Source organism: Truepera radiovictrix DSM 17093, assembly GCF_000092425.1.
In the GTDB taxonomy this organism is placed as follows: domain Bacteria; phylum Deinococcota; class Deinococci; order Deinococcales; family Trueperaceae; genus Truepera; species Truepera radiovictrix.
On record NC_014221.1, the window covers coordinates 427,305 to 539,763 of the forward strand.

Here is a 112,459-nt window from a genome sequence, read left to right on the forward strand (position 1 = left end):
TGACCACGCTCACCGTGTCGGTGGTGGTGCCCGTGGCGAGCTCCCCGAAGGGCGTCCGGACGTTGGCGTCGCGCAGCGCGGCGGTTTTGGCCTCGGTGGCGCTCTGCACCGCCCCGACGAGCGCGGCAGGCTCGAGCGCGCCCTCGAGCAGCACGATGAGGTTGACCGTCCCGGCGCCTGCCGCCCCCGCCCCGAGCGGGTCGCGCCCGCCGGCGGCGGCGGCGTTGCCCACCCCGGCCGTGACGAGCGCGTGGACGCGCCACCCCGCGCGCGCCGCCGAGGCGGTCTCGAGCTCCGCCATGCTCACCGCGGTGAGCAGCCCGAGCGTCTCAGCGGGGGGGAGGTCGAGCGCGCGCGCGTAGCGCCGCAGCTCCCCCGCCGGGTCGTCCGAGCACCACCCCCGTTCGACGCTGCAGCTCAACACGAAGCGGGGGCGGCTAAAGCCGCCGCCGAGGGGCGCGCTCGAGAGCGCCGCGCAGCGCCCCGGCAGCTCGAGTAGGAGGTGGTGGCGCCAGGCGCGCGCGCTCGGCAGGGTGCGGCGCAGCGTTACCCCCGGCGCCCCGAAGGGGAGGCGCTCGCCGCGCGGCCCGCTCACGCCGCCACCGCCGCGACGAGCATCAGGGTTTCGCTGGCCTCGATCATCGCCCCGTAGGCGTCCCCACCGAGCCCCGCGAGGCGCCGCGCGAGCCACGCCGCCAGGAGCAGCGTGCAGAGGAGGGAGACGGCGAAAAGGAGCGCGAAGAGCGAGAGCGCCCCCACCCTCCAGGCGAGCGCGCCCCCTAGCCCCAGCCCCAGGAGCAGCGGCAGGGGCACGTCGCGCGGGTTCGGGCGCGCAAGGCGTCCCAAGCGGCTGCCCGCTCCCAAGGGCGCGAGCGCCATCGGCAGCACCACGGTGGTGCGGCTTACGAGCGGGGCGAAAAGCAGCGCGGTGAGAGGGGCGGCGCCGGCGGCCGCAGCTTTGACGAGCAGCAGCACGCCGCCGGCCGCGAGCGCGAAAGCGCCCAGGTGCGGGTCGCGGGCGATCTGCTGGCGCTCCGCGGGCGGTCTGCTCGCCAAAGCCGCGTCGGCGAGGTCGCAAAAACCGTCGAAGTGCAGCGCACCCGTGAAAAGAAGCCACGCGCCGACGAGGAGCGCGCCGCTCAGCGGTTCGGGGAGGCCGCGCAAAAGCCACCCGGTCAGGTAGAGGAGCGCTCCCAGCACGAGCCCTGCGAGCGGGTAGGCGCGTACGCCGCGCCGCAGGTCGTCCTCACGCCAAGCCAGCGGCGGCAGCGGCAGGGTGGTGAGAAACGCCAGCGCCACGCGCAGGGCCCGCAGCACCGCGGCCTAACGCGAGGCCGCGCCGCGCACGGCCTCGGGTTCGCCGAAGACCTCGGGGTGCAGGGCTCGGGCGAAAAAGCGCACCGCCTCGACCATCCGCGGCCCCGGGCGGCTGATGGCGTCGCGCGTCACGGCGTCGGTGGTGACCACGCGCCCCTGCTGCACGGCGCTGATACCCGCCCACCCGGGACGCTCGGGAAGCGCCCCGGCGTCCTCTTCGCTGACGATAATCACCTCCGGGTCGGCGGCGATGACGTACTCCGGGTCGAGCTGCGGAAAGTCGCCCAAGTCCTCCGTGACGATGTTCTCCCCCCCCGCTTTGGCCAGCAGCACCCCGATAAACGACCCCGGCCCGACGCTAAAGGGGGTGGGGTCGATCTCATAGTAGACCGAGACCCCCTCTAACGCCTCGGTCTGCGCGGCAATGGCCTCGATCTCGCCCCGCACCCGCTCCACGAGGAGCGCCGCCTCGAGCTCGCGGTTGACGAGCTGCCCGAGCACCGCGAACTTCTCGAAGGCCTCGTCGAAGGTCTGGGCGGTGCCCGCGTAGACCGTGACGCCGGCGTTGCGCAGCGCGGCCGCGAGGTCGGACGACTCGTCGGCGAGCACCAGGTCGGGCTCGAGCGCCAAAATCGCCTCGATGTTCGGTGAGAACGCGCCGCCGAGGCGGGGTAGGTCGTCGGTTTCGGGGGGGTAGTTGGTAAAGTCGTCGACGCCGACGAGCTTGTCGCAGGCGTCAAGGGCGCAGAGCGTCTCGGTGTGGCTGGGCATCATCGCCACCACCCGCTCCGGTTCCCGCTCGAGGGTCACGGTGACGCCTAAGTCGTCGGTGACGCTAAGGGGGTAGGGCGCGGCGAGCGCGGCGCTCGCCAGGGTGAGCCACCAAGCGGTGAGGGGGACGGACACCTTCATAAGCAGCCTCCTCGGGCTACGCGCGCGTCGAGGAGGGCTCTTTGCAGCTGCGCCGCAAGCGCACCCGCCTCGTCCGCGCGAGGGGTGTGTAGGCGTCACGGCTGGCGATCGGGCTTCGAGGGGTCTCGTTACCGTTGCGGGACAGCGCCGGACTCGCACCGGACTTCCCCAGACGTGCGCGGCTCTGAGCTTACGGCCCAGGGGGGGCCGTGTCAATCGGCGGCGCGGCGCCTACGCGAACGCGGGGGCGGTATGCTGTGCTCGGCGCCTGCTGACCCGGTGGCGCGGCGCCCCCCAGAAGGTGTGTCCCGCCAACCGCCTCGAGCCCGGGGGGGCTGTGCGGGAGCCCGCTCGAGGCGACCCCGACCACGGCCCCCGGGCTGCGACGCGTGGACACGCAGTGGACACGCACGAGACACGCGTAAACCGCCGACACCCGCCATGACGACCCTCGCCCAAGCCCTAGAGGACACCACCCGGCGCCTGGAGCGCGCCGGCGTCGAGAGCGCCGCGAGCGAAGCGTACGCGCTTTTAGAGGCGCTCCTCGCGCTCTCCCGCAGCGAGCTCTTGCTCGCCCGTCAGCGGCCGCTGAGCGTCCCCCAAAGGCGCCGCCTCGAGGCGTGGGTGCGCCGCCGCGAGGCGCGCGAACCGCTCCAGCACATCCTGGGAGTAGCGCCCTTTTACGGGCTCACCTTACGCGTCACGCCGCAGGTGCTCGTGCCGCGGCCCGAAACCGAGCGCCTCGTCGAGCTGGCGCTCGCGCACCTCCGGGGGCGAGCGCGCCCGCACGTGCTCGACGTCGGCACCGGCAGCGGCGCGGTCGCCTTGGCCCTCCAAGCGGAGCGCCCGGACGCGGTGGTCTTAGCGAGCGACCTCTCTGGGGCGGCTCTGGCGGTCGCTCGGGAGAACGCGCGGCGCCTGGGGCTCCCCGTGCGCTTTCGCCGCGCCGACCTCCTGGCTGATCCCGCCGTGCGCGCCTTTGCGCGCCGCGCCGAGCTCGTCGTCTCCAACCCGCCCTACTTGCCCGAGGGCGACCGCGAGGCGGTGAGCCCGGAGGTGCAAGCCGACCCGGCGACGGCGCTCTACGCGGGGCCGGACGGTCTGGCGGTCTTTCGGCGGCTCGAGCGCGAGGCGTTTAGCGCCCTCCAACCGGGCGCCGCGCTGTTTGTCGAGCTCGACGCGCGCAACGTCGCGCGCGCGCTCGCCGAGAGCCGGGGGTGGGCGCGCGGCGCGGTGCACGACGACCTCGTGGGTCGGCCGCGGTTCTTGCAGCTCGTGCGTTAGCGGGCGTAGTGAGGTCTTCTGCTACGTCTCACCTTCAAAGGCGTCGGCGAGCACGCGCCCTGACACCGCCGCCCCTCGTCGTGAAACCGCCAAAAACGCAGCGCCCCTAGCGAGCTTTGCCCGCTAGGGGGAGCGAGGTGCGGGGGCGAAACGCTCTAGGTCAGGAGTGCTACGGTCGCCCCGCGTGCTGACGCCACACGGCGCTTAGCGGTCGGCTTCGGGCCGGGTCCCGCCGAGCTCGTCGGGGGGAGCTGCGCGCGGCTGCCCCTCGTGAGAGCCCTCGGTGAGGCTCGCCAAGATGAGCAGCCCCGCGCCGATCACCACGCACATGTCGGCGACGTTAAAGACCGGGAAGTTGAAGTTGGGCAGGTGGAAGTGGATAAAGTCGCGCACGTAGCCCAGGTAAAAGCGGTCGATCATGTTCCCGACCGCGCCGGCGAGGATCAGGGTAAAGGCCGAGAGCTGCAGCCTGGAGAGCGTGGGCGCGCGGCGCAGCAGGTAGATGAGCAGCGCGAGCGAGACGGCCGCCGAGAGGACGCCCAGGAGCAGGGTGGTCGTGGGGCCGTGCTGCAGGATACCGAAGGCGGCGCCGATGTTGCGGGTATAGGTAAAGTGAAAACCCAAACCGATGGGGACGCCCGGCCCGCCGAGCGGAAAGGTGTTGGCCGCCCAGACCTTGGTGAGCTGGTCTAACGCGACGAGCGCCGCGGCAACGAGAAGGTACATGGCCCCAGTATACGGGGCGCCCTCGAGGGTTCATGTGTGGGGGGCAAAGGGCGCATAAAAGGGTGCGTGGGGGGTAGGGGCGCGCCGTATACAGCGCGCTGCGGCGCGACGAACGAACGCGCCCATGTATACTTTGCATATTCAAGGTAGCCAGACCTGAAGCGCCGGCCGGCGGTCCGGAGCGTAAAGGAGAAGCGAGATGCCCGCAACGCAAAACCACCTGCAAGAGTTCGTCGCGCAAAGCCGCGGGGCGAAGGCGCTCGAGCGCCAGCTGATCGGCCTGCTCTTCGAGGAGGCGCCCCCCGACCTTTTGGAGGCCTTTAGCGCCGAGAGCCTCACCGCCTTGGGGCGGCGCGCGCGCGACTTTATCGGCGTGCGCACGCACCCCAGCGAGGTGCGGCTACGGGTCTACAACCCAACCCTAGAAAACGACGGTTGGAGCGTCCCTTACACCGTGCTCGAGCTGAGCCTCGGCGACCGGCCCTTTATCGTCGACTCGGTGCGCGCCGAGCTGCGGCGCCACAACGTCGACGTCTTGCACCTGTTGCACCCCATCTTGGAGGTGCACCGCGACGCCGACGGGAAGCTCCTCGGGTTCGGCGAGGGGGGGGTGCCCGAAGCTTATGAGCTCTACTTTCTCGCGCTGGAGCCGCGCGAAGCGGCCCGCCGCGCGCTCGCCAAGGCCGTCGAGAACATCTTGCAGGACGTGGTGCTGGCGACCGACGACTACGGCCCGATGCGCGCGCAAGCCAAGGCGCTCAGCCGCTACCTCGCGGAGTTGGCGCAGGCGGAGCGCCGCATCGAACGCGCCGACGAGCTCGCCGAGTACGCCGAGTTCATGCGCTGGCTGACCCAGGACAACTACGTCTTTTTGGGTTACCGCGAGTACGATCTCTTGGAGCCGGAGACCCCCGGTGGCGACCTGCGGCTTCAGGTCACCCCCGATTCGGGGCTCGGGGTGCTGCGCAAGGTCAGCAGCGCCTACAACACCCCGGTGCCGCTCTCACGGTTGCCGGAGGGGTTGCGCGAACGCGTCGTCGGCGGTCAGGTGCTCACGGTTACCAAGACGAACGCTGAGGCGACCGTGCACCGCCCCGCGCGGATGGACTACATCGGGATCAAAAAGGTCGTGCGGGGCGTTTTCCGCGGTGAGCACCGCTTCGTCGGGCTGTTTACCTCCAAAGCGCTCTCGACCCCGGTCGACGAGATCCCCATCTTGCGGCGCAAGCTGCGCCTCGTCTTGGCCCTCGACCACGCCAAGCCGGGGTCGCACGACTTTAAACGCATCATCTCGGTGTTTAACTCGATCCCCCGCGACGAGCTCTTCTGGAGCGACCCCGAGCGGCTGCACCGCGACATCCGCACGGTGATGGCGATGGCCGACGAGGGGGGGGTGCGGCTCACCGTGCGCCCCGACCCCTTGGCGCGCGGGTTTGCGGTGATGGTGGTGATGCCCCGCGACCGCTTTAACGCCGAGGTGCGCCGCGCCATTCAGGCCTACCTCACGAACGCCTTTCGCGCCACGCACGTCGACTACCAGCTCGCTATCGGCGAGGACGAGGCGCAGGTGCGCTTTCACTTCTTCTTTACCACCGACCTCGACCCGCACACCCTCGAGCTCTCGGTGCTCGAGCGCCGCGTGGCGGAGCTGACCCGCACCTGGGACGACCACCTCGGCGAACTCCTCGAGGCGACCTACGGCCCGGCGCGCGGCCGGCACCTCGCGGCGCGCTACGCGCGCTTTTTCGACGAGCGCTACCGCGCCGACACCCGACCCGAAACGGCGGTGCACGACGTCGCGGCCTTCGAGGAGCTCGAGCACACCCCCTTCGTGGTCCGCTTTCGCAACCCCGAAGGCCCCGACCGCGCGCAAGGGGGTGCCGAACCCGCCCCCGACGGGGCGCCCAACGACACCCACCTCGAGGTCTACCACCGGGAGCGCACGTTGGTCCTAAGCGAGGTGCTGCCGATCCTCGAAAACCTGGGCTTTCGGGTGTTGGAGCAGGTCTCGTACTTCGTGTCGCTCGCCGAGGGGCCGGTGCCGGTGCGCGGCCTCGACGTCTTTCGGGTCCAGGGCGCGCAGGGGGAGCGGCTCGAGCTAGCGGCGGTCGGCGAGAGGCTGCAAGAGGCGCTCGTCGCCCTCCTGAGGGGGCAGGCGGAGAACGACCGCTTAAACCGCCTCGTGCTCTACGGCGGGTTGCGCGTGCGTCAGGTGGCGCTTTTGCGCACCCTGCAGGCGCTCTACGCGCAGCTCTCGGCCGGGACGAGCCGCCGCTTCGTCAACGACACGCTGCTCAAACACCCCGCGCTCGCGGGGCTGATCTACCGCGCCTTCGAGGCCAAGTTCGCCCCCGACCCGCCCGGGGGCCCGGCGCGAGGCCGCGAGGCGCGCGAGGCGGCCCTGGCGGAGGTGCGCGCCGACTTTAACGAGGGGCTCGCCGAGGTCGCCTCGCTCGCCGAGGACGGGACGCTCCAGGGGCTCTTTAACCTCGTCGAGGCGGCGGTGCGCACAAACTTCTTTCTGGACAAACCCTTTATCTCGCTTAAGCTCGAGTCGGCGCGCGTCACGCACATGCCCGAACCGCGCCCGCTCTATGAGATCTTCGTCTCGGCGCCCACGGTCGAGGGGGTGCACCTGCGCGGCGGCCGGGTCGCGCGCGGCGGTCTGCGCTGGAGCGACCGGCCCGACGACGTGCGTACCGAGGTCTTGGGGCTGATGAAGACCCAGATGACCAAAAACGCGGTCATCGTCCCCGTCGGTTCGAAGGGGGGCTTTGTCCTCAAAGGGGAGCCGAGCGACCCGGAGGCGCTGCGCCCCTTTGTCCGTGAGGCCTATCAGACCTACCTCAGGGGGCTTTTGGACCTCACCGACAACCTCGTCGAGGGCCGGGTGGTGCACCCCGAAGGTGTGGTCGTGTTCGACGACCCCGACCCCTACCTGGTCGTCGCCGCCGACAAGGGCACCGCGACGTTTTCCGACCTCGCCAACCAGACGGCCGCCGAGTACGGCTTCTGGCTCGGCGACGCCTTCGCCTCCGGCGGCTCCTACGGTTACGACCACAAAAAGGAGGGGATCACCGCGCGCGGCGCCTGGGAGTGCGTGGCCAGGCACTTCCGCGAGCTGGGTCTGGACGTCCACCGCGACACCTTTACGGCCTTTGGCATCGGCGACATGTCGGGCGACGTCTTCGGCAACGGGATGCTCTACACCCCCAAGCTCAAACTCCTGGCGGCTTTTAACCACCAGCACATCTTTTTAGACCCCGACCCCGACCCCGAGGCGAGCTACCGCGAGCGCCGGCGCCTTTTCGAGCTGCCGCGCTCCACCTGGGCCGACTACGACCCCGCTGTGATCAGCGCGGGGGGTGGGGTCTACTCGCGCTTCGCCAAAAGCATCCCGCTCTCGGAGCCGGTGCGGCGCGTCCTGGACCTCGAGGCCGAAGCGCTCTCGGGCCAGGACCTCATCCGGGCAATTCTAAAGATGCCCGTCGACCTCTTCTGGAATGGCGGGGTCGGCACCTACGTCAAAGCGAGCACTGAGACGCACGCCGAGGCCGGCGACAGCGCCAACAACGCGGTGCGCGTCGACGCCTGTGAGCTGCGCGCGCGGGTCGTCGGCGAGGGGGGCAACTTGGGGTTCACCCAGCGGGCGCGGATCGAGTACGCCCTCGCGGGTGGGCGGATCAACACCGACGCGGTGGACAACTCGGCGGGCGTCGACATGTCCGACCACGAGGTCAACCTCAAGATCTTGCTGCAACCGCTCGTCACCGCCGGCCGCCTCAGCTTCGACGAGCGCAACGCGCTCCTTAAGGAGATGACCGCCGAGGTGAGCGCGCTCGTGCTGCGCGACAACTACCGGCAGTCCTTGGCGCTCTCGCTCGCCCAACGGCGCGCGAGCCGTGACGTCTCGCCCTTTGTGTCGCTGCAAGCCTACCTCGCCGAACGGGGGACGCTCCGCCCTGACGTCGAGGCCTTGCCGGACGCCAAAACGGCCCTCGCGCGCGGGGTCACCCGCCCCGAGCTCGCGGTGCTGCTGGCGTACACCAAGATGGGGCTCTACCGGCGGCTTTTAGAGACCGACTTCCCCGACGAGCCGTTTTTCGCGCACTACCTCGTCGAGTACTTCCCCGAAGCGCTGCAGGCGCGCTTTAGAGACGACATCCTGGCGCACCCGCTGCGCCGCGAAATCACCGCCACGCAGTTTACGAATACGGTCGTCGACCTTCTCGGGATGAGCTTTGTGCACCGCAACGTCCGCGACACCGGCGCTTCGCCGGTCGAGGTGGTGCGCGGGGCGCTCTTGGCGCTCGAGATCCTCGAGGCGCCCGCCCTCTTAGAGCGCCTCTTCGCGCTCGACGGCGCCGTGGCGGCCGACGCGCAGTACGCCATGCTCGAGCGCTTCGTGGCCGCCGTCGAGGGGGTGGTGGCGTGGCTGCTCCTCAACGACATCCCCGTCGCCTCGGTCGGCACCTTTGTCGAGACCTACAAGGCGCCGCTCTCGGCGCTGCGTGAGGGGCTCGCGGCGCTCTTGCCCGCAGCGGAGCGCGCCCGCTACGAGGGGACGCTGCAGGAGATCGTGGCGCTCGGCTTCGAGGGGCCCCTAGCGGCGGAGCTCGCCAGCCTCGAGTACCTGCCGAGCTCGGTCGGGGTGGTCGACGTCAGCCGCAACACCGCGACCCCCTTAGAGACCGCGGCGCGCCTTTTCTACGCCCTCGGCGAGCGCTTCTCGCTCGGCGCGCTGCGCGACGCGCTCGCCGCGCTCGAGGCCCGCAGCAAGTGGGACAAAATCGCCCTCAACGGCCTTGTCATGGACCTGCGGCGGGCGCAGCTCGGCCTCACCGAGCAGCTCCTCGTCGAAGGCGGCGACGCCAGCGACCCCGCGGCGGCCGTCGAGGGCTTTTTGGCCCGTCACCCGCGGCTGCTGCGGCGCTTCGACGCGGCGCTCGCCGAGATCCGCCAGGAGGACGCCCTGGGGCTAGCGAGCGGCGGGGTGCTCTCGCGGCTCCTGTGGCAGATGCTCGAGGAGACGCGGCGGCAGGCGGCGGCCTAAGCGTGGGGGGGGTGCGCTGGGGGCGCGACCGCGAAGAGCGCCCGCGTCACCCCGTTGAGCTGCAGCAGCCCCGCCTCGGTCGCGCGTAAGAACCCCCCGGCGCGCTCGAGCAGCCCAACGCGCTCCAGGCGCGCCAGCACCCCTTGGTAGTGCGCCGCGACGTCGAAACCTGCGCGCGCGCTCAGCGCCGCCAGGTCGAGCCCGCGCGCGGTCCTGAGGCCGGTCATCAGCACGTCCTGGACGTACGCGGCGCTCCCGACGGGGAGGACCTCGGGGGGGGCGCCCGCCAGCCAGGCCTTGATGGGCGGGTTCGTGCGGCGCTCCCCCAGAAGGCCGCCGTGCGACACGGGTACGAACGCCGCCGCCGCGGGGCCGAGCGCCAAAAAGGGGTCGCCGCGCCAGTAGACGCTGTTGTGCTTCGCCTCAAAGCCGGGGCGGGCGTGGCTCGAGACCTCGTAGCGCACGAGGCCGTAGGCGCCGAGCACCTCGCTGGCTAGCGCGTAGTCCTCGGCCTCCTTGTCCTCGTCGACGGTGACGCCGCGCCGCGCGAAGGGGGTGTAGGGTTCGATGGTGAGGGTGTAGACGCTAAGGTGCGCGACGCCGGTCTGCGCGAGCGCGTGCAGGTCCGCCGCCGCGTCCTGCCCCGGGACCGCGGTGATGAGGTCGGCGGAGACGGTAAAGCCCGCCGCGAGCGCCATCTCGACCGCCTCGAGCCCCTCGCGCCCGGTGTGCTGACGGCCCAAAAACGCCAGCACCGCGTCCTGGGTGGACTGCACCCCGATGGAGAGGCGGTCGAAGCCGAGCGCCCGAAAGGTCTCTAGGCGCCCCCGGTCAAACGTCTTGGGGTCGGCTTCAAGGGTCGTCTCCAGCGCCGCCGGAAAGCCCCACGTCGCCTCGAGGGTGCGGGTGAGGTGGGCGAGCTCGTCGTCGGTGAGGTGCGACGGCGTGCCGCCGCCGAAGTAGAGGGTGTCCAAGGGCCCCGGAAACGCGGCGTAAAGCGCGCGCGCCTCCCCCTGCAGGCGCTCGAGGTAGGCCGCGACCAACCCCTCGTGCCGCCGCATCTTGTGAAAGTCGCAGTAGGGGCACACCTTGGGGCAAAACGGCACGTGGAGGTAGAGGGCGCGGGGCGGGGGGAGCATCGCCTCATAGCTTATGCGGGGGCGCGGCGCGGGTGCGGTATCGTAGACCTCCGTGCCCCGCCGCAAGCCCCCCCCAAAGCCCCCCGCGCCGCGCCCCCGGCCCTCACGGCCTTTGAAGCGGAGGTGCTGCCGGGGCTCGAGCCCTTCGCCGCGGCGGAGCTGCGCGCGCTGCGCGGCGTGCGGGAGCCCCGAGCGGCGGCCGGTGCGGTGCGCTTCGCGTTTGCGGGGCCTTGGGCGGCGCTGCACGCGCTGCGCACCGTGGTCGCGGTGTACGCCGTGGTGCCTTTCGCCGTGCCCCGCCCCAAGGCGCTCTTGGGGCACGAGCACCTGACGCGGCTCTTGGCCGCTATTGCCGCGGTGCGCCGCGGTGCGCCGGCGGGGGAGCGCTTTGCGAGCTTCCGCCTGGGGGCGGCGGGGGAGGGCTCGAGCGTCCTGATGCGCCTCGCCGAGACGCTCGCCCGCGAGACGGGGCTCGCCTTTGAACCGGAGACCGGCGAGCTGCTCCTGCGGCTGCGGCGCGCGCCGCACCAAGAGGGCTGGGAGGCGCTCTTGCGCCTCACCCCGCGCCCCCTCTCGGCGCGGCGTTGGCGCGTCTGCAACCTCCCGGGTGGGCTCAACGCGGGCGTCGCCGCGGCTATGCTGGCGCTCGCCGAGGTGCGGGCCAGCGACCGGTTGCTGAACGCCATGTGCGGCTCCGGCACGCTCGCCATCGAACAGGCGCTGACGCTCCCCCCCGCGCGGCTTTTAGCGTGCGACACGAGCGCCGCAGCGCTCGCGTGCACCCGCGACAACGCGCGCGCCGCGGGCGTGACGCTAGAGCTTTTGCAGGCCGACGCGACGGCGCTGCCGCTGCCGGACGCGAGCGTAAGCGTCGTCGTCGCCGACCCGCCCTGGGGTGACGCGGTCGGCACCCACGGCCGCAACCGCGCGCTCTACCCGGCGTTTTTGCTCGAGGCGGCGCGCGTAACAGCTCCCGGGGGGCGCCTCGTCATCCTCACGCACGAGCTGCGGCTCTTTGACGAGGTGCTGGCGCAGCCTGCAGTCCGCGCCCGCTGGGACTCCGTAAGAAGCGTGCAGGTCTTTCACGGCGGCCACCGTCCGCGGCTGTGGCTGCTTAGGCGCCTTGCCTAACGGGGCTGGAGCGTGCTAAGATTGCAAGGTTTTGACGGAAGAGGTGACTATGGCGAAAGTATGTGACATCTGCGGGAAAAAGCCCGTCATCCGCAACCAACTGGTGCAGAGCGGGAAGGCGAAGCGCGAGGGCGGCGTCGGGCGCAAAACGACCGGCATCACGAAGACCTGGCGGCTCCCCAACCTGCAACGGGTGACGAGCCACGTCGGCGGCCAGTCCCGCCGCATCCGCGCCTGCACGGCGTGTATCCGCGCCGGTAAGACGCTCGGCCTCTAACGGGGCGTTTAGGGACCTTCGGGTCCCCTTTTTTTGCCCCGTCGCGCGTGCGCCCCGCGTGCGGCGCTCGGGCCTTCCAGCGCCCTCTCACCTCGAGCCCGAAGCGGCGAGCGACAAGGGGGTGCTTGAGGCCGTGATAGCTTGGTGGGGTGCCGCAGCCTAGCAGGCTCACCTTCGACAGGGGCACGCTGATCCTCCACCTTCCCCCCGCCGGCCACAGCTGGGTTCAGTTCGCCACCTGGGACGACCGCATCGAGCGGTTTCGCCTCCCCGCCCTCGCCTACCGCCCCTTTTTGGAGGCGATGCGCGCCGAGGGGGTGGCGGTCGTGGACAAGGCGCGCGCCTTTGGCGCGCTGCAGCTCACGCCCGCTACCGAGGTAACGCCCTTTGCCCACCAGCTCGAGGCGCTTCGGGCCTGGAAGCGCTCGGGGCGCCGCGGGGTGGTGGTGCTGCCGACCGGCTCGGGAAAGACCTACCTGGCGCAGCTCGCCATGCAGGCGACCCCGCGCAGCACCCTCGTGGTGGTGCCCACCTTGGACCTCATGCACCAGTGGTACGCGCACCTCAGGGCCGCTTTTCCGGACGTCGAGGTCGGGCTCTTGGGCGGGGGTTCAAAGGACCGCACGCCGCTTCTTATCGCCACCTACGACAGCGCCGCGATGCACGCCGAAACCCTCGGCAACCGCTACGGCCTTCTCGTGTTCGACGAGTGCCACCACCTGCCGGGGGCGTTCTACCGCGCCGTCGCCGAGTACGCGCTCGCCCCCTACCGCTTGGGGCTCTCCGCGACGCTCGAGCGGAGTGACGGCAAGCACGCGGACTTAGAGCGGCTCATCGGGCCCGTCGTGCTGCGCCGCACCCCCGCGGAGCTCGCCGGCGGCGCTTTGGCCGAGCACCGGGTCGTGCAGATCCGAGTCAAGCTCTCGGCCGCGGAGCGCGCGCGCTACGACGCCCTCATAGGGACGCGCAACGCCTTTTTAGCGCAGCAGGGGATCAGCCTGGGCACGCTGTCGGGTTGGGGCCGCTTCGTCCGGGCGAGCGCGCGCTCCAAGGCGGGGCGCGCGGCCATGCTGGCGCACCGCGAAGCGCGCGCCATCGCCTTCGGTACCGAGGGGAAGCTGCGCGTCTTAGCCGACCTGCTGCGGCGGCACTTCCCCGAGCGGACGCTCGTCTTCACCGACGACAACGCGACCGTCTACCGCGTGTCGCAGGACTTTTTGATTCCGGCCATCACCCACCAGACGAAGGTCAAGGAGCGGCACGAGATCCTCGCACGCTTCCGGAGCGGCGCGTACCCGGTGCTGGTGACCTCCAGGGTGCTCAACGAAGGGGTCGACGTGCCGGCGGCGAAGGTCGCGGTGGTGCTTTCGGGAACGGGTTCGACGCGCGAGTACGTGCAGCGCTTGGGCCGCATTTTGCGGCGCGGCGAGGGGAAGCTCGCGGTGCTCTACGAGGTCGTCGCCGAGGGTACCAGCGAGGAGGGGGTGTCGCGGCGGCGGCGCGGGGAGCGGCCGGAGGCCCCCCCGCGCTTCGAGCGCATCGGCGACGAGGAGACCGTCACCCTAGACGACCTCGGCGCGCCGGGGCCCTAGTGCTGCCGTCGCCCCTCCTGATCTCCCGCGCGCTCGGCGAGGAGGTCATCCCCAAACGCCTCGAGTTAAACCGCGCAAACCTAGCGACGGCGCGCGACCTGATCGCCCTCTTTGAGCGCTGCCGCGGAGGGCGGCGCGCTGAGCTCAACGAGCAGCTCGCGGTGTTGGAGGGGGACGGGACCGACTACCGCGTCAAACGCGGGTTGGCGCACATCCTGCTCGGTAGCTTCAGCACGTTTGAGACCGTGAGCCCGCTGGAGCCCGCCAAACTGCGCGAAGCGGTCTTTACGCGCGCGGCCTCGGGCGTGCCGGACCCGCGGGGCGCCGCGGCGACGGTGCAACGCGTCGCGGAGGCGCTCACGCAGGAGCTCGGCCGGAGCGTGCACCCAGGCGAGGTGCGCGAGGGGCTCTACGCCGACCTGCCCGACAACCAGCGCCTGGTAGCCTTCGAGCCGCCCACGCCCGAAGCGCTGTTGCACCGCTACAACCTCGCCCAGGCGCAGGGCGTCCTCTACCGCGCCAAGCACGTGGTGATCACCGCGCACCGCAACGACCCCGGTGAGTACAAGCTGCTGTTTCGCTACCTCAAACTCTTCGGCCTGATGAGCTACATCGAGGGCGACGCCGAGTACGGCTTTACCATCACCGTCGACGGCCCCGCGAGCCTGTTTGCGCCGAGCACCCGCTACGGGCTGGCGCTCGCGAAGCTCCTCCCCGCGCTTTTACACGTCACGCGCTGGAGCCTCGTCGCCGAGCTCGCGCCGCGTACGCTCTATGACGGCTCGAGCACCCCCAGCCGCTTTGCGCTGGACTCGAGCTGCGGCCTGGTCTCGCACTACCCGCCCGGCAGGCCCTACGACAGCATCCTCGAGAGCGCCTTTACCGAGCGCTGGCGCAGCGCGGGTAGCACGCCTGGCGGCTCGAGCGCGAGGTCGACCTCGTCGCGCTGCCCGGCAGCGTGATGGTCCCGGACTTTCGTCTCGTCCACCCCGACGGGCGCTCGTTTTTGCTCGAGATCGTCGGGTACTGGCGTCCCGAATACCTCAAAAAGAAGTTCGCCCAGGTCAGGCGTGCCCTGCGCGACGACCTCATCCTCGCCGTGTCGGAGAGGCTCAACCTAAGCCGCGCGGGGATCACCCTAGACGACCTGCCCGCCAAGGTGGTGTGGTTTAACGAGAAGCTGCTGCCGAAGTCGGTGTTGGCGCTCCTGCCGTGAAGGGCGGGCGCAGCCTGCTTGACGCGGGGGGGCGCGCAAAGCGGTTAGGCTAGTCTATGGACTCGCAAAAGCGCGACGAGAACGCCCCCCAACAAAACCCCAACCTCACCCCCGAGCAGATCTACGTGCTCCGCCACGAGGGTACCGAACGGCCGGGCTCGAGCCCCCTCAACTATGAGAAGCGCCCCGGCACCTACTACTGCGCGGGGTGCGGCGCGCCGCTCTTTACCTCGGCGACCAAGTACGACTCCGGTTCGGGGTGGCCGAGCTTTTACGCGCCGATAGAGGGCAGCATTGAGACCAAAGTCGACTACAAGCTCCTGGTTCCCCGCACCGAGTACCACTGCGCGCGCTGCGGCGGCCACCAGGGGCACGTCTTCGGCGACGGTCCGGAGCCGACCGGGTTGCGCTACTGCAACAACGGGGTGGCGCTGACCTTCGTCCCGGACGACCCGGAGGACACGGCGGCCGAGAGGTAGCGCGGCAAGTAGCATGGGGCATGACCCAAGAACCCGCACCGCAGACCCCGGCGCAGCCTAGCGCAGCGGCGCTGCAAGACCACCTCGTCGTCACCCACCACACCCTCACCGTAGGGGGCGCGGAGCTGCGCTACACCGCCACCGCGGGCACCCTCGTGCTGCGCGAGGAGCGCCACAAAGACGGCGTCTGGGAGGGTGACAAGCCCAAAGCGACGGTTTTTGTCGTCGCCTACAGCAAAGACGGGGCGGACCCGGGGAGGCGCCCCGTCACCTTCGCCTTTAACGGCGGCCCCGGTTCGTCGTCGGTGTGGCTGCACCTGGGCGCTTTGGGCCCCAAACGGGTCCTCATGGACGAACTCGGCCACCCCACGCCGCCGCCCTACCGCTTGATCGACAACGCCCACACGCTCCTAGACGTCACCGACCTCGTCTTTATCGACCCCGTGTCGACCGGTTACAGCCGCGCCGCCCCCGGCGAAAAGCCCGCCGACTTTCACGCCTTCAACGAGGACATCGCTTCGGTCGGCGACGTGATCCGGCTCTACACCTCGCGCTATGGGCGCTGGTCGAGCCCGAAGTTCTTGATCGGCGAGTCCTACGGGACGACGCGCGCGGCGGGGCTCGCGGGCTACTTGCAGGAGCGGCATGGGATGTACCTAAGCGGCCTCATGCTGGTCTCGTCCGTGCTGGACTTTCAGACCCTGCTCTTTGAGGCGGGCAACGACCTGCCCTATAGCCTCTTCCTGCCCGCCTACACGGCCACCGCTTGGTACCACTCTCGGCTGCCCGAAGCGCTGCAGCGCCGGCCGCTTCGCGAGGTGCTCCGCGAGGTCGAGGCGTTCGCGCTCGGGGAGTACGCGCTCGCCCTGTTGCAAGGCGCCAACCTGGAGGCCGAGCGGCGCGCCGAGGTCGCCCGCACCCTGGCGCGCTACACGGGGCTCAGCGAGGCGTACGTGGAGCGCTGCGACCTGCGGCTCGAGATCGGCCGCTTTACCAAAGAGCTGCTGCGGGACGCGGGGCGCACGGTCGGGCGGCTCGACAGCCGCTTTACGGGTTTCGACCGCGACGCGGCGGGGGAGCGCCCCCTGTACGACCCCTCCTACGCCACCATCCAAGGCCCCTACACGGCGACCTTGAACGACTACGTCCGCCGCGAGCTCGGCTTCGCGAGCGACCTGCCCTACGAGATCTTGACGAACCTCTACGAGACCTGGAGCTACAAGGCGTTCGAGAACCGCTTCGTGAGCGTGTCCGACACCCTGCGCAAAGCCATGTCGATCAACCCTCACCTCAAGGTACACGTCGCGAGCGGGGTGTTCGACCTGGCGACGCCCTACTTCGCCACCGCGTACACGCTCAGCCACCTGGGGCTCGCGCCTGAGCTGCGCGGCAACCTCAGCACCAGCACCTACGAGGCGGGGCACATGATGTACGTGCACGAGGCGTCGCTAGCGAAGCTGAAGGGAGAGTTGGGGAGGTTTATTCTTACTTCTCAGGCAACTTGATTTGAGTGGTTAGCGATTGAGACTCTAGACTATTATGGAGCTAATTCAATGGACTTGAGAAATCTAATTGTAAATAAGGTGGATAACGCTAACAGTCTGCTTTCCCAACACCCAATAGCAAAGGGGCTTGTTGAGGGTGGCGTCTCACTCATACCCTTTTTGGGAACAGCCATAACAGGTACCCTCAATACCCGTGCGGCTCTCTTATTTGAGAGGAACACAACACTGCTTACTAACGAACTAAAAACCCAGGTTCACAGACTGAGTGAGAATAAGATAGATAGAGAGTTCTTAGACTCCGATGAATTTACATTTCTTATCCTGGATGTTCTTGCTAAGAATGCCTATACATATGAGGAAGTCAAAACTCAACTTTTTGCTCAAATTCTTATCAACTCGACATTGAAGGGAACCTCCTCTACCCCTTATAAAGAGGGATTTGTTCGGATAGTTAGTGATCTAAGTGCGCAGCATATTCAAATTTTTACTGCTGTATTTCGGAAAGCTCAAACGTTCACAGGTCAGCACCAAATTAACAACGAAGACTATGTAAAAGCTCAGGAAATTGCTGGAGAAGCTGAACTGACTCAAAGCCGTACTATAGCGTATTGCGAAGAACTAATACGCTATGGATTGTTGTCCGATTGGTCAGTTGGGCGCTGGGAGTATCAGCGAGGTTTGTACTCAGTAACTGATTACGGCGCTGAATTCGCTTCGTTTCTAATGTCACATGTCAGTGAGAGCTAGGCAGTTTGTGCGCGGCACCCACGCCTCCCTCCCCGACCCCCGCAACGAGAGCGTTTTCGTCTACATCAACGGCGCATTCTTCCCCCGTCACGAGGCCAAGATCTCCGTGTTCGACAGCGGCTTTTTGGTCGGCGACGGCGTGTGGGAGGGGGTGCGGCTTCATGAGGGTGCCTTCGCCTTTTTGGACCTGCACCTAGAGCGGCTGTTCGAGGGGGCGAGGGCGATCGGCCTAGACATCGGCAAGACGAAGGCCGAGCTCGAGGCGGCGCTGTACGACACCGTGCGCAAAAACGCCATGCACACGGACGTGCACGTGCGCCTGATGGTCACCCGCGGGACCAAAAAGACCCCCTCGCAGGACCCACGCCTCGTCGAGGGGGGGCCCAATATCGTCATCATCGCCGAGCACAAGCGCGCCGACCCGGAGGTGACGGCGGCGGGCGTGCGGCTGCTGACCAGCACCGTGCGCCGCCCGCCGCCCGACACCCTGGACCAGAAGCTAAACTGCCACTCCAAACTGCACGAGGTCGTGGCGCTCGTGCAGGCGCTGCACGCGGGCGCGGACGAGGCGCTGATGCTCGACCCCGAGGGGTTCGTGGCGACCTGCAACGCGACAAACTTCTTTATCGTCCGGCGCGGCGAGGTGTGGACCTCGACGGGGCAGTATTGCCTAAACGGCATCACGCGGCGCATCGTCCTGGCGCTCTGCCGCGAGGCGGGGATCGTGGCCCTCGAAAAGCCCTTTTCGCTCACGGAGGTCTACAGCGCCGATGAAGCGTTCGTCACGGGGACCTTCGGCGGGTTGACGCCCGTGATCGAGGTCGACGGGCGGCGGATCGGCGACGCTCAGCGCGGCCCGGTCACAGCGCGGCTCACCGCCCTCTACCAGGCGGCGGTGGCGGAGGCGGCGCGGTGACGCGGCCCCTACGGCTGTCCGTCTGGTCGGGGCCGCGCAACGTCTCGACCGCCCTGATGTACAGCTTTCGGGAGCGCGCCGACACGACGGTGGTCGACGAACCGCTCTACGGGCACTACCTACGGGTGTCGGGTGCGCCCCACCCCGGCCGCGACGAGGTGCTCGCCAGCATGGACACGGACGGCGAGCGGGTGGTGCGGGAGGTGCTGCTCGGCGACTACGCTGCGCCCGTAGTGATGTTTAAAAACATGGCGCACCACCTGGTGGGTTTGGAGCGCGCGTTTTTGGGGGAGCTCACCAACGTCCTACTAACCCGCGACCCGTACGATATGCTCCCGTCGCTCGCGCAGAGGCTCCCGGAGCCCACGCTGCGCGACACCGGCCTCACCGAGCAGGTCGCGCTGCTGGAGTTCGTGCTGGAGAGGGGCCAAGAGCCCGTGGTGATCGACGCCAAGGCGCTCCTCCAGGACCCCGAGGGGGTGCTGCGGGCGGTGTGCCGCCGCTTGGGACTTCCCTTCGACCCGGCGATGCTCGCGTGGCCCGCGGGCCCCAAACCCGAGGACGGGGTGTGGGCCAGGCACTGGTACGCCAACGTGCACCGCTCGAGCACCTTCGCCCCCTACACCCCCAAGGCCGACCCCCTGCCGGCGCACCTGACGCCGCTTCTCGAGGTGTGCGCGCCGCTCTACGAGCGTTTGGCCGCCTACGCGGTCTCCCCCGAAAGGTAGCGGCGCGCGCTTAGAGGCCAGCGCGAGGACGCGCCCACTCTTGGTCGGGGCTTACCGTTTACTTGCTCCGTATTGCCTACACTCGCCTTGTTAGCACCGTCCGGTGCAGCGCCCCTACACGGGCGAGGTGTCGCCGCTTAGGTCGCGACGAGCACTTACCCGAGTCAGAAAGGAGAGACCGACGTGAAAAGAACCTCTTTGCTGGCGCTCACGACCGCCCTGTCGCTCACGCTCGCCGCTTGTGGTGAGCCGCAGACAGCGCCCCCCACGACCCCGACGCCACCCACCGACCCCACTCCACCGACCGATCCGACCCCACCTACCCCACCCACCTACCCCACCCCGCCGACCGATCCAACCCCGCCGACGGACCCAGCGAGGGTGGACTTTACCTTTACCGCCGTGCCTAACCTGACGCTGCGCGAGCGCCAGTGGGACACCGAATTCGACTTCGACACCACCGATTGGGAGGCCGTCTACGCCTTTTACGACGCCGACCTCCAGGCGCAGGGGTGGCAGAAGGTCAGCGAGGACATCGAGAGCGGCGACGTCGACGCCGAGTACGCTAAAGATGGCCTCGAGCTCGACCTCAGCGTCGACCTCGAGGACGGCAACTACGTCGAGGTGCAGATCGACATCGACGAGAGCGCCAGCGCCATTACCGCGGGCACTTTCGGCCTCTACACGCTCCCCGGTCTGACCATCAACCTCTACCCCGACGCGAACGTGCTGCAGCGCGAGTGGGACTACGACTTCGACTACGACACTACCGACGTCGCGGCGGTGTTCGCCCACTACGACGGCCTCTTGCGCCAGCAGGGCTGGACCGAGGTGAGCCGCGAGGACGAGTTCGACGTGACCTACCAACTGAACGGGGTGACGTTCCGTTTGGACGTCGACTTAGAGGACGGCGACTACGTCGAGGTCGAGATCAGCGTCGATCAGAACAACTAAAGGCTGCGCGCCCAACCCACAGCGTCTCAGAGGCACCTATTGGTGCCTCTGAGTGCGTTTGGGGCTTGCGGTATAGGGCGCAGCACCGGCGCGTTGGAGGGCAAACCGGATGAGCCGAGGTGACGTCACGCGCGCGACAGCTTTTCGCAGCGCCCCTCTCTAGAGTAGGGGCGTCTAGCATCGCGCTCGCCCCTTTACACCCCTGCGCGTCGCGTCGTCGTAGCGCCCTTTCGCTTCCAAACCGTTTGGAGGAGATGAGCGATGCAAGCCCCCAGACGTCCTTGGCGGCAGCCGCCGTTACTCCCCTTGCTGTTCCTGACAGCGTGCGCGGGCGTTGCGGGGGAGGTGAGCGACCGGCTCAGCGTGCTCGCGACGCAGAGCTGCGTCGGCACCGCCCGCGCCACTGAACGCGTCGCGCCCGGGGTGACGCTGCACTACGACAACGCGTTTTTCTGCAGCGACGCGCCGGTGCGCGAGCGCTACACCTTTACCGTGCGGGTCACCAACCCTGCCTCGAGCACGGTGAGCGCGACCCTCCAGGGCCTCGAGCTGCGGCTGAGCACCCCCCGCCCCCGCGGCAGGGGCCCCGAGGTGACCGGCGCGGCCAGCGGCCTCCCGCTGACGCTGGCGCCGGGGGAGAGCGGGAGCTTTGTGGTGAGCGGTCTCTACGAGCTCGTCCGCACGGACGAAGGGGGAAAAGCCAACGCGCACTTTCACGTGCGCGGGGGGGCTGGAAACCCCTTTCACCTCGGTCTCAACGCGCACTTTCGTGGGGCGAGCGGGCGCGAAGCGGCGCCGCCCGCGGGCCGGCCCGGCGGCCCCCCGCGGCGCCCAGGTCCACCTCCTAGGCCGGGGCCGGGGTAGCGCTACGCCCGTTCGACCTCGAGCAGCACCTTGAGGTTGCCCCGTTTTGTCTCGCCCTGAACCTGCACCACCGTAAAGCGGCCCAACCCCGAGGCGTTGACCTCGTCGCCCGGTTCGGCGCTGCTCGCTTTGCTCGCCGCTCTGCCGTTGACGCTCACCTGGCCACCGGCGACGCCCTTGCTAAAGTACGACCGCGAGACCCGAAAGGCCTTTGCGCCGAGGACGTCGACGCGCAGCGAGGGGACGATGACCTGCACCGCCTTGCGCCCCCCGCGCTCGAGGCGCCCCAGGGGGACCTCCTGCGGCGTCACGGGGCGACCGGCGACGTCGCGCAGGGCGAGCGCGGCCTCCTTGGCGCTTTTGAGGAGCACGACGCTCAAGCCGTCTTGGTGCGGCACGGTGTCGCCGACGCTGCTGCGAGGCACCCCGGCGGCGGCGAGCGCCGCTAGGAGCTCCCCCTCGCTCGGGACGCCGGCGACGTAGAGGGCGGCGAGCGGCGCGTCGGCGCTCGGGATGTGCTCAGGAAAAGCGGTGACGACCCGGCGCCGCGCCCCCGTCACGCCCCCCGAGAGCGCCACGCCGACGCCCGCCGCGCGGAGCTCGCGGGCGAGCGCTGCCGCTTCGTCGGGTTCCAAAAAGCCGGTGTGCGCGACGCGCCCCCCCGCGGCGGCGGCCCTAAGGCGCGCGGAGGTGTCGCTGAGCGTTTCGCCCGGGTGCGGCGGCACGGCCTCGGGCGCTAGCGGACGTCGGTGACCTCGAGGCCACCCGCCCTAAGCCGCTCCGGAAAGCTCTCGGCGCCCTCGCCCGTCACCCGCAGCACGAGCTCGCGTTTGTGGCCCGCCTGCACCCCGGCGGTAACGACCGCGATGATATTAGACGGCGCGGCGGCGCTCGCGGCGCGGGCCAAGACGCCCGGTTCGTCGGGCAAGGAGACCGTCACGCGCGTCCCCCCCTCTTTGAGGCCGAGCATGGCGACGATGGCGCGGAGCATGTCGGTGATGGTGAAGATCCCCTGGAGCGTACCGCCGGAGACGACCGGCAACCCGGAGATCTTGTGTTCTTCCATGAGGAGCGCGGCGTTTTCGACCGGCTCCTCCGGCGCCACGGTGATGACCGGCGTCACCATCACGTCGTGCACGGTGAGTTTGCTGAGCAGGTAGTTGAGCTCGTAGACCGACAGGGTGGTCGCCTTCGACGGCGTCGCCTCTTTGAGGTCGCGGTCGGTGACGATACCGACGAGCTTGTCGCCGTCGACGACGGGGAGGCGGCGGTAGCCCCCTTTGCGCAGCAGCTGCATCGCCTCCATCACGGGCGTTTTGCTGCTGACGGTCTGCGGGGTGGCGGTCATCCATTCGGACACGAACATGCGGTCACCTTGTCGCGGATACGCCGTAAGGGGTGCTTGGGGTATCCGCCCCTTTCCGTGAGATCAGTCCCCGTGGCCGCGGCCCTAGCGCGCGCAGCTGGGCTCGAGGGGGCTATGCAAGCGGATTATACCGAGACGCCCCCTGCCGGGGCGGCGTGTACTGGTGCGTACCGGGTCGGTGCGTACGGGGTCGGTGCGTGCTGGGCGGCGCGCGCGTGGCTGCGAGCAGGGGGGCGTTTGGCACCGGCGCGGCGCAAAGGTCACAATGGGCGCATGACGCCCCCATACGACGCTCCCACGCCGGACGCCCCCCCCAAACGCCTGTCGGTCCTCGGTTCGACCGGCTCCATCGGCACCCAAGCGCTGCAGGTGGCGCGTTGGCGGGGTTACGAGGTGGTCGCCCTGGCGGCGGGGCGCAACGCGGCGCGGCTCATCGAGCAGGTCCGCACCTTTCGCCCGCAGCTCGTCTCGTGCGACGCGGCCGTGGCCGACGAGGTGCGCGCGGCGCTGCCCGCCGGTACGCAGCTCGCGGTGGGGGAGCCGGCGGCGGTGGCGGCGCACCCGGCCGACGTGGTGGTCGCCGCCATCCCCGGTTACGCGGGGCTCGAGCCGACGCTAGCGGCGCTGCGCGAGGGGCGGCACGTGGCGCTCGCCAACAAGGAGGCGATGGTGGTCGCCGGGCCGCTCGTGTGGGAGACCGCGCGAGCGCACGGCGCGCGCCTGACGCCCGTGGACTCGGAGCTCTCGGCGCTCTTTCAGTGTCTGCAGGGCGAGCCCAGGGAGGCGGTGGCGGCGCTTGTCCTGACCGCCTCCGGGGGGCCCTTTCGCCTGGCGCCCGAGGACCTATCCGGGGTGAGCCCCGCCGCGGCGCTCAAGCACCCGACCTGGAACATGGGCCACAAGGTGACCATCGACTCGGCGACGCTCTTTAACAAGGGGCTCGAGGTCTTGGAGTCGCACTTCTTCTTCGACTGGCCGCTTGAGCGCATCGAGGTCGTGATTCACCCGCAGTCGCTCGTGCACTCGCTCGTGCGCTTTAAAGACGGCAACCTCAAAGCGCAGATCGGCTCGCACGACATGCGGCTGCCCATCCAGGTGGCGCTCGAAGCCCCCGACCGCCCCCCGACGCCGCTCGCGCCGCTCCCTCTCGTGGGCGTCTGGGAGTTTTACGAACCCGACACGGCGCGCTTCCCGAGCCTGGCGCTCGCCTACGAGGCGGGGCGGCGGGGCGGTACGGCGCCGGCTGCGCTCAACGCTGCCGATGAGGTGGCCGTGGAGGCGTTTTTGGCGGGGCGGATCGGTTTTATGGATATCCCCAGGGCGCTCGAGCACGCCCTGACGCAGGTGCCGCACGCGGCGCTCTCCTGGGAGGCGATCCCCGAAGCCGACCGCGAGGCCCGCCGCGCCGTGCGTGCGCTTTTCCGCCTGTAGCTCCCTCCGCGCGCCCGCCGCCGCTGGGGGTGAACGTGGCGGGGGCGTCTTGTCCAGGGGGCTGCGCTCCCCCTACGATAGAGCATGTTTCGCAACGCCTACACCCTCCCCTTTCGGCTGCTCGGTATCCCCGTGCGCCTCGACCTCTCGTTCCTGCTCATCCTGCTGCTGTTTACCTGGATGATCGGCCTGCAGGTCGGGGTCTTTACGCGGCTCTTTAACGCCCTGCTCGGCCTCACCATCGACCTCCGGCCCCTCGTGCGTGGGGGGACGCCCTTTCTGCTCGGCTTTCTGTCGACCCTGGGGCTTTTCGTCGGGGTCGCGCTCCACGAGCTCGGGCACGCGGTCGTCGCGCGGCGCTTCGGTGTGCAGGTCAAAGACATCACGCTGATGTTCCTGGGCGGCGTGGTGCAGTTTGACGAGATGCCGCGTCAGCGCGGGGCGGAGGCTCTGGTGGCCATCGCCGGCCCCATCACGAGTCTCCTCATCGCCGGGGTGTGTTGGTTCGTGCTGCAGGCGGTGCCCACGGGGTTCGACGCGACGCTGTTCGTCCTCGCGTTTTTAACCTTTCAAAACGTGGTCTTGGCGCTCTTTAACCTCCTGCCCGCCCTGCCGCTCGACGGCGGGCGGGTGCTGCGCTCGCTGTTGGCGCTCCGCCTGCCCTACTTGCAAGCGACCGAGATCTCGGCCGCGATAAGCCGCATTATCGCGCTTTTGCTCGGCTTTTACGGCGTGCTCAACCTCAACTTGCTGCTCGTCATCCTGGCGTTTTTTATCTACACCGCGGTGCGCGGCGAGACGCAGTACGCCCAGACGAGCGAGCTGCTCGCGGGGTTGCAGGTGCGCGACCTGATGACGCGCGAGGTGATCTCGGTCGAACCCGACTGGCCGGTCTCGCAGCTTATGCAGCTGATGCTGATCCGCAAGCACCTGGGTTACCCCGTGCTCGAGGACGGCCGCCTGGTCGGCTTCGTCAAGCTCCAGCACGTGCGCGACTTAGACGAGGGGACGACCGTGCGCGACATCATGGCGCGCGAGGTGAGCACCATCGCCCCCGAGGCGAGCGCGGTCGAGGCGTTTCGGCGCATTAGCGAACGCGACCTGGGGCGCCTCGTGGTGGTCGACGCGCGCGGCGAGATGGTGGGGATCTTGAGCAAAACCGACCTCATCCGCACACTGCAGGTGCGCCTCGTCGGGAGCGAGGTGCGGCCCTCGCCCTCTAGCTCTCCAGGAGGTGCGTGACAAACGCGGGGAGGGCGAAGGCCGCGCGGTGCACCGCCGGGGTGTAGTAGCGCAGCTCGTGCGCAAAGGGGGGCGCCGCCGCGGGCTCCTCGAGCGTCATGGGCGTCTTCGCCCCGACCGTAAACGACCACAGCCCTAAGGGGTAGGTCGGGATGCACGCCAAGTAGGTGCGGGCGCAGGGCAGAAGCGCCTCGAACAGCCTTCGCACCTCGCGGACGACGTGCGCCTGCGTGGGGTCGAAGGGCGACTCGGACTGCACCACCAGGAGCCCGCGGTGATGAAGCGCGGCGACGCAGTCGGTGTAGAAGTCGCGGGTGAAGAGCCCCTCGGCGATCCCGATGGGGTCGGTGGAGTCGACGATGATGAGGTCGTACGTCTCGGGCGGGGCGTCGCGCACGAAGGCGACGCCGTCGGCGAGGTGCAGCTTGAGGCGCGGGTCGGCGAAGCTCGAGCTAAGGTGCGGAAAAAACCGCTTGGCGGCCTCGACGACGAGCCCGTCGATCTCGACGAGGTCGAGGGTCTCGACGCTACCGTGGCGCAGCACCTCGCGCGCCGTCCCGCCGTCGCCGCCGCCGATGATCAAGACCCGTTTGGCGTCGCCGCGCGCCGCGAGCGCGGGGTGGGCGATCATCTCGTGGTAGACGAACTCGTCGTGCTCGGTGAGCATCACCACCCCGTCGAGGGTGAGGAGGCGGCCGAAGGCGTCGGTCTGCAGCACCGCGACCTCCTGGTAGGGGCTGCGCTCCTGAAAAAGGACCCGCTCGACCCCGAAAGAGAGGCCAGTGCGGCCGATCCAGACCTCCTGGTGCGAGAGGCCGTGGCGCGCGGCGGCGCTGGCGGTTTCGGCGGCCACGTTCTAAACACCCACGGCGTCTTTGACGACGACCTTGTGCAGCTTTTTTTGTGGAAACAGGCCGCGCTTGAGCTCGGTGCTCGAGATGTTGTTAGCCCCCAGTTCGGCCTCGAGGTGGTGCATGATCGCCCACGGGTCGATCGTCTCGCCGCAGGTAAAGATGTCCACAGCCGCGTAACCGTACTCCGGCCAGGTGTGCACCGTCACGTGCGACTCGGCGATCACCACCACGCCGGAGACGCCGTGCGGGCTAAAGGTGTGAAAGGTGTCCGAAACGATCGTCGCGCCGCTTTTGCGGGTCCCCTCGAGGAGCACCTGGCGCAGATGCTCCGTATCGTTAAGGACCCTCTCCTTGCAGCCGTAGAATTCAACCAAGATCTGTCTACCCAACGCGTGCATCTCACCGCCCCTCCTCGAGCTGGCTTAAGGAGCCCTCGCGGCGCCAAAGGCGCGGCCCTAAGCGCGGTTGCTAGGCTCCCGGGGGGGTTCTCGAGCGGACACGTCGACCGAGCCGCTCCAAAGCCCCCGTCAGAACCTTCATTAAAGCGTACCCCCGGGGGGGTGTCAACGCTCGCGGAGACGCGCGCCCCTCACGCCGCACGGCTCGGTCCGCGCTGGCGGGTGCAGCAGCCTACACCGCCGCCGCCGAGGGCCTGCCATACTGGGGTATGGCTTTTTCGTGGTCGGTTGTGGGGGGGCTCGCCTGCTGGGTCGCGAGGGGGGGGCGCCGGTGCTAACCGCCGTCGTCTTCTTGCTGGTGTTGACCGTTTCGGTCGTGGTGCACGAGCTCGCTCACTACCTCAACGCCCGCATGGTCGGCGTGCCGGTGCGCGCCTTTAGCGTCGGGATGGGACCCGTTTTGCTGCGCAAGCGCTGGCGCGGTACCGAGTGGCGCCTGTCGCTGCTGCCTTTGGGGGGGTACGTCGACCTCAAAGGGCTCGCCCCCGAGCAGGCCGAGGACGGCACCCTGCGCTACCCCGACGAGGGGTTTATGCAGAAGAGTTTTCTGCAAAAGACGTGGGTGCTGGTGGGTGGGGTGATCGCCAACTTTATCCTCGCGGTGCTGCTGCTCGCGACCGTGATGACCGTTGAACCCAACACGGCGGTGCGCAGCCTCATCACGGGGGAGGTGCCGAGCGAGTCGGGGACGGTGTTTCAGGAGGTCCTCCCGGGCACCCCCGCCGAAGCGTTGGGGATCGAGCCCGGCGACCGCGTGCTGTCGTTTAACGGCGTCGCCGACCCGAGCCGCAGCGAGGTGCAGCGGCTGACGCGCACGGCGACCTCGTTGGAGATCGTCCTGGAGCGCGGCGGTGAGCGCCTGACGGTGCGCAGCGACTGGCCCCCGCCGGACGCCGGCGACCCGCCGCGGCTCGGGGTGACGCTGGCCCCCGTCGAGATCAGCCCGCTCCCCCCCCTGTCGTTCCCCGAAGCGGCCTGGCGGAGCGCGAGCTTTTTCGTCCGCATCGTCCCGGAGTCGGTGGCTGGGTTTGCGCGCGGTTTCGGGCAGACCTTCGCGGGGCAGCGCAGCGCGGAGATCGTCGGCCCGGTCGGCATCGTCGGTATCGCGGGGGAGGCGGCGCGGGGCGGCCTAGTGGCGGTGCTCACCTTTGCCGGGTTGATCAACTTCTCCCTGGCGCTCTTTAACGCCCTACCGATCCCCGGTCTCGACGGGGGGCGTATCCTCCTGGCGGCGGTCGTGGCGCTCCGCGGCAAACCGTTTAAACCGGGGCAAGAGGAGTTCGTCAACTTTTTGGGGCTGGCGTTTTTGGTGCTCTTCGTCGTGCTCATCTCGTTTGGCGAGGTCGGTGACCTCTTTCGGCGCTAACCGCAGGGCTGAGCGTCTATCTGACGCGCTGGCGACCGAAAGCGGGTAAGCTTGGCAGGTGCAGAGCTGCGCGGTGCTCATCCCGGCGTTTAACGAGGCGGCGAACGTGCCGAGCGTGGTGCGGGTCGCCCTCGAGGCCGCTCTTGGTCCCGTGTTGGTCGTCGATGATGGTTCGGGGGACGCGACGGCGCTCGCCGCCGAACGCGCCGGCGCGACGGTGCTGCGCCTGCCGCGCAACGAGGGAAAGGGGGGGGCGCTCTTCGCGGGCGCGCGGGCGCTCTCGAGCGACGTCGTGGTGCTCGTCGACGCCGACCTCTTGGGGCTAAGACCCGAGCACCTGCGCGACCTCGCGCTCCCCGTGCTGCGCGGCGAGGTCGAGATGACGCGCGGCGTCTTCGCCGGCGGCCGCTGGCGCACCACCGCGGCGCAGCGCCTGACGCCGCAGCTTAACGGGCAGCGCGCGCTCAAGCGGGAGCTGCTGCTCTCGGTCCCGGGGCTTAAAAGCAGCCGCTACGGCGTCGAGATCGCCATTACCGAGCACGCCAAGCGCAGCGGTTGGCGCGTTCGGGACGTGCCGCTCGCCGGGGTGTCGCAGGTGATGAAGGAGGAGAAGCGCGGCTTCTGGCAGGGCGTCGCCATGCGCCTCAAGATGTACGCCGAGATCCTCTGGGAGCTCGTGCGCAGCGCCCTGCGCGCGCCGTAGACTGGCGTATGCTCTCACTCTCCGGCTTCTGCGTCGGCCCTCTGCAGGAGAACACCTACCTGCTCGCCGACACCGAGACGCTCGAGGCGGTCCTCGTCGACCCCGGCGACGAGGCGGAGCGCCTCTTAGCGGCCCTCGCGGGTTTTAAGCTCACCGCGATCTGGCTTACCCACGCCCACTTCGACCACGTGGGCGCGCTCGCTGCGGTGCACGAAGCGCACCCCGTACCCGTCTACCTGCATCCGGCCGACCGGCCGCTGTTGGCGCAGGCGGCCGCGAGCGCCGCGCTCTTCGGCCTCCCGCTGCGCCAACCCGAGCTGCCGACGCTCCCCTTGGCGCACGCTCAGCAGCTCCAGGTGGGCGCTTACCGCGCGCGCTGCCTCCACACCCCCGGTCACGCGCCGGGGCACGTGGCGTTTTACCTCGCCGAGGCGGGGGTGCTGCTCGCCGGCGACGCCCTGTTTCGGGGGTCGATCGGGCGCACCGACCTGCCCGGGGGGGATCTGGAGACGCTCCTTAGGAGCCTCCGCGACGAGGTCCTCACGCTCCCCGACGAGACCCGCGTGCTGCCGGGGCACGGGCCCGAGACGACCGTGGGATCAGAGCGGCGCCGCAACCCGTTTCTGCAGGGGTTGGCGTGAGCGCGGGCCGTGACGGCGCGCGCTGAGGTCCAGAGCCACACGGTCGGCCTCATCGCCGACACGCACGGCCTGCTGCGCCCCGAAGCGCTCGAGGCGCTGCGCGGGGTTTCGCTCATCGTGCACGCGGGCGACATCGGGGACAGGGGCATCTTGGAGGTGCTCGGGAGGCTCGCACCCGTGTGCGCCGTGCGCGGCAACACCGACCGCGAGGCGTGGGCGCTGCGGCTGCCGCGCTACGAGCTCGTGAATGTAGGCGCACTGACGCTCTACGTCCACCACGGCCACGAGCCGCTCGACCTCGAGCCGCGCGCGGCAGGGTGCGGGGTCGTGGTGAGCGGCCACACCCACGTGCCCAAGATCGAGACCCGCGACGGCGTGCTCTACGTCAACCCGGGCAGCGCCGGGCCGAAGCGCTTTGACCTGCCGGTGACGGTGGCGCGGCTGTGGGTGCGGGGGCAGGAGGCCGAGGCGAAGCTCCTCCCCCTCTAGCCCCGGTGGACGACCTCGCCGCCGCACACCGTGAGCGCCGCCGTGAGCGTGCTCAAGCGTTCGGCGGGCAGGGCGAACACGTCCGCACTCAGCAGGGCGAGGTCGGCGAGCATCCCCGCCTTGAGCTGCCCCTTGTCGCGCTCCCCAAACTCGGCGAAGGCGGCGCCCTTGGTGTAGGCCTCGAGCGTCGCCTCGAGGGTCTGCGCCTGCGCGGGGAGCCCCTCGGCCCACGGTTGCCGGTTGACGGCCGCGTCAAACCCCAGAAAGGGGTTCATGCTCACCACCGGCCAGTCGCTGCCGAAACACAGGTGCGCGCCCGCTGCGCGCAGCGTCTCCCAGGGAAAAGCGTCGGCGTAGCGCGCAGCGGGGATACAGGCGAGCCACGAGGGGAGGTAATCGCGTTCGGGGCGGGTGCAGTGAAAGGGCTGCATGCTGGCCGTGACGCCGAGCTCGGCGAAGCGGGGGACGTCGTCTGGGTGCAAAAGCTCGATGTGCTCGATGCGGTGACGGGTGTCGCGCGGCCCGTTGGCGCGCCGCGCCGCCGCAAAGGCGTCGAGCGCGCGCCGCACCGCCGCGTCGCCGACGGCGTGAACGGCGACCTGCAACCCCGCGCGTTCGGCGCGCACGGCGATCTCGCGGGCGTGCTCGGCGCTAAAGATGGCCTCGCCGCACCCCGCTGCGCCCGCGTACGGCTCGGTCAAAAAGGCCGTGTAGGACTCGACGACCCCGTCCATGAAGAGCTTAAGCGCCCCCGCGCGGAGCTTGGCGCTGCGGTACGCGCGCATCGCGACCGCCTCGCCCTCGATAGCGCTTAGGGGGGTGTGCGGGTACATCCGGAAGGGCACGTATAGGCGCAGGCTCAGCTCGCCCGCCTCGTCGAGCGCCCGGTAGTGGGCGAACTCGTCGAGGTCGCCATTCATGTTGTGCACGCTGGTGATGCCGTAGGCGTTGGCGAGGCGCATCCCGCGCCGCAAAAGGTCGCGCACCTCCGCTGGGCTCGGTTCGGGCAGAAGCCGATAGACGAGCTCCATGGCCTCGAACTCGCGCAGCTCGCCCGTGGCGAGGCCGTCGTCGCCGAGGACCACCTCAGCGTTCGAGGGCACCTCGGCGCCGTGCAAGATGCCCGCCGCCCTGAGCGCCGCGGTGTTGCACCAAGCGGTGTGGAAGTCGAAGCAGGTGAGCACCATCGGGCGGTGCGGCTCGAGCGCGTCGAGGTGCTGCCTGGTGAGCCGCTCCCCCGGCAGCACGTCGTACGCGAGCCCCTGGGCGCGCAGCCACGGGCTCTCGGGGTGCGCCGCGGCGTAGCCGCGGATGGCCTCGCCGAGCGCCTCGAGGCCGCGCACGCCCCCCAACTGCAGGTCGTCGAGCCGCAGCGAGCCCCACAGCAGGTGAAAGTGGCTGTCGATGAGGCCGGGGAGCAGCGTGCGCCCCTCGCCGTCGATTATCTCAGTCGCTGGGCCGCGTAGCGGCGCCGCCTCCCGCTCGCTGCCGACGTAGAGGATGCGCTCGCCCTTGACGGCGACCGTGTCGGCGCGGGGGTTGCTCTTGTCGAGGGTCCAGGCGCGGGCGTTCGTGATGATGAGGTCGGCAGCGGCGTCTAGGGGGGGCATAGCGTCCGTTGTAGCACGTCCGGGCGCGCGCCGGTGCGCCTTCGGAGCCGTAGGGGGGAGGCGGCTCGGGTCTAGGGGTCAGGCGGGCGCCTCGAGCCCGACCGCGAAGAGCTCGTCCCCTTGGGGTGAGAGCTGCACGCGCGGCAAGGGGTCGCGCGCGGGCCCGCTCACGGCGCGCCCCGCTTGCAGCGGGGCGAAGACGCTGAGGTGGCACGGGCAGGTCAGCACGGGTTGGTCGGTGCGGTGGTTGAAGGCGACCGCGACCGCCTCGAGGTTGCGGTTGAGTGACACCGGGCACCCGAGGTGCGTGCAGAGGCGGCTAAAGGCGGCGAGGTGCACCCCTGAGACGCTCAAACCGCCGGGGACCGGTTCGGGGAGGCGCAGCGCGAGGGCGGCGGTGCCCGCGAAGGTGAACTCGAGCGCGCTCCACACCTCGGGAAAGTCGGCGACGCTGCCGATGCGTTCGGGGGGGTGCGGGGTAAAGGTCGGTGCGTCGTCGGGCGTGACCTTGCTGAAGTGCACGCGGTACGCCTCCCACACCCCCCACCCCGTGGCGCCGACGGCGGCGAGCACCGGCAGGCGCCAGAGCCAGGTGATGAGGCGTCGGCGCGTGGCGTCGGGGGCGTCTGGCGTGGGGGTGGTCTGTGGGGTCTCGGTCATGGTGGTGCTTTAGGGGGTGGTGTAGGTCGTCCCGGGTGCGGCGGTCGTCTCGGCGGGGGCGACGGGCGCCGTCTCGGCGCCGCGCTCGGGGGTGCCAGCGTCCTCCGTGGGGTGGGCCAGGGTGTCGTCGGGGACGGCCGAGGAGGCGGCGGGGGCGGCTGGCGCAGCGGCTGCCCCCGCGCCCGCGGCTTCGGCGAAGAGCTCCGCGGGGAGGTCCTGGAGCTCCTCCTGCGTGGGCGGCAGGGCGTCCTCTGCGGCGCGCTCGCGGGCCGTGGCGATGAGCTCGGCGACCCGTTCGTCCCCCGCAGCGGCGCGCGCGTAAACCTCCCAGGCGTCGGCGGCCGCCGCGTAGTCACCCGCCGCGAAGCGCGCGCTCCCCAGGTAGAGGCGCGTCGCGTGGTCTTGCGGGTCGAGCGCGAGCGCGCGCTCCAAAACGGCGGCCGCGTCGTCGAAGCGCCCCCCCAACGAGAGCTGCTGCCCGACGCGCGAGAGCGCCGTGGCGTGGTGCGGATCGGCCTCGGTGAGCAGCCGGAAGTAGACGTCGACCGCGCGGTCGCGCTCGCCGCTCTCCCAGTGCGCGTCGGCCAGCGCGGCGAGGTTTTCGGCGCTCGGGTCGGCTTCGGCCGCCGCCAACAGGGCGGCGAAGGTGCGCGCGAGCTGGAGCCGCGCCGCGACCTCCGCGTCACCCGCGCCCCCGGGCGCTTCGAGGTAGGCCTCCCAAGCCTCGATAGCGGCCTCCATGTTGCGGCTCGCGTAGTGCACCTCCCCCAGGATGTAGAGCGTCTCGAGGTCTTCGGGGTCGGCGTTGCGGGCGAGCTCGAGGTACTGCACCGCCTCGGCGAGGTTGACCTGGAGCCGCAAAAAGCCGAGCCGCTGCAGCGCGACCGCGGGCGGTGGGGAGACCTCCTGGGTGATGCGGACGTAGAGCGCCTCGGCGGCGTCGCCGTTGTCGGCGCGCCAGTAGCCGTCGGCCAGGGCGAGGAGGTTGGCCGCGCTGGGGTCGCGCGCGGCGGCGCGCTCGAGCCGCTGCAGCTCGCGACCCGTGATCGCGGGCGGGCCGCCGTCGACGCTGCGGACCTCGGGGGGCAGGTTGTTCGTCACGAAGGTAGCGCCGACGAGCACCCCCGCGAGCAGCGTCAGCGCCACGGCGGCGAGGCCCCGCGGGGGCGCCGCTGGGGGCTCAGGGGGCGCCTCGCGCTGGCGTTCGTCGAGCGCGCGCAGCACCTTGGCCGCTTTGGCTTCGTAGCGCCCGCGCAGCGCCGCGCGGCGCGCCTCGGGCAGGTCGGTGCGCGCGTCGAGCTCGCGGATCGCGCGCAGGAGCGCGTCGCGCTCCTCCTCGAGGTCTTGCGTCACGGGGTCGCGCAGGTCGGGCAAAGGGTCGCTCTGGCGCGGGAAGAGGAGCGGGATAGCGAGGTAGGCGAACAGTAGCGCCGCTAGGAGAAGGACGAAAAGCAGGTTCACGGGGCTCCTTCGGGGGCGTGCTCGGGGCCAGCGGTGAGTTCGCGCTGCACGCGCTCAAGCCCTTCGGCGTCGACCTCGATGGGGGCGGCGGCGGCGCGCGTCCAACGCCGCACGAGGAGCGCCAACAGGGTCACGCCGGCGAGCACGGCGAGGATCGGCAACACCCAAACGACGAGGTGGATGCCGCGGCGGGGGGGCTCGAGCAGGATCCAGTCGCCGTAGCGCGCCGTAAAGTAGGCCAAGATCTCCTCGCGGCTGTGGCCTTCGGCGAGGAGCTCGCGGATGATGCCGCGGAATTCGACGCTGGTGGTGGCGTTCGAGTCGGCGGCCGACTCCGCGCGGCAGACCGGACAGCGCAGCTCGCGGGCGATGGCAAAGACTTCCTGCTCGAGCTCGACGTGCTGGGCAAAAGCCGCGCCGAGAAGGCTAAGGATTAGTAGCAGGGTGCGTCGCATGTCTCGTGTGCTCACTCGAGCAGCGCCCGAATCTGCGCGTCGAGGGTTTCGCGGCTGATCTCACCGGCGTGGCGGTAGCTCAGCGTCCCGTCGGCGCGGATGAAAAAGGTCTCGGGGAGCCCGAAAAGCCCGTAGTCGATGTTGATGCGGTTGTCCGCGTCGAGCCCGTTGGGGTAGGAGATGCTGAACTCGTCGAGCAGCTCCTGAGCGCCCCGTTGGCTCCGCTCTTGGGTGTTGACGCCGACGAACAGCACCTCGTCACCGTACTCTTGCCAGCTCGCCTCCAAGATGGGCATCTCGACGCGGCAGGGGCCGCACCACGACGCCCAGAAGTTGAGCACGATGGGGGTGCCGCGGTAGTCGGCGAGGTCGAAGGTGGGGCCGTAGGGGTCGGTGTAACGCGCAAAGAGCGGCATGGTAAACGCCGGCGCCGGCGATTCGATCAGCGCCGAGGGGATGTCGTCGCGGCGGGTCGGGTCGCGAAAGAGCCCGAAGGTCAGCAGCGCCGCGAGCGCGGCGACGCCGAGCAGCACCCACGCTAGGCGCCTCGCCCCCCCCGCGGGGCGCTCCTTGGCGGGGGCGCTCATACGCGCGCCCCCGGAACCGTCTCGGGCACCCCCTCGGCCGCGGCCGCGGTGACGCGCCGCTTCTGGCGGCGGGGGGCGGGGAGCAGGGTGTAGGCGGTGCCGAACGCGAGGATGGCGGTGCCGATCCAGATCCAGGCGATCAGCGGGCTCTGCACGGCGCGCAGCACGATAAAGTCCTGGTCCGGCCGGACGGGGCCGGCGACGTTGAGGTAGACGTCGTGCCAGGCGGTGTAGAGCACGTCGGGGGTGGGGACGGGTTGGGTGTCGCCGCCGCCGAAGACGTTGACCCGCGGGCGCAAGGTGGCGACGAAGCGCCCGTCGCGCCACACCTCGACGACCGCGCCGGCGCTGATGCGCCCCGGCGTCTGCTCCATAAAGCGGTCGATGGCGCGCAGCTCATACCCCTGGAAGGGGACGCTCTCACCGAGCGTGACGCGCAGCTGCTGGTCGACGCGGTACCCCCCCGAGCCGGCGATGCCGAGCGCGATCACCACCACCCCGAAGTGCACGATCATCGAACCGAAGCGGCGGCGGCTCTCGGTCGCGTACTGCACAAAGACCCGCAGCGGCCCCTGGCTGCTCAGCCGCAGCCGCGGGACCAGTGCGCCGCTTAAGAGCAGCCCGAGCGACACGAGGTTGTACGCGCAGAGCGCGACCGTCATCAGCGGGTAGAACTTGCGCACGCCGAAGAGGTAGGCGAGCGCCCCCGCGACGAGCGCCCCGCCGAGCATCCAGGCGAGGTTGCGCCTTAACGACTGCTCCTCGGCTTTACGCCAGGGCAGCAGCGGCCCGATGCCCATGAGCGCCAGGATACCGAGCCACAAGGGGAACGAGACCTGGTTGAAAAAGGGCGCCCCGACGGTGACCTTTTCACCCGTCACGGCCTCGACGAGAAGCGGGAAGAGCGTTCCCAAAAGCACCGCGAAGGTCATCGCCAAAAAGAGGACGTTGCCGAGCAGAAACGACCCCTCGCGGCTGACCACCGAGTCGAGGTCGGCGCGGTCGCGCACCTGGTCCCAGCGCAGGGCGAGCAGGCCAAAGGAGACTGCCGAGACGAGGAGGAAAAAGCCGAGAAAGTAGGGCCCCACGGGACCGTCGCCGAAGGCGTGGACGGAGGAGATCACCCCCGCGCGGATAATAAAGGTTCCGAGGATGGTGAGCGCAAAGGTCAGGATGATAAGGAGCAGGTTCCACGCTTTCAACATGCGGCGGCGCTCTTGGACCTGCACGCTGTGGATAAAGGCGGTCGCGGTGAGCCAAGGCAAGATAGAGACGTTTTCGACGGGGTCCCAAGCCCAGTAGCCCCCCCAGCCGAGCACCTCGTAGCTCCACCAACCGCCCGCGACCTTACCGAGCCCCAGAAAACCCCAACCGACGAGCGTCCAGGTGCGGGTCTGGGTCATCCACTCGCTGCCGGGGCGTTTGGTGATCAGAGCGGACATGGCGTAGGCGAAGGGGACGGTGAGCCCGACGTAGCCCAGGTAGATGAGAATCGGGTGCACCGCCATCATCCAGTGGTTTTGCAAGAGCGGGTTGGGGCCGGGGCCCTCGAGCGGGGGGGTGGCGAGCGCGATAAAGGGGTTGGCGACGAGCCCGTTGACGCTGATGAAAAAGACGTTGACGGCGTTCATCACCACGAGCGCCCAGGGGCGCAGGGCGTCGTTGGGGGCGACGAGCGCCAACAGCGCCGTGTAGCCGGCGGCGAACCACGCCCAGAGGAGGATCGAGCCCTCGAGCGCGGCCCACATGGTAGCGACCTTGACCCACGTCGGCGAGGTCGAGATGGAGTGCTCGGCGACGTACTTGACGCTAAAGTCGTCGGTCAACAGGGCCGTTTGCATCACCACGACGGCCGCGGTCATGGCGAAAAAGATGCCGACGGCGGCGTAGCGCGCCGAGGTCTGCAGCCGCGCGTCGTGCCGCGCCGCGCCGAGAGCGCCCACGAGCACCGCGTAGAGCGCGAGCCCGAGGGCGAGCAGCACGCTCCCGCTGCCTAGATACGCCAAACTAAGCTGTGTAGGGTCGAACATCTTCCCCCTTAACGCAACGCTTCTTTGAGCTCGTCGAGGTCGATCTCTTCGCCCTCGGCCGGTTCGTACACCTCGGTGTGTTTGACGAGCACCTCGTCGCCCATAAAGGTGCCGTCTTCAAAGCTACCGACGACGACGACGCCGGTGTTTTCCCGCAGCAGCTCGGGGGGGGCGCCGCCGTAGCGCACGGGAAAGCTCTGCACGCTGTCGGTGATGTCGAAAGCGAGTTGCAGCGCGTCGCTGTCAAACGTCAGGGTGCCCTTTTCGACGAGCCCGCCCAGACGGATGCGGCCGCTATAGCTCTCCGGCGCGCTCGCGTACTCGCTCGGCAGGATAAAGTACACCAAGCTGTTTGCCAGCGCCTGGTACAAAAAGGTCCCCGCAACGCCCAAAAGCGCCACCCCGGCGACGCTGTAGATCAGTCGTTTGATAGCCGCTCCTCCAATCGCTTCAGGCGCCAGCGTACGAAAAGCCCATAACCGCCGTAGGTCACGAGGACTTGAGCCCAGGCCAGCGTGACCCAGTGCCAGTGCCCCCAGGTGGTGACGTCAAACATGGATAACCTCCTGCGGCGCGCTCTGCAGCGTCTTTTCGCGTTCGGTCTCGAGCTGCGCCTCTAGGCGCCCGACGCGGGCGCGCTCCACCATGAAAAAGAGGTAGATAAGGGCCGCTGCCGCGACGTTGACGAGGAGCGCCTGGAGCATCGAACCGTCCATCGTCACGCCGCCGCCATCTAAACGGATGCTCTTGGCGGGGTGCAGGGTGCGAAACCAGTTGGCCGCGAAATAGTTAAAGGGCAAGCTCGCCGCCGCGATGATGCTGACCACCGCGCTGACGCGGCCGCGCCGGTCGGGGTCCTCGAGCATACCGCGGACGATGAAATAGCCGACCAAAAGGGCGAACAGGAGCGCCGTGAGGGTCAGCTTGGCGTCCCAGGTCCACCAGGTGTTCAGCGTCGGGCGGCTGTAGGTCATCCCACCGACTAGCGTCAGGGCCGCAAAGACGAGCGCCAACTCGGCGTTGGCGAGCGCCCAGACGTCGAAGCTGCGGCGGCCGCTCCAGAGAAAGAGGGAACCGAAAAGCGCCGTTAAAAAGACCGCCAAAAAGCAGATCCAGGCGACCGAGACGTGGGCGTACATCACCCGGATGAGGTCGCCTTGGTTGATGTCGGCGGGGGAGGTGACGAGCGCCAGGTAGAGGCCGACGCCAAAGAGCGCCAGCGCGGCGAGCCCGAGGAGGTTAAGCCACTTGGGGCGCGGCGGCACGCGGGGGGCGCGTCGAGGCGTGGAAGCGACGGGTCGGGTCATACAGCTCCTCCTGCTTTACTCTTCAACGACGAAGGGGAAGATGGCACTACACACGACGAGATAGGCGAGGTTAAAACCCGCCAACAATTGTATCCAGCTGAGCGACGCGCTCGGGTCGCCCGCGAGCATCACCGACGCGCTCGAGCGCACCGCACCGACGATCACGGGGGCGATGACCGGAAAGATCAAAACAGGCAGCAGCGACTCGCGCGCGCGCAAGTTGGCGGTCAGCGCCGCGTAAAAGGTGGCGATGAGCGCGAAGCCAAAGGTGCCTAGCGCGACGGTGAGCAGCAGCCAAGGGAGGTGACGGGTGAGCGAGGCGTCAAACACGGCGGCGCTGACCGGCAAGAGCAGGGCGCCCAGGAGGGCTAAAAAGAGCCAGTTGGCGAGCAGCTTGCCGAGAAAGAGCGTCGCCCGCGGGACGGGGTAGAGCAGGAGGTGCTCAAAGGCCCCCTCCTCGAGCTCACTCGCGTAGCTCTGCGCCGCCGAGATCACGCCGGCAAACGCCAGCGCCACCCAGAACGCCCCGGCGGCAGCCTCGCGCAGCGTCCGGTCATCGGGTCCCAGAGCGAGCGCCAGGATACCGAGCACGAGCCCCGAAAAAAACAGCGTGGCGACCGTGACCTCTTTGCTGCGCAGCTCGAGCAGCAGGTCCTTGCGCGCCACCGCCCAGACGGCGACGGCGTCGCCCCAAGGGGTGCTCCCCGAAGCGGGGCGCGACGCCACTTTTGTGCGGGCCTTAACCATGCGCCGCTCCCCGGGTCTTTGCCGCGTCACCCGTAAAGACCACGCTCAGGGCGCCATCCCGCAGCTCGAGCACGCTGTCGGCCAGGGGCGCGCTCCGCTCCAGGTCGTGTGAGGCCATCAGGACGGTTTTGCCCTGCGCTTTGGCCTCGAGCACGAGGCCGTCGACGAGCCCCTTGCCCGCTTCGTCGAGGGCCGCATAAGGCTCATCCAAAAGCCACAAGTCGGCCTCTGAGAGCAGCAGCCGCGCGAGCCCGAGGCGCTTTTTCATCCCGCTCGAAAAGCTGCGCACCAGCTTGTGCTGCGCCCCGCCGAGGCCGACGCGCTCCAAAAGCGCTGCGAGCTCCCCCGGGGCGGGCGCTCGGTTGTAGAGCTGCGCGGCGAGCGCGAGGTTCTCTAGCGGCGTCAACCCCCCGTAGGAGCCGCCGAAGACGCTCAGGTAGGCCACGCGCTCGCGCACCGCGTGCCCCTGTTTGACGAGGTCGAAGCCGAAGACCCGCCCGCTCCCCAAGCTCGGCCGCAGCCGCGTCGAGAGCACGCGCAAGAGCGTCGTCTTACCCGCGCCGTTGCCCCCCTTTAAGACCACGGTGCGCCCCGGCGCGACCTGCAAATTGACGCCCCGCAGCACGAACGACGCGCCGTAGCGCCGTCCGAGGTTGGTGAGCGCAACCGCGGGCACCGTGCTCACAGGCGGCTCCAGAGCCAATCCGGCGTGAACTGCACGAGGTAGCTGTTGAGCACCGTATAAGACCCCGTGAGCATGAGCACCCCAGCGGCGACGAGAATCGCCCCCGAGGTGCGCTCGACCCACGGCAGGTAGCGGCGAAAGCGGAGCGAAAAGCGGCTAAAGGACTCGAGCATCAAGGCGGCGAGCACAAAGGGCACCGCGAGCCCGAGCGCGTAGAACGCGAGCAGCGTCACCCCTAACCCGAGCGTCCCCGAGGCGCCGGCGACGGTCAGCGCGGCTCCCAACACGGGACCGATGCAGGGCGTCCACCCCGCCGCAAACGCCATGCCCAGCAGCACCGCGCCGACGGGCGTACGCGTCTCGCCCTGAAAGCGCAGGCGCACGTCGCGCTGCAGCCACGGCAGGCGCAAGCCGAGCATAAAGAGCCCAAACCCCAAGATGAGTAACCCCCCCAAGCGCGACAGTTCGTAGCGGTAGGCGCTGAGAAGGCTCCCTAGAGCGCTCGCCGAGGCTCCTAAGGCGACGAAGATGAGCGAAAACCCCAAGACGAAAAGGAGGCTCCGGCTGAGGATCGCCCAGCGGGCACCGCTTCGCGCGTGGCTGCCGCCCACGTAGGCGAGATACGACGGTACGAGCGGCAGCACGCAGGGTGACAGAAACGACAGCACCCCAGCGACGAACGCCAGCGGCAAAGTTGGGGTCATGGGCGGCACTCCAAACTCACTAGAGCACTTATTGTACACCCCCCTACCGGGCCCCCGCGCACGGACATTTGTCCTCAAGCCGCCCGCGCCCCGCGGACCCGTGAGGCGCTCTACGAACCCCGCATGAACGCGCGGTCGCGAGCCGCCCCCCAGCGGCGTTGCCGGGAGGCTTGACAGGTTCGGCTGCGGTCCATATACTAGCGGAGTTGGGTCGTTAGCTCAGCTGGTAGAGCAGCTGACTTTTAATCAGCGGGTCGTAGGTTCGAGCCCTACACGACCCACCACCGAGGCCCCTTCGACTAGCGGTTAGGTCACCACCCTTTCAAGGTGGCGGCACGGGTTCGAATCCCGTAGGGGTCACCACTGAAAGCCACGCAACTGGTATCATCAGTGAAAGCTGGTGATACCAGTTACCCTTGGGCGATTAGCTCAGCTGGAAGAGCGCTTCCCTTACAAGGAAGATGTCGGCGGTTCGAGCCCGTCATCGCCCACCAAACCGACGTACTAGACGCAAAAAGAAGCCCCGGCAAACTGCCGGGGCCGTTCTGTTGAGGAAGATTTGCACCTTATGTGCACCTACGGGGTTTCAGTTCGCCGTACTCGGGTCGCTCTTAGGCAAGAAGTCGAGTAGGCTCACGGCGGCGTTCACCCGCCGCTCTTCAAACAGGTGGGTGTAAACGTCTAAGGTAAACGAGGCGCGGCTATGGCCCAGGCGGTCGGCTAGCATGGGGCCTACGCCGCTCTTGATCGCGCCATAGATGCGTGAAGGTGGCGCAGATCGTGGAGCCTTACTTGGGGCACTCCGGCGGCTCTCATGAGTTGGATACGCAAGCGCGTCAGGTTGTCGGGGTTCAGCGGCGTACCCGTTTCAGAGACGAAAACAAGCCCGTTGTCAGGCCACGAAGATAGACGCTCGGCGTCTTGGCGTTGACGGTGTCGTAGCAGCACCTCGAGCACATCGGGCGAGAGAGACGCGCCGTGTGCCCTTGGCCGTTTTGGGAGTGCTCAGCACGAGCTTGCCTTTTGCCTTCACGAGCGTCTGCTTAACGTGCAGCACGTTCCCTGTGATGTCATCCCAGCGCAGCCCTAGCAGCTCGCCGCGGCGTAGCCCCGTCGCCATGCCCAAGTAGAAGAGGGCGTAGAGACGATGCGAGCGGGCTGTGTCGAGAAAGCGTGCGGCGTCTTGGGGCGTCCACAGCGACAGCTCACGGCGTGTCTCTTGGTAGGCGCTCACCGCTTCGATAGGGTTACGCGGTACGAGTTGCCATTTCACGGCTTGCTTCATGGCGCTGAAGAGTACCCGGCGCGCTTTGTTCGCGGCGGCCACACCTCGCCACACCTCGGTTGTCTGCAATTTCGTTGAGGGCGGTCTGGGCTTATAGGGGCGTTAGCTTGTCGAGTCGGACGCGCCCGATGTGAGGGTACAAGCAGCGCGTTCCGTCATCATTACGCCATGTGGGTAGAGGGCTTGATGTGCCGCTCCTTCTCCGCTAGCCACTGCTCTAGGTACCCCCTCACCGTGAGCTTCGTGTCCGAGTAGGTGCCGTTCGCTAGGCGCTGCTTCAGCTCAGCGACCTTGGCGAGCGCTTCGGCTTGCGTCTTGCCGCTCACTCACCGAAAGCGCTGCTTCCCGGCTTCGTCGTAACCCACCGTCACCTTGCCGCGCCAGGTGCCGTTAGGCAGTTCGAACACAGAGCCTTCGCCCTTGCCGCGTTTCGTGTTGCGCTTACGCTTTGGCATCGTCTACCCCTTTCGTAACCGCTTGCTCGCCACTCGGTACACGTCGCGCTTATCGCCTTCCTTACGAATGCCGATGACGACCACCGTCACCACGCCCTCGAGCATCCCGACTTGGTAGACGATCCGGTAGCGCTGCCCCGCGGCCCGGACGCTCCGGTAGTCTCTGAGATCGTCAGCGAGCGCCTTACCGCGTTTGTCCGGGTCGGTCGTCAGTTCGTCGATCTTGCGTTCTATCGCCTCATAGGTGCGGGTGTCGCTGATACCGTCCAGGTCGGCTTGCGCGTCGGCTGTGAGGATGATGCTGAAGCGCACCTAGAGCCCACGCTTTGCACGCTGCTCTGCTTTGACTTGCTCCCAGGGGATGAGTTTCACCTCGCCGCGCTCGAAGCGCCCTATGCGCTCCCGGAGGTCATCGGGTACGCCGTCCGAAAACTCGTGCTCTTCCACCTCGCGCTCTAAGACATCGGTGACATTCACGCGCTGCCCGGTGAGCTTGTCGAGGGTATCGAGCACCGTTTGCAAGGTGTCTAAGCTCACGCGCTGCGCTTCGCCTCGAGCCAGCGGATAGATCGTGTTCACGCTGAGCCCCGACGCTTTAGCGAGTTGGTAGGCGGTTAGGCCATGCCGGTTTAGGTATTCCTTCAACGTCCATCTCATAGCACACATAATAGCATATAACTTGTTAGCCTATTGCGTGTTTAGCAGGTATATGCTACTATAAGGGCAGTTAGGGGCTCAGCCCTGAGAAGCGTCCCCTAACTAGAACGGAGTTCCACATACAATCTACCACCTCCAGACAAGCCCAGCTCCTAGGCGCCACCGTCAAAGGCCTCGGCGTCGTCACCGCCGTCTCTGCCCACCCCGGCAACGTCTACGCCCTCATCACGGACGCTGACGGGTACGAGCACCACCGCTTCGTGCCCTGCCTGAAGCGCCATGAAGTCGTCTTCACGGCCCCTCAGCCCTTCAAGCGCACCACGCGTCGCGTCGGGTACGGGGTGTGGGACGAGGTGCTCGAGCTGACGGACGTGGACGCGGTGCTTCGGCACCGCACGGTTAGCGCCACTAGGCGCCGGGCTAGTGCCCGTGACCGCACGGTTAGCGCCACTAGGCGCCGGGCTAGTGCCCGTGACCGCGTGTGGGGGCGGCGGCGTGATCGCCTACCGCGCCGCCCTACGCCAATGGTGGGCGTGCCACCGCGCAGCAAAAGCAACTCTGAAGCGTGCGCGTAGGCTTCTGGCTAGGCTCGAGGCGCTGGAAAGCTAGCCCTTTCTCCACGCTTGGGCTATAAACCGCCCCCGGCTCGTCACCGGGGGTTTCTCTCTGCCTATACCTGCCTATACCGCTTCAGAACGCTTTAGGCAAACCGGCCTGTTTCAGCACACCGTTAGCGGTATGGTGTGATTTGATCTTGCTGTCTACCGGAAAGTAGTGCTTGCTCAGCGGGCTGTACCACACCTCGTGGTCGCCTTTGCCCTGCCGGTGGAAGCTGCACCCCGCCTCTTTGAGTAAGCGCTTGAGCTGTGGCGCGTAGTCCGCCACTACAGCGCGTGTAAGAGTACTAGGCCCACTAGGGCCGGGCTGGTGCCCGTACTAGGGTGCGCTCAGCCTTCAGGTTGACCGTGGGGGCGCCCAGAAGCTCAGGCGCGTTCAGCTCCAAGAGTTCGGGGATAAGGTGCTCGAGCTTGGCAGCTAGCTGCTCCACGGTTTCGGCTTCAGTCACAAGGCCGGGTACATGGTCGCTCTCTGCCACCCATACGCCCGCCTCTTCATCCCAGAAAGCGTGTACCTCTATCGCCCGATCCGCAACCATCTTCGCTTGCCCCCTTTTGCTCTATATGGCCTTGTTTCGCCCCGTTCTTTTGAGTCTAGCACATTTTGTTGAGGTGCCGGTAACAAGCTGGGGGCTTTTTCGTCGGGCGAGCCCTCGCACGCGGGGAGAGCCCCGACAAGCTGCACCATTTGTCACGACCGGCTTGTTATAAAACGGGCTAAGCCCGAGCCTTGAAAGGCTTCGGCCACGCGTTTCAATCCCCTGACGGGGCAGACCCTTTTGCAACACATTCTCATGCCCCGTGTCTCTAACGCCCAGTTGAAGGGTTTCAATCCCCTGACGGGGCAGACCCTTTTGCAACCCCACCGCCTCCGCGCCCGTGGGGAGGTCACGCTCACCTGGTTTCAATCCCCTGACGGGGCAGACCCTTTTGCAACCGAGATATCAACGACCATCGTGCTCATCAGTTGCCTCCTGGTTTCAATCCCCTGACGGGGCAGACCCTTTTGCAACTGGCTCTGGCTCTGGCTGCGCAGCAACCGCGACGCGACCAGCGGTTTCAATCCCCTGACGGGGCAGACCCTTTTGCAACCATGCGAAAAATCGTCCCCGGGGCCCTGGTCCGCCTCAAGTTTCAATCCCCTGACGGGGCAGACCCTTTTGCAACAATTAAAGCGCTGGTGGACCGAGCAATTAATAAATTGTTTCAATCCCCTGACGGGGCAGACCCTTTTGCAACAAGACCCTGGTCGAGAACCCCCACCGTATCCTCCGCTACCACCGGTTTCAATCCCCTGACGGGGCAGACCCTTTTGCAACTCCGGTTTGCCGTCGGGCGTCTCGGGGGGCTGGGCGTTGGTTTCAATCCCCTGACGGGGCAGACCCTTTTGCAACTCTACCCTTTGGGAGAGCTGTCTTACAAGGGGTTTTTGAGGGGTCATTTGACACCCCCCCAAGTTATCCACAGCTTGGCCTGTGGATAACCCCAAAAGGACGAGGCGCGGGCTGTGGACAACCGCTAAAGACGACTGACAAACGCTGAAACGTTCTCGGCTAGCGTGGGTTGTCAAGGTGCGCGCCCCCTTCGGCAGGAAAACCATACCACGAGCAGGTATCATTTGGTTGGAGATGCCCTTACACTAATAAAAATTCGCTCGGCACGTTCCGAGATGCTACCGGTAGCAACGTTTCGCGAAACGGCTGCAGCTAGAGCTAGAACATAAATAGGCGCGCGTCTTCGGTTGGCGATCCTGACCCCAACACCTCTACGGGAGAACCGACGGGGTAGATGCGCACGCTGTCCTCGCGTTCGTTGAGGCGCGCCTCGAGCTTTTGGCGCAGCTCCCGCAGCTCGCGCGGCTCGAGCCAGCACTCGAAAACCGAATACTGCACCCGTTCGCCGAAGCTTTTAAGCACGTTGGCGAGCTTGACGCGCCGGTTGTCGTTGGGGATGTCGTACGAGACGGTGTAGAGTCCGGCCATCTAACGCTCCTTTGGGCCCTTTAGGTAGGGCGAGCGCTCAGGTAGAAGGGGCTGTAGGGACGGCGACCCTCGAGCGCGGCGGCGAGGCGCCGCGCTTGCCGCTCAATCAGCGTTCGGTAGGGGCACGCGCCCCCCTCCGGAGGCTTGGCCTCCGCGTCAAGTCGGGCCTCTAGAAGGGGCACCAAGACCTTGCGACCGGCGTCGCTCAGATAGATGCCGCCCGCCTCGTCCCGAAAGTGCTGCGTGGGGTGAAGGGCGCCGCTCAAAAAGGCGCGAAACACCGTGAGGTCGACGACGGGCACCCGAAACTCCTCCATGAGGTCGAGGCTCATCGCGGGGTTGCGGCGGCTCTCGGCGTGGAGCAGCCCCACCTCGGGGTGCAGCCCCGCCGAGAGCGTCGCGAGCTGCACCTGGGCGAGCAGGAGGGCGTAGCCGTACGAGAGGGCGGCGTTGACGGGGTCGCGCGGTGGGCGGCGGTTGCGCCCCGTAAAGCCGTAGGCCGCGAGCGGCCGTTGGAGCGCGGCGTAGTAGAGGCGCGCGCAGAGCCCCTCAAAGCCGCGCAGCCGCTCGAGCTCCGTGCAGGCGGCTACTTTGCCGCCGAGCGCGTGCAGCTGCGCCGCCGCCGCGGCAAGTTCGGGGCGCGTGCGCCGAAAGGCGGTGAGGACGGCGAGCGACGAACGCAGCTTGGCGAGGACGAAAAGCTGCGCGATCCCAGCCCCTACGGCCGAGGTCGCGGCGGCGAACTGGGCGCGCAGCCGCGCGGGGGGCGCGAGCGCGCACGAGCTGGCGACGCCGTGGAGCGCCCCTTTGAGCGAGACGTAGAGCACCGGCACCCCGTTACCCAGAAAAAACTGCAGCGCAGGGGTCGTGAGCCGCACGTTGCCGTGCAGCGCGACCTGCCGCACCTTGCGTGCAGGCACCTCCCCGAGGGCGTGGCCGTCGAGCTCAACGCAGATGCGCCCCGCCCTTAGGCGCGCGGTCGCACCCTGCTCGAGGAGGTGGAGCACGGCCATAGCCTTAAGGCAGCGGCACCGCTGACGCGGGGCACCTTTCGCTGCGGCCCTCTAGCTGCAAGAGCGCTTCGTGTAGGGGTGAGAGAAGGCTGGCGAGCTTGCGGTACGCTTTTTCGGAGATCGGTTTGTACCCGTGAATCCACAGCGACTGGTTGCGCAGCTCAGCGAGGCCCATGAGGTCGTTTTGGCGGTGAACGAGCGCCTTGACGAGGGGATCTTCAAGCGCGCCGAGGAGCAGATAACTCTCGAACAGGGGGACGGGCTGTCCCTGTGGGGGGAGGGGGCGGGGTGAAGCCGCTTGTTTTTTGGACGCTACCTTCTGCCAGGCCGCGGTGTAGGCGTCTTGAAGGACGTCTTGGGGTACGGGGAGCGCGGGATAGTTCGCGGCGAGGCTGTCGAAGCGGTAGGTGGCAAGCCGGTGTTGAGAGGTCACTTCTAGGCTCCGGTAGCAGAGAAGTCCGGCAGCGGTAAAGTTGCCAGCCTCGGCGAAACGGCTTTGCATCAGCTCGAGGCTAGCGAGAAGCCACAACACGAGCGCCGCGTCCGAGAGGGTGGCGACGCGCTTCGCCGGGTCATCGTAAGCGTCTACCAGCTTCGTAAGTAACAGCACCCCGTCGTGCTGCTGCTTTAGGACTGGTAGCTGCTCGCGCAGGGGGTGGGTTTGAAAGCCGGGTTTGTCGAGCTCGGAAAAAAGCCCCTCGAAGGCGTGAGCTGCACTCTCAAAGCGGTTGCTGAGCCAGGCGGCGTACGCTTCTGACAGTTTGGCGTAGGGTGAAAACCGCCTCACGTCCCCCGTACGGTCGGCGATACGTATAAACTCCCGCGCCGCTAACGTGTATTCCTGTGCGTTGTAGAGGGCCTTGGCCGTCTGATACTCGAGGTCGCCAAAAGCGCCCAGGGGGTCGTTAATCTGAATCAGCGCTTCGCTACCCGCACGCGGTCGGCGCGCAGCGGGATCAAACTCACCGTTGACGTAAAAAACGCGGAGCTTGTAGCCAAAGGTCATCGCAGAGAAGGCGGCCGCTCCCAGTCCCGTCACCATCGGCTTGGTACCGCTTGTAATGTCGACGGCGATGTCCGCGTGAGGGTACCGTTGCAAGACGTCCTGAAACCTTTGATATATGGTCGTGGGGTCGTCTTTGCTGACGTTGTACGCCCAAACGCGTTTGCCGAGTTCCGCCTCAACCCGGTCGAGATACTTTTCCGACTCGTCGGTGTAAAAGATGTAGATCTGCTCGCTCCGTAAGGCTGTGGCGGCGAGGATAAGGGCTTCGGGGCTGGTGCCTAGCGTGTGGAGGGAGAGGTTGCACCTTGGCCCGTGGTCTTGCGCGCGCCAGCGCAGCAGCAGGGAGGGCCACACGTGCTGGTCGTAAAAGTCGTTGGCTGCTTCGAGTCCTTGGGAAGCGTGCATCTCCTTGAACTGCTGCCACAAGTCGTTTAGTTCTACCGGCTCTACCACCTCGGCCACCCTTCCGCCGCGCGCAACCCCTGCGCCTCGAGGTAGGCGCGCAGCGCCTCGTAGTCGCCCGCGCCGACCGAACGCAAACCGTGTGCCAAGACGCTCTCGTGCCGCCGCGCCAGGAGCGGTTTGAGCTGCTTCGGGTAGTCGTCCCGCAGCCGCTGCGCGAGCGTGCCGTTTTTGCCGAAAAAGAGGTCGATGTCAGAGGCGAGGTCGAGCGTCTCTTTAAGCCCCAACAGGGTACCCGCGCGGCGCTTTAACTCCGGCGACAGCTCGGGCCACGTCGCGGCAACTTTGAGGTGAAATCCGTAGCGCTCGGCGATGTCGACCTCGGCGGCGAGCTCGACGCCGCGGTAGAGCCGCGCGAGGGCGTCGTCAAAGCGACCGGCAAAGGCGCGCCGCTCGGCGTTGGCGAGCAGGTCGCCGAGGAGCGCGCGCGTCGGGCGCTGGCGCTGCGTCAGCGCTTGGAGCTCCCCTTGGCGGGCGAAGAGCGCCCCCAAGACCCGCACCTTGGCGCCGTGCCGCCACGCTTCGGCGATGCTTAGGGCGGGCTCGAGGTGCGTTTGCAAAAGCCCCAACGCCTCGTCGTGGTGAAAGCTGTCCCAGGCGTTGAGCCCCGCGCACACCCCGCTGAGGTGGCGAAAAAAGCGCGCGTTGGAGGCCGACAGGGGCTGCGCGCAGATCAGCGCGACGATGCTCTGCGCCTCGCGAAAGCGCCAGCCGTTCCAGGCGCGGGTAAACGCCTCCCACTCGCGCACGAAAAAGCGCGCCGTGGGGTCTTCGAGCAGCCGCAAGCGCTCGCTACCGCTCTGCACGCGCCCATAAGCGTCGCGGGCGCTCCCCCCCACATACGAAAACGTCACCCCCTGCCCCGTGAGGGCGAGCGCCAGCCCCGCAACCATCGGCTTGGTACCCCCCGTGAGATCGGCGGTAATAGCCCGCGCCTCCCACTCGAGCGCCTTGGCAAGCGCCCGCTGCGCCGCTTCGTAGGCCTCGCTCAAGCTCTCGGCATCATCGAGCAAAATGGTGTAGACCTCGAGCCCTAACGCCTCTTTGACCTGGGCCGCTACCTGCTGCGTCTCCTGGCTGGCGATAAACACGGCCCGTTCCGGAGCGTGCTCGAGGGCCGCTGTCACGATGGGCTCAGGCGTTGCGCCCACCGTCGCAATCAGCACCTGCGCGACCCCACTTGCTGGCATAAGGTACCCTAACACGCCCAGGCCGCTACCGACCCCAAGGTGCTATGGCCCCTCGGACGCCGCTAGCCCATACGCCCATAGGGACACTACCGGCTCGCACCACCATGTCCGGTACCCCTCCAGGCTGAGCCTCCGTACGAGCTGCTGGGCGCCCCTGTAGCGCATCAAAACGCTTCCGGAGCCCTCGTCGCCCGTGCCCGTAAGGGGGTGTCGGGGGTTCTCGGTAGGCACTTCCAACCACGCCGCGAGAACCGTTTCCGGCGTGGCCCTCTGCTGCGCTCCAGCAGCCAGCACGCCAACCCGCCGAAAAAGCGCGCCCCTGTCAACAAGGTCTTTGCCTCGAGTCCATCGTAACCTCTCCACAGCAACCTTCGGCCCCCGAGCGCAGCGAGGCGAAGCTTACGAAGCGCTCGCGGGGCACGGTTTTAGCCTTCGGCCCCCGAGCGCAGCGAGGCGAAGCCGTCAGGTGCGAGCGCTTGTCGGACAGAACCGTGCTCACCCTTGTTCACGACGCAAATGAGCCGCGCCCCACAGCTTGACGACCAGCCCTGCAACTGCCAGAAAGCCAATCATGAATCCGCTGGTAGGCAAATCCAACTTCATGCTGGGCGTGGCTGACCAAATAGACCAATTCATCGAGGTACGCGTCAAGATGGCCGCTAGACGGTGGGCTCCCTGTTTCAATCCCCTGACGGGGCAGACCCTTTTGCAACGAGAATTTTTGTTTAGAATAGGGAAAAATTTCCTATTGTTTCAATCCCCTGACGGGGCAGACCCTTTTGCAACCGGAGAGCGTCTACGCCCTTCTGCACTCCTGGTCAGACGTTTCAATCCCCTGACGGGGCAGACCCTTTTGCAACACAACGAGCGTCCGGAGCCCCTCGGAAGCAGCGTAAATGGGTTTCAATCCCCTAACGGGGCAGACCCTTTTGCAACCAAGAGGCCATTCGAGTGGATAACCACCCTGGCCTCCGGCAAGTTTCAATCCCCTGACGGGGCAGACCCTTTTGCAACTGGTGACTATTGACCGCCACGCCATGCGGGTGTGGCTGTTTCAATCCCCTGACGGGGCAGACCCTTTTGCAACCCAGCTTGAAGACCGTCCGCCCCGCCGCCCTGCCCAAACGGGTCAAGTTTCAATCCCCTGACGGGGCAGACCCTTTTGCAACAACAGACTACGTGCCGGTGGGGGTCGGGGACCTCATTCGGTTTCAATCCCCTGACGGGGCAGACCCTTTTGCAACTCAGGTTCATTAGGGTTGACCAGAATCAGGAATAGCGTTCAGAAGTTTCAATCCCCTGACGGGGCAGACCCTTTTGCAACAGGCCCCCGTACTGCGCCGCCATCCCCGCGCGGAAGGGTTTCAATCCCCTGACGGGGCAGACCCTTTTGCAACTGAGATTTACAAACTTAAACATGATGTCCCTTTCTGCCCGTTTCAATCCCCTGACGGGGCAGACCCTTTTGCAACTCTACCCTCTGAGAGGGCCGTCTGGCAAGGGGTTTTTGAGGGGTCATTTGACACCCCCCAAGTTATCCACAGCTTGGCCTGTGGATAACCCCAAAAGGACGAGGCGCGGGCTGTGGATAACCGCTAAAGATGACTGACAAACGCTGAAACGTTCTTGGCTAACGCGGGTTGTCAAGGTGCGCGTCACGCTAAGGGGCGTGACGGTATAAGAATAACATACGCTGCGGGGTTATGCACCTGGGGTGGGGCGGTACGGGCGCACCTGGCCGAAGCCGAGGGTGGTCTTGGCGCCGACGCCGCTATAGAAGGCGAAGCGGCCGAGGATGGCGAGCCAGTGGGCCTCGTCGGCGCTGGCGCCGCGGAGGTGAAAGGTGACGCGGCCGAGAAAGCCGGTAAAGGGGTCGTGGGCGTAGACGGTGCGGCTGCGCAGTTCAAAAAAGCGGGGCACGCACCCCTCGGTCAGGCGTGAGGCGACCTCGGAGGGGACCGCTAGGGGGGCGTAGAGGTTCCAGCGCTCGATCAGCGACCCGAGCACGAGGCGGGGTTCGGGGAGCGGGTAGTTGGCGCCGTGGCGACGAAAGACCGTGGGGGTGGCGAAGTGCAGCGACAAGTCGGCGTCCCCGGGCGTTTGAAAGAGGCGGGGGTAGGTGGTCGCTCCGGCCCAAGGGTGGCCCTCTTGGAGCACGTCGGTGACGGTGTAGGTGCGGTCGCCGAGACTCAGGGGGCGCCGCGGGAGGTCGTGGAGGGCGGGGGCGAGCGCGGTGTAGAGGGGTTCGCTCAAAAACGTCAGGCGGATAAAGGGCGGGTGGTCCTTTGCCGCACCCCCTACGGAGACGGTAAAGGGTTTGAGGTCTTGGCGGTCGTGGAGTTCGGGCGCGTGCTCCTTGAGAAGGGCGTAGAGGGCGCCGCGGACGTGGACGGCTTCGGGTTTTTGGGCGCCGGTGAGCGGGAGAACGAGGGCGACGAGGGACATGCGTCAGGGGTGCGGGTGAGGGCTAGACGGCTTGGGGTTCGGCATGGGCTTCCTCGAGCTCGGCAGCGGGCTCGTCGGGGGTGTCGGCGGTGGGGGGCGGTTGTGGAGCGGGCGCTTCGGGCCGCCTGACGACCAGCACCCGCGGGCGCACGCGGGCGGGGGTGGGGGGCGTCGGGGTGTCGGTCGGCGTGTCGGTGGGCGCTTCGGTCGGCGCGTCGGGGCGGACGCTGAGGCGCGCGGCGAGACCCAGAAGGGCTACCACGACGCCCGCGCCCGCGACCAGCAGCCACCCTTCCCGAATGACCGGTGCGCGGATCTCGGGGAGCACCCCCTGGTCGATCGCCGCTCGCTGCTGCGCGTAGGCGTCGGTGAGCACGTCCAAGACGTTGACCGTCTGCTCGGTGCTGGAAAAGCTCCACGGTGCGGGTTCGGTGCGCAGGGCGCGCCAACCCGTCTCGCTAAAGGGGTCGTAGACCCCCGTCATGCCGTAGAGGCTAAAGCGCCTCGGGGTGGGCGCTGCGGTCGTCAGGGTAAGGGTGTTGCCCTCGCGCCTCACGCGCGCGCCGAGCGCGGCGGTGACGTCGCGGGGAAAAGCGTCCTCGGCGGCGGGGCCTTCGGGGGAGAAAGCCCAGACGCGTTCGCCCACGAAGCGAAAGGCGAGGTGCCAGCCCCGCCCCTCGGGGAGGCGCATCCCGGAGCCCGGGAGCAGCGCCGCGCGGCCCGGCTCCCCCCTGGCGGCGGCGTCGGCGTCGTGCACGTAGAGCTCGGTGATGGCTTGGGGAAAGGCGTCCGCGGGGGGGATGAGGGCGTACTCGAGGGTGACGCCGAAGGTGTCGGCGTCGGGGACCGTGATGCGGGTGAGGTCAAAGGGGTCGGTGCTGCGAAAGGCGCTCGCGGTCGGCGCGGCGAGGGTGCCGTTGCCGACCGCGTCGCCGGCGGGGTCTTGCAGGGTGAGCAAGCTGGCTAAGACGAACGCGAGCATGCTAGGCGGTGATCTTGAGGTTTTTGGAGAAGGCGTAGAGCCACCTGGCGAGGCGTTCGGAGTCGTGTCCGGCCTGCGCCCCGCCGCTCAGCAGGTCGAGCGCGGCGACCTGGATACCGGCCGCCTCGAAGGGGGCGGGGTCGAACGCGACCACCTCGGCGCCCTCGGCGCGGTAGCGCTCGAGGCGCTCTGCGTTGACCGGCGCGGTATTCACCACCACCCAATCGGGGTAACGCCCCAGGTGGCGGTAGATCGCCTCGACGTGGTCCCAGGCGCTAAAACCGTCCGTTTCGCCGGCTTCGGTCATGACGTTGCAGACGTAGACGACGGGCGCCGTCGCGGCCAGCACCGCCGCGCGGCTGCCCGGTACGAGTAGGGGCGGCAGCGTGCTGGTAAAGAGGCTGCCCGGCCCCAACACAATCAGGTCGGCGGCGCTGATAGCGAGCCCCACGTCGGGGACGAGCTCGGGGTCGGCGGGTTCGATGGTGACCTCGGCGACCGCGCCGGGGACGTTGCGCACGTTGCTCTCGCCGCACACCACGGCGCCCGAACGCTTGCGCACCTTAAGGACGGTGGCGGCGGTGGTAACGGGGTAGACCGCCCCGCAGATGTTAAGCAGCGAGTTGAGCACCCGCACCGCCTGCGCAAAGTCGCCCTCGACTTCGGTCAGCGTGGTGATGAGGAGGTTGCCGAAGGTGTGGCCTCTAAGCTCCTCGCCACGGGCGTAGCGGTGCTCCAAAAGGCGGCTGACGTGAAGCTCGTTGTCCGAAAGCGCCGCCAAGCAGTCGGTGAGGTCGCCGGGGGCGGGGATGCCGAAGGCTTCGCGCAGCCGCCCCGATGAGCCGCCGTCGTCGCTGACCGACACGACGGCGGTGATGTTCGAGGTGTAGTGGCGCAGCCCGCGCAGCAGGTTCGAGAGCCCGGAGCCGCCGCCAAAGGCCACGATGCGCGGCCCCTTGGCGAGCGAGACGCGGCGGTGGAGCAAGATCGCCGCGTCTTTGGGTTTGGGCATCCAGTTCGAGAGCAGCGAGCGGTTGAGGCGGACGATCGCCCAGACGGCGAGCACGAGGCCGACCGTGAGGAGCGCGAGCGCCACCCACCCCCCCCAGGCGTTCCACCAAGAGGCTCGCAGCACCGCCTCGAGGGGGCGGAGCACGCGGTAGGGGTAAGCGCCGTCGCTGCGGAGCCAGAGCACGCCCAAGCTCGCGCCCGTCATCAGCACGCAGAGCCCCAGCGCGACCACCACGACGTGCCGTTTGACCCCCATGCCCGGCGTCAGCCAGAGGCGGGCGGTGCTGATGCGCCGGAAGTCTAACCTAGCCACGGTTGACCTGCGCGGTATCGGCCCCTTGCGCGCCGCTCTCGGGCGCCCCCGCGGCGGGGGCGTGTTCGGCGAGCGCTTGGGCGAGGTCGCGGTGTTCGGCGTAGGTGGCAAACGCCTCGGCGAGGTCGTGTTTGAGGCGTTCGGCGAAGGCCACCGAGCGGTGTTGACCGCCGGTGCAGCCGAGCGCCACGGTGTAGCTCGAGCGCCCCGTAACGAGCGCCCGACCCGCTAGGAGCCGGACGAACTCGCGCAGCTCGGTGTAAAAGGCCATCCCCTCGGCTGAAAAGACGTACGCCGCGACGTCGGCGTCGCGCCCGTCTTTGACGCGTAGTGCCGGGTCGTAGTAGGGGTTGGGGAGCGAGCGCAGGTCAAAGACGTTGTCGGCGTCGATGGGTACCCCCCGTTTAAAGCCGAACGAGGTGAGCCGCAGCCGAAAGCGGCGGTCGGCGCCGAAGCGCGCCCACAGCTCCTCGGTGAGCGCGCGGGCGGAGAAGTTGGAGGTGTCGAGCACGGTGTCGGCGACCGAGCGCAGCTCGCCCAAAACCTCGCGCTCTTTGGCGATGTCTTGGATCAGGGGGGCGTAGCCCAAGGGGTGGGTGCGCCGGGTAAAGTTGTAGCGCCGGATAAGGGTCTCGTTCGAGGCGTCCAAAAACACGATCTCGGGGCGGATGCCGCGCGCTTGCAGCTGCGCGAGCGCCTCCGGCAAGCGGTCTAAAAACGCCTCCGTGCGGATGCCGACGCCGACCGCGAGGCGCGCCGCTTCGCCCTCGCGCCCCCGCGTCTGCGCCTGTTCGACGAGCGCGCTCCAGAGGGCGGGGGGCAGGTTGTCGGCGGTGAAGTAGCCGAGGTCCTCGAGGGCCGCGAGCGCCGTGGTGCGCCCCGCGCCGCTTAACCCCGTGAGCACGACAAACCTCATGAAGACCTCCTCGTCGACCGCAAAGCTTACGCCGCCCGGCTGCCGCGCGCTAGGGCAACACGAGCCGCAGCGCAAAGACCTCCTGGCCCAACTGTACAACTGCCGCCCCCCGCGACGTCCAGAGCAGCTCACCGGCGGCGATGAGCAGCGAGCCGCCCGCGAGGTCGGCGCGGACGAGCGGGCGGCCGCGGCTGCGCGTGGCGCGGTAGTGGGCGTGGAGCGTCCCGGCGGGCAGCCCGGCGCTCGGCGCGTGGGTCTCGGCGTCGCTCTGCGCGACCCGCCAGCGGCCGTCGAAGACGAGGTAGCGCGGCGGGTCGCCGACGCGAAAGCTCACGCGCTCGGCGCCGCTGTGGGCGAGCTCCCAACGCGGCGGCGGGATAAACCCCAACTCGCGCACGGCGCAGACGCTCGCCCCCGCCCCGGGGGAGAAGGGGACGATGAGCGCGTCCGCCGACACGCGCGCCCGGACGTCGGCCAAGAGCCCCTCGGCGTCCGCTCGAGCGCCGAAGCAGCCGATGCGGACCTGCACCCAGCGGCTGCCCGGCGGCGTTTCGGTGTAGGCGTCGAAGCCGTAGGTGCGCAGCCGCTCGGCGACCCGCTGCGCGTGCGCGGGGTCGCCGAAGGCGAAGACCTGCAGGGCAAAGGCCCCGGAGGGCGGTTGCGCCCAGGCGAGGCCGAGGGCGAAGCAAAAACAGCAAAGCGCGGCGCGCACACATCATCCTACCAAGAGTAAGGTGTGGCGTCGGTGAGGGGTGCGGGGGCGCTACGGGGCCCCGCGGTGCGCGCGCGCGGCGAGCGCGCAGAAGTTGCGCAGCACCCGAATCCCGACCTCTTGGCTCTTTTCGGGGTGGAACTGCGTGGCGTGCAGGTGCGCGTGCGAGACGGCGCTCTTAAAGCTGACGCCGCCGTAGTGTGTGCGCGCCCCCGGCACCGACGGGTCGTCGAAGGCGACGTAGTAGGAGTTGGCGAAGTAGACGAAAGCGCCGTCGGGGACGCTTGCGAGCAGCGGCGGGTCGCCCTCTTTGGTGATCTGGTTCCAGCCCATCTGCGGGACGCTCACCCCTTTGGGAAAGCGCCGGACGTCGCCCGCCAGCACGCCCAACCCGGGGACGCCGGGGGCCTCTTCGGAGGTGCGCATGAGCAGCTGCAACCCCACGCAGATGCCGAGAAAGGGGCGCTCGGCGCCCAGGTGGCGGCGCACCACGGGTTCAAAGCCGGAGGCCAAAAACGCCTCCATCACCTGCCGGAAGTGGCCCTGCCCCGGCAAGACGAGGGCGTCGGCCCGCGCGGCGACCTCCGGGTCGCTCGTGATCTCGACCGCGACGGGGACGCTCGAGGTGGCGCCCGCGTGGGCGAGCGCCTTGTGGACGCTGTGCAGGTTGCCCGCGCCGTAGTCGATGAGCGCGAGGCGCAGCACTAGAGCACCCCTTTGGTCGAGGGCAGGGTGTCGGAGACGACGCGCGTCGCCTCGCGCAGGGCGCGCGCGAACGCCTTGACGACCGCTTCGCAGACGTGGTGGACCTCGAGGCCCGAGAGCACGCGCACGTGCATGGTGACGCCCGCGTGGTTGCAAAAGCCGCGCAGCAGCTCGCGCAGGTGGTGCACGTTAAAGCCGCCCGCATCCCCCTCGAAACCGCCCGGTTCGAACATCAGGTAGGGCCGGCCGGAGAGGTCGACCACGACGTGCGCAAGCGTCTCATCCATCGGTACCCAGGCGTCGGCGTAGCGCTGCACCCCGCGCCGGTCGCCGAGCGCGCGGGCAAACGCCTGGCCGAGGGTGATGCCGGTGTCCTCGGCGAGGTGGTGCGGGTCGATGTGCAGGTCGCCCTCGCCGGTGATCTCGAGCGCAAACGACCCGTGGCGCACGAGCTGCTCGAGCATGTGGTCCAAAAAGCCGTGGCCGGTCGCCGCGCGGCCGCCGGCGGGGGCGTCGAGGTCGAGCCTAACGCGCAGGTGCGTCTCGGCGGTGCGGCGCTCGACGTCGGCGCTGCGGTGCGTCTCGGCGGGCTCAGCCACGGGTGCCCTCCAGGGCCGCTTCGGCGGGGTGCCCGAGCGCTGCGGCCGCGGCGCGCGCCGCCGCCAAAAAGGCCCCGTTTTCAGCTGGCGTGCCGACCGAGACGCGCAAGCAGCCCGCGAGCCCCGGCAGGTGGTCTTGGCGCCGCACGAGCACCCCCGCGCCGAGCAGGTGGTCGAAAAAAGCCGCCGCGTCCCCGACCCGAAAGAGCAGGAAGTTGGTCTGCGAGGGGAACACCTCGACCCCGGGGAGCGCCTCGAGGCCGCGCTGCAGGCGTTCGCGCTCGAGCCGCACCTCCTTGGCCCGCGCGGCGACGTACTCGGGCGCCTCGAGGACGGTAAGGCCCACCGCGAGCTGCAGCGCCGAGACCGAAAAGGGCAGCAGCAGCTTCTGCACCTCTCGGGCGAGGTCGGGGCTGGTGAGCGCGTAGCCGAGCCGCACCCCCCCCAACCCGAAGGCCTTGCTCAGGGTGCGCAGCGAGGCGGCGTTCGGGTGCGCGCGCACGAGCGGCAGGAGGTCGCGCTCGGCGAACTGGTGATAGGCCTCGTCGAGGACCACCGTCCAGGTGCCCGCAGCCTCGAAGAGCGCCCGCACGTCGGCCTCGGCAAAAGCGTTGCCGGTCGGGGCGGCGGGGTTGGCGAGGAAGAGGACGCCGGGTCCCCGTTGCAGCTCGCGCCGAAGCGCCTCGACGGGGAGCGCAAAGCCCGCCGCTAGCGGCACCTCGGTGAGGGGCGCGCCCAACAGCCGCGCCTGGTCGCTATAGACCGAAAAGGTCGGGGCGACGCTGAGGACGCGCTGCGTCAGGCCGCACGCCGCTACGAACGCCTGGATGAGCACGTTCGAACCGCCCGCCACCACCACCCCTGCTTCGTCCCAACCGTGATAGGCGGCGAGCGCGGCGCGCAGCGACTCGGCGCCGAGCTCCGGGTAGCGGTTCCAGGGGAGCTCGGCGAGGCGCGCGAGCGCCCGCGCTTTTAGCGCCTCCGGCAGGTCGTAGGGCGATTCGTTCTGGTCGAGTTTGATGGGGGCGGGGCGGGGGGTGAAGTGGTAGGACCGCGCCGCGCGCACCTCGGGTCGCACGCTCATGGGGCTATCTTATCGAGCCCGCGGCCCGGGGCGCGTGGCGTGTGGGCGATGGGCGCTCTCGCCACAAGCCACACGCCACGAACCACACGCTTACTGTGCGCTCTGCCGCGCCTGGTCGACGAGCTCGGGCAGGAGCAGGGGCTCGCCGTCGCCGGGGTCGACGCGCAGCTCGGCCAGGTCGGGGTTGCGCTCGAGCGCCCGCTCGAGCGGGGCGACCGCCTGGGCGAAGCGGCCGAGATCAAAGAGCACGAGCCCCAGGTTGAGCTGCGCCTCGCTGTTGTCGGGGTCGGCCTGGGTGGCGCGCGTGAGGTAGTCGAGCGCGCGGTCAAAGCGGCCCAGGCGGAAGTAGGCGAAGCCCGCGTTGTTCAGAACCGTCGCGCTCTCCGGCAGCCCCTCGAGCGCCCGCTCGTAGTGCTCGACGGCGCCGCGCAGATCCCCCTGGAGCTGCCGCGCGTAGCCCTGGTAAAAGGCGATCGTCCCCGCTTCGGCGCCCGCTTCGTCGGCGACGTCCGCTTGCAGCTCGGCGGCGCGGTCGAACTCGCGCTGCGCCGCCGCCAGCTCATCGGCTTGCAGCGCCGAGAGGCCCGCGCCGAACACCGCCGCGACGTCCGGGTCAAACGCCAGGCGCTCGGCGCCGGTGAGCCGCTGGTTCTGTTCGACAAGCCGCCGCGCGTTCTGCGCGTCTTGCGACGTCGGCGCTAAGCGCAGCGCCTCGTCGAGCGCGTTAAGCGCCTGGTCGAAGCGGCCCGCCCCGCCGAGGGCGAGGCCGTAGAGGGTGTAGAGCTCGGGGTCGCCCGCGTCGCGCGCCAAAAGCGGTTCGAGCACCCCGATGGCGGCCTCGTTCTGGCCCGCCTCGAGCAGCAGCTGCGCGAGGTTGCGCTCCAACACCCCCCTGGCCTGCGGGTTCTGCGCGAGGGCCGCCTCGAGGGTGGCGCGCGCCTCGTCCGTTCTGCCCGCCTGCGCCTGGGTGATGGCGAGCTGGTTGGCGAGCTCGGGGTTGGTGGGGGCGGCGTCCAAGGCCTCCTGCAAGACCGCCTCGGCCGCCTCGAGGTTCCCCGTGCCGCGCAGCACCTCGGCCTCGGCGAGCGCGAGCGCCGCGTCTTGGGGGTAGCGCTGGCGGCCCTCGCGGAGGATCTCCAGGGCGCGCGCGCTCTGCGCTTCGCCGAGCGCGCTGGCGAGCGCGTAGGCGCTGGGGTCGGGGTCGGCTGCCAGGCGCGCCTCGAGGACCGCGAGCGCTTCGTCCCCCTCGCCGCGGCGCACGAGCTCGCCGATCAGCGCCGCGTGCAGGCTGGCCGATTCGGGGACGCGCTCGACCGCCTCGCGGAGCGTTATCAGGGCCCCCTCGGCGTCGTCCGTGCGGCGCTGCAGCGCCGCGAGCTCTAAGTAGGCCGCCGCGTAGCGCGGGTACGCCTTCAGGGCGCGCGTCAGCGCCGCTCGGGCCGCTTCGGGTTCGGCGAAGCGGGCGCTGCCGGCGAGCGCGACGGCGTGCGCGGGGTTGAGCGCGAGCGCCGCCGCGAAGGCCTCGCGCGCGGTCGCCGCGTCGCCCGCCGCGGCGAGCACCACACCGCGTTTGACGAGCGCCTCGACGTCTTCGGGGGCGGCCTCGATAGCGGCGAGCGACGCCGCTAGCGCCGGCTCGAGCTCCCCGGCGGCGGCGAGAGCTTCGGCGCGCTCCGAGAGCACCCAGCTCGAGCCCGCGTCGCGTTCGGCCGCCGCTTGCAGCTCGGGGGTGTCGCGCGCCTCGAGCCCCAAGGCCGCCTCGCCGACCGCGCCGAGCGACGCCAGCGAGGGGGTCTGCGCGACGACCGCGGCGACCTGCGCTTCGTCGTCGGCCGAGAGGGTGAGCTCGAGCTCCGTGACGACCGCCTCGACGACGCTCGCCAACAGGGCGGCGGGGTTGTCAGCCGGTCCGCTGACGGGGACGCGCCGGACGGCGTCGTCGGGGCCGGCGAAGACGAGGTCGATGACGAGGCCCTCGCCGTCGCCGCTCAGGCCGACGAGCCCGCTGACGAGCGCGCGGGCGCCGAAGGCTTCGGCGAAGGTGGCGGTGTCGAGCGTGCCCTGCGCCTCGGCGCGTTGCGCGACGAGCAGGGTGTCGCCGACGGGGGGGGCGTAGACGCCGTCGATGACGTTAAGCGCCCGCTGAAGCCCGGTGGCGAGCCCCAAGCGGTAGGGGGAGTCGGTCTCGTCGGCGTCGAAGGCGAGGACGACGAGGCGGTCGACCGCGCCCTCGTGCGCGGGCGGTTGCGCCCAAGCGAGCGGCGCTGCGAGGGCGAGGAGGGCGAAAAGCTGCAGAAGGGGAGCGCGTTTCATCTAGGGGAGTATACCTAGGCCCAGGTGAGAACCGGACCCAGGTGAGAACCGGACCCGGGTGAGAACCGGGCTCACGCGAGAGCCGGACCCACGCGAGAACCGGGCGCGCGTAAGAAGCGGCTAGCGGGGCGCGCGCAGCCGAAACCCCCCCGGCAAAAGCTCGGCGACGCGCCAGCGCCGCACCGTGCCGCGGTCGTTGACCAGGTAGACGGTCGCGTCCTCGCTAAACTCGAAGAGCACCTGGCGGCAAGCGCCGCAGGGGCTCGCCGGTTCGGGGGCGGTGGTGTAGACGACGAGCTCGCTAAAGGTGCGCTCGCCGGCCGAGACGAGCGCCTGCACCGCCGACTGCTCGGCGCAGCGGCTGAGGCCGTAGGAGGCGTTTTCGACGTTGGCGCCGGCGTAGATGGCGCCGCTAGGGGCGCGCAGCGCGGCGCCGACGTGAAACCCCGAGTAGGGCGCGTAGGCGCTGGCGTGCGCGCGCCGCGCCGCTTCGAGGAGGTCGGCGGGGGGCTCCGGAGGGAGGTTCATGGGGTAGTTTACCGGAGCGGCTAGCCGAAGACCACGCGCCACAAGGGGGGACCGAGCACCCACAACCCCACCAACACGGCGAAGAGCGCCGCGACGAGGACCGCCCCGGCGGCGGCGTCTTTGGCGCGTTTGACGAGCGGGTGAAACTCGGGGGAGACGAGGTCGAGGGTGCTCTCGAGGGCGCTATTGACGAGCTCGAGGGCGAGCACGAGCGCGCAGACGAGAAACAAGGGGACGAGCTCGGCGCCGACCGCTAGACCGACGCCGAGGGCGAGCGCCGCGCCAAGGACCTGGATGCGGAAGTTGCCCTCGGTGCGCCAGACCGCCCCCACCCCCGCGAAGGCGGCCCGAAAGGCGGCCTCTAGGCGCGTTCGCGAGAGCGTTCGAGGAGCGCCGCGGCGCGCGCCTGGTTTTGGCGGAAGGTCGTCCACGCTTCCTCCGTCGGGTGGTCGAAGCCGAGCAGGTGGGTGAGCCCGTGGGCGGCCAGGGTGACGACCTCGAGCTCTAAGGTGTGCCCCTGCGCCGCGGCTTGGCGCGCGGCGGTGTCTAGGCTGATGACGATGTCGCCTAGGTGCGGCACCTCGGGAAAGCCCGCGTCGTCGGGTTCGGCGAGCGGGTACGAGAGCACGTCGGTGGGGGCGTCCTCCCCGCGGTGCGCGCGGTTGAGCTCCCGGATCTTCGGGTCGTCGACCAAGACGATCGTGAGCTCCTTGTCGCCGGCGCCAAGCTCGGCTTTCAGCGCGGTGACCACCGCCTGGAGCCGCTTACGGAAGGGGTACGGACGCTCGGCGAGAATCTCGATCACGCTTTAATCTATCAAGTTCCTCCCCCGAGGGGTAACTCACGCGGCGGTGCAAGACGGCCGTCAGGAGGCGTTCGAAGGTGCTAGCGATCACCTCCAGGTCGTGAAAGTTTAGGGGGCTCTGGGCGAGCTGGTCGTCTTGGAGGCGCTGCTCGATAAGCCGGTCGATCATCGCGCGGACGCTCCCCTGGGTGGGTTCGGCGAGCGACCGCGAGGCCGACTCGACGGCGTCGGCGAGCATCAACACGGCCGTTTCGCGCGACTGCGGGCGCGGCCCGGCGTAGCGGAAGTTGAGCTCGTCGACGCGCTCGGAGCTCTCCAGCGCGCGTTTGTAGAAGTACGCGAGCACCGTCGTGCCGTGGTGCTCGGTGACAAAGGGCTCGAGCGCCGCCGGCAGGCCGTACTCGCGCAGCAGCTCGACGCCGTCGCGGACGTGGCTGGTGATGATCAGGTAGCTTAGGTGCGGCGAGATGCGGTCGTGCGGGTTCTCCCCGGCAAACTGGTTTTCGGTGAAAAACTGCGGCCGCCGCAGCTTGCCGACGTCGTGGTAGAGCGCCCCGACGCGCGCCAAGAGGGGGTCGCCGCCGATGTTGGCGACCGCCTGGGCGACCAAGTTGGAGATAATGAGCGAGTGCTGGTACGTCCCCGGCGCCTCTAAGAGGAGCTTTTGCAGGAGCGGGTTGGAGGGGCTGGTGAGTTCGAGGAGCCGGAACTCGGTCAAAAAGCCCAGGTTGCTCTCGGCGAGTGGGAGCGCGGCCAGCGCGAGCATCCCCGCGAGCACCCCGCCCCCCAAAAGCCACGCGAGCGCCCCGAGCGCCCCCAGGTTGCCGAGCCCGCCGACGAGCGCGCTGCCGAGGGCGAACGTCACGGCGGCGACCGCCCCGCTTAAAAGCCCCGTAATGAGTAGCGCCGGGCGGGCGTGAAAGGTGCGGGCGAACAGGGCCGCCGTGGTGCCGCCGGTGAGCGCCGCCAGGGGGTGAAAGGGGGTGTCGCTGGGGCTCAGGAGCGCCGTGATGACCGCCAACCAGACGGCGAGCACGAAAGCGGCGCGTTCGCTGGTGAGCACCGCCACGAGCAGCGGCAAAAAGGCGATAAAGAGGAGGTAGGGGCTCGCCAAAAAGGCGAGCCGCTGCAGCACGAGCCCGAGCGCCCAGAGGAGCACGAGAAAGGCGAGCTGCCCGACGGTGAGGCGCGCGCGGAGGCTGCGGTAGAAGTGGAGGAGCGGCAGGGTCAGGAAAAGGGCCAAAAGGGCGCAGACGAGCGCGAGCACGAGGCTCTGCTCGAGCCGGTCGCTGCGGGGGGTGTAGAGCCCGGCGGCTTCGAGCACCCGCAGCGCGTCGTCGGTCAAGGGGTCGCCCCGCCGGACGATCACGTCGCCGGCCTCGAGCACGCGCATCACCGGTTCAACGCTCTCGGCAGCCGCGGCGCGCGCCGCCTCGGTGAGGCGCGCGCTCGGTTCGGTGGTACTGATCAAGAGGCGCTGCAGCGTCGCCGCGACGGCTTCGCCATCCCCCGCGAGCGCGGCGGCCTCCCGGATGAGGTTGGGGAGCTCCGCTTCGCTCACCCCGTCGGGGTGGCTATAGGCCTCGGTTAAAAAGCGCCGCACCCTTTCGGGGAGCTCGGCGGCGGCGAGTTCGGAGAGCACGAGGCGCTGCCTCTCGGGCGAGGTGCTGTAAAGGACGCCGATCTGCGCGCGCGCGGCGCTCCGCGCGCGTTCGGTGGCGACGCGGTCGACCGCCACGAGGTCGAAAGGGGCGCGGAAGGTCTGGGGGCTGGGGTCGCCGACGCGCAGCGCCGGTGCCGGGCTAGACCCGTAGACGCTGTATAGCAGCCCCGCCAGGGTCGCGGCAAAGAGCAGCGCGGACCAGAACAGGCGGCGCGGCGGCAGGTCGCGCCGCGGCCTTCGCGGCGCTTTGGGGGCGGAGGTGGCGGTCATCGTAGGGTCATAGGGTTCTGTACGTCAGGGGGTGGGCGCGTGGCTCCGGGCGCACCCCGAAACACCCCCGTCTTGGCCAACTGTAGCAGGTTGGGCGTTGGTGCGGGCGACCCCTCGGGCCGCACGCTCGAGCGCCCTGGCGAGACCCGTCGGCGGCGGTCGCCGTCAGGTGTACTGGTCGTAGGCTTTGACGATCCGCGCAACCAGCGGGTGGCGCACCACGTCGGCCTCGGTAAAGGTGACGAAGCGGATGCCCTCGATACCCCTCAAGATGCGCTCGGCGACGCGTAGACCGCTCTCGACGTTTTGCGGCAGGTCGGTCTGGGTGATGTCGCCGGTGACGACCACGCGGCTATTAAAGCCCATCCGGGTGAGAAACATCTTCATCTGCTCGGGGGTGGTGTTTTGCGCCTCGTCGAGGATGATAAAGGCGTCGTTGAGGGTGCGGCCCCGCATAAAGGCCAGCGGCGCGACCTCGATGGTGCCGTTTTGAAAGAGCTGCTCGCTCTTGTCGCCGTCGAGCATGTCGTAGAGCGCGTCGTAAAGGGGGCGCAAGTAGGGGTCGATCTTCGCCTGCAGGTCGCCGGGAAGAAACCCGAGCTTTTCGCCCGCCTCGACCGCGGGCCGCGTCAGCACGATGCGTTTAATCCGCCGCTCTTTAAGGGCCTGCACGGCCATGGCCACGGCGAGGTAGGTCTTACCCGTACCGGCCGGGCCGACGCCGAAGGTGATCTCGTTATGCTCGATGGCGCTGACGTACGCGCGCTGCCCCGCCGTCTTGGGGCGGGCGCGCCGCGGCAGGCGTTCGGCGGCCCCCTCGGGTACCGGCCCCGCGTCGCTCACGAGCGTCTCCAAAGGGGTGTGCTCGAGCTCGGTGAGGCTGATCTTCTCACCCCGCCGGATGCTCGCTAGAAGCGCCGAAAAGGTCCGTTCAGCCTCGGCGACCGCGAGCTCTTCGCCGGAGAGCCGGAGCTCGTCGCCGCGGGCCACCACTTTGGCCGAGAGTTTGCTGCGCAGCAGTTTGAGGTTTTCGTCGTTGTGCCCAAAGAGCATCATCGCCTCGGCGGGCGAACGAAGTTTCAGGGTCAGGGTCGCTATCGGCGTCTCCTCCTAGAGAGCGTAGCGGGTCGCTTGGCGCGCGGCGGTGAGAGCACCTGGTGCCAGATAAACCCCTGTAGGGTCGCCGTCGGGTCGGTAAAGGGCCCGCGCCCCGCTCTCGAGGTGATTGTAACGCGTTTCGGGGCCTCCAGGCGTTGTACACGCATAGCGGGTGCGACCTCGAGCGGCGGGCTGGGGGGCGTCGCAGGACGTTCGTCGCTCGGGCGCCTGGGGGGTGCCGAGGGGGGCTGAGGGACGGGCGCGCGCGGGGGCGCGCTGGGCGGCGGCGCCGGTGCGCGTCCGCCGCGCCTGGAGCGCTCCTGCGCCGCCGCCTCCTGCACGCGCCGGCGCGCCTCCTCTAAGCGGCGCTGCAGGGCGTCGTCGCCCGGAGGGCGCGCTGCGGGGGCGGCGTCGGGGTTGGTGCCCTCGCGGGGACGCCCCCCCGCTGGAGGGCGGGGCGGGGGGCGTTTGCCGAGGAGGTTGCCGAGCGCGGGGAGGAGGAAAAACAGCGCGATCAGGAGGAGCTCGAAGGGGATGTTGGGCAGGTTCACGCCCCGTCCTCACCCCCACCGGCGGCGCGCCCGATGTTGCCGCGCATCCGCGTGTCGGCCTGGAGGTTCTCGAGGTTGTAGTAGTCCATCACACCGAGGTTGCCGCTGCGAAACGCCTCGGCGATCGCGCGCGGCACCTCCGCCTCGGCTTCGACCACCTTCGCGCGCATCGCCTCGACCATGGCGCGGTTTTCCTGCTCGACGGCGACCGCCATCGCGCGGCGCTCCTCGGCTTTGGCCTGCGCGACCCGTTTGTCGGCCTCGGCCTGGTCGGTCTGCAGGGTCGCGCCGATGTTTTTCCCGACATTGACGTCGGCGATGTCAATCGACAGGATTTCAAAGGCGGTCCCCGAGTCGAGGCCGCGCTCGAGCACCGCTTTGGAGATGATGTCGGGGCTCTCCAGCACCTGCTTGTGGTTTTCCGACGAACCGATCGACGAGATGATCCCCTCGCCGACGCGGGCGATGATGGTGTCCTCACCCGCCCCCCCGACGAGGCGCTCGAGGTTGGCGCGCACCGTCACGCGGGCGGTGCCGATCAGTTCGATGCCGTCTTTTGCGACCGCGGCGATGCTCGGCGTGGTGATGACGCGCGGGTTGACCGAGACCTTGACCGCGTCGAGCACGTCGCGGCCCGCGAGGTCAATAGCGGCGGCGCGGTCAAAAGGCAGCGCGATGCGCGCCTTGTCGGCGGCGATCAGCGCGTCGACGACGCGGTCGACGTTACCGCCGGCGAGGTAGTGGGCCTCGAGGAGGTCTTGGGTCACCTCGATGCCCGCCTTGTCGGCTTTGATGAGCGGCAAGATGATGCGGTTGGGTGGGATGCGGCGCAGGCGCATGGCCACGAGGCTCGTCAAGCTGACGCGCACCCCCGCCGCGACGGCCGAGATCCACAACCCGACGGGCACGAACGAGAAGAGGACGATAAAAAAGAGGACGACGATACCGGCGATGATGAGAACACCGAAATCCATAGCGCTCCTTTGGCGTTGGGGTGAGAAGGGTGTAAGGTGGCAGCGGGTAGGGGGGGCCCTAGGCGGCGCCGGGTCACGCCTCGGCTCGGGGGGCGGGGTCGGTCGCCTCTAGGTCAACGCCGCTAGGCGTCCCGGCGGAGCCGGTAACCTCTAGGTCAGCGCCGCTAGGCGTCCCGGCGGAGCCGGTAACCTCCAGGTCAACGCCGCTAGGCGTCCCGGCGGAGCCGGTAACCTCGCGCACGGTGACGCGGTTGCCCTCGACGCGCAGCACCTCGACCGCGCTCCCGCGCGGTACGAACCCCCCCTCGCTCAGCACGTCGACGCGCCTCTCGCCGAAGCGCGCCACGCCGGTCGGCCGCAGGTCGGTCAGGGTCACGCCGCGTTGCCCGCGCAGCTCGGCGAGCGCCGGCGTGGCCTCGAGTGGGAGCCCTGGCGTCTGGGCGCCGAGGCCGCCCGAGAGCCGCGTGGAGAGGGTCAGCGGGCGGCTAAAGCGGGAGTTGGGGAGCAGCCAGAGGGCGAGCGCCAAAAGCGCCCCACCGATGATGGTGGTGTAGCCGAGCATGGTGAGCGCGTCCCCCTGGAAGATGCGGGCGACGCCCCAGGCGACCGCGGCAAACCCCAACAGGCCGAAGACGCCGAAGCCGGGCAGTACAAAGACCTCGACGGCGATCAGCAGCAGCCCGACGACGAGCAGCACCAGGTCGAGGGTGCCGGGCGGCGACCCCAAAAACGAACCGCCGAAAAAGAGCAGCAGCGCCACCAGACCGACCGCCCCGGGGATGCCGAAGCCGGGGGTAAAGATCTCGACGGCGAGCCCGATCAGCCCGACGGCGAGGAGTACGGCGGCTAGCAGGGGGTTGGCCAGGGCGCTCGCGAAGCGCTCCGCGGGGCTCGGCGCCAGCGTCTCGGTGGCGACGTCGCCGTAGCCGAGCTGCCGCAAAGCGTCGGTGAGGCTGCTCGCTTGCAGGTCGGCGATGTCGTACTCGACGGCCTGCGCGGCGCTTAACGTGATGAGCTCCTGGGCGGTCGACAACCCGGGGATCTCAATGCTCTCGGAGACCATCCCCTCGGCGACGCGCGCGTTGCGCCCGCGCGCCTCGGCGACGGAGCGAAAGCGCCCGCGCCAGACGGAGCTGATCTTTTCGGGCGCCGCCTCGCCGGTAAGGGCGTTGATCGCGGTTGCGGCGCCGATCGCCGACCCCGGCAGCATCGCGACCTGCTCGGCGCTCATGGCGACTAGCGCGCCCGCGCTGATCGCCTGCTCGACGACCGCGATGGTGGGGACGCGCGCCCGCAAGATGGCGCTCGAGATCCGCTCGGCCGCCTCGACGCTGCCCCCCGGCGTGTCGATGGTGAACACCACGGCGAGCGGCCCCTCGGCGTTCGCGCGCGCCAGCCGGTCTTCGACGTAGCGCGCCGTCGCGGTGGTGATGGTTGCGTCGATCGGCACGATCCAGACGGCGCTCGGGCTCTGGGCCCAAGCCACCCCCCCCGTGCCGAGGAGCGCTCCGCCAAGCAGCAGCGCCAGCACGACCCAGCGAAAGACCCGCGTGCGGGGGACGAGGTAGGTCATGGTCTCTCTAGTATAGCCCACGGGGCCCCGCCGCCCTTTTTCACAGCTTGCAGGGCGTTCGCCACGTGCTTGCCGCGGCCCCGCCGAGCTGCGGGCCAGACCCTTCGCCGGCTGCCAGGGGCGGCGCAGCGTGGGGTCTAAGGGTGCGGTATAAAGGGGTGTTGCAGGCGCCTCCCCCATGCTGGTGACAGACCCTCGGGGCGCCTGGGAGGAAACGATGCTCTTTCTCGCCGTTATCTGTTTTGTCCTCGCCGGTTTCGGGGTGCTCTGGACGGTCCGTTCGTTCGCCACGAAAGACAAGACGCCCACCGAACGCGCCGACCTCGACAAGGCCGGGGGGATCATCTTTACCCTCGTGAGCCTCGCCGTCGGTGGGGTGGCGCTCTACCTCTACGCGAGCGGGTTTTTGGCCCCCGACCCGGGGCTAGACCCCAGCACGGCGCTCGCGCAGCTGCTCGCTTAGCGCAGGCCGACAGGACTTAGCTCCCCTCGAGGCCCCTCTCCACAAGGGGCAGCGCGCCGGCCCCAAGGGGTGCGAGCGCCTCCCCCGAACCGGGGTGCGCGCGGGGCGGGGCCGCTTGCAGGTCGTCGAACACCTGCCCCGAGAGCAGGTAGATGATGTCGGTGAGGTCGACCCCCTCCTCGAGGCAGCTCAGTTCGATGTCGAGCCGTTTGGCCGCGGGGAGCGACCACCACCAGCAGAGAGCGTCGTGGCTTAAGCGTTTCATGAAAATGAGATTAGTACGGCGTCGCGCCGCACCGTGGGTCATATTTGGCATCGCCTGAGCGGGCGCCGGAGGTGTGAAATCTTTACCCGCCAGCCCGCCCGTTACGAACGAGCGGCGTCCTCTGCAACAGCGGTGTACAGCGCCCGAAAGCGCGCGAACGCGGCGTCGTAGCGCCGCCGCTCGGCCTCCCGCGGGGTAAAGCGCCGCGGCCTCGCGGCGGCGGGGTGCGGCGCGCGCCCCAGCGGGAGGCCGCACTGCGCGGCCCAAGCGAGCGCGGCGGCGCCGACGGCGGAGGCGTCGGCGACCCCGACCACCTCTAGCGGGGTCCCCAAAACGTCGGCGACGAGCTGCGCCCAGAAGGGCGAACGGCTCAGCCCGCCGGTGAGCTGCACGGGGCGCTCGGCCGTCTGGGGGGGCGCAGCGCCCTGGGCGCTCGTCCCGAGCACCTCCCAGACGTCTTTGAGGCAAAACGCTACCCCCTCGAGCGCCGCGCGGGCGAAGTCGGCGCGCGTGTGCGCCTCGCTGAGGCCGAAGACCGCCCCGCGCAGGGCGGCGTTGTAGTGCGGGCTGCGTTCGCCGGTGAGGTAGGGGAGCACCATAAGCCCCTCCGCCTTGGCCGCGGCCGCTTCGTCGAGGAGCCGAGCGAAGCCCTCCGCTTTGGGGAGCTCGCCGTAGAGGGTGCGGCGGACCCACTCGAGGGTGAGCCCGCCGTTGCTGACCGCGCCGCCGGCGAGAAAGCGTCCCGCGAAAAAGCGGTAACACCAGGTGCGCGCCTCCGGGTCGAGCAGCGGTGCGGCGGTCACCCGCCGCACCGCGCCGCTCGTACCGACCGTCAGGGCGGTGCTGCCGGGGCTGCGCACCCCCGCGCCGAAGTTGGCGAGCGCGCCGTCGGAGCTGCCGACGAAGACCGGTAGCCCCGGCGGTAGCCCGCACGCGCGCGCGACCTCGGCGCGGAGGGGGCCGAGGGGGTCGGTCGGCTCGGCGAGTTCGGGGAGCCGCGCCGCGGTGACGCCGGCGAGCTCGAGCGCGAGGTCGCTCCAGCGGCCCGTGCGCAGCTCGAGGAGCCCCGTCGTCGAGGCGTAGCCGCGGTCGGTGCGCAGCGCGCCCGTCAGCTGGTAGCCGAGCCAGTCTTTGAGGCTGACGAAGTGCGCCGCGCGCCCGAACACCGCTGGCTCGGCCGCGCGCAGCCAGCGCAACCGCGCGGGGTGGTACGGGGCGACGAGCGGACAGCCGGTCGCCTCGTAGAGCCCTGCGGGGTTCTCCCGGCGGAGCTCGGCGAGCGCCGTTGCGGCGCGGGTGTCGGCCCAGGTCGTCGCGCGCCCGAGCGCTTCGCCGCGCCCGCTTAGGGCGAGCAAGCTGTGCATCGCCCCGCTGAGGGCGAGCGCGACGGGTCGCGCGCCGCCGAGCCCTTCGGCGAGCGCCCTGAGCGCCGCCTGGACCGCGCGCCAGAGGTCGGCGGCGTCTTGCTCGGCAGCGCCCGCGGTGTCGCTTAGGAGCGGATAGGTCGCCGACGCCTCGGCGCACACGCGCCCCGCGGCGCTCAGGGCGACGGCCTTGCACCCCGTGGTGCCGGCGTCGAGGCCGATACAGACCTCCTGTGGGGCCGCCCCCTTCACCGTCTTTGCTCGAGGGGTCGCGCCCCCTCCAAACGTCCCTGTAAGCGTCCTCCGGCGCGTGGTGGCTGCATGAAGGCCGTTATACCAGGTTCCGGGGCGGGCTACGCCCCTTTGGCCGGTCGTGTCGGTGCCGGCCCGGTTCGGGCCCCAACGTGGACGCACGTCACGGGTCGCGGCGAAGGGGGGCTTTATAGTGACCCTATGGCGACCTCACGATTGTTGGCAAGTCGGCGCGTCGCGACCCGGCGGGTGGCGTCGGTCGCGCTCGTTGGGCTCTTTCTGGGCGCGTGCGGCCCGCTCCCCGGCGGCAGCGGCGCCCTACCCGACCCCGTCATCGAGCTCGAGGCTGAGAACGCGCGGGGCGAGTGGCCGCTCGTGGTGACCTTGACCGCGCGCACCGCCGAGCTGGCGCGGCCCGTCACCGCCTACCGCTGGGATTTCGGCGCCGGTGAGGCGATCGGCGCCCCGACCGAAGGGGGGGCGCGCCGCACCGTCGTCTACACCGAAGCGGGCACCTACACGGCGCGCGTCGAGGTCGTAGCGGGCGCCCAGACGGGCGAGGCGAGCACGCAGATCGAGGTGCTGCCGCGCAGCGCCCCCCGCGACATCAACAACCTACCGCCCACGGTGACGCTCGAGGCCGACGTCACCGAGGGCTCGGCTCCCCTCGAGGTCACCCTGAGCGCGACCGCCGAGGACCCCAACGCCGACGCGCTGACGACGACGCTCTTTTTCGGCGACGGCACCCGCACCCTCGCGTCGGAGGCGACGCACGTCTACACCGAACCCGGCACCTACGTCGCGACGGCCGTCGTGACCGATGGCCGCGGCGGGGTGGCGGCGGCGGACGTCGTCATCACGGTCGCGTCGCCGTAGCGGGCGTCGGCTGGCTGGGTGCGGTTGGCGCTGTGCTTGGCGCCGTGGTTGACGTTGTGCCCTGAGGGTTGCAAAGACCGTTTCCGCAGGGACAGCTACAGCGCGCAGCCCGTAGACCGCCCGTAGGCGACGCGCTAGGCACCGTTGCCGGACGCCAAACCTGAGTGGGGGGGCGCGCTAGCGCACGACGCGGGTGCCGACCTCGCCGCGCAAGCTCGCCTCGAGCTGCTCGGGGACGCGCCCATCGGCGATGATGGCGACGGGCGCGCCGGCACGGAGCGCGCCGAGCGCGGCCTCGACTTTGGGGATCATCCCGCCGGCGATGCGCCCGTCGGCGATGCGCGCCGCGATGTCGCGCGCGCTGAGCGTCGCGAGGCGGCTTTCGGGGACTGCCGGGTCCTCGAGCACCCCCGGTACGTCGCTTAAAAACACCACGGGCGCCGCGAGCGCCCCCGCGACTGCCCCCGCGGCGCTATCGGCGTTGACGTTGAGCACCCCGCGGCGGTCTGGAGTGGCGGCGAGACAAGCGACGACGGGGGTGAGGCCCAAACCGAGCAGCCCCGTGAGCAGCGCGCGGTTGACCTCTACGACCTCGCCGACAAACCCCAACTCGGCGCCTAGCGGTTCGGCGACGAGCAGTCTCGCGTCGCGCCCTTGCAGCCCGACGGCGTCGCCGATCTCCTGGGCGAGCACCTTCGAGAGCCGCGTCAGGGTGCGTTCGATGACCGCCAAGCTCGGTGCGTCCGTGACCCGCAGACCGCGGACGAAGTGGCTCTTGAGCCCCGCGTCGCGCAGCGCCTGGGCGATAAAGGGGCCGCCGCCGTGCACAACGACGGTCTCTGGGAGCGCCGCGAGACGCTGCGCCATCTGCCGTCGCACCTCGGGGTCGGTCATGGCACTGCCGCCATACTTGATCACCGTCGGCATAGGGCAGTCTACCGCAGCGCGTCACGGGGCGGTCTAGGGGGCCCCTCCCTTCTCCCGGCTGGGAGCGGGTTTGCTATGCTGGCACCTCATGGACACCCTCGTTTTCGGCACCGACGGTTGGCGCGACGTGATCGGCGACAAGTTCACCTTCCTCAACGTGGCGCGGGCGGCGCAGGCGTACGCGGACTTTCTCAACGCCCAGGGTACGCCGAGCGCCGTGGTCGGTTACGACACCCGCTTTAACGGCGCCCTCTTCGCGCGGCGCGTGGCGGAGGTGCTCGCGGCCAACGGCATCGACACCCGCCTCTCGGCGAGCTACCTGCCGACCCCCGCGCTCTCGTTCGCCGTCAAGCACTACGGGGTCGGCGGCGGGGTGATGCTCACCGCCTCGCACAACCCGCCCCCCTATAGCGGCTTTAAGCTTAAAGGTCCTTACGGCGGCACCGCCACGGAGGACATCTATAGGGCGGTCGCCGCGCGCGTCGCTACGGTGAGCGAACGTGAGGTTCGCCGCGACGGGGGGGCGAAGCGCATCGAGACCTTCGACGTGCGCGCCGCCTACTACGACGCGTTGGCGCAGCTCGTCGACCTCGAGGCGCTGCGGCGCTTTGACGGCACCTTGGTGCACGACGCGATGGGTGGCGCGGCGGCGGGGTGGCTCACGGGGTTTGTCGCCCACGCCGAGCTGCCGTGGCGTTTGGTGGCGCTGCGCGGCGAACCGACGCCGACCTTTTACGGCGTCAATCCGGAGCCGCTGCCGCAAAACCTCGCCGCCACGATGGCCTACATGAAAGAGCAAGGCGCCCTTTTCGCCTCCGCCACCGACGGCGACGGTGACCGCCTCGGTTTGGTGCTGCCGGGGGGGACGTTTTTCAACTCGCACCAGATCTTCGCGCTGCTCTTAAACATGCTCGCCGAGCGGGGCGGAACGGGGCGCGTGGTCAAGACCTTTACCGTCTCGCGCCTTATCGAGCGGCTGGCCGAAAAGCGCGGCCTAGCGGTGCAGGAGACGCCGGTGGGCTTTAAGTACATCGTCGACGCCATGCTGGGGGGGGACGTGCTGATCGGCGGCGAGGAGTCGGGCGGCATCGGCGTCGCGGGGCACATCCCCGAGCGCGACGGGCTGGCCAACACGCTGCTCGTGCTAGAGGCGGTGGTCAAAGCGGGGCGGACGGTGAGCGAACTCTTTGCCGAGCTCGAGCGGGAGGCCGGGTGGCGCCACGCCTACGACCGGCTCGACCTGCACCTTTCGGGCAACGCCCTCAAAGACGCCGTTTTGGGTGCGCTGGCCTCCCCGCCCGACACCTTTGCCGGGCGCGCGTTGGAGCGCGTCGAAACCCTCGACGGGGTCAAGCTCAACCTCTCCGGCAACGCCTGGCTGCTCTTTCGCGCCTCCGGTACCGAGCCGGTCCTGCGCATCTACTGCGAAGCGCCGAGCGCGGGCGAAGTCGCAGAGATCCTGAGCTCGGCGCAGCGCTTCGTGAGCGGCTTGGAGGCCCCGGGAAGCTAGCGGGTGCGCGACGCGCCTAAGGGAGCCAGAGACGAGCGCCAAATGCAACGGAAACAAGCCACGCTTTTGGGCGTGGCTTGTATCGCTCCCTGCGTGGAGATCTTTCTGCGGCGGTGTGTCAGGGCTTCCAACCGCGTCTCGAGCGGCGTTTAGGGGCCGCCACCAACAGCCGAGGCTTGGTTCCAGCCCCCGCGTAGCCCGCGGGTGATCCACGAGCTGCGCGCCACGGGACACCAAGTCCTCTTTACAGTTCACGCGGAAGCCGAGGATGCGACAGACCTAGCCTAGTGCCCCCCTCCGGGTTGCGCCACCGGTTCGGGGGTAGCGGGAGCTGATGGGATCGGTGCAGTCTGCTCGGGTGCAGCGTGCGTCCCCTCGGCGGGTTCGCTCATCGCGGGCTCCGTCATGGCCGGTTCCGTCACCGCGGGCTCCGTGGCGGGCTCGCTCTCGGGCGCTTGTCTGCGCGCCTCGAGCGCCCCCTCGAGCTCCTCGCGGGCGGCTTGCTCGAGCGCCCGGTCGGCGACCCGCTGCGCGTCGTCGGTGGCGCTCTGCGCGCTCTCGATGGAGCGGCCGAGTTCGCTGGCGCGCGCTTGCACCCGCTCGGCGCTCCTTTCAAAGGCGTCGAGGCGGCTGCGGAGCTCCTCGCGTTGGGTCTCTAAAAGCACGGTGATGGTCGAAAGCTGCGCCATCAGCTCGTCGTTCGCCGCGCGTAAGCTCTCGGCCTCGGCGCGCAGCGCGTTGACCTCGCGTTGGAGCGACTGGCGTTCGCGGGCGAGCGACTCGGCGCTCAGCTGATTGTCACACGCCCCCAAAAAAAGCGTTGCTGCGACCAAAACCCCTACGCTGCACCTCTTCATGTTCGTTCCCTTCGTCTGCCAAACTCATGTGCGTAGCTGCACAACGGCGTAAAGAGCGTGTTGGGTACACGCTGACCCCTAGGCAGCATATGCCAAGGCGGCCTGCTTTTCAAAGCGTCTCCCCCCAAAGCCTCGGGCATCTCCACCGCTCTCGGAGCCTTTCGCTACTCTAGCGCGGCGCCGCAGCGCCCGCAATCGGATGCCTAGAGCCGAAGCAGCGCCTTTGGGCTCCCGGAGAGCCGTTCGCACCCCGCGTCGGTGACGACTACGAGGTCTTCGATGCGCACCCCCGCGTCGCCGGGCCGGTATACTCCCGGTTCGACGGTGACGACCATGCCGGGGCGGAGGGTGTCCTGTGAGAGCCGAGACAACCGCGGCCGCTCGTGAACCTCCAGACCGACGCCGTGGCCGAGGCCGTGGGTAAACCCCTCCGCCAAACCCGCGGCGGCCAAGCTGTCGCGGGCGACCGCGTCGACCGCGCGCCCCTCCGCGTTGGGGGCGACGGCCGCAAGGGCCGCCTCCTGCGCCCTCAGCACCGCGTCGTAGAGCCGTTCGTGCGCTTCGCTCACCTCCCCGAGGGCGACCGTGCGGGTCATGTCGGCGTGATAGCCCGCCACTTTGGCGCCGAAGTCGAGGGTGACGAGCTCGCCGCGTGCGAGCGGTTTGCTCGAGGCTACCCCGTGGGGCATCGCGCTGCGCACACCCGAAGCGACGATGATCGCAAACGACGCCCCTTCGGCGCCCGCGCGGCGCATAAAGCGCTCGAGCTCCAGAGCGACGTCGACTTCACGCAGCCCCGGTCGAATGACGTCGAGGATGTGCGCAAACGCCTCGTCGGTGATGCGCGCGGCCTCGCGTAGGGTTGCGATCTCGGCGGGCGACTTGACGAGGCGCAGCTCGCTGACGAGCCCCTTGGTCGGCACCGGTTCGCTGCCGAGCGCCTCGCGCAGCTCCGCAAAGAGCGCGTAGGGGGTGCTCTCGGCCTCGAAGGCGAGCCGAGGGCCGCCCAGAACGTCTTTGACGTGCGTGCAGAGCTGCTCTACCCACGTCGACCCCGTATCGGTGATCACGACCTCGAGGCGCGACTCCTCGCGGGCTTGTTGGATGTAGCGCCCGTCGGTCCAGAGCTGCAAGCCCTTGTCGGAGAGCAGCACGCGGCCGTCTTCGGGCGACGAAAACCCCGACAAGTAGCGCACGTTGGCGGGGTGTGTCACCAGCAAGGCGTCCGCCCCCGCCGCGCGCAAGCCCTCCCAGACGGGCGCTAGCATGCCGCGGCGATCTGGGCGAGCGACCGAGCGTCCAAGCTGGCGCTGCCCACGAGCCCGCCCTGGATGTCGGGTTGCGCGAGCAGCCCGGCGGCGTTGTCGCCCTTCATCGAGCCGCCGTAGAGGATGCGAACCGCCCCCCCTAGCTCCGGCAAGAGCTCTTTGAGCGCCGCGCGGATGGCGCCGCACATCTCCTGAGCGTCGGCGTCGGTCGCGGTCTTGCCGGTGCCGATGGCCCACACGGGTTCGTAAGCGACCACGAGCCCACCAGCGTTGCCCAGCGCGACCCCCTCTAGCGCACCCCGGAGTTGCCCGAGCGTCACCTCCCGCGCGCGCCCCCCTTCGCGCTCCTGCAGGGTCTCACCGACGCAGAGGATCGGGGTCATACCGCTTTCGAGCACCCGCTCGAGCTTGCCCCGCACCAGCGCGTCGTCTTCGTGGTGATAGGCGCGCCTCTCGGAGTGCCCCACGATGACGTAGCGCACGCCGAGGTCTTTAAGCATCGCGGCGGAGACCTCGCCGGTGTAGGCCCCCTCGGCGTGAGAGCTTACGTCCTGAGCGCCGACGGCGACGCCCGTACCGTCGAGCGCCGCGGCGAGCGCGCTGAGGTGCGTAAAGGGCGCGCAGATAGCGAGATCGAAACGGCTGCGGTCGGTGTCCGCTAGCGCCGCCTCAAAGTCGCTTGCCCAAGCGGTGACCTCGCTCGGGAGTTTGTGCATCTTCCAGTTGGCTGCGATGAGGGGTTTCATGGAGCCCACAATAACGCACGGCTCTCGCAGCGCGTTTGGGGGCGGGGGTACACAGCGAGCCGCCGCCCTCGAGGCGGGGATCTAGAACTGGGAGCTCGCCAGCGTGAAACAGGGACGCGCGTGGCGTCCCCGGTGAGGTTGGGGTATGCGCCGCGCTACAAGCAGTAGACGCGGGCGGTTCGCGGGGAGTAGATGCCGCCCGTGACAAACGACAGAATGCTGTCTAGAACAGTCGTCTCGGTCTCGACGCGGGCGACGCGGTCAGCGCCGCCACAGACTGCTGCAGCGTCGATGAGCGTGCTCTGGCTGACACCGCCGACGAAAAACGGTTGGCTCTCCTCGACGGTCGCTTGGCCGGGGGAGGTAGGGGTAAGGGGCGGGTTGATGTCAAACGACTGCGTGGCGCAACCGGCGAGCAACGTCACGGTGAGCACTCCGGCGAAGAGGACGGCCGACGGACGTTTCATACCTACCTCCTTGACGCTCTCACTGTAGCCCAAAGGCTGCGGGGGCGCAAGGTCGCGCTCGGGTACGTCTTCGTGCACGCCCGTGGCCGTTGAGGCCACAAATACAAAGGTGTTTTGCTACTGACTCTAGGTCACAGATGCTTTGAGAGCGCTCTATTCGCTTGCGAATTGGGTGCGAGTGTTTGAAGCCAGTAGCCGATATAAATCTATGCGGGACGAGCAACCTCATGCGATGGCCGAACGTCCCGCTGGTATGACGCAGTTCGACACCAAACTAAACGGAAGGTCGGGTAAACTCCGTTACAGTCCGCTATCTTCTAAAGTGGAAGTTTGTGCCGAACCTACCTCCTAGTACAACCACGCCCGTTTGGAGAAAGAACCGTGGTGTAGCTTCGGCAAAGAGGCTAGCTGACTCAGAGAGACCGAAGTCGACACCGGCAACACCTTGAGCGAATGGGCCCGCGAAACCGAATAGGCTAATCGCCCCCAAACCTGCTCCCCCATAAAACCGTGTATCACCTCCCGAGGCAAACAGGATATCGCCAGACCCGCTGAGAAAACCTGAAATGGGGGTTACGCTAAAGTCAAACGCGCCTCGTAACCCGACAGGACCTAAAAGGTCGTATGAACCTACATGCCCTCCGAAGAAGCCGATGGTGAGGTCGGCGCCGACTTGATTCGCGGTGGGGAGATAAAGACCCGACAGGGAAGCACCAGCAAATCCCCCCTGAGCGGAACCGAGGCTCGAAAGAGCGAAGCAAAGAATAGAAGCCCCTAACAATTTACGCATTACTAGCGCCTCCCAGATGATCTTCTTCCTGACTTGACCATAAGGTAAAGCGCCCCTGCTACCGAAAGATTCACAGCGGGACCGAAAAAAGCCCACCTGTGCAAGGTGGGCTGGTGAGTGACGGGCCGACCGTTAAGCCTGCGCTGCGGGGCTCTCCTCCTTGCGGCGCCGGCGCGCCTTTTTGGGGGCGCTCTTGCCCCCACCGCGCGCCTCGAGCGCCGCCAAGCCGCCGACCATAAAGATGTCTAAGGCGCGGTCGAGGTGGGCAACAGGGTGAAACTCGAGGCTCCGCCGCAGGTGCGCGGGGATGTCGCCCAGGTCGGGGAGGTTCTTCTCGGGGAAGAGGATGTGCCTGATGCCCGCGCGCTTGGCCCCTAAGATCTTCTCTTTAAGGCCACCGATGGGCAAGACCCGCCCGCGCAGGGTGATCTCGCCCGTAGCGGCGACGTCTTTGCGGACCGGCACGCCGGTAAGCGCGCTAATGAGTGAGGCGGCGATCGCGACCCCCGCCGACGGCCCCTCTTTGGGGGTGGCGCCCGCCGGGACGTGGATGTGCACCTCGTAGTTGTCGAGCACCTCCTGCGGGATACCGAAGCGCTCGGCGTTGGAGCGCGCGTAGGTGAGAGCGGCGCGCGCGGACTCTTTCATCACGTCGCCGAGCTGGCCCGTTAGCACGAGGCCACCTTTACCCTTGGTGACCGACGTCTCGACGAACAAGATGTCGCCGCCGACCGGCGTGTAGTACATCCCCGTGGCGACGCCGACGAGGTTCTCCTCGCCCTCGGACTCGGGGGAGAAGCGCTCGGGGCCCAAAAAGGCCTCTAGGCTCCGCTCGGTGATGCGGACGCGTTTGCTCTCGCCCTCGGCGATGCGGCGCGCGGCTTTGCGGGCGAGCGTGCCGATCGTGCGCTCTAAGTTGCGTACCCCCGCTTCGCGCGTGTAGGACGTGATGACCTTGGCGATAGCGCCGTCTGAGATGGTGATCTGCTGCGGTTTGAGGCCGTTCTCCTCGATCTGGCGCGGCAACAAGTAGCGCTTGGCGATCTCGATCTTTTCTTGCTCGATGTACGACGAGAACTCGAGCAGCTCCATGCGGTCGAGCAGCGCCTCGGGGATGTTCTGCGCGTAGTTGGCCGTCGCGATAAAGAGCACCTCGGAGAGGTCGAAGGGCACGCCCAGGTAGTGGTCGACGAAACCGCTGTTTTGCGCGGGGTCCAAAACCTCCAGCAGCGCCGACGAGGGGTCGCCCTGGTAGCTCATACCGAGCTTGTCGATCTCGTCGAGCAAAAAGACCGGGTTCTTGGTGCCCGCTTGGCGGATCCCCTGGATGATGCGCCCCGGCATCGACCCGATGTAGGTGCGGCGGTGACCGCGGATGTCGGACTCGTCGCGCGCGCCGCCCAAGCTGATGCGGACGTACTCGCGGCCCAAAGCCTTGGCGATCGACTTGGCGATCGAGGTCTTGCCGACGCCCGGGGGCCCGGCAAAGAGCAGGATCGGCCCGCGGTTGACCTCGGCCTGGTCGAGCTCGCCGCGCGCGGCGCGGTCAGCTTTGAGCTTGCGCACGGCGAGGTACTCGAGGATGCGGTCTTTGATCTTCTCCAGACCGTAGTGGTCCTCTTCCAACGTCTGCTTGGCGACCTCGATGTCGAGGCGGTCCTGGCTGCGCTCGTTCCAGGGCAGCTCGGTCAGGGTGGTCAGGTAGGTGCGGATCACCGACGCTTCGGCGGAGTCGGGGTGCATGCGCGCCAAGCGGTTGAGCTCGCGCTCGGCCTCCTTCATCGCCTCCTCGGGGAGCTCGAGCTCTTCGAGCTTGGCGCGGAAGGTCTCGACCTCGTCGTCGCCGTCGTCCGAACCCGAGAGCTCGCGCTGCAGCGCCTTGATCTGCTCGCGCAAAAAGTACTCGCGCTGGTTGCGGTCGATCTCGTCTTTGACCTCGCGCTGCACGCGGCGCTGGGTCTCGGCGAGCTCGATCTCGGTGTCGATCAAGACGAGCACGCGGCGCACCCGCGCCTCGACCGTTTCGGCCTCTAGGATGGCCTGCTTGTCCTCGAGCCGAAAGTCGAGGTGATAGGCCACGTAGTCGGCGAACTGCCCCGCGTCCTCTAAGTTCATGACGAACTGCGCGACCTCGGGTTGGATGTTGCGCACCCCACCCTCGATGATGTCGCTGAACTTCTCCTTGAGCTCGCGGAAAGCCGCCTCGAGGGTCACCGCGTTGCCGAGCGGCACCTCGAAGGGTTCGACCTCGGCCTCGATCAGTTCACCCGTGGTGTAGCGTTTGACGCGCACCCGCGCAAAGGCCTGCACGAGCATCTGGATGCTGCCGTTGGGGTTGCGCTTCATCCGCAAGATGTTGCACGCCGTGCCGACCGTAAAGAGGTCGCTGCCTGTCGGCTCCTCCGTCTCGCGGTCACGCTGGCTAACGATCAAGATGGTGCGGTTGCGGTCTAGGGCGGCGTTGATCGCGCGGATCGACACGGCGCGTCCCGCGTCAATAGGCATCACCATGGTGGGGTAGAGCACCGAGCCCCGTACCGGACAGACGGGGATGGGCGCTTCAAAGATGTCGCTCTGTAAGGCCACGTCAAGCTCCTTTTCAAATGCGCACTATACAAATCTTAGCGCCAATGTATCAAGTTTACCGGTTATCCACGTCGGGGCTGGAAGCTGGCTTACATGGCGGGGGCGGGAACAGGTGAGCTCTACTTTACGCCCAAACGCGCCCGCGTACGGTGAGGTGGGCTCGCAAAGAGGTGGCTTGCCGTGAGGTGGGCTGGCAGTAGGGCTTCGACCGCGGGGCCACACCGTTCTCAAGCTTCGCGCGTCGTGTGGCGGTGCGTCGCTAGACCCAGAGAGCTCCGTGCGCGCACCGCAGCGCTGTCGGCAAGCGCAGCGGTACCAAACACCGACCCAAGCGCCATCTGCCTCCTGTCTCCTGTCTGCCCCGCAGTGTCGTCGTGAAAAGCGGTTGCGCCTTCAGAAAGCGCGCCTCCAGGAGGTGAGGCGGCCTCAAAACGCGTGATAGCGTTGAGGCTATGGACGTCAAGATCCAGCTGAAAGCGGCGTTGGAGCGGGCTGTAAGGGCCCTTGGAACGGAGGCCGAGGTGACGGTGCAGGCGGTGCCGGAGGGCAAAGCGGGCGACTACGGCTCGCCGGTCGCCTTCGGGCTCGCTAGAGTGCTCCGGAAAAACCCGGCGGCGATCGCCCAGGAGCTTGTGGAGCGGCTCGAGCTGCCCGCGGGCGTCGCGCGCGCCGAGGCGGTAGGGCCGTACCTCAACTTCCACCTCGACCCCGGCGCTTTCGTGCGGGGGGTCGTCGAGGGGGAGCTGGCTCTGCCCGAGCGCGGCAAAAAGGTGATCGTCGAGCACACGAGCGTCAACCCCAACAAAGAGGCGCACGTCGGGCACCTGCGTAACATCGTCCTCGGCGACGCGGTCGCCCGCATCCTGCGCGCGGCCGGGTATGAGGTCGAGGTGCAGAACTACATCGACGACACGGGCCGTCAGGCCGCCGAGTCGCTCTTCGCGGTAGGCTACTTCGGCGCGACGTACGACGGTGCGGAAAAGTACGACCACTGGCTCGGCAAGCTCTACGTGCGCCTGACGCAGGCCAAGGAGACCGACGCCGAGACCATCGAGCGGGGCGTGTCACAGACCATGCACCGGCTCGAGCGCGGCGAGCTGCGCGGCGAGATCGAGCGGGTGCTGCGCGCGCAGCTAGAGACCTACCACGCGCTAGGCGCCGAGTACGACCTTCTGGTGTGGGAGTCCGACATCGTTAAAAGCGGCTTTTTGGCGCGCGCTCTAGAGGTGCTGAAGCGCAGCGAGGACGTCTTTACCCCCAGCGAGGGCAAATACGCGGGCGCTCTCGTAATGGACGTGTCCAAGCTCATCCCGGGGCTCGAGGAACCTCTAGTGGTGCTCGTGCGCAGCGACGGCAACGCCATGTACGTCGCCAAAGACATCGGCACCCAGTTCTGGAAAGTCGGGCTCTTCGAGGGGCTGCGGTTCCGGCGCTTTCACCGCCAGCCCTCGGGCAAACCGCTCTACACGAGCGCGCCGGAGGGCGACCTCCACCCCGACGGGCGCACCTTCGCCCACGCCGACGCGGTCGTCAACGTCATCGACACCCGCCAGAGCCACCCGCAGATGATCGTCAAAGCGGCGCTCGAGATGGCCGACGCCGCTAGGGGCGCCGACGCCTCGCACCACCTCGCCTACGAGGTCGTGACCTTAGAAGGTCAGGCGATGAGCGGCCGCAAGGGGATCACGTTGGCGATCGACACGGTGTTGGCGGAGGCGGCGAAGCGCGCGCGCGCCGTGGTCGAGGAGAAAAACCCGGGGCTTAAAGCGGTCGACGAGGTCGCGCGGCAGGTCGGCGTCGGCGCCCTGCGCTTTGCCATGCTTAAAAGCGAGGCGCGCCGCGTGATCGACTTTCGCTGGGAGCAAGCGCTCAGCCTCCAGGGCGACTCGGCGCCGTACGTCCAGTACGCGCACGCTCGGGCGTGCAGCATCCTGCGCGCCGCCTGTGAGGCGGGCGTCGGGGAGAGCGGGGCGGTTTGGGAGCGGCTTGGCCCCCTAGAGGTCAAGCTGGCCCAGGAATTAGCCCGTCTGCCGGAGATCATCGGGAGCGCCGCGCGCGACTTCGCCCCACACCTCGTCGGGCAGTACTGCCTCGACGTCGCGACCGCCTGGAACGCCTACTACAACCATAGAGGCGCCGACGGCAAACCGGACACGCAGGTCTTAAAAGCCGAGCCGGGGCTCCGCGAGGCGCGCCTTGCGCTCGTGCGCAAAGTCAAGGAGACGCTCGCGACCAGTTTGGGGCTGTTGGGGATCGAAGCGCCCGAGGAGATGTAGGGGGCGCGAGAGGTTCAGCGCCCCATCCCCGCTAACAGCCGCTCCGCCTCCGCGGCAACCTCGTCGTCGACCATCACGTGGTAGCGCTCGGCCTCCATGTTGCGCACCGACGAGAAGTCGCGTTGGCCGCCCGTCATACCATAGCCGATGGCGGCGAAGAGCGCCCCCGAGATCGCCCCGACGATAAGGCCGTAGAGCACAAAGGTCAGCACCGGGACGACGAGGCTAAAGAGCCCGAAGACGAGGCCGATGAGCACCCCCGTGAGCGCGCCGCTCCCCGAACCGTTGAGTAGGACGCGGCCCCAGTTGAGGCGGCCCGTGACCTGTTCGACGAAGCGCAACCCCTCGGCGACGATGGCGGTGCGTTCGACGGGGAACCCTTTGTCGGAGAGGTGGTCGACCGCCCGCTGCGCGTCGGCGTAGACGCTGTAGGTGGCGACGGTGGTGCGGTGGGGCCTCGTGGCCCCTTGGGCGGGGATCCTGTCCATGGCGAACCTCCTCGCCCTAACATAGTGTTTTGGCTCACGTAGCACTCGGCGGTAGCTCACAGAGCGTGGTCGCGCGAAGGGTTCGGCCAAAGCGGGCGAGGTTGTAACCTCGCCCGCTTCACCTGTCGCTACGTTTGGGTGCTGCGACGTAGACCCAACGCAGACCTCCTAATGCAGACCTAACGCAGACCCTAGATCGTGAAAGCGTAGTCGACCGTGAAGTCCTCGCCGTTGACGGTAAACGACAGCGTGCCCCGGACGAGCGACCCTGGGGGCGGGATGGGCGAGATGCTGAGCGTGATGGTCCCCGAGGCGCGGATGGCGTTAAAGGCCCTCTGGAAGAGTTCCTCGAGCTCCGCGGCGCTCGCGACGTTGGCGAACGTCCCGCCCGTTTCGGCGGCGAGCTCCTGCAGCTCGGCGGTGTCGATGTCGCTGCCCAGGCCGATGGTAAAGACCCGCACGTCGCTCTCCAGCGCGGCTGCGAGGGCTTCGCCGAAGGCCACCTGACCGCCCTCGCGCTCACCGTCGGTAAAGAGCAGCACCACGCGCGAGGCGCCCTGCCCCCCCTCGTCGGCGGCGTGGAGGTCGAGGGTGTCGAGCAGTGAATCCCAGATGGGGGTGTTGCCGCGCTGCCCGACCCTGTCGAGGGCGGCTTCTAAGAGGGCTTTGTCGCTCGTAAAGCCCTGCAGCAGCGTCGAAGCGCGAAAGCCCGACGACTGCCCTGGAAACTCCATCACCGCGATGCGGTCTTCCGGGGTGACGCGCTCCAGAAAGCTCTTGGCGGCGTCTACACGGAGGCGCTCCGGGTCGTTGAGCCGCATGCTGCCGCTGCGGTCCATGTTCAATACGGCGTTGATGACCTCCTGCACGGTGATGTCGACAGTGATGGTGGCAGTCGCGGTGTAGCGCTGCGCGGCGGCGAGGCCGGGGAGGGGCGTCACGCTGGTGACGGTCGCGCGCGGGTTGCTGAGCCTGCCGGCGATGGGCTCGCCGGCGCTGTCTAGGGCGCTGACGTTGAGGGCCACGTTGCCGGTCGGGTCGCCGTTCGCGTCGCGCTCGACGGTGTAGCCGTTGATGACCGCGTCTGCGGGGGTGACGACGTCATCAATGATACTTTGCACGCGGTCGCAACCGCCAAGCAGCGCGAGCACCGCGACGAGGGGGAGCCAAAAGCGTTTCATCGGCACTCCTTTGAGGGTGAGGTGTTGAGTGCGAGGTGCACGCGCCCAGTAGAGCGCGCGCGGCTTAAGGGGAGCTTAAGCCGCGCGGTGGGGCTGGGTTATTGGGGGCGCGTGGCGCGCCGTTGGTGGCCCGTGGGCGGCCGGGCGATACACGACGCGCTACGGGAGCTCCGCGCACGCTTCGGATGACGGGACCGAGCGGGAGCTGTCACCGTCACTTTCCGGGAGCGCTTCGGCGAGGAGCTCGACGAGGTGCTTCGCGCGTTTGCCGGTGCCGTCGCGGATCTGGTGGCGGCAGGAAAAGCCGCACGCCACGGTTTCGCCCGCATGTTCACGTACGGCGGGGAAGAGCCGACGCTCGCCGATCTGCATCGAGATGTCATAGTGGCCGTAACCGAACGAGCCCGCCATCCCGCAGCAGCCCGAATCGACCTCGAAGACGTCTGGCGACACCCAACCGAGCACCGCTTTGGTGCTGCTGGTCCCCTGGATCGCGCGCTGCTGGCAGTGGCCGTGGAGCATGATGTGGCGCTCCCCCTTGCGAAAGACCCTACCCGGCTCGAGGTCGCCTTTGGTCCACGCCTTGGCCAGAAACTGGTCGATCATTTTGACGTGCGCTGCGACCGCCTCCGTCGCCTCCCCCGGGACGAGGTCGCGGTAGTCGTCCTGAAAGGCGGTGACGCAGCTCGGCTCGAGCCCCACGACCGGCACCCCCCGCGCGACATAGGCGTGCAGCGCCGCGACGTTTTTCCGCGCGCGCGCCCTCGCCTCGCGCAGCAACCCCTTGGAGATCTGCGGGCGCCCACAGCAGCCGTAGGGTACGTGCTCGACCTCGAAGCCGAGCGCCTCTAGCACCCGCGTGGCGGCGACGCCGACCTCGGGTTCGTTGTACATCGTCCAGGTGTCGGCAAACAGAGCTACTTTGGGTTTATCAGCGGCGTGCGCGGGCGCTCCGAGCGCGCGGCGCTCCTCCTCACGCCGCGCCTCGCGCTGGCGCACCCACTGGTGAAACGAGGCGTTGGCGTACGGCGGGAGCGCGCGCCGCCGGTCGATACCCGCCGTTTTCTCCATGAGCCAGCGCACCGGCGCGAGCGGCAGGAGGGCGTTGGCGAGGGGCGCGAAAAAGCGGCCCACGGGGGCGACCACAGCGGCGTGGCCGAGGGCTCGAGCCGACAGGGGGGTGCCGTGGTCGTCGTAGAAGTGCTGCAGAAACTCGTACTTGAGCTTCGCCATGTCGACGCGGCTGGGGCACTCGGCTTTGCAGGCCTTGCACTCCAAGCAGAGGTCGAGGGCGTTATAGACCTCCTGGCTCGTGAGCCCACCGGGCAGGCGCCCGTTCATGGCGTCGCGCAGCAGGTTCGCCCGCCCGCGCGTCGAGTGCTCCTCGTCGCGGGTGACCATGTACGAGGGGCACATCGTCCCGGTGGTCGTTTTGCGGCAGGCGCCGACCCCCGTGCACATCTCGATCGCACCCATAAAGCCGTCGTCTTTGGAGAAGTCGAAGTGGGTGGCGATAGGCAGCACCGTGTAACCCTCGCCGTAGCGTAGGTTCTCGGTGATGGGGGGCGCGTCGACGATCTTGCCGGGGTTCATGAGCCCCTCGGGGTCGAACGCGCGTTTGAGCTCGCGGAACGCCTCGTAGAGCGTATCGCCGAAGAGCTCGCGGTTTTTGTACGAGCGGATGAGCCCGTCGCCGTGCTCGCCCGACCACGACCCGCCGAAGCGCCGCACCAGCGCGAACGTCTCCTCGCTGATCTTGCGGTAAGCCTCGAGCCCCTCGCGCGTCTTGAGGTCCAAAATGGGCCGCACGTGGATCACCCCGACCGAGGCGTGCCCGTAGGAGACCATCCTGACGCCGTGCTTCGCGCAGATCGCCGCGACGGCGGGGATGTACTCGGCCAGGTGTTCGGGTGGGATGGCCGCGTCCTCGATAAAGGGCGTCGGTTTGGCGGCGCCTTTGATGGTGTTAAAGACCCCCAAACCCGCCTTGCGCACCTCCCAGACCTCCGCTTGCTCCTGGGCGCCGTAGGCGACGTGGAGCGCGTAGGCGAGCTCCATCACCGCCGGGTCGGCCTGCATGCTCTGGAGCCCGGCGAGCATCTGCGCCTCGCTCTCGCCGTCGAACTCGACCATCAAGACGGCGGCGGGGCGACCCTGGAGCCAGCTCAAGAGGGGTGCGAGGTTGGGGTTCTCGAGCCCGAGCTCTAAAAGCGTGTCGTCTAGGGTCTCGACCGCCGCGGGGCCGTGGCGGTTGATGTGCTGCACCGCCCGCAACGACTTTTCGAGCGTGTCGAAGTGCAAGAGCGCGAGGCACTTGTACGCGGGGATGGGGAAGAGCTTGAGCGTGACGTCCAGGATGAAAGCGAGCGTGCCCTCGGAGCCGGCCACCAGCTTGGCGAGGTTGAAGGGTTTGCCGGTCGTGAGTTCGTCTAAGTTGTACCCGCCGACGCGGCGCATGACCTTGGGAAAGCGCGCGTGAATCTCCGCTTCGTGCTCCCGCACCAAGCGGTGGGTGGTGCGGTAGATGTGACCCTCGAGCCCCGGCGCCCGCAGCTTCTGCTGCAGCTCGTCGGGGTCGAGGTCGCGAAACGTGGTCACCGTCCCGTCGGCGAGCAAGACCGTCATGGCGACGACCTGATCGACCGCTTTGCCGTACTTGATGCTCCGCGTGCCCGCCGAGTTGTTGGCGACGATCCCGCCGATGTTCGCGCGGTTCGTGGTCGAGACGTCGGGGGTAAACTGCAGCTTGTAGGGCTTTAGGAACAAATTGAGGTTGTCGCGCACCACCCCCGGTTCGACCGTGACGGTGCGCGCGGCCTCGTCGAAAGCCAGCACCCTGTCTAGGTACTTCGACACGTCCACGACGAGCGCCCGCCCGACCGTCTGGCCGGCCAACGAGGTGCCGCCCCCCCGCGGCAGCACGGGCAGGCGGTAGCGCCGCGCGACCTCCAGGGTGCGCCGGACGTCCTCACGGGTTTTGGGTAGCACCACGCCGTAGGGTTTGATCTCGTAGGGGCTCGCGTCGGTCGCGTAGAGGACGCGGGCCGCCTCGTCGAAGCGCACCTCGCCCTCGAGGCTCGCCCTAAGCTCCTCGTAGGCGCGCGCGAGGTCGGGCTCGGGCGCGGTCGGGTCGGGGGTCGGCGTGAGGGGTGCGGGGGCCTTGGGGGCGGGTACGGTCATGCTTTAGTATCGCACGCGGCTCCGGGCACGCTAAAGCGCGCTGTTACCTTGCGCGCGCCCCCCTCTTGTTTTCGCTGGGTTGCGTGCGTCTGCAGAAAGCGTGACCACCGACTCGACCCGACCGATTTCAAGAGGTGTTAGCACCCGCTTGGATATGCACGTCGTGCTGCACAGTTGTGTGCATGTGTGCAGCTGCGTGCGAGCCGTGCGTATGCTGCGCGTTATACACATCCACCAAAGTTGCACCGTAGCGGACGCACTTACTCTTGAGGCGATAAGACGATGCCCCCCTACCGTCCTTTTGTAGAGGCGCGCAGGTTTTGCCCGCAGGTCGCTCGCACCACGAGGTGCGTGGGCAAGATGACGTGCTGTGGCGGCCCCCCCTTGCCCTCAATGCGGTCGATGAGGAGGTGGGCGGCGCGCAGACCGATCTCCCGACTGGGCTGCGCCACGGTCGTCAGGGCGAACTCGGCGGCTAGTGGCAGGTCGTCGAAGCCAACGAGCGCGATCTCCTCGGGCACCCTGACCCCGGCTTTGGTTGCGACGTCTAGAAACTTCAGGGCGGTGTGGTCGTTTGCAGCTACGACCGCGTCGACTTGGGAGGTCAGGGCCAAAAAGGCTTTTGGATCGGCATTACGCGCGATCTCCACGAGCCAAGAGCTTTCAAACGGCACTGCGTGGGCAGTGAGCGCTGCTCGGTAGCCTCTATACCGTTCTTTGACCGTAGAGGGCGCCTGGTCAAGGCTAGGGTTTCGGTGTATAAAGCCGATGTGCCTATGGCCTAGACCGATAAGGTGCTCAGTGACGGTAAAGCTGGCGCTGACGTTATCCACGCCGACGAAGTCACTCGGTGCTGCCTCGAACTTCTGGTCGATGTACACGAACGGGTAGGTGTTTGCTACAAGCTCGCGAAAGAGGGTCGGATCGTCGTGAGGTAGCACTAAGACACCGCCGAAACCGGCGCTACGCATCCGCGACACTTCAGCGCGCTCGACCGCACTGCTAAAGTGCGAGTAACCGAACGCTGCGTGATAGCCCCGTTCGCGACACGCCGTCTGTACACCTTTCATAATGTCTAGACAGAAAGCGTCGTGCGTCTGTGGAAAGACAACCCCGATAATGCGCCGTGCCGAGACAGCTGGCTGCGGCGGGGACTGCACCACCGTACCGATCTTTGTCGTGCGCCGCACGAGACCCGCTTCGTGAAGTCCTCGGAGCGCCTCACGTACGGTTCCACGACTGACCCCATGCTTGGCCATCAGCTCGAGCTCGGTTGGCAGGCGACTACCTACGGGTAGAACGCCGCCCTCTATTAGCTGCCGGTAATGCTCACAAAGTTGCTGATGCAGGGGTTTTTGGGAGCTTCGGTCGACGGCGAAGTTGTTGCCTTGCGCGGGGGGAGCAGTCATGCGTTTATCACTTTGCCTTATCTGCTTGCACCTTGTTGTAATGCTGCGCGCTAATGAGTGCCTGGCATGTCCTTGGGCAACTCTTGACAAGCGCCCTAGCTAACGCTACATTTTGTCTAAACAAATATCAAGCAAGACCGCCTCATTGGGGCAGGGTCGGGGCAAACGGGGCGTCCAAGCGCTAGAAAGGGGGACTAAACCATCCGCTGGCACACGCTTTCCTGATTATTCATTGGTTTAAGAGCACGAGGAGGTCGTCGTGAAGCTGCTCAAGTCCTTGGTTCTTCTTTCGCTGTCGCTTTTTGCTGCCGGTCAAGCCCAAGAGGTTCGCGAAGTGACGTTCTGGACTGCGCACGGTGAACCCGACCTAAGCGCACTAAGGCAGATTGTCGATAACTTTAACGCCGAGCACGATGACATTCAGGTCACCCTGTCGCAGATTCCACCGGGTGCAGAGACCGACGTTACGCGCCTCATGACAGCTGTGCGCGGCGGTACCGGTCCGGACGTCTATATGCTCGACCGCTTTATCGTGGCGCAGCGCGCTGCCGACGGCTTGTTGCAAGACCTTAGCCCTTACATGGACGGGGAGGACGTACTCGCCAACTACCTAGAGTTCGCCCGCGAAGAGGCGATGTTGGCGGGCGTGCCCTACGCGCTCCCCTTCGACACCGACGCCCGCGCGCTGTACTACAACATCGACTTGCTCGAGGAAGCCGGGGTCGATACGAGCGAGCTCGACCCCGAGAACGGCCCCCTTACCTTGGCGCGAATTCAGGAGATCGCCTCGATGGTCGATCAAAAGAACGCCCAAGGAAACTTTGAGCGCATGGGCTTTATCCCGTGGCACGAGCAGGGCTGGCACTACACCTACGGCTTCGCGTTCGGAGGCGACTTCTACGACGAAGTGGCCTGTCAGGTGACGCCGACTGACGACAACATCGTCCGGGCGTTTGAGTGGATCTACGACTACGCCGCGCAGGAGGGGCCGCAGCAGGTGCAGACCTTCAGGCAGGCGTTTACCCGCCCCGACTTGCCGCCGCAGCAAAACCCCTTTATCGCGGGGCAGCTAGCTATGATCATCACCGGCGACTGGATGATCGGCAACTTGGAGCGCTACGCCCCCGACATGAATTACGGCATCACCTATATCCCCGTACCCGAAGAGGGGGACGCGTCGGTCACCTGGGCGGGGGGGTGGTCCATGGTGATGCCCCAAGGTGCCAGGGAGCCCGAAGCCGCCTTTGAGTTTATGAAGTACATCGCGGGCGAACCGGGACAGCGCGTCTACGTCCAGGAGACGCGGCACATGCCGACGCTAACGAGCTTGCTTGACGACGCCGAGCTCTTCGAGGGGCGTCACCAATTCTTTAGAGACCTGCTCCCGACAGCCCGTAACCGCCCCCCGCTGCCCATCGGCGCACTCTACTGGGACGAACTCACCGACGCCTGGGAGAGGGTCTACCTGAACCAGCAGGAGCCGAGAGCGGCCCTCGAGCAGGTCGCCGCGCGCGTACAACCGCAGCTCGAGCCCTTCTGTGCGCAGCTGCAGGCGGAGAACTGACCTTCACCTCGCCGCTGCGTGTCATTTGCAGCGTCGTGTAACCGCGCTTATCGGTTGTGTCTCTCGGGTGCCGAAGCTTCCGCTTCGGCACCCCGTCTGGAGGTTCGATGCGGCGTCGCTTCCTCTCCCCCCTCGAGCGCCGCAAGCTGGCGCTCGGCCTTCTCTTTATCTCCCCGTGGATCGTCGGCTTTCTCGCCTTTACGCTCTACCCCATCCTCTACACCCTAAGGATCAGCTTTACCCGCTATAGCGGCTTCGGTGAACCCGTCTGGATCGGCCTAGCCAACTACCGGGCGCTCTGGAGTGACACCGTGTTCTGGCAGTCGCTCGGCAACACCCTCTATTACACTGCCCTAGCGGTGCCGATCGGCATCGTTGTAGCGCTGGCGATGGCGATCGCGATGAATCAACCCCTCAAAGAGATCCCCTTCTACCGCGCGGCGCTCTACTTGCCCTCGGTGCTGCCGCTCTTCGCGGTGTCGTTTATCTTTATCGCGCTCCTAGACCCCAACCGGGGCATCGTCAACCAGCTCATGGTGTCTTTAGGGCTCCCCAACATCAACTGGTTCGGCGACCCGCGCTACGCCAAACTGGGGCTCGTGCTCCTGGCCCAGCTGGGGGCGGGCAACACCGCGCTGGTCTTTTTAGCGGGCCTTAAAGCCATCCCCAAGACGCTCTACGAAGCGGCGGTGCTCGACGGCGCGGGTCCCTTGCGGCGTTTTTGGAGCGTCACGCTGCCGCTCATGACCCCCGTCATCTTGTACTCGCTCATCTTGGGCCTCAGCCTAGGGCTGCAGGTGTTCGCGCAAGCCTACATCATTACCAACGGCGGCCCCGCCAACGCGACCAACTTCTACGTCTTCTACCTCTACAACCAAGCCTTCCGCTACAGTCAGATGGGGGTAGCGTCCGCGATGGCTTGGGTGCTCTTCGTCATCACCTTGGTGCTGGCCCTGCTGATCTTTCGCACCTCGAAGCGCTGGGTCAACTACGAGACGGTGGCGTGATGGCGGCGCCAGCCAAGACCTTCCGCGAGGTGCCCGCGCGCCGAAGCCGGTTTAAGGGCAAAAAGCTGCAGGTGTGGGTTTCGCGGCTTCTCCTGCTCCTCTTCTGCGCCGCCTTTTTGCTGCCCCTTTACTGGATGATCGTCACCGCCCTCAAGAGCGACCAGGAGCTGGCGCTCTTCCCGCCCACCCTGTTTCCGCTCGAACCCCAGTGGGGCAACTTTAGAGAAGCAGTCACCTACATCCCCTTTTTCAGATTTTTAAACAACACCCTGATCGTCACTGCCCTTACCGTGGTGGGCGCCGTGATCTCAAACCCGCTCATCGCCTACGGCTTTGCGCGGCTCGAGTGGCCAGGGCGCGACAAGGTCTTTTTGCTCGTGATGGCGACCGTTTTCATCCCCTTCCCCGTGGTGATCATCGCGCTTTTCGACATCTTCGCGGGGCTGGGGTGGATCAACACCTTTTTGCCGCTCGTGGTGCCCATGTTTTTCGGCTCCGCCTTCTGGATCTTTCTGATGCGGCAGTTTCTCATGCAGATCCCCATGGAGGTCTCCGATGCGGCGCGCATCGACGGCGCCAACGAGTTTCAGGTCTTTAGCCAGGTCGTCTTGCCGCTTACGCTGCCCGCCGTGGGCGTCATCGGGATTTTCGCTGCGCTCCACGCCTGGAACGACTTTATCGGCCCCTTGATCTACCTGCAAGACGAGAGCCTCTACACGCTCGCCATCGGCCTCACGTTTTTCCGCTCCCAGTATGACGTGCAGTTTAACCTGCTGATGGCGGCCTCTACGCTCATCGTCTTGCCGGTCGTGGTGATCTTTCTGCTCTTTCAGCGGGCGTTTTTGGAGGGCATCACGTTGGGCAGCGTCAAGTAGCGAGGCGTTTTAGGGTGCGATGACAGAGCCAGTAGGTGAGGTGCGCGACCCCGACGCCGCTGAGCAGCAGGGTCGGCGGAAAGAGCCAGAAGGCGCCGGCGGCGAGCGCAACCGCAAGCACGCAGAGCAGGGTTGTCCCGAGCTGTGACATGCCCAAGATCACCGCGGCTCGAGCGCTGGCCCAAACCCCCAGCTCCGTGCTGACCCGCACGGGGAAGATAAACGCGCTCGCGGCTGTGTAGAGTACGGCGGCGAGCGACAAGGAGGCGAAAGCGATGAGGCGCGCGGGCAGCGCCAACTGTGGCAGCAACACCGCATTGATGAGCAGCAGCGCGCCGATGAGCAGCCAAAGTAGCCCGAGGAGCGCGTCGCTGACGAAGCGTGCGCGGAGTCGCCCGAAAAAGGGCAGGTAGAAAGCGTCGTCGGGATTGTCTTGCCACGCCCGGAACACGGCGAAGAGAGCCGCGGTAGCCGGGAAGAAGGTGACGACAGGAGAGGAGAGAAGGAGCCACAAGCCCCCCAGCAGCACGTAGCTGCTCAGGCGGTTGAGCCACCAGTAGAGACGGCTGTCGAGAAGTCTCATGACTTACCGCAGTGTACGCCAGCGCCGCTCCGCTCCGAAACCTCGTCAGGCGACCCCTTTTCATACCCCTAGGAGAGTCTTTTGCATCATCACGTCCGCCACACCCTACCGAAGCTCGGCAAACGCCTGAGCCTGATCACCCCCCTCGTCTACCGGCGCCGCCAGCCCTTGGCCCCCTTTCGCTACAAACCGCTGGCGTCACCCCTCGAGCCGCCGCCCTTGGACGCCGACACGAGCGACTGGGAGACGCTCGCCTACGGCGACCACTGGGGTGCGCCCCGCACCGACTTCGTGCTGCGCAGCCGCTTTTGCGTGCCACAGGACTGGGACGCCTCGTTGCCCACGGCGCTCTACCTGCCGCTCGGGGAAGCGGGTGACTTCAGCCACCCGGAGGCGCTCGTCTACCTAGACGGTCGCCCCTACGCCGCCGCCGACCGCCACCACCAGGAGATTGGGCTGCCGCAGGGCGTGACGGGCACCCACGAGGTCGCGCTGCACGGTTGGACCGGTATCAACTACGCCGAGGACCGGCGGCTCTACCTGCGCGAGTGTAGCGTGGTGCAGCTCGACCCGCCGACGCGCGCGTTTGTCAACCTCGCGCGGGTCGCACTAGAGACCGCCCAGCACCTAGACGAGGACGCGCCGGTGAAGGGCGCGCTGCTCAACGCCCTCGACGACGCCTTTAAGCGCCTCGAGACGCTGCAACTGGGGGACGCCTTTTACGAGAGCGTGCCGGAAGCCTTGGAGCGTCTCCAAACCGGCGTGGCCAAAGCCGGCCCCCCGATGGACGTCTCCATCGCCGCAGCCGGACACGCGCACATCGACGTGGCGTGGCTGTGGACCCTCGGCCAGACCCGGCGCAAAGCGGGGCGCACCTTCCACACGGTGCTCCGCCTCATGGAGCAGTTTCCGGAGTACCGCTTCAGCCAGAGCCAGCCCCAGCTCTACGACTACGTGCGGCAGGACTACCCGGAGCTCTTCGAGGCTATCAAGGCGCGCGTCGCCGAAGGGCGCTGGGAGATCCTGGGCGGGATGTGGGTCGAGGCCGACTGCAACCTCTCGGGTCCCGAGTCGTTGGCGCGCCAGTTCGTGCTGGGGCGGGCGTTTTTCAAAGAGCACTTTGGCGAGGTAGATTCGTCCATCCTCTGGCTCCCCGACGTCTTCGGTTACGCCTGGAACCTGCCGCAGCTCATCAAAGAGGCGGGGCTCGAGTACTTCTTCACCATCAAGATCGGTTGGAGCCAGTATAACCGCCTGCCCTACGACACGTTTTATTGGCGGGGCTTAGACGGCACGGAGGTGCTCACCCACTTCTCCACCACGCCCGAGATCGGTAGCCCTCATGCGAGCACCTACAACGCTTCGGCCACGCCCGAGCAGGTGCTGGGCACCTGGCGCAACTTCCAGCAGAAGGAGACCCAACGCGACCTCTTTATGGCGTTCGGTTACGGCGACGGGGGCGGCGGGCCGACCCGGGAGATGCTCGAGAACATTTCGCTGATGCAGGCCTTCCCTGGACTTCCGAAGGTGCGCCACAGCACGGCGGAGGCGTTTTTTCGGGCGCTAGAGGCCACACCGGGGCTGCCGACGTGGGACGGGGAGCTCTACCTCGAGCTGCACCGCGGCACCTACACCACGCAGAGCCGCAACAAACGCGCCAACCGCAAAAGCGAGTTTCTGCTCCACGACGCCGAGTTCGCCTGCGTGTTGGCGGGCCTCTTGGACGCCGACTACCGCTACCCAGAAAGCGAGCTGCGCCGGGCTTGGGAGCTCGTATGCCTAAACCAATTTCACGACATCATCCCGGGCAGCAGCATCGGCGAGGTCTACGCGGAGTCGCTGGCGCAGTATGACGAGGTGCGGAGGCTCGGCGAGGCGGCGCGGGACGGGGCCTTGGAGGCGATCGCGCGGCAGGTGGGTGGCGAGGTCGTGGTGCTCAACCCGACCTCGTTCGCGCGGGGTGACCTCGCCTTCGTACCGGCGCGCTTGGAGGGCCTGTCGGTGCCGACTCAGGCGGTCGCAGGGGGGACGCTGCTGGCGGTCGGGACGCTGCCGCCTTACAGCGCGACGCCCGTAGGGGCGGGTGAGGCGCCAACCGTGGACGGTGAGCTGAGCGTGGGCGAGCGCCACTTGGAAAACGCCTACGTGCGCGTCGAGCTGGACGCCGACGGGGACATCACCCGGGTCTGGGATAAGGTCGCGGGGCGCGAGGTGCTGCAGGAGGGCGCCAAGGCGAACCAGTTCTTGGCCTTTGAAGACCGGCCGCTCGAGTGGGACGCCTGGGACATCGACGTGTTCTACGACGACAAGGTCTACTACGCCGCGCCCGCCGCGTCGGTGCGCGTGGTGGAGGCGGGGCCGCTCCGGGCGATGCTCGAGGTCAAGCGCCAGATCCTGGGGAGCCCGTATACCCAACGGCTCTCGCTCGCCTACAACAGCCCGCGCCTCGACATCACGACCGACATCGACTGGCGAGAGCGCCACACCCTGCTCAAGGTGGCCTTCCCGGTCCGCATCCTCTCGCCCGTCGCCACCCATGAGATCCAGTGGGGGAGCGTCCAGCGGCCCACCCACCGCAACACCTCGTGGGATTGGGCGCGCTTCGAGACGTGCGCCCAGAAGTGGGTCGACCTCTCCGAAGGTGACTACGGCGTGAGCCTTTTAAACGACTGCAAGTACGGCCACGACGTGCAGGGCAACACCCTGCGCCTGAGCCTCCTGCGCAGCCCCACGTTCCCCGACCCCGAGGCCGACAGGGGGCGGCACGTGTTCACCTACAGCCTCCTGCCGCATACCGGTGGGGTCGGCGAGGCGACCATCGCTGCCGCCTACGCGCTCAACGACCCGCTGCTGGTGGTGAGGGCGGCCGGTGGGCGCGGCAGCCCCGTGCAGCTCCTCGCCGCCGACCGGCCCAACGCGGTGATCGAGACCGTCAAACGCGCCGAGGATGGTCGGGGGTTCGTCGTGCGGCTCTACGAGAGCCAGCGGCGGCGGGGGCCGGTGACGCTGCACGTCGGCTGCGACCTCGCCCACGCGGAGCGCACCGACCTGCTCGAGCGCCCCCGCCAAGCCCTCACGGTCGAGGGGCGCAGGGTCACGCTCGAGCTGCGGCCCTTCGAGATCGCCACGCTCCGGCTCGTTCCGGCTTGAGCCGCTACCCTCGCCCAGCGGCGAGGACCGCGCACCTGCTGATGCGCCTCCGAGACGAGAGGGGACGCTATGCCCACTCCAACGACAGCTTCCACCACGAGCAAGGTCAAGTTAGCCCTGATCGGTGCTGGCAACATCGCGGCCTTTCACCTTCGGGGCCTCCTGGCGCACGCCGACAAAGCCGAGTGCGTCGCGCTCTGCGACGTTTCAGACGCCAACCTGGCGCTTTGCGCCCAACGGCTGAGGACGAGTCCCGCGCGCTACCACGACTGGAACAGGCTCTTCAGTGAGCAAGACGTCGACGCGGTGATCATCGCCCTGCCCCACCACCTCCACGCTCCGGCCATCCTCGCCGCGGCGGCGGCGGGCAAGCACATCCTGTGCGAGAAACCGATGTGCACGACGCTCGCCGAAGCGGACGCCATCCTGGGGGCCGTGAAGCGCGCCGGTGTCACCTACATGTCGGCCCACAACCAGCTCTTTAGCCCCGTGGTGAGGGAGGCCAAGCGGCTTCTCGACGAGGGCGCCATCGGCGGCTTGCGTTGGCTTCGCACCCAGGACGCCTTCCTCGCCGAAGCGGCCTCCATGCGGGACACCTGGCGAGGAGACGCCGCGTCACAGGGGGGCGGCGAACTCATCGATACGGGGTACCACCCCTCGTATCTCCTGCTCTACCTCGCCGCCGCACCCGTCGCAGCGGTGGGCGCGAGCATGAGCCGGTTTCACATGATGATCGAGGGCGAGGACACCGCCAGCGTCCAGGTGCGCTTTCAAAACGGGGTTTTGGGTGAGATCTTGACCTCGTGGGCGATGGAGCGGCCCTACGGCACCCATCAGATCCACCTGGTGGGGGACAGGGGCGAGCTCTTCGGCTCCGACAACGAACTCTTCTACCGGCCGCGCGGCTTTGACACCCCCGCGCGGCGGACGCTGCCGCCAGTCGACACCTTCACCGAAGAGATCGGGCACTTCGTCACCTGTTTGCTGACCGAGGAGCGCCCCCTCCACGGCGCCGAGGAGGGGCGGGCGGTGCTCGAGTTGATTCTAAGAGCGACCGAGAGCGCTGCGGGCTGGCAGAGCACCGCGCCCAAAGCGGCCCCCGAGCGGCAGGGCCGATTGGAGGCGACCCCATGAGCCACACGGCGACGGCGGCTTTCCCATCGGCTTCCGTTTGGGACCGCTCTCCTCTTGGAAGGACGACCTCTCCGGGGTGAGCGCTTGGGCGCGTGACAACGGGTTCTCTGCCCTCGACCTCGGGGTCGTCGAGGGCGAAGCGGCCAAAGCCGTGCAGGGCGGCAAGCTGCGCCTCGGTTCCGTCGACCTTCCAGAGTGGCAGCCCATGCTGTCGCTCGACCCGTCTAAGCGGCGGGAGGCCGTCGCCCGAAACGTGGCCTACGTAGGGGCGTGTGTCGAGGCGTGCGGCGCCGCTGGACCCTTGAATTTTTTCGTGGTGATGCTCTCCGAAGACCCCCACGCGCCGCCACGCGAGGTCTTTGACGCGATGGTCGCCAACTACCGCGATCTGGCGCCGGTGCTCGAGGCCCACGGGGCGCGGCTCGAGCAGGGCGTGCTCGGTCTCGCAGCGCAGGGCAATGTCGCTAAGGCGGAGGGTGCAGGCAGCGTCGCCTACATAACCCCGAAGCCTCGAGCCCCGCAGTTGTTCTGTCGCTTCCCTAACGCCCTCCACTTTTTTTGTTAGAGTTACTCACGGAGCTCTCAAGTGATGGGTGCGCGCCACCTGACAGGGCGCAACCTCGGCACGCTCACGGTTCGATTGAGAGGTTAAGGTGCACAAATTCGCTCTCACACCTACGCTGAGTGCTGCGCGCTATACACTGCCCCTACTTCTCAGCGCCGCTCTGATCGGCTGCCAGAGTTCGGCGACGTCTGAGGGCGGGCCTCAGGGTGAACGTCCCCAGCACCCTACCTACGAACGCTCCGACTACACGATTCCCTGCCTCGAGGTCGCGCTAGACGCACCCGATGAGGTGAAGGTGGGCACGGGAGTGACCTTCGCCGTTTCCGCGACCAACACCTGCGAAGAGCCTCTAAAGCTAGAGCACATCCCGACCCCGCAGCGGTTTTTCGTCCTCGACGGTGATCAGATCGTCTGGGACTCTTGGCCTGCGGGAGCTGAACCGAGCGCAGTCGCTTATGAGCTGACGTTGGGGCCGGGCGAAAGCGCTTCGTGGGAGTTCCCGAGCCCAGACTTTGGCAAGGCGCCGTTCAGCGGTATCAGTGATGACGGCACCGCCCTTGCTGAGGGAGCGTATACGGTTGTCGGTCGGTTGATGAACTTCCACCCCGCCCTAGAAGAGGGGGCAACCCAGGGACCTCCAATCGTCCCAGGCCTCGACACCGAGCTTCAACCGATTAAAATCGTTCGCTAGACGGTCGAAGTCTATATAGAGGGACGTGCTACACGCGCATCCCTCCGCACATGATTGAGCGCGACCTCATCATCACGGTTAGATAGAAGTGTGGGCAGATGCAGAAGCGGACGTTGCTGGTAGTGAGCAGCTTGCTCTTGGGGACCGCCCTAGTTGGTTGCCAGCGGACGGGTGGCGCGCTTGACCCAGGGGGCGACCCTAGTGAGCCGGAGCCGGTCTACGAGCGCTCGGACTTTATGATCCCCTGCCTCGAGGTCGCGCTGGATGCGGACGGCGACGCCCCCTACACCCTAGAGGTTGGTTCGGAGCTGACGCTCGAGCTCCTCGCGACCAACGTCTGTGACGAACCGCTCGGGCTCGAGTACGACGCCAGCCCCACGCAGACGCAGCTTTTGGTGCTTGACGCCGACGGGCGCGTCGTGTGGAGCGCCCCGCGGTCGAACCTGCCCTACCCCGATGTCCTTTTGCGCGTCACGCTGGCACCCGGTGAGACGATGAGCTGGCCCAACCGGGACGACCCGACGGGAGCTGGACGGCATGCGCCCGTGGTCTTTACCGGGCTCGACAACGCGGGGAGGGCCCTCGCGGCGGGGGCGTACACGCTCGTGGGGCGGCTCAGCGTGGGGCAGGTCGAGGTAGGGCCACCGTCCGAGGCCCCGGAGCCGGGGACCATCGACACGGAGCCGCAGCCGCTCACGTTGCGCTGACGCTCGCAGCGCCCGTACGGTGAAGCTTGGGCCGTACGGGCCCTTCGTTGGGTGTGGCGGTTACGTGCGCTTCGGCCCGGCCTCCGAAGGGCCAAAGAGCGTCCAGACCGTCTCCGCGAACGCCACGTCCGAGAGGGCGCGGTAGGCCTTGAGAAAGCCCTGCAATTTGTAGCGCTCCAAAAGCCCTTTGACGAAGCTCTCGGAGCTGTAAGGGTCGCGCTTCTGGCCCCGGAGGGCGTGGCCCGAAGGGCCGACCAGCTCCAACTCCTCCAAGATCCGCCGGCAGAGCTGCGCCTTGGGGGTGTCCGCGGGCAAAGGGGTGCCGCGCCGCAGGCAGACGAAAGCGCGGCGCACCTCGCTCAAAGTCGGTGGGAGGGGGAGCGCCGCTAGGCGCCCCAGCTCCGCCTCGGGGAGGTCGAAAGAGAGGGGCTCGCCGCGCCGCACGAGCGCCGCCAAAGGTGCGGTGAGCTGCAGGAGGTCGGCGCTCAAGGGGACTTCGCGCACCCACCGCGCGTCGACCCCTTCGGGGGGTGGGCCGCGGTAGAGCGGTCGCCGCACCGCGGAGGGGGTGCTTAGCTCGAGCGGCGCGGCGGGGCGCACGTCGTCGGCCAGGAGCTCGAGCTGCGTTTTGCCCTGCCAGGTGTTCTCGCGCAGGGTGACGGCCGCATTGATGACCCCGGCGGCCCGCAGGGCGGGGGCGTCTGCGCCGCGGTCCCACGCGACCCCCCGGACCCCGCCCACGCGCAGGTTGAGGTGCTTGCCCCCTTCCCCCATGCACCCGACGCCCTCGAGCGGCGCGCAGAGGGCGAAGCGGGGTGCGGGGTGGCCCTCGCCGTAGGGCTCCAGGGTGCAGAGCGCGCGGTAGAGGTCGGTGTCGATCTCGTCGGGCGCGAGCAGGGTGTCGGCGACGAGCTCGGGTCGCGGGGTCGGGTGCTGGCGGGCGTAGTCGTACACGCGCTCGCGAAACGCCTCGACGCAGCCCTCCCGGATGGCGAAGCCCGCCGCCTGCGAGTGCCCACCGAAGCGCTCCAGAAGGTCGCGGGCGTATTCAAGCCCGCCGACGGCCGAAATCCCCGGGGTCGAACGCACCGAGCCCTTGCCCTGCGCGATGATAAAGACGGGTTTGTAAAAGCGCTCTAAGAGCTTGCTCGCCACGATGCCCATGACGCCCGGGTGCCAACTGGGGCGCTCGAGCACCAGCGCGGGCGCCTCCGGATCGACGAGTTTGAGGGCCTCACCCAACATCGCGTCTTGCACCTTGCGGCGGTCGGCGTTGCGGGCGTCTAGGTAGCTCGCGAGCTCCAGCGCGCGGCGCTCGGAGGCGGTGGTGAGGAGCTCGAGCCCCAAGTCGGCCTCGCCCAGACGCCCCGCGGCGTTGAGGCGCGGCGCCAGCACGAAGGCGACCTCGCGCGCGCTCGGCGCCCGCCCGTGGGAGAGCGTGCGCGCCATCATCGCGCGCAGCCCCGGCCAGCGGCTTCTAGCGAGCTGCGCCAGACCCGCCGTGACGAGCGCGCGGTTTTCACCCATCAGGGGGGCGACGTCGGCGACGGTGCCGATGGTGGCGAGGTCGCTGTACTCCACGGGCGCTTCCAACCCGAGGTGCTCGTGGAGCGCCCACAACAGGTGATAGGCGACGCCCGCGCCGGTGAGCTCGGGGAGCCCCTTTTTGGCGTACGGGGAGAGCGAGGGGTGCACCGTGAGGCAGTCGGGGAGCACCTGGCCGGGGTGGTGGTGGTCGGTGACGATGACCTCGACCCCGGCGGCTTGGAGCGCCGCGACCTCCGCGCGGTTCGAGATGCCGCAGTCGACGGTGATGAAGAGGTCGGCGCCCGCGGCGTGTTCGGCGACCCGCGCCGGGTGCACCCCGTAGCCGTCGCGCAGGCGGTTGGGGATAAAGGGGGTCACGCGGCCGCCCAGGGCGCGCAGGCCGAGCGTCAAGACGGCCGTGCCGCTGATGCCGTCGGCGTCGTAGTCGCCGTGGATGAGGATGCGTTTGCCCCGTGCCAGCGCCTCGGCGAGGCGCTCTGCCGCCGTCGCGAGTGCGGGGATGCGGGTGCGTTCAAAAGGCGGTTGCAGCGCCTCGGGGCTGCGCAGGCCGCGCGCCCAGAGGACGCTCGCCACAAGGGGCGGGAGCGAAAAGGCGCGCACCAGGCGAGCGACCTCGGCGGGCGGCGCGCTGGGCCGAACCGCCCAGCGCGCCGCGGGTGCGGTGGGGTGGGGGGGAGCGCTGGGGCGCACCCCCTAGCGCTCCTCGTCGGTGTCGGTGGGGGCGTTGCGGCTGCCAAAGCGCCAACCGCGGCGCGGCGCGTGGTTCTCCGCAGCGCTCGAGAGGTCCTCCGGCGACAACGGTTCGGCGTCGCGCTCGGGGCGCGGCGGCGGGGTGCGGCGCACCTGCGTCGGGCGCGCGGTGTCGCGCTCGGTGAGGGCGGGCTCGAGGACGGCGCCCGCTTTGCTGAGCCGCTGCCGCAGCGCGCGGTTTTCGCGCGCGAGCCGCCACGCGTGACCCGAGAAGGCGAGCCAACCGACCAAAAAGCCGAGCAGCAGCGAAGCGCCGACCACCCACGAGACGGGTAAGGAGATAAAAAAGGGCAGGATGACGATCTGCGGGTTGACGTTGTGGAGCACTACCAGGTAGCCGATCAGCGCGCCGAGCGCGAGGAGTTGGATCACGCGGAAGATTTTCACGAAGACCTCCGTGGGGTCAGTCTAACGCACGCTCGGCGCGTGAGGCGCCCCCCGCAGCGCCCGTCAGCTGCCCTCCGCGCGCCGCCGCGCCTCCGCCAAAAAGTAGCGGTAGGTGGCGTTGTCCGGCTCGAGCGCGCTCGCCTCGCTGTAGGCGCGTTCGGCCTCCCTGTAGTCGCCCGCCTCGAAGGCGACGCGCCCCACGTAGGCCCACGCCTCGGCGTACGCGGGGTTAAGGCGCGCCGCCTCGGCGAAGCGCTCGCGGGCCCGTTCGCGGCGGCCCGCCTCGTAGTGCGCAACCCCGTCGTAAAAGGCCCGCGCGGCGGGGAGGCCGTAGCGCACCCCCGCCGCGGCAAGGTCGGCGAAGTGCTCGGCCGCCGCGTCGCCGGGACGCAGCCGCAGCACCGTCTCCCACGCCTCGAGCGCCCGCTGCGGGCGTTCAAGCTCTAGCAGGATGCGCCCGCGCCAGCGGTGGGCGAGCGGCCGCTCGGGGGCGAGGTCGGCGACGCGTTCGTAGGCCGCGAGCGCCCCCTCAAGGTCGCCCTGCTGGTAGCGCGCGTAGCCGACCTGGGTGCCCGCGCGCACGAGCTGGTCTAAAGCGGCCGCGTCGAGCACCCCGCCCGCCGCGACGAAGCGTTCCCAGGCGGCGAACGCGGGGCCGTAAAACCCCGTCACGCCGTTGAGCTCGGCCAGAAAGCGGAGCGCTTCGGGGTTGTCGGGGGCGAGCTCGACCGCTCGGCGGGCGAGCGAGAGCGCCTCGCGAAAGAGCGGCTGGTCGGGCCGGTAGGGCGCCTCGTAGGTCTTTAGCGCCTCGCGGGTGCGCTCGCGCGCCCCCTCCAAGACCTCGCGCGCCTCGGCGGGGAGCGGTTGGGTAAGGGTGGTGATCTGGGCGCTCGCGGGGGGCGCGGTCATCGCTGCGGGCAGCGCCGCGAGGAGCGCGTAGAGCGTAGCGGTGTATAGACGTCGCATCGGTAACCTCCTGCGAGGAGTTTACGCAGAAGAGGCCCGCGGGCGGTGTTGGGCGGGGTGCGGGGTGGGGTACACCCCGACTTGGGACGACGCTACGCGTTACTTGACAGGAGATGCTTTTTTTTCTTAAGTTCTGAAGGGGGTGATGGCGCGTTGGGGGATGCCGTGAGGGTAGCGGTCGCACCCCCGCACGGCAGCGTTAGAATGCCCGGAGACCGTCACCGAACCCACCGCGGCGGCGCATCGGTGCGCAACGCCGAGCGCAGCCACCGAGCAGAGAAGACGTCGCCGCACCTTGACCCTCTGGACGACCGTTATGGAACGACGAAAGAGCCTACCGCTACAAGCTTCCGAGAGTGCTTTTAAGGGTATCTCAGAGCCCCTTATAGCGGCCTCTGAGCTCCACAAATCCTTTCCGCCCCGTAAGGCTGTCCTTAAGGGCGTCGACCTCACGCTCTACGCGGGCGAGGTCGTCGGGTTGTTGGGCCTCAATGGCGCCGGCAAAACGACGCTCATCAAGCTCCTGACGGGGCTCCTCGAGCCCGACGCGGGGAGCGTCACCCTGCTCGGCCGCGCCCGGGACCGGCAGGGGGTGCGGCGGCACGTGGCACTCATGAAAGAGGGGCAGCCGACGCTCTTTGAGTTCATGACCCCGCGCCAAAACCTCCGCTACTACGGCGGCCTGCTCGGCGTACGCGACCTCGCCGCGGGGGTCGCGCGGGTGCTCGCAGAGGTCGAGCTCACCGAGGTGGCCGACACGCCCCTCTTGTACCTCTCGAACGGCACCAAACGCCGCGTCGGGCTCGCGCTCGCTTACCTCAAGGGCGCGCGCGTGCTGCTCCTCGACGAGCCGAGCGCGGGGCTCGACATCCGGAGCACCGCGCTCATGAAAGGGGCGCTTAAAGCCTTTGCCGCGGCCGGCAACGCGGTGCTTCTAACGGGGCACGAGATGGGGTTTTTGGAGTCGGTGTGCGACCGGGTGGTGGTGCTGCACGGCGGGCGCGTCGCCGCCGAGGGGACGCTGCGGGCGCTTTTGCAGCGCTTCGCCCCCGAGCAGTGGGTGGAGGTGTGGCTCGAGGGTCGCCCCGGCGCGGGGGAGCTTTTGGAGGAGCAGGGCGGGCTCTTTCGGGTGCGGCTGCCACTGGCGGAGCTCGGGGCGCTCGGGGCGCTGCGGGTGCGGCAGCTGCGGCTCGAGACCCCCGCCCTCGAGGCGCTGTTGCGCGAGGTGGGTGATGTGGCGCGCCGAGTGGCTTAGGCTCCGCGCCGACTGGCTCTTCTACCGCCAGCTCCTGCTGGGCTCCTTGCTCAACCAGGTGCTGGTCACCGTGGGGGCGTTTTGGGTCGTGTCGCTCCTCGCCGACAAGAGCCTGGCGACCTTGATGGCGCTCTTTTTCTGGCAGTACGCCAGCGTCCCCCTAAGCCGCGTCGCGGCGGACATCTGGGAGGAGACCTCGACGGGGGCCTTTGAGCAGACCTACCTGCACGCCGGCGCGCCGGTCGCGGTGCTTTTCGTGCGGCTCTGCCTCTACTTCGTCCGGCAGAGCGCCCTGCAGCTCCCCGTGTTCGCGGCGCTCGCCCTGCTGAGTTTCGGGTGGGCGCCCCTAGCGAGCTACCCCTGGTTCGGGTTTGCGCTCAGCCTCGCGCTGACGCTCGCCAGCCTCGCCGGCCTCGGACTCGTCGTCGGGGGGGTGCTGCTGGTGAGCCGCAACGCGATCAGCTACGCCAGCGCCGCCGAGTACGCGCTGCTCTTCCTGTCGGGGGTCATCGTCCCCATCGCCGCGCTGCCCGCGCCGCTGCAGGCGCTCGCGCCGTGGCTGCCGCTGTCGCTCGGCGTCGAGGCGCTAAGGCGCCTCGAGGCGGGCGCGGCGCCCTACGGCCTCCTGCTGCTGCTGGGCGTGCAGGCCGCCGCCCTCCTCCTGTTGGGGCTCGCGGTCTTTCGGGTGTGCCTCGCGCGGGCGCTGCGGCGCGGTTTCGCCATGGGGCGTTAGCGCGCCTGCAACCACGCGGCGAGCTCTGCGAGCGCGCGCCCGCGGTGGCTCACCGCCGCTTTTTCCTCGGGGGTGGCCTCGGCGAAGGTCTTGCCCAGCTCGGGGCTCCAGAACACCGGGTCGTAGCCGAAGCCGCCCGCGCCCCTGGGCGCCTCTAAGATCACCCCGTCGCAGCGGCCCTCGAAGGTGTGGGCGTCCCCCGCGGGGGTGACGAGCCCGAGCACGCAGACGAATCGCGCCCTTCGCTCCCCCTCCGGAACCCCCCGCAGCTGCGCCAAGAGGTGCGCGGTGCGCTCGAGGTCGCTCCCGCTAGCGAAGCGGGCGCTGTAGAGGCCGGGGGCGCCGCCCAGGGCGTCGACCTCGAGCCCCGAGTCGTCGGCGAGGCTTAAGAGCCCCGTGCGCCCCGCGAGAAAAGCCGCTTTGGTCAGGGCGTTGGCCGCGTACGAAGCGCCCGTCTCGGCGGGGAAGTCGGTGACGCCGAGCTCGCGCGCCGAGACGAGCGTCAGCGGACTCTGGGCGAGCGCGCGCCGAAACTCGCGCACCTTGTCCTCGTTGGCGGTCGCGAGCGCGAGCTTCACGTGAAGCTCCCGCGCACGTGCGCCAAAAGCCCCTGCACCGCGCTGATCCCCTGCGCGACGAGCTCCACGTAGCGCCCCGCGTCGATCGGCCGCTCCTCCCCGCTGCCCTGGACCTCGACGAGCTTGCCGTCGGCGGTCGCGACCACGTTGAGGTCGATCTCCGCGGCCGCGTCCTCGTGAAAGTCGAGGTCTAAAAGCGTCTCCCCCCGAACGACCCCGACGCTCACCGCCGCGACCTCGTGCGTGAGCGGCCACTCGTCGAGCGCGCCCTTGCGCACGAGGCGTCCGGCGGCGTGGTGCAGCGCCGCGTACCCCGCCAAGATGCCCGCGCAGCGGGTGCCGCCGTCGGCCTGGAGCACGTCGACGTCAACGGTCAACGTCTGGCCGTGAAAGAGCGTGAGGTCGGTGACGCTGCGCAGGCTCCGGCCGATCAGCCGCTGGATCTCGAGCGACCGCCCCCCCGCGTAGAGGCGTTCGCGCTGCGTGCGTTCGGCCGTGCTGCGCGGGAGCATGGCGTACTCGGCGGTGAGCCACCCCACGCGGCCCTTTTTGCCGCGCAGGTGTGGCGGGAGCTTGTTCTCCACGGTGACGGTGGCGAGCACGCGGGTGTCGCCCCACTCGACCAGGGCCGAGCCCTCGGCGAAGCGGTTGTAGCCCGGCGTCACGCGGATCTCGCGGAGCTGGAAGGGTTGGCGACCTTTTCTCATCGGCTGGCCCCTCTCAGCGGCCGGTACGTCGCGTGGCGTTGAGGCATGTCTAGGCGTGGGGTGGATAGGTGCATAGCGGAGGCTCTCTAGGGGTGAAGCGTCGGGGCTTTACGGTTGGGCGACGGGGGGCGCGCCCAAGACGACGCGCTCGAGGGCGCCCTCGGGTCCCCCCAACAGGCGGGCGGTGTGGGCGTAGGAGGGGAGGTCGCCCGTGACGAGGTGCCGCACCGTCCCCGGCGCCGCGTTGGGGTTGGCGAGGCCCAACAGGGCGAGGTCGTGCGCGACGACGCGCGCGGTCTCCTCGGCGGAGTCGAGGAGCGCCGTGCCGGGGAGCACCTCGCTCAAGATGCCCTTGAGGGCGGGGTAGTGGGTGCAGCCCAAGATGGCCGCGTCGAGCGCCGGCGCGTCTTTGAGGTAGTGCTCGGCGACGAGCCGAGCGATCACCGTGTCGGACACCCCCTCCTCGACGATGGGGACGAAGAGGGGGCAGGGGCGCGCCCAGACGCGGCAGCCGGCCGCCTCGAGCGGGCGCTGATACGCCCCCGTGCGGATCGTCCCGGCGGTGCCGAGCACGCCGATACGCCCCCCCGGCGCGCGGCGCAAGGCCGCCTGCACCCCCGGTGCGATCACCCCCCACACCGGCACCGGCAGCTCGGCGGCGAGCCCCGGCAGGGCGGCGGCCGAGGCGGTGTTGCAGGCGACCACGATCCCCTTGACGCCCCGGCTAAGGAGCAGCGCGCAGATCTCGGCGGCGAACGCGCGGACCATCTCCAGGGGTTTGGAGCCGTAGGGGACGCGGGCGGTGTCGCCCACGTAGAGAAAGTGCTCGGCGGGGAGGAGCGCGCGCAGCGCTGCCAAAACGGTCAAACCGCCCACGCCGGAGTCGAAGACGCCGAGCGGGGCGTGGGGGGGGGTCTTCACGGGGCTCAGCTTATCACCCTGCGGTGAGCCCCAGAGCGCCCTCGGGTCAGTCGCGGTCGGTCGAACGGTTGCTGCCGGGGTTGAGGTTGACGCCGAAGGCGAACAGGCTCGGGTTGTTCTTCTCGCGGTACTGGTACGGCACGCGCGCCTTGGCGGCGGCGACCTCCGCGGCGCGCTGGCCCTGGCCCTCTTGCGGGACGATGACCCCCGCTTGCTGCACGTTGTGCGGGCCGTCTAAGCGGGTGGTGTCGCCGACTTGGGTGTTGGGCCCACAGGCGGTGAGAGCGGCGAGGGTGGCGAGGAGGCAAAAGCGACGAACGAAGCGCATGGCGTCTCCTTATGCTTTCAGGTACGTGTGGTCGTGGCGGCGGGCTCGAGCGTCGTGGGCTCGTCGCCCTCACTATACCGTTGGGGTTAGTGTAACGGAACGGGGGCGCCGTCTCAGGGCGAAATGTCCCGCCCCCGAGCGCTTTCGTCGGCGGCGGCGCCTGTTCGGGTGTCTGCCGCGCTACACTAGGGGCAATGAGTGAACTAGATCGGGAGCGCCTCTACGCCTTTTTCCAACAGCACCCTGAAAAACCCTGGCACCTTCAGGACCTGCAAAAGCGCCTTAAGCTAAGTGATCGGGCCGACCTGCGCCGAGAGCTCGGGGCGCTCGTCGAGGAGGGGCGGTTGGTGCGCACGCGGCGGCGCTCGTACGGCCTGCCGCAGGAGATGAACCTGCGCCCCGGGCGGTTGCAAGTCACCGCCGGCGGGTACGGGTTCGTCATCTTGGACTCCGAAGAAAAAGACCTCTTTATCCCCGCCGAGAGCCTAAACGGCGCTTGGGACGGCGACCGCGTGCTCGCGCGGCTCAACCCTGAACGCGAGAACGGGCGGCTTTCGGGCGAGGTGGTGCGCATCTTAGAGCGCAAACATAACCGCGTCGTGGGGACGCTCGAGTACGCCCGCGGCTACGCCATCTTGCGCCCCGACTCGCCGCGGCTGCGCGAGCGCATCCTGCTGCTGCCCGAGTCGGTCGGTCAGGTCGAGGCGGGTACCCGCATCGTCGCCAAGATCGTCTGGCCGGAGGTCTCCGGCGAAAAGGACCCCTTCGGCGAGGTCGAGGAGGTGCTCGGCGCGGGCGACGACGCCGAGGTGGAGACGCGCGCGGTGATCGTCAAGTTCGACCTCAAAGACGCCTTCGACCCGGACACCCTGGCCGAGGCGCGGGCGGTGCCGAGCACCGTCTCCGAGGAGATGATGCGCGGGCGGCTCGACCTGCGCGAGGTCAACACCTTTACCATCGACGGCGCCGACGCCAAAGATTTCGACGACGCTATTTCGCTAGAGCGCCTCGGCAAGGGCAAAAACGCGCTGTTGCGGGTCGGCGTGCACATCGCCGACGTGTCGTACTACGTCGCCGAGGGGACGAGCCTCGACCAGGAGGCCAAGGCGCGGGCGACCAGCGTCTACCTCCCCGGGCGCGTCCTGCCGATGCTCCCCGAGGCGCTCTCGAACGGCATCTGCTCGCTCGTCGAGGGGGAGCCGCGCCTGACGCTCTCGGTGCTCGTCGACCTGACCAAAGACGGCGAGGTGAAAGCGATGCAGGTCGCCGAGACGGTCATCGTCTCGAACGCGCGCCTGACTTACGACGAGGTGCAGGCTTTCGCCGACGGCGAAAAGCTGCCCAAAGGCAGGGGTAAGCTGAGCCGCGACCTCACGCAGCTGTTAAAGCTCACCCAAAAGCTGCGCGCGGCGCGTATGGCGGCGGGGGCGCTCGACTTCGACTTTACCGAGACGAAAGTCGACGTCGACCCCGAGGGCGAGCTCAAGGTGATGCCGGTGCGCCCGAACGCGGCGCGGCAGCTTATCGAAGAGCTCATGCTCCTAGCCAACCGCCTCGTCGCCGAGTACCTGTCCAAACGCGACCTGCCGGCGCTCTACCGCGTCCACGAGGACCCGAGCGAGGCGAAGATGCAGGCGCTGCAGGCGAGCCTGGCGCGCCTCGGCTACACCCTGGACCTCGAGCACGCCACCCCGCAAGACCTCCAGGCGATCGTCCGGGCGGCCTCGAGCAAACCCGAGTCGCAGCTGGTGAACACCCTGCTCCTGCGCTCGCTCAAGCAGGCGCGCTACAGCGCCGACAACCTGGGGCACTTCGGCCTCGCCTTCGAGCACTACCTGCACTTTACCTCCCCCATCCGCCGCTACCCGGACCTGGTGGTGCACCGGGTGCTGCGCGCCGCGCTGCAAAACCGCCTCTCACCGACCCTCAAAGAGCGCCTTAAGAGCGACTTTCCGGCGCTCGCGCAGCACACGAGCGAGCGCGAGCGCCTCGCCGAGGAGGCCGAGCGCGACCTCACCCGCTACTACCAGGCCAAGTGGGCCAAAGAGCACCGCGGCGAGGTCTTTAACGGGCTCATCACCGGCGTCACCAACTTCGGCGTCTTCGTCGCCCTACCCAACGGCGTCGAGGGGCTGCTGCACGTGTCGCAGCTCGACGACGACTACTACATGTATATCGAGGAGCAGATGATGCTCCTCGGCAAGACGAGCAAACGCAAGTTCCGCTTAGGCGGCCGCCTCGACGTGCGCATCTTGAGCGCCAACCCGACCGTCCGGCAGATCGACTTGGGGTTAAGTAGCGCCGAGCTGCCCGACGAGGAGGAGGCCGACGAGGTGCGCCCCGAACGGCCCCCCAAACGCTTGCGCAACCCGCTGACCGACCGCTCGCCCGAGGACGAGGTGCGCGAGCGCGTCGAGGGGCGGCGCCACCGGCGCGGCCGCCGCCCGGAGGAGGAGCGTGAGGCGCCAGGGGAGAGCGCGAGCGCCGAAACGCCGACTGCACCGGCTCAGGCGCCGAGCGGGGTTCGCAAGCGCCGCGTGCTCGTCTTCGGCGACGTGTACAAAAAGTAGCGGGGCAGCGGGGCAGCCCGCGCCCCTCACCCCCGAGCGGACGGGGTCTGATAGACTCCTCTAGGACGACCCGCACCCCTGACGGTGCTCTGTAGGCCACTCGCCGCTACTTCTAATGTCGTCGGGCCGCTCCGGGACCGGCTTGGGCGCCCCTACCGCGCGTTGAGGGTGTGGGGAACGGTGTACCGGCGGTGTTGACGAACGAGGGGGAGACATGACGACGGAGTTTACCTACTGCCTGACGCGCATCTGCTTGCGCACGGGGCAGCTCACCCTACCGCTTTCGATGCGCGAGCTTTTCCCCGCGCCCGGCTCCGTGCGCGCGGTCGACACGAAAACCGGCGACAGCCTCGAGCTGCAGGTCACCGCCTCGCACCAGCTCCTGGGCGTCGCGCCCTTTCTCGCCCGCCATGGGCTTGCGGTCAACGACCTCTTGAGCGTGCGCGCGCTCCCCGACGGCGCCTACGCGATCACCCCCTTGCCGAGGCCCAAACGCCCCGACTACACCCGCCCCGAGGCGCAGCGCGAGCTGATCGACCGCATCGTCGAGCAGGCGCCCTTGTCCGAGCGGGAGATCCGCGCCCTCTTCCCCGATCTGCCCCCTGAGTTCGACCTCGGCGCCGCGCTGCAGCGCGACGGACGGCTGACCAAGTACGAGGGGCGCTGGGGTTTCGCGGTTCCCGACGCCGCCCCCGCCGCGCCGCGCCCCTACCCGACCGTGACGACCTTCGTCGCGCGCAGCGGCGAGGCGTCGTTTGCGCGCCCCTCGGAGGCGCCGAGCACCGACACCTCGCAGAGCGCGCTGTTGCGCCGCGCTCTAGAGACCTTCGGCTTCCGCGTCGAGGCGCACGCGCACGGCCACCTCGTCGCGCACGCCGAGCTCGGGCGGCGCCACTACACGGTGCTCGCTCACCTCCTGGCGGAAGGGGCGCGGCTCGACTGGACGAAGCTCCTAGCCCGCCGCCGCGAGCTGAGCAGCACCTACCTGGCCGTTTTTGGCAGCCACCACGACCTGCTGCGGCTGCGCGCCCCCGCCGCGGGTGCCGGCGCGACGCTCTGGTCGTGGGAGGCGTTGGAGCGCGCCTTGGGGCTCTTGGCGACCGTACCGCTAAGCCCCGTCGACCTCGAACCGCACTTCGTCAAAGAGGGGCTTTTCGACGAGGGGTTGCGCCGCTTCGAGCGCACCATCGAGCGCCGCGTCGCCGAGCGGGGGGCGTTTTCGCAGGTGCTCTCGCGCCTCGCGGGGCTGCGCGCGCCCTCGGTGTTTCTGCTCGACGACGTCGTCGACGGCGCCGCGCCCTCCCGCGAGGAGGTGCTCAAGGTGCTCGAGCTCCTCGGGGAAGCGCCCTTTCACCTCGTGAGCCGCGTCGACTCGGGCGAGTTCTGCTTGCGCCAGGGCGTCCCGGAGAGCCTCACGCACCTCTCGGCTTACGCCCTGTCGCTCGTCGAACGGCTGCCCGAGCGCCGCACCGAGCGCGTGCGCGGGGTCGCGGTGCTCGCGGCGGACGAGTAGCGCGCTAAGCGCCCCGGTGCAGCTCCTGTAGGGGGCGGACCTCGAGCGTGCCGCGCTGCGCCGCGCGCAGCGCGCGAACGGTCCAGCGCGCTGCCTCGGGCGTGGTGACGATGGGGACGCCGGCCTCTAACGCGCGGCGCAGCTCGGGCGTCGCCGTTGTCGCGATCAGCAGCGCGTAAGCGGGCTCCCCCGCGCCCTCCGGCGCCTTGGTCACCGAGAAGCCGAGCTCGCACAGCTCCGCGCCCACCACCTCCAACCCCTCGCCGATGAGCGCCACCGTCCCCGACGTGGGCAGGCGCACGTTCGCCCCCAACAGCGCCTTGTAGTAGGCCATGTAGGGGTCGGGGTCGATCCCCATGCTCTCCCCCGTCGAGCGCATCTCGGGGCCCAAGACGGGGGTCACGCCCGCAAACTTGAGAAAGGGCAGCACAGCCTCTTTGACGCTGTAGACGCTCGGCGTCGGCGTCTCGGTAAACCCGATCTCGGCGAGCGTCTTGCCGGCGGCGATCAGCGCGGCGTACTTGGCCAAGGGGTGCCCGATGGCTTTGGAGAGGTAGGGCACCGTCCGGCTCGCGCGCGGGTTCGCCTCGATCACCAGCACCTCGCCCCCTTTGACCACGAACTGGAGGTTGATAAGCCCGCGCACGCCGATGGCCCTCGCGAGCCGGGTGCTGTAGTCGTGCAGCGTCGCGATGACCTCGTCGCTTAGAGACACCGGCGGTGTGATGCACGCCGAGTCGCCCGAGTGCACCCCGGCCCCCTCGATGTGCTCCATGATGCCCGCCACGACGACGCGCTCGCCGTCCGCTAGGGCGTCGACGTCGACCTCCTGCGCCCCCGCGACAAAGGCGTCTAACAGGATCGACGGCGACCCCGGCAGCTCGGCGTAGACCTCGCGCAAGTAGCGCTCCAAAGCCCCCTCGTCCTCGACGACCTGCATCGCCCGCCCACCCAGCACGAACGAGGGGCGCACCATCAGCGGGTAGCCCAACGAGGCGGCCAACGTGAGCGCCTCCGCCGGGCGCTGCGCGACCCCGCCGGCGGGTTGCGGGACGCCGAGCCGCGCGCAGAGCCGGTGAAAGGCGTCGCGGTCCTCGGCTTCGGCGATCGCGCGCGCCGGGGTACCCCAGATCGGCACCCCGGCGGCCTCGAGCGGCGCGGCGAGCTTCAGCGGCGTCTGGCCGCCGAGTTGGACGATCACCCCCGCCGGCTCCTCCCGCTCGATGACGTTCAAGACGTCCTCGAAGGTCAAAGGTTCGAAGTAGAGGCGGTCGGCGGTGTCGTAGTCGGTCGAGACGGTCTCGGGGTTGGAGTTGATCATGATGGTCTCATACCCCGCCTCTTTAAGCGCCCAGACCGCGTGCACGGTGGCGTAGTCGAACTCGACCCCCTGGCCGATGCGGTTGGGGCCCGAACCCAAGATGACGACTTTGGGCCGCTCCGAGGGGCGCACCTCGTCCTCCCACTCGTACGTCGAGTAGTGGTAGGGGGTGTAGGCTTCAAACTCAGCGGCGCAGGTGTCCACGGTTTTGTAGACCGGCGCGGCGTGGCGCTCTTTGCGAAGCCGCCGCACGGTCATCACGTCCGTACCGGTCAGCTGCGCGAGATCACTGTCGGAAAAGCCGAAGCGCTTGACCTCGCGCCACGTCTCCCAGTTCCAGCGCTCGACGGGTCCGAGCGCGGTGATCTCCCGCTCGGCGTCGACGATCTCTTTAAGCTGCGCCAAGAACCAGGGGTCGATGTGGGTGCGCTCGGCCAAAAAGCGCACGCTCTTGCCGCGCCGCAGAAGCTCCAAAAGCGCCCCCAAGCGCTGCGGGGTCGCCGCCAGGCGGCTCTCGAGCTGCGCCAAGTTGAGGTTTTTGGTCTCGCTGCGCACGTCGAGCTCGAGCGAACGCAGGGCTTTTTGCAAGGACTCTTTGAAGGTGCGGCCGATCGCCATCACCTCGCCGACCGAACGCATCTGGGTGCCCAAGAGCGGCGAGGTCTCGGGAAACTTTTCAAACGCGAAGCGCGGGATCTTGGTCACCACGTAGTCGATGGAGGGTTCAAAGGCCGCCTTGGTCTCCTTGGTGATGTCGTTAGGGAGCTCGTCTAAGTGGTAGCCGACGGCGAGCAGCGCGGCGATCTTGGCGATCGGGTAGCCCGTGGCCTTGGAGGCCAGCGCCGACGAGCGCGAC

At 68.4% G+C, this 112,459-nt stretch carries 104 protein-coding genes, 3 tRNA genes, 1 pseudogene, 2 CRISPR repeat arrays and 1 riboswitch (2 of these 111 only partly in view); of the genes and pseudogenes, 38 read left to right on the forward strand and 70 right to left on the reverse strand.

Features of this window, described 5'->3' with window-relative positions; all coding sequences use genetic code 11:
* The 3 genes in view from TRAD_RS01935 to TRAD_RS01945 are tightly spaced (at most 6 nt apart) and all read right to left on the reverse strand, a layout consistent with a single transcriptional unit that may run on beyond the window.
* A protein-coding gene (locus tag TRAD_RS01935; protein WP_013176900.1) for an adenosylcobinamide amidohydrolase crosses the window boundary here: on the reverse strand, window positions 1–595 show its 5' portion. 116 nt of this gene lie to the left of the window's left edge; 595 of the gene's 711 nt are visible here — the first part of the coding sequence; its start codon is at window positions 593–595; its stop codon lies beyond the left edge, outside the window.
* Window positions 592–1,317, reverse strand: coding sequence for an adenosylcobinamide-GDP ribazoletransferase (locus TRAD_RS01940; RefSeq protein ID WP_013176901.1), 726 nt, complete (start codon window positions 1,315–1,317; stop codon window positions 592–594). The genes TRAD_RS01935 and TRAD_RS01940 overlap by 4 nt, the downstream gene beginning before the upstream one ends.
* Before the next feature lie 6 nt (window positions 1,318–1,323).
* Window positions 1,324–2,229 carry an ABC transporter substrate-binding protein gene (locus tag TRAD_RS01945; RefSeq protein WP_013176902.1) on the reverse strand — a complete coding sequence of 302 codons (906 nt, stop codon included), beginning with the start codon at window positions 2,227–2,229 and terminating at the stop codon, window positions 1,324–1,326.
* A gap of 91 nt (window positions 2,230–2,320) precedes the next feature.
* Window positions 2,321–2,398, reverse strand: a riboswitch (cobalamin riboswitch).
* Window positions 2,399–2,670: 272 nt separating this feature from the next.
* Between TRAD_RS01945 and prmC the strand changes: the two genes are divergently transcribed.
* The gene (gene prmC / locus TRAD_RS01950) at window positions 2,671–3,513 is read left to right on the forward strand and encodes a peptide chain release factor N(5)-glutamine methyltransferase (protein WP_013176903.1); all 843 of its coding nucleotides are present in this window, start codon (window positions 2,671–2,673) and stop codon (window positions 3,511–3,513) included.
* A gap of 204 nt (window positions 3,514–3,717) precedes the next feature.
* On the opposite strand, the gene lspA is transcribed toward prmC, so the two are convergent.
* A complete protein-coding gene (gene lspA / locus TRAD_RS01955; protein ID WP_013176904.1) occupies window positions 3,718–4,239 on the reverse strand; it encodes a signal peptidase II in 522 nt (173 codons plus the stop codon).
* Window positions 4,240–4,438: 199 nt separating this feature from the next.
* Here lspA and TRAD_RS01960 point away from each other — a divergent pair, with 199 nt between their 5' ends.
* Window positions 4,439–9,292, forward strand: a complete 4,854-nt coding sequence (locus tag TRAD_RS01960) for an NAD-glutamate dehydrogenase (protein ID WP_013176905.1) — start codon at window positions 4,439–4,441, stop codon at window positions 9,290–9,292.
* Here TRAD_RS01960 and TRAD_RS01965 read toward each other — a convergent pair.
* Window positions 9,289–10,431 (reverse strand): coproporphyrinogen-III oxidase family protein, encoded by a 1,143-nt coding sequence (locus tag TRAD_RS01965; protein ID WP_013176906.1) that lies wholly within the window; start codon window positions 10,429–10,431, stop codon window positions 9,289–9,291. The two genes, TRAD_RS01960 and TRAD_RS01965, sit on opposite strands and share 4 nt — an antisense overlap.
* Here TRAD_RS01965 and TRAD_RS01970 point away from each other — a divergent pair.
* From TRAD_RS01970 to TRAD_RS02015, 11 genes and pseudogenes are all read left to right on the forward strand, one after another.
* Window positions 10,399–11,562 carry a methyltransferase domain-containing protein gene (locus TRAD_RS01970; RefSeq protein ID WP_221401637.1) on the forward strand — a complete coding sequence of 388 codons (1,164 nt, stop codon included), beginning with the start codon at window positions 10,399–10,401 and terminating at the stop codon, window positions 11,560–11,562. The two genes, TRAD_RS01965 and TRAD_RS01970, sit on opposite strands and share 33 nt — an antisense overlap.
* A 49-nt stretch (window positions 11,563–11,611) precedes the next feature.
* Window positions 11,612–11,839, forward strand: coding sequence for a large ribosomal subunit protein bL28 (locus TRAD_RS01975; protein WP_013176908.1), 228 nt, complete (start codon window positions 11,612–11,614; stop codon window positions 11,837–11,839).
* Window positions 11,840–11,988: 149 nt separating this feature from the next.
* Window positions 11,989–13,431: a DEAD/DEAH box helicase gene (locus TRAD_RS01980; RefSeq protein WP_013176909.1), complete on the forward strand. Its 1,443-nt coding sequence runs from the start codon at window positions 11,989–11,991 to the stop codon at window positions 13,429–13,431.
* Window positions 13,431–14,647: pseudogene (locus TRAD_RS01985) on the forward strand (DUF790 family protein). Before TRAD_RS01980 ends, TRAD_RS01985 begins: the two are co-directional and overlap by 1 nt.
* 56 nt (window positions 14,648–14,703) lie before the next feature.
* Entirely contained in the window at window positions 14,704–15,126 is a 423-nt protein-coding gene (gene msrB / locus TRAD_RS01990) for a peptide-methionine (R)-S-oxide reductase MsrB (RefSeq protein ID WP_013176910.1), read from the forward strand.
* Window positions 15,127–15,146: 20 nt separating this feature from the next.
* Window positions 15,147–16,631, forward strand: coding sequence for a S10 family peptidase (locus tag TRAD_RS01995; protein WP_013176911.1), 1,485 nt, complete (start codon window positions 15,147–15,149; stop codon window positions 16,629–16,631).
* Window positions 16,632–16,709: 78 nt separating this feature from the next.
* Window positions 16,710–17,378 carry a hypothetical protein gene (locus tag TRAD_RS15900; protein WP_148221161.1) on the forward strand — a complete coding sequence of 223 codons (669 nt, stop codon included), beginning with the start codon at window positions 16,710–16,712 and terminating at the stop codon, window positions 17,376–17,378.
* Entirely contained in the window at window positions 17,362–18,294 is a 933-nt protein-coding gene (locus TRAD_RS02000; protein WP_013176913.1) for an aminotransferase class IV, read from the forward strand. The genes TRAD_RS15900 and TRAD_RS02000 overlap by 17 nt, the downstream gene beginning before the upstream one ends.
* A complete protein-coding gene (locus TRAD_RS02005) occupies window positions 18,291–19,022 on the forward strand; it encodes a sulfotransferase-like domain-containing protein (protein WP_013176914.1) in 732 nt (243 codons plus the stop codon). Before TRAD_RS02000 ends, TRAD_RS02005 begins: the two co-directional genes overlap by 4 nt.
* Window positions 19,023–19,205: 183 nt before the next feature.
* The gene (locus TRAD_RS02010) at window positions 19,206–19,976 is read left to right on the forward strand and encodes a hypothetical protein (RefSeq protein ID WP_013176915.1); all 771 of its coding nucleotides are present in this window, start codon (window positions 19,206–19,208) and stop codon (window positions 19,974–19,976) included.
* 261 nt (window positions 19,977–20,237) lie between these two features.
* Window positions 20,238–20,840, forward strand: coding sequence for a hypothetical protein (locus TRAD_RS02015; protein ID WP_013176916.1), 603 nt, complete (start codon window positions 20,238–20,240; stop codon window positions 20,838–20,840).
* 2 nt (window positions 20,841–20,842) lie between these two features.
* Here the strand turns inward: TRAD_RS02015 and TRAD_RS02020 are convergent, their stop codons facing one another.
* Window positions 20,843–21,565 (reverse strand): RNA-binding S4 domain-containing protein, encoded by a 723-nt coding sequence (locus tag TRAD_RS02020; RefSeq protein WP_013176917.1) that lies wholly within the window; start codon window positions 21,563–21,565, stop codon window positions 20,843–20,845.
* Between the two features lie 11 nt (window positions 21,566–21,576).
* Window positions 21,577–22,206, reverse strand: coding sequence for a CBS domain-containing protein (locus TRAD_RS02025; protein WP_013176918.1), 630 nt, complete (start codon window positions 22,204–22,206; stop codon window positions 21,577–21,579).
* A 273-nt stretch (window positions 22,207–22,479) separates the two neighbouring features.
* On the opposite strand from TRAD_RS02025, the gene dxr reads away from it, so the two are divergent.
* Together dxr and TRAD_RS02035 are read left to right on the forward strand one after the other, a co-directional pair.
* A complete protein-coding gene (gene dxr, locus TRAD_RS02030) occupies window positions 22,480–23,637 on the forward strand; it encodes a 1-deoxy-D-xylulose-5-phosphate reductoisomerase (protein WP_148221162.1) in 1,158 nt (385 codons plus the stop codon).
* An 84-nt stretch (window positions 23,638–23,721) separates the two neighbouring features.
* Entirely contained in the window at window positions 23,722–24,879 is a 1,158-nt protein-coding gene (locus TRAD_RS02035) for a CBS domain-containing protein (protein WP_013176920.1), read from the forward strand.
* Here TRAD_RS02035 and speE read toward each other — a convergent pair.
* Both speE and speD read right to left on the reverse strand, forming a co-directional pair.
* The gene (gene speE, locus TRAD_RS02040) at window positions 24,857–25,732 is read right to left on the reverse strand and encodes a polyamine aminopropyltransferase (protein WP_013176921.1); all 876 of its coding nucleotides are present in this window, start codon (window positions 25,730–25,732) and stop codon (window positions 24,857–24,859) included. The two genes, TRAD_RS02035 and speE, sit on opposite strands and share 23 nt — an antisense overlap.
* A 3-nt stretch (window positions 25,733–25,735) precedes the next feature.
* Window positions 25,736–26,131, reverse strand: a complete 396-nt coding sequence (gene speD / locus TRAD_RS02045; protein ID WP_013176922.1) for an adenosylmethionine decarboxylase — start codon at window positions 26,129–26,131, stop codon at window positions 25,736–25,738.
* Between the two features lie 331 nt (window positions 26,132–26,462).
* Here speD and TRAD_RS02050 point away from each other — a divergent pair, with 331 nt between their 5' ends.
* The 4 genes from TRAD_RS02050 to TRAD_RS02065 are packed head-to-tail and all read left to right on the forward strand — an operon-like array spanning window position 26,463 to window position 29,390.
* Window positions 26,463–27,557, forward strand: a complete 1,095-nt coding sequence (locus TRAD_RS02050) for a M50 family metallopeptidase (protein ID WP_013176923.1) — start codon at window positions 26,463–26,465, stop codon at window positions 27,555–27,557.
* Window positions 27,558–27,615: 58 nt separating this feature from the next.
* Window positions 27,616–28,260, forward strand: coding sequence for a glycosyltransferase family 2 protein (locus tag TRAD_RS02055; RefSeq protein WP_148221163.1), 645 nt, complete (start codon window positions 27,616–27,618; stop codon window positions 28,258–28,260).
* A gap of 8 nt (window positions 28,261–28,268) precedes the next feature.
* The gene (locus tag TRAD_RS02060; RefSeq protein WP_013176925.1) at window positions 28,269–28,901 is read left to right on the forward strand and encodes an MBL fold metallo-hydrolase; all 633 of its coding nucleotides are present in this window, start codon (window positions 28,269–28,271) and stop codon (window positions 28,899–28,901) included.
* Window positions 28,902–28,910: 9 nt separating this feature from the next.
* Complete coding sequence (locus tag TRAD_RS02065) at window positions 28,911–29,390, forward strand: metallophosphoesterase family protein (protein WP_013176926.1); 480 nt, start codon at window positions 28,911–28,913, stop codon at window positions 29,388–29,390.
* Here the strand turns inward: TRAD_RS02065 and TRAD_RS02070 are convergent.
* The 11 genes from TRAD_RS02070 to TRAD_RS02120 form a co-directional block, all read right to left on the reverse strand.
* Window positions 29,387–31,000 carry an amidohydrolase gene (locus TRAD_RS02070; RefSeq protein WP_013176927.1) on the reverse strand — a complete coding sequence of 538 codons (1,614 nt, stop codon included), beginning with the start codon at window positions 30,998–31,000 and terminating at the stop codon, window positions 29,387–29,389. The genes TRAD_RS02065 and TRAD_RS02070 overlap by 4 nt on opposite strands.
* Before the next feature lie 78 nt (window positions 31,001–31,078).
* Window positions 31,079–31,660 carry a Rieske 2Fe-2S domain-containing protein gene (locus TRAD_RS02075; protein ID WP_013176928.1) on the reverse strand — a complete coding sequence of 194 codons (582 nt, stop codon included), beginning with the start codon at window positions 31,658–31,660 and terminating at the stop codon, window positions 31,079–31,081.
* Window positions 31,661–31,669: 9 nt separating this feature from the next.
* Window positions 31,670–33,121, reverse strand: coding sequence for a tetratricopeptide repeat protein (locus TRAD_RS16685; protein WP_013176929.1), 1,452 nt, complete (start codon window positions 33,119–33,121; stop codon window positions 31,670–31,672).
* On the reverse strand, window positions 33,118–33,576 hold the full coding sequence (locus tag TRAD_RS02085; RefSeq protein ID WP_013176930.1) for a cytochrome c-type biogenesis protein: 459 nt from the start codon (window positions 33,574–33,576) through the stop codon (window positions 33,118–33,120). Before TRAD_RS02085 ends, TRAD_RS16685 begins: the two co-directional genes overlap by 4 nt.
* An 11-nt stretch (window positions 33,577–33,587) precedes the next feature.
* A complete protein-coding gene (locus TRAD_RS02090; protein WP_013176931.1) occupies window positions 33,588–34,163 on the reverse strand; it encodes a TlpA family protein disulfide reductase in 576 nt (191 codons plus the stop codon).
* Window positions 34,160–36,193 carry a heme lyase CcmF/NrfE family subunit gene (locus TRAD_RS02095; protein ID WP_013176932.1) on the reverse strand — a complete coding sequence of 678 codons (2,034 nt, stop codon included), beginning with the start codon at window positions 36,191–36,193 and terminating at the stop codon, window positions 34,160–34,162. The genes TRAD_RS02090 and TRAD_RS02095 overlap by 4 nt, the downstream gene beginning before the upstream one ends.
* A gap of 8 nt (window positions 36,194–36,201) precedes the next feature.
* On the reverse strand, window positions 36,202–36,594 hold the full coding sequence (locus TRAD_RS02100) for a cytochrome c maturation protein CcmE (protein ID WP_041947096.1): 393 nt from the start codon (window positions 36,592–36,594) through the stop codon (window positions 36,202–36,204).
* 147 nt (window positions 36,595–36,741) lie between these two features.
* The gene (gene ccsA, locus TRAD_RS02105) at window positions 36,742–37,500 is read right to left on the reverse strand and encodes a cytochrome c biogenesis protein CcsA (protein ID WP_013176935.1); all 759 of its coding nucleotides are present in this window, start codon (window positions 37,498–37,500) and stop codon (window positions 36,742–36,744) included.
* 15 nt (window positions 37,501–37,515) lie between these two features.
* Window positions 37,516–38,247 (reverse strand): heme exporter protein CcmB, encoded by a 732-nt coding sequence (locus TRAD_RS02110; protein ID WP_013176936.1) that lies wholly within the window; start codon window positions 38,245–38,247, stop codon window positions 37,516–37,518.
* On the reverse strand, window positions 38,240–38,932 hold the full coding sequence (gene ccmA, locus TRAD_RS02115) for a heme ABC exporter ATP-binding protein CcmA (RefSeq protein ID WP_013176937.1): 693 nt from the start codon (window positions 38,930–38,932) through the stop codon (window positions 38,240–38,242). Before ccmA ends, TRAD_RS02110 begins: the two co-directional genes overlap by 8 nt.
* Window positions 38,929–39,636: a cytochrome c biogenesis CcdA family protein gene (locus TRAD_RS02120; protein WP_013176938.1), complete on the reverse strand. Its 708-nt coding sequence runs from the start codon at window positions 39,634–39,636 to the stop codon at window positions 38,929–38,931. The genes ccmA and TRAD_RS02120 overlap by 4 nt, the downstream gene beginning before the upstream one ends.
* Before the next feature lie 208 nt (window positions 39,637–39,844).
* Between TRAD_RS02120 and TRAD_RS02125 the strand changes: the two genes are divergently transcribed.
* From TRAD_RS02125 to TRAD_RS02135, 3 genes are all read left to right on the forward strand, one after another.
* Window positions 39,845–39,920 (forward strand) — tRNA-Lys (locus tag TRAD_RS02125).
* A 4-nt stretch (window positions 39,921–39,924) separates the two neighbouring features.
* Window positions 39,925–39,999 (forward strand) — tRNA-Glu (locus TRAD_RS02130).
* A gap of 55 nt (window positions 40,000–40,054) precedes the next feature.
* Window positions 40,055–40,130 (forward strand) — tRNA-Val (locus tag TRAD_RS02135).
* 398 nt (window positions 40,131–40,528) lie between these two features.
* Here the strand turns inward: TRAD_RS02135 and TRAD_RS15905 are convergent.
* The 29 genes from TRAD_RS15905 to TRAD_RS02270 all read right to left on the reverse strand — a co-directional run bounded on the left by TRAD_RS15905 (window position 40,529) and on the right by TRAD_RS02270 (window position 66,845).
* Window positions 40,529–40,921 carry a site-specific integrase gene (locus TRAD_RS15905; RefSeq protein WP_185095188.1) on the reverse strand — a complete coding sequence of 131 codons (393 nt, stop codon included), beginning with the start codon at window positions 40,919–40,921 and terminating at the stop codon, window positions 40,529–40,531.
* A 161-nt stretch (window positions 40,922–41,082) separates the two neighbouring features.
* On the reverse strand, window positions 41,083–41,247 hold the full coding sequence (locus TRAD_RS15910; protein WP_148221166.1) for a flagellar biosynthesis anti-sigma factor FlgM: 165 nt from the start codon (window positions 41,245–41,247) through the stop codon (window positions 41,083–41,085).
* On the reverse strand, window positions 41,248–41,376 hold the full coding sequence (locus tag TRAD_RS16690; RefSeq protein WP_013176939.1) for a hypothetical protein: 129 nt from the start codon (window positions 41,374–41,376) through the stop codon (window positions 41,248–41,250).
* Between the two features lie 3 nt (window positions 41,377–41,379).
* The gene (locus TRAD_RS02140; protein ID WP_013176940.1) at window positions 41,380–41,688 is read right to left on the reverse strand and encodes a type II toxin-antitoxin system RelE family toxin; all 309 of its coding nucleotides are present in this window, start codon (window positions 41,686–41,688) and stop codon (window positions 41,380–41,382) included.
* A complete protein-coding gene (locus TRAD_RS14975) occupies window positions 41,689–42,042 on the reverse strand; it encodes a helix-turn-helix domain-containing protein (RefSeq protein WP_083770715.1) in 354 nt (117 codons plus the stop codon).
* Between the two features lie 143 nt (window positions 42,043–42,185).
* The gene (locus TRAD_RS16695) at window positions 42,186–42,314 is read right to left on the reverse strand and encodes a hypothetical protein (protein WP_281054492.1); all 129 of its coding nucleotides are present in this window, start codon (window positions 42,312–42,314) and stop codon (window positions 42,186–42,188) included.
* A 409-nt stretch (window positions 42,315–42,723) separates the two neighbouring features.
* The gene (locus TRAD_RS02155) at window positions 42,724–42,918 is read right to left on the reverse strand and encodes a type II toxin-antitoxin system HicA family toxin (RefSeq protein ID WP_013176943.1); all 195 of its coding nucleotides are present in this window, start codon (window positions 42,916–42,918) and stop codon (window positions 42,724–42,726) included.
* Window positions 42,919–42,946: 28 nt separating this feature from the next.
* Window positions 42,947–43,189, reverse strand: a complete 243-nt coding sequence (locus TRAD_RS16765; RefSeq protein ID WP_013176944.1) for a DUF1902 domain-containing protein — start codon at window positions 43,187–43,189, stop codon at window positions 42,947–42,949.
* Window positions 43,190–43,400: 211 nt separating this feature from the next.
* Window positions 43,401–44,044: a CRISPR direct-repeat array (repeat unit 36 nt; unit sequence GTTTCAATCCCCTGACGGGGCAGACCCTTTTGCAAC).
* Between the two features lie 318 nt (window positions 44,045–44,362).
* Window positions 44,363–44,632, reverse strand: a complete 270-nt coding sequence (cas2, locus tag TRAD_RS02165; protein ID WP_013176945.1) for a CRISPR-associated endonuclease Cas2 — start codon at window positions 44,630–44,632, stop codon at window positions 44,363–44,365.
* 20 nt (window positions 44,633–44,652) lie between these two features.
* A complete protein-coding gene (cas1, locus tag TRAD_RS02170; RefSeq protein WP_221401639.1) occupies window positions 44,653–45,639 on the reverse strand; it encodes a CRISPR-associated endonuclease Cas1 in 987 nt (328 codons plus the stop codon).
* A 10-nt stretch (window positions 45,640–45,649) separates the two neighbouring features.
* On the reverse strand, window positions 45,650–47,104 hold the full coding sequence (locus TRAD_RS02175; protein WP_148221167.1) for a TIGR02710 family CRISPR-associated CARF protein: 1,455 nt from the start codon (window positions 47,102–47,104) through the stop codon (window positions 45,650–45,652).
* Window positions 47,098–48,303 (reverse strand): TIGR02710 family CRISPR-associated CARF protein, encoded by a 1,206-nt coding sequence (locus TRAD_RS02180; RefSeq protein WP_013176948.1) that lies wholly within the window; start codon window positions 48,301–48,303, stop codon window positions 47,098–47,100. The genes TRAD_RS02175 and TRAD_RS02180 overlap by 7 nt, the downstream gene beginning before the upstream one ends.
* Before the next feature lie 677 nt (window positions 48,304–48,980).
* Window positions 48,981–49,775: direct repeats of the CRISPR family, unit length 36 nt; unit sequence GTTTCAATCCCCTGACGGGGCAGACCCTTTTGCAAC.
* A gap of 229 nt (window positions 49,776–50,004) precedes the next feature.
* On the reverse strand, window positions 50,005–50,748 hold the full coding sequence (gene cas6, locus TRAD_RS02190; protein ID WP_013176949.1) for a CRISPR-associated endoribonuclease Cas6: 744 nt from the start codon (window positions 50,746–50,748) through the stop codon (window positions 50,005–50,007).
* A gap of 22 nt (window positions 50,749–50,770) precedes the next feature.
* Window positions 50,771–51,730, reverse strand: coding sequence for a glucodextranase DOMON-like domain-containing protein (locus TRAD_RS02195; protein ID WP_013176950.1), 960 nt, complete (start codon window positions 51,728–51,730; stop codon window positions 50,771–50,773).
* Between the two features lies 1 nt (window position 51,731).
* Window positions 51,732–53,054 carry a gluconeogenesis factor YvcK family protein gene (locus TRAD_RS02200; protein WP_013176951.1) on the reverse strand — a complete coding sequence of 441 codons (1,323 nt, stop codon included), beginning with the start codon at window positions 53,052–53,054 and terminating at the stop codon, window positions 51,732–51,734.
* Entirely contained in the window at window positions 53,047–53,970 is a 924-nt protein-coding gene (gene rapZ, locus TRAD_RS02205) for an RNase adapter RapZ (RefSeq protein WP_013176952.1), read from the reverse strand. Before rapZ ends, TRAD_RS02200 begins: the two co-directional genes overlap by 8 nt.
* A 49-nt stretch (window positions 53,971–54,019) precedes the next feature.
* Window positions 54,020–54,682, reverse strand: coding sequence for an SPOR domain-containing protein (locus tag TRAD_RS02210; RefSeq protein WP_013176953.1), 663 nt, complete (start codon window positions 54,680–54,682; stop codon window positions 54,020–54,022).
* Between the two features lie 51 nt (window positions 54,683–54,733).
* The gene (hisH, locus tag TRAD_RS02215; RefSeq protein WP_013176954.1) at window positions 54,734–55,387 is read right to left on the reverse strand and encodes an imidazole glycerol phosphate synthase subunit HisH; all 654 of its coding nucleotides are present in this window, start codon (window positions 55,385–55,387) and stop codon (window positions 54,734–54,736) included.
* On the reverse strand, window positions 55,387–55,986 hold the full coding sequence (gene hisB / locus TRAD_RS02220; RefSeq protein ID WP_013176955.1) for an imidazoleglycerol-phosphate dehydratase HisB: 600 nt from the start codon (window positions 55,984–55,986) through the stop codon (window positions 55,387–55,389). The genes hisH and hisB overlap by 1 nt, the downstream gene beginning before the upstream one ends.
* Complete coding sequence (gene hisC, locus TRAD_RS02225; protein WP_013176956.1) at window positions 55,979–57,070, reverse strand: histidinol-phosphate transaminase; 1,092 nt, start codon at window positions 57,068–57,070, stop codon at window positions 55,979–55,981. Before hisC ends, hisB begins: the two co-directional genes overlap by 8 nt.
* Before the next feature lie 90 nt (window positions 57,071–57,160).
* The gene (locus tag TRAD_RS16195) at window positions 57,161–59,383 is read right to left on the reverse strand and encodes a tetratricopeptide repeat protein (RefSeq protein WP_013176957.1); all 2,223 of its coding nucleotides are present in this window, start codon (window positions 59,381–59,383) and stop codon (window positions 57,161–57,163) included.
* Window positions 59,384–59,503: 120 nt separating this feature from the next.
* On the reverse strand, window positions 59,504–59,911 hold the full coding sequence (gene cdd, locus TRAD_RS02235) for a cytidine deaminase (RefSeq protein WP_013176958.1): 408 nt from the start codon (window positions 59,909–59,911) through the stop codon (window positions 59,504–59,506).
* A gap of 20 nt (window positions 59,912–59,931) precedes the next feature.
* Window positions 59,932–60,342: a diacylglycerol kinase gene (locus TRAD_RS02240; protein WP_041947098.1), complete on the reverse strand. Its 411-nt coding sequence runs from the start codon at window positions 60,340–60,342 to the stop codon at window positions 59,932–59,934.
* A complete protein-coding gene (gene ybeY, locus TRAD_RS02245) occupies window positions 60,273–60,716 on the reverse strand; it encodes an rRNA maturation RNase YbeY (RefSeq protein ID WP_013176960.1) in 444 nt (147 codons plus the stop codon). Before ybeY ends, TRAD_RS02240 begins: the two co-directional genes overlap by 70 nt.
* Window positions 60,676–62,649, reverse strand: coding sequence for an HD family phosphohydrolase (locus TRAD_RS02250; protein ID WP_013176961.1), 1,974 nt, complete (start codon window positions 62,647–62,649; stop codon window positions 60,676–60,678). The genes ybeY and TRAD_RS02250 overlap by 41 nt, the downstream gene beginning before the upstream one ends.
* A gap of 165 nt (window positions 62,650–62,814) precedes the next feature.
* Window positions 62,815–63,705 (reverse strand): PhoH family protein, encoded by an 891-nt coding sequence (locus tag TRAD_RS02255; RefSeq protein WP_013176962.1) that lies wholly within the window; start codon window positions 63,703–63,705, stop codon window positions 62,815–62,817.
* 38 nt (window positions 63,706–63,743) lie between these two features.
* On the reverse strand, window positions 63,744–64,298 hold the full coding sequence (locus TRAD_RS02260; protein WP_013176963.1) for a hypothetical protein: 555 nt from the start codon (window positions 64,296–64,298) through the stop codon (window positions 63,744–63,746).
* Window positions 64,295–65,272, reverse strand: coding sequence for a flotillin-like protein FloA (gene floA, locus TRAD_RS02265; protein WP_013176964.1), 978 nt, complete (start codon window positions 65,270–65,272; stop codon window positions 64,295–64,297). The genes TRAD_RS02260 and floA overlap by 4 nt, the downstream gene beginning before the upstream one ends.
* A gap of 73 nt (window positions 65,273–65,345) precedes the next feature.
* A complete protein-coding gene (locus TRAD_RS02270; protein ID WP_049772926.1) occupies window positions 65,346–66,845 on the reverse strand; it encodes an NfeD family protein in 1,500 nt (499 codons plus the stop codon).
* Between the two features lie 217 nt (window positions 66,846–67,062).
* On the opposite strand from TRAD_RS02270, the gene TRAD_RS02275 reads away from it, so the two are divergent.
* Window positions 67,063–67,308, forward strand: a complete 246-nt coding sequence (locus TRAD_RS02275) for a hypothetical protein (RefSeq protein WP_013176966.1) — start codon at window positions 67,063–67,065, stop codon at window positions 67,306–67,308.
* A gap of 16 nt (window positions 67,309–67,324) precedes the next feature.
* Here TRAD_RS02275 and TRAD_RS02280 read toward each other — a convergent pair whose 3' ends face one another.
* Together TRAD_RS02280 and TRAD_RS02285 are read right to left on the reverse strand one after the other, a co-directional pair.
* Window positions 67,325–67,573 (reverse strand): hypothetical protein, encoded by a 249-nt coding sequence (locus tag TRAD_RS02280; protein ID WP_013176967.1) that lies wholly within the window; start codon window positions 67,571–67,573, stop codon window positions 67,325–67,327.
* Between the two features lie 101 nt (window positions 67,574–67,674).
* Window positions 67,675–69,189, reverse strand: a complete 1,515-nt coding sequence (locus tag TRAD_RS02285) for a gluconokinase (RefSeq protein WP_013176968.1) — start codon at window positions 69,187–69,189, stop codon at window positions 67,675–67,677.
* Window positions 69,190–69,390: 201 nt separating this feature from the next.
* Here TRAD_RS02285 and TRAD_RS02290 point away from each other — a divergent pair, with 201 nt between their 5' ends.
* A complete protein-coding gene (locus TRAD_RS02290; RefSeq protein ID WP_013176969.1) occupies window positions 69,391–70,065 on the forward strand; it encodes a PKD domain-containing protein in 675 nt (224 codons plus the stop codon).
* Window positions 70,066–70,242: 177 nt separating this feature from the next.
* On the opposite strand, the gene argB is transcribed toward TRAD_RS02290, so the two are convergent.
* Window positions 70,243–70,992, reverse strand: coding sequence for an acetylglutamate kinase (gene argB / locus TRAD_RS02295; RefSeq protein ID WP_013176970.1), 750 nt, complete (start codon window positions 70,990–70,992; stop codon window positions 70,243–70,245).
* A gap of 88 nt (window positions 70,993–71,080) precedes the next feature.
* Between argB and TRAD_RS02300 the strand changes: the two genes are divergently transcribed.
* On the forward strand, window positions 71,081–72,502 hold the full coding sequence (locus TRAD_RS02300; protein ID WP_013176971.1) for a phosphohexomutase domain-containing protein: 1,422 nt from the start codon (window positions 71,081–71,083) through the stop codon (window positions 72,500–72,502).
* Window positions 72,503–72,786: 284 nt separating this feature from the next.
* Here TRAD_RS02300 and TRAD_RS02305 read toward each other — a convergent pair whose 3' ends face one another.
* The 5 genes from TRAD_RS02305 to lon form a co-directional block, all read right to left on the reverse strand.
* Window positions 72,787–73,335, reverse strand: coding sequence for a hypothetical protein (locus TRAD_RS02305; protein ID WP_041947103.1), 549 nt, complete (start codon window positions 73,333–73,335; stop codon window positions 72,787–72,789).
* A gap of 227 nt (window positions 73,336–73,562) precedes the next feature.
* The gene (locus TRAD_RS02310) at window positions 73,563–74,627 is read right to left on the reverse strand and encodes a M24 family metallopeptidase (RefSeq protein ID WP_013176973.1); all 1,065 of its coding nucleotides are present in this window, start codon (window positions 74,625–74,627) and stop codon (window positions 73,563–73,565) included.
* Window positions 74,621–75,373 (reverse strand): triose-phosphate isomerase, encoded by a 753-nt coding sequence (tpiA, locus tag TRAD_RS02315; protein WP_013176974.1) that lies wholly within the window; start codon window positions 75,371–75,373, stop codon window positions 74,621–74,623. The genes TRAD_RS02310 and tpiA overlap by 7 nt, the downstream gene beginning before the upstream one ends.
* Window positions 75,374–75,528: 155 nt before the next feature.
* The gene (locus TRAD_RS02320; RefSeq protein WP_013176975.1) at window positions 75,529–75,840 is read right to left on the reverse strand and encodes a Bor family protein; all 312 of its coding nucleotides are present in this window, start codon (window positions 75,838–75,840) and stop codon (window positions 75,529–75,531) included.
* 922 nt (window positions 75,841–76,762) lie between these two features.
* On the reverse strand, window positions 76,763–79,141 hold the full coding sequence (gene lon, locus TRAD_RS02325) for an endopeptidase La (protein WP_049773165.1): 2,379 nt from the start codon (window positions 79,139–79,141) through the stop codon (window positions 76,763–76,765).
* 527 nt (window positions 79,142–79,668) lie between these two features.
* On the opposite strand from lon, the gene TRAD_RS02330 reads away from it, so the two are divergent.
* Window positions 79,669–81,492 carry an arginine--tRNA ligase gene (locus TRAD_RS02330; protein WP_013176977.1) on the forward strand — a complete coding sequence of 608 codons (1,824 nt, stop codon included), beginning with the start codon at window positions 79,669–79,671 and terminating at the stop codon, window positions 81,490–81,492.
* A 14-nt stretch (window positions 81,493–81,506) separates the two neighbouring features.
* Here the strand turns inward: TRAD_RS02330 and TRAD_RS02335 are convergent, their stop codons facing one another.
* The 4 genes from TRAD_RS02335 to TRAD_RS15570 all read right to left on the reverse strand — a co-directional run bounded on the left by TRAD_RS02335 (window position 81,507) and on the right by TRAD_RS15570 (window position 87,750).
* Entirely contained in the window at window positions 81,507–81,980 is a 474-nt protein-coding gene (locus TRAD_RS02335) for a general stress protein (RefSeq protein WP_013176978.1), read from the reverse strand.
* Window positions 81,981–82,171: 191 nt separating this feature from the next.
* A complete protein-coding gene (locus TRAD_RS02340) occupies window positions 82,172–83,161 on the reverse strand; it encodes a vWA domain-containing protein (RefSeq protein ID WP_013176979.1) in 990 nt (329 codons plus the stop codon).
* Window positions 83,162–83,320: 159 nt separating this feature from the next.
* The gene (locus TRAD_RS02345) at window positions 83,321–86,341 is read right to left on the reverse strand and encodes an FAD-binding and (Fe-S)-binding domain-containing protein (protein ID WP_013176980.1); all 3,021 of its coding nucleotides are present in this window, start codon (window positions 86,339–86,341) and stop codon (window positions 83,321–83,323) included.
* 290 nt (window positions 86,342–86,631) lie between these two features.
* Window positions 86,632–87,750, reverse strand: a complete 1,119-nt coding sequence (locus TRAD_RS15570; RefSeq protein WP_013176981.1) for a GntR family transcriptional regulator — start codon at window positions 87,748–87,750, stop codon at window positions 86,632–86,634.
* A gap of 259 nt (window positions 87,751–88,009) precedes the next feature.
* Between TRAD_RS15570 and TRAD_RS02355 the strand changes: the two genes are divergently transcribed.
* From TRAD_RS02355 to TRAD_RS02365, 3 genes are all read left to right on the forward strand, one after another.
* Entirely contained in the window at window positions 88,010–89,314 is a 1,305-nt protein-coding gene (locus TRAD_RS02355; RefSeq protein ID WP_013176982.1) for an ABC transporter substrate-binding protein, read from the forward strand.
* 107 nt (window positions 89,315–89,421) lie between these two features.
* On the forward strand, window positions 89,422–90,321 hold the full coding sequence (locus TRAD_RS02360) for a carbohydrate ABC transporter permease (RefSeq protein ID WP_013176983.1): 900 nt from the start codon (window positions 89,422–89,424) through the stop codon (window positions 90,319–90,321).
* Window positions 90,321–91,196 (forward strand): carbohydrate ABC transporter permease, encoded by an 876-nt coding sequence (locus TRAD_RS02365; protein ID WP_013176984.1) that lies wholly within the window; start codon window positions 90,321–90,323, stop codon window positions 91,194–91,196. The genes TRAD_RS02360 and TRAD_RS02365 overlap by 1 nt, the downstream gene beginning before the upstream one ends.
* On the opposite strand, the gene TRAD_RS02370 is transcribed toward TRAD_RS02365, so the two are convergent.
* Entirely contained in the window at window positions 91,189–91,779 is a 591-nt protein-coding gene (locus TRAD_RS02370; RefSeq protein ID WP_013176985.1) for a DUF624 domain-containing protein, read from the reverse strand. The two genes, TRAD_RS02365 and TRAD_RS02370, sit on opposite strands and share 8 nt — an antisense overlap.
* A gap of 81 nt (window positions 91,780–91,860) precedes the next feature.
* Between TRAD_RS02370 and TRAD_RS02375 the strand changes: the two genes are divergently transcribed.
* From TRAD_RS02375 to TRAD_RS02395, 5 genes are all read left to right on the forward strand, one after another.
* Window positions 91,861–94,929, forward strand: a complete 3,069-nt coding sequence (locus TRAD_RS02375) for an alpha-mannosidase (protein ID WP_013176986.1) — start codon at window positions 91,861–91,863, stop codon at window positions 94,927–94,929.
* A 69-nt stretch (window positions 94,930–94,998) separates the two neighbouring features.
* Complete coding sequence (locus tag TRAD_RS02380) at window positions 94,999–96,063, forward strand: Gfo/Idh/MocA family protein (RefSeq protein WP_013176987.1); 1,065 nt, start codon at window positions 94,999–95,001, stop codon at window positions 96,061–96,063.
* 37 nt (window positions 96,064–96,100) lie between these two features.
* On the forward strand, window positions 96,101–96,628 hold the full coding sequence (locus tag TRAD_RS02385) for a hypothetical protein (RefSeq protein ID WP_013176988.1): 528 nt from the start codon (window positions 96,101–96,103) through the stop codon (window positions 96,626–96,628).
* A gap of 88 nt (window positions 96,629–96,716) precedes the next feature.
* Window positions 96,717–97,319 carry a hypothetical protein gene (locus TRAD_RS02390; protein ID WP_013176989.1) on the forward strand — a complete coding sequence of 201 codons (603 nt, stop codon included), beginning with the start codon at window positions 96,717–96,719 and terminating at the stop codon, window positions 97,317–97,319.
* Window positions 97,320–97,417: 98 nt separating this feature from the next.
* On the forward strand, window positions 97,418–98,026 hold the full coding sequence (locus TRAD_RS02395) for a hypothetical protein (RefSeq protein WP_013176990.1): 609 nt from the start codon (window positions 97,418–97,420) through the stop codon (window positions 98,024–98,026).
* Window positions 98,027–98,086: 60 nt separating this feature from the next.
* On the opposite strand, the gene recJ is transcribed toward TRAD_RS02395, so the two are convergent.
* The 3 genes from recJ to TRAD_RS02410 all read right to left on the reverse strand — a co-directional run bounded on the left by recJ (window position 98,087) and on the right by TRAD_RS02410 (window position 101,677).
* A complete protein-coding gene (gene recJ / locus TRAD_RS02400) occupies window positions 98,087–100,264 on the reverse strand; it encodes a single-stranded-DNA-specific exonuclease RecJ (protein ID WP_013176991.1) in 2,178 nt (725 codons plus the stop codon).
* Between the two features lie 3 nt (window positions 100,265–100,267).
* Window positions 100,268–100,711 carry a LapA family protein gene (locus tag TRAD_RS02405; RefSeq protein WP_013176992.1) on the reverse strand — a complete coding sequence of 148 codons (444 nt, stop codon included), beginning with the start codon at window positions 100,709–100,711 and terminating at the stop codon, window positions 100,268–100,270.
* Between the two features lie 63 nt (window positions 100,712–100,774).
* Window positions 100,775–101,677 (reverse strand): tetratricopeptide repeat protein, encoded by a 903-nt coding sequence (locus TRAD_RS02410; RefSeq protein ID WP_013176993.1) that lies wholly within the window; start codon window positions 101,675–101,677, stop codon window positions 100,775–100,777.
* 316 nt (window positions 101,678–101,993) lie between these two features.
* On the opposite strand from TRAD_RS02410, the gene TRAD_RS14980 reads away from it, so the two are divergent.
* Together TRAD_RS14980 and TRAD_RS02420 are read left to right on the forward strand one after the other, a co-directional pair.
* Complete coding sequence (locus TRAD_RS14980; protein WP_013176994.1) at window positions 101,994–102,932, forward strand: ABC transporter ATP-binding protein; 939 nt, start codon at window positions 101,994–101,996, stop codon at window positions 102,930–102,932.
* Window positions 102,910–103,665 carry an ABC transporter permease gene (locus TRAD_RS02420; RefSeq protein ID WP_013176995.1) on the forward strand — a complete coding sequence of 252 codons (756 nt, stop codon included), beginning with the start codon at window positions 102,910–102,912 and terminating at the stop codon, window positions 103,663–103,665. Before TRAD_RS14980 ends, TRAD_RS02420 begins: the two co-directional genes overlap by 23 nt.
* Here the strand turns inward: TRAD_RS02420 and rdgB are convergent.
* The 4 genes from rdgB to TRAD_RS02440 all read right to left on the reverse strand — a co-directional run bounded on the left by rdgB (window position 103,662) and on the right by TRAD_RS02440 (window position 106,199).
* The gene (gene rdgB, locus TRAD_RS02425; protein WP_013176996.1) at window positions 103,662–104,243 is read right to left on the reverse strand and encodes an RdgB/HAM1 family non-canonical purine NTP pyrophosphatase; all 582 of its coding nucleotides are present in this window, start codon (window positions 104,241–104,243) and stop codon (window positions 103,662–103,664) included. The two genes, TRAD_RS02420 and rdgB, sit on opposite strands and share 4 nt — an antisense overlap.
* Window positions 104,240–104,950 (reverse strand): ribonuclease PH, encoded by a 711-nt coding sequence (rph, locus tag TRAD_RS02430; RefSeq protein ID WP_013176997.1) that lies wholly within the window; start codon window positions 104,948–104,950, stop codon window positions 104,240–104,242. The genes rdgB and rph overlap by 4 nt, the downstream gene beginning before the upstream one ends.
* A gap of 108 nt (window positions 104,951–105,058) precedes the next feature.
* A complete protein-coding gene (gene murI, locus TRAD_RS02435; RefSeq protein ID WP_013176998.1) occupies window positions 105,059–105,871 on the reverse strand; it encodes a glutamate racemase in 813 nt (270 codons plus the stop codon).
* A gap of 46 nt (window positions 105,872–105,917) precedes the next feature.
* Window positions 105,918–106,199 (reverse strand): hypothetical protein, encoded by a 282-nt coding sequence (locus TRAD_RS02440; RefSeq protein ID WP_013176999.1) that lies wholly within the window; start codon window positions 106,197–106,199, stop codon window positions 105,918–105,920.
* A 194-nt stretch (window positions 106,200–106,393) separates the two neighbouring features.
* On the opposite strand from TRAD_RS02440, the gene rnr reads away from it, so the two are divergent.
* Window positions 106,394–108,769 carry a ribonuclease R gene (gene rnr / locus TRAD_RS02445; protein WP_013177000.1) on the forward strand — a complete coding sequence of 792 codons (2,376 nt, stop codon included), beginning with the start codon at window positions 106,394–106,396 and terminating at the stop codon, window positions 108,767–108,769.
* Between the two features lie 214 nt (window positions 108,770–108,983).
* Window positions 108,984–110,282: a hypothetical protein gene (locus TRAD_RS02450; protein WP_013177001.1), complete on the forward strand. Its 1,299-nt coding sequence runs from the start codon at window positions 108,984–108,986 to the stop codon at window positions 110,280–110,282.
* A 4-nt stretch (window positions 110,283–110,286) separates the two neighbouring features.
* Here TRAD_RS02450 and carB read toward each other — a convergent pair whose 3' ends face one another.
* Window positions 110,287–112,459: the 3' portion of a carbamoyl-phosphate synthase large subunit gene (gene carB / locus TRAD_RS02455; RefSeq protein WP_013177002.1), read on the reverse strand. The gene runs 911 nt beyond the window's last position; only the last 2,173 of its 3,084 coding nucleotides appear in the window; its start codon lies off the right edge, out of view; the stop codon is at window positions 110,287–110,289.

Bases quoted from the DNA above. Each gene is read 5' to 3' on its own strand.
- TRAD_RS01945 (WP_013176902.1), bottom strand. From the start codon at position 2,229: ATGAAGGTGTCCGTCCCCCTCACCGCTTGGTGGCTCACCCTGGCGAGC.
- prmC (WP_013176903.1), top strand. From the start codon at position 2,671: ATGACGACCCTCGCCCAAGCCCTAGAGGACACCACCCGGCGCCTGGAG.
- lspA (WP_013176904.1), bottom strand. From the start codon at position 4,239: ATGTACCTTCTCGTTGCCGCGGCGCTCGTCGCGTTAGACCAGCTCACC.
- TRAD_RS01960 (WP_013176905.1), top strand. From the start codon at position 4,439: ATGCCCGCAACGCAAAACCACCTGCAAGAGTTCGTCGCGCAAAGCCGC.
- TRAD_RS01965 (WP_013176906.1), bottom strand. From the start codon at position 10,431: ATGCTCCCCCCGCCCCGCGCCCTCTACCTCCACGTGCCGTTTTGCCCC.
- TRAD_RS01975 (WP_013176908.1), top strand. From the start codon at position 11,612: ATGGCGAAAGTATGTGACATCTGCGGGAAAAAGCCCGTCATCCGCAAC.
- msrB (WP_013176910.1), top strand. From the start codon at position 14,704: ATGGACTCGCAAAAGCGCGACGAGAACGCCCCCCAACAAAACCCCAAC.
- TRAD_RS01995 (WP_013176911.1), top strand. From the start codon at position 15,147: ATGACCCAAGAACCCGCACCGCAGACCCCGGCGCAGCCTAGCGCAGCG.
- TRAD_RS02000 (WP_013176913.1), top strand. From the start codon at position 17,362: ATGTCAGTGAGAGCTAGGCAGTTTGTGCGCGGCACCCACGCCTCCCTC.
- TRAD_RS02015 (WP_013176916.1), top strand. From the start codon at position 20,238: ATGCAAGCCCCCAGACGTCCTTGGCGGCAGCCGCCGTTACTCCCCTTG.
- TRAD_RS02025 (WP_013176918.1), bottom strand. From the start codon at position 22,206: ATGTTCGTGTCCGAATGGATGACCGCCACCCCGCAGACCGTCAGCAGC.
- dxr (WP_148221162.1), top strand. From the start codon at position 22,480: ATGACGCCCCCATACGACGCTCCCACGCCGGACGCCCCCCCCAAACGC.
- TRAD_RS02035 (WP_013176920.1), top strand. From the start codon at position 23,722: ATGTTTCGCAACGCCTACACCCTCCCCTTTCGGCTGCTCGGTATCCCC.
- speD (WP_013176922.1), bottom strand. From the start codon at position 26,131: ATGCACGCGTTGGGTAGACAGATCTTGGTTGAATTCTACGGCTGCAAG.
- TRAD_RS02060 (WP_013176925.1), top strand. From the start codon at position 28,269: ATGCTCTCACTCTCCGGCTTCTGCGTCGGCCCTCTGCAGGAGAACACC.
- TRAD_RS02070 (WP_013176927.1), bottom strand. From the start codon at position 31,000: ATGCCCCCCCTAGACGCCGCTGCCGACCTCATCATCACGAACGCCCGC.
- TRAD_RS02075 (WP_013176928.1), bottom strand. From the start codon at position 31,660: ATGACCGAGACCCCACAGACCACCCCCACGCCAGACGCCCCCGACGCC.
- TRAD_RS02085 (WP_013176930.1), bottom strand. From the start codon at position 33,576: ATGCGACGCACCCTGCTACTAATCCTTAGCCTTCTCGGCGCGGCTTTT.
- TRAD_RS02090 (WP_013176931.1), bottom strand. From the start codon at position 34,163: ATGAGCGCCCCCGCCAAGGAGCGCCCCGCGGGGGGGGCGAGGCGCCTA.
- TRAD_RS02095 (WP_013176932.1), bottom strand. From the start codon at position 36,193: ATGTTCGACCCTACACAGCTTAGTTTGGCGTATCTAGGCAGCGGGAGC.
- ccsA (WP_013176935.1), bottom strand. From the start codon at position 37,500: ATGACCCGACCCGTCGCTTCCACGCCTCGACGCGCCCCCCGCGTGCCG.
- TRAD_RS02110 (WP_013176936.1), bottom strand. From the start codon at position 38,247: ATGGTTAAGGCCCGCACAAAAGTGGCGTCGCGCCCCGCTTCGGGGAGC.
- TRAD_RS02120 (WP_013176938.1), bottom strand. From the start codon at position 39,636: ATGACCCCAACTTTGCCGCTGGCGTTCGTCGCTGGGGTGCTGTCGTTT.
- TRAD_RS15905 (WP_185095188.1), bottom strand. From the start codon at position 40,921: ATGAAGCAAGCCGTGAAATGGCAACTCGTACCGCGTAACCCTATCGAA.
- TRAD_RS16690 (WP_013176939.1), bottom strand. From the start codon at position 41,376: ATGCCAAAGCGTAAGCGCAACACGAAACGCGGCAAGGGCGAAGGCTCT.
- TRAD_RS14975 (WP_083770715.1), bottom strand. From the start codon at position 42,042: ATGTGTGCTATGAGATGGACGTTGAAGGAATACCTAAACCGGCATGGC.
- TRAD_RS16695 (WP_281054492.1), bottom strand. From the start codon at position 42,314: ATGGCGCTTCAGGCAGGGCACGAAGCGGTGGTGCTCGTACCCGTCAGC.
- TRAD_RS16765 (WP_013176944.1), bottom strand. From the start codon at position 43,189: ATGGTTGCGGATCGGGCGATAGAGGTACACGCTTTCTGGGATGAAGAG.
- cas2 (WP_013176945.1), bottom strand. From the start codon at position 44,632: ATGGCCGGACTCTACACCGTCTCGTACGACATCCCCAACGACAACCGG.
- TRAD_RS02180 (WP_013176948.1), bottom strand. From the start codon at position 48,303: ATGCCAGCAAGTGGGGTCGCGCAGGTGCTGATTGCGACGGTGGGCGCA.
- cas6 (WP_013176949.1), bottom strand. From the start codon at position 50,748: ATGTCCCTCGTCGCCCTCGTTCTCCCGCTCACCGGCGCCCAAAAACCC.
- TRAD_RS02195 (WP_013176950.1), bottom strand. From the start codon at position 51,730: ATGCTCGCGTTCGTCTTAGCCAGCTTGCTCACCCTGCAAGACCCCGCC.
- rapZ (WP_013176952.1), bottom strand. From the start codon at position 53,970: ATGAGGTTTGTCGTGCTCACGGGGTTAAGCGGCGCGGGGCGCACCACG.
- hisC (WP_013176956.1), bottom strand. From the start codon at position 57,070: ATGAGCGTGCGACCCGAGGTGCGCGCGGCGCGGTCCTACCACTTCACC.
- TRAD_RS16195 (WP_013176957.1), bottom strand. From the start codon at position 59,383: ATGAAACGCGCTCCCCTTCTGCAGCTTTTCGCCCTCCTCGCCCTCGCA.
- cdd (WP_013176958.1), bottom strand. From the start codon at position 59,911: ATGAACCTCCCTCCGGAGCCCCCCGCCGACCTCCTCGAAGCGGCGCGG.
- TRAD_RS02250 (WP_013176961.1), bottom strand. From the start codon at position 62,649: ATGACCGCCACCTCCGCCCCCAAAGCGCCGCGAAGGCCGCGGCGCGAC.
- TRAD_RS02255 (WP_013176962.1), bottom strand. From the start codon at position 63,705: ATGATGCTCTTTGGGCACAACGACGAAAACCTCAAACTGCTGCGCAGC.
- floA (WP_013176964.1), bottom strand. From the start codon at position 65,272: ATGGATTTCGGTGTTCTCATCATCGCCGGTATCGTCGTCCTCTTTTTT.
- TRAD_RS02270 (WP_049772926.1), bottom strand. From the start codon at position 66,845: ATGACCTACCTCGTCCCCCGCACGCGGGTCTTTCGCTGGGTCGTGCTG.
- TRAD_RS02275 (WP_013176966.1), top strand. From the start codon at position 67,063: ATGCTCTTTCTCGCCGTTATCTGTTTTGTCCTCGCCGGTTTCGGGGTG.
- TRAD_RS02280 (WP_013176967.1), bottom strand. From the start codon at position 67,573: ATGAAACGCTTAAGCCACGACGCTCTCTGCTGGTGGTGGTCGCTCCCC.
- TRAD_RS02290 (WP_013176969.1), top strand. From the start codon at position 69,391: ATGGCGACCTCACGATTGTTGGCAAGTCGGCGCGTCGCGACCCGGCGG.
- argB (WP_013176970.1), bottom strand. From the start codon at position 70,992: ATGCCGACGGTGATCAAGTATGGCGGCAGTGCCATGACCGACCCCGAG.
- TRAD_RS02300 (WP_013176971.1), top strand. From the start codon at position 71,081: ATGGACACCCTCGTTTTCGGCACCGACGGTTGGCGCGACGTGATCGGC.
- TRAD_RS02310 (WP_013176973.1), bottom strand. From the start codon at position 74,627: ATGCTAGCGCCCGTCTGGGAGGGCTTGCGCGCGGCGGGGGCGGACGCC.
- tpiA (WP_013176974.1), bottom strand. From the start codon at position 75,373: ATGAAACCCCTCATCGCAGCCAACTGGAAGATGCACAAACTCCCGAGC.
- TRAD_RS02320 (WP_013176975.1), bottom strand. From the start codon at position 75,840: ATGAAACGTCCGTCGGCCGTCCTCTTCGCCGGAGTGCTCACCGTGACG.
- lon (WP_049773165.1), bottom strand. From the start codon at position 79,141: ATGGTGATGCCTATTGACGCGGGACGCGCCGTGTCGATCCGCGCGATC.
- TRAD_RS02330 (WP_013176977.1), top strand. From the start codon at position 79,669: ATGGACGTCAAGATCCAGCTGAAAGCGGCGTTGGAGCGGGCTGTAAGG.
- TRAD_RS02335 (WP_013176978.1), bottom strand. From the start codon at position 81,980: ATGGACAGGATCCCCGCCCAAGGGGCCACGAGGCCCCACCGCACCACC.
- TRAD_RS02340 (WP_013176979.1), bottom strand. From the start codon at position 83,161: ATGAAACGCTTTTGGCTCCCCCTCGTCGCGGTGCTCGCGCTGCTTGGC.
- TRAD_RS02345 (WP_013176980.1), bottom strand. From the start codon at position 86,341: ATGACCGTACCCGCCCCCAAGGCCCCCGCACCCCTCACGCCGACCCCC.
- TRAD_RS15570 (WP_013176981.1), bottom strand. From the start codon at position 87,750: ATGACTGCTCCCCCCGCGCAAGGCAACAACTTCGCCGTCGACCGAAGC.
- TRAD_RS02360 (WP_013176983.1), top strand. From the start codon at position 89,422: ATGCGGCGTCGCTTCCTCTCCCCCCTCGAGCGCCGCAAGCTGGCGCTC.
- TRAD_RS02365 (WP_013176984.1), top strand. From the start codon at position 90,321: ATGGCGGCGCCAGCCAAGACCTTCCGCGAGGTGCCCGCGCGCCGAAGC.
- TRAD_RS02370 (WP_013176985.1), bottom strand. From the start codon at position 91,779: ATGAGACTTCTCGACAGCCGTCTCTACTGGTGGCTCAACCGCCTGAGC.
- TRAD_RS02380 (WP_013176987.1), top strand. From the start codon at position 94,999: ATGCCCACTCCAACGACAGCTTCCACCACGAGCAAGGTCAAGTTAGCC.
- TRAD_RS02395 (WP_013176990.1), top strand. From the start codon at position 97,418: ATGCAGAAGCGGACGTTGCTGGTAGTGAGCAGCTTGCTCTTGGGGACC.
- TRAD_RS02410 (WP_013176993.1), bottom strand. From the start codon at position 101,677: ATGCGACGTCTATACACCGCTACGCTCTACGCGCTCCTCGCGGCGCTG.
- TRAD_RS14980 (WP_013176994.1), top strand. From the start codon at position 101,994: ATGGAACGACGAAAGAGCCTACCGCTACAAGCTTCCGAGAGTGCTTTT.
- TRAD_RS02420 (WP_013176995.1), top strand. From the start codon at position 102,910: ATGTGGCGCGCCGAGTGGCTTAGGCTCCGCGCCGACTGGCTCTTCTAC.
- rph (WP_013176997.1), bottom strand. From the start codon at position 104,950: ATGAGAAAAGGTCGCCAACCCTTCCAGCTCCGCGAGATCCGCGTGACG.
- TRAD_RS02440 (WP_013176999.1), bottom strand. From the start codon at position 106,199: ATGCGCTTCGTTCGTCGCTTTTGCCTCCTCGCCACCCTCGCCGCTCTC.
- rnr (WP_013177000.1), top strand. From the start codon at position 106,394: ATGAGTGAACTAGATCGGGAGCGCCTCTACGCCTTTTTCCAACAGCAC.
- TRAD_RS02450 (WP_013177001.1), top strand. From the start codon at position 108,984: ATGACGACGGAGTTTACCTACTGCCTGACGCGCATCTGCTTGCGCACG.